The organism is Helicobacter cappadocius (assembly GCF_030688855.1).
GTDB lineage: Bacteria > Campylobacterota > Campylobacteria > Campylobacterales > Helicobacteraceae > Helicobacter_J > Helicobacter_J cappadocius.
Genome location: NZ_JAUYZK010000001.1, coordinates 1 through 115,343 on the forward strand (window position 1 = coordinate 1; position 115,343 = coordinate 115,343).

Below are 115,343 nucleotides of genomic sequence, written 5' to 3' on the forward strand. Positions count from 1 at the left end.
CATATAGCTTAATATTGGCTTAGGAAATTAGAAGCTTTGGATAGAAATGGAGAAAAATAAATAAGGTTTAGGGGAATACTTTTGTTTTGATATTTGTTCATTTTCAAAATTTTAGATATTTAAAATATCTACAAACCATCAGATTTGGTTAAACTAATACAAATGAGAATATTTTGCCTTCCATCGTTTGTGAAACCAAAACCAACTAGAAGGATTAGAAGAAATAACTTGCTCAGTTAGTTTAGCCTGAGATTGGGTGGCTTCATATATATCCGATTCATAATCTTCTGTATTATTTGATCTAATAGGAGGATAAAATCTAATCTGAAATTTTGAATAATCTTCGTTAAAATCAATAAACACAGGAACAATATTCACATTAAATCGTCTTGATAGTATTGATGCGATAGGTGTATGAGTAACTTCTTTGCCAAAAAAATTAACTGCTATTCCTTCATTTGCAGACATATGCTGATCGACTAAAATCCCAGCTAAAGCATTACCTTTAGCATACATTTTGAGTAAATGCTTAAAAGCTCCTTTCTTATCAATGAGTCTAACGCCCCAATATTCTCTGCGACTAATGATAAGCTTATTAATAGCTTTATAATTTGTAAGTCTGCCCAAAGATGCTAAATCGCATTGTTTATACCGCTCAGGAAGTATCGTTGCCATCGCTTCCCAATATCCAAAATGCCCTCCCATAAAAACCGCACTTCCATCTTTTGCTAAAGAATCCAATATATAATGCTCATCAATGATTTCAAATTTGTTTTTATACTTCTCCCTAGATAAATACACGACACGAATACCTTCTAACAAAATAAATGAAAAATTCCTATAACATCTCTTAATAATGGCTTTTTTCTCTTTTTGGTTTATTCTCTCTCCATATACAATGTTTAAATTTGTCATCGCATCTTTAAATCGCCTCTTGTCAATACTCCTCATAACCCAAGCAATAAAATCAACCACTCCCAAAAAACATTTATGAGGAATTTTCGCTAATACAAAACCAAAAAAATTTACAATCAGTTCAAGCAACTTTGTCAATATATTCAAAGTATCTTTCCTATAGATTCAAATATTTCTTTTGGAGAGATATTTCGAATGGAAAAATCATTTTTATCACATTCAGCATTAAGATTGCCACTCAATGAAATATTCCTTTCCCCAGTCACCCGCAATCTTTCAATAGGAGTGTTGCCATAAAGGGTAATCGAAGATCTGCCCATAGCCCATCCAAGATGGGTAACGCCTGTATCTCCACCAATAACTAAATCCACTTTTGAAATCAATGCCTTAAGTTCATCTTGTGTGAGTTCTGGCAAAACCACAGTGTCTATAAAAGTGTGAATTTGTGCAAATATTTTTTGTGCCTTTTGGGGATTTCCTTTCCACGGAAGGATAATTTTAACATTTTCGTTTTTGAGCAATCTTGCCAACTCCACATATTGTTCTATAGGATAGGTTTTAGACTCTATAGAAGCTTCTAAAATAAATAAAATGGTTTTCTTGCTATTGTCAAAAATTTTCAAAGACTCTATTTTTGATTCGGAATTTTGACTAAACCCAAAAGCTTGGAATCTATTTTCAGAGATCTTTTCAATCCAGTGTTCATCTATTTCACCCTCTAGCACAACATCAAATCCCCCCACTGCCCAAAATAAGAGTTTAGCATTTCGTTCTAAAACATTCCTCTTGTAGGCAATCTCAACTCCCTCGTCATAAAAATAGGCTGCTACTTTTTCTCTAATAGAATTTTTATCAAAACCTACAAATCTTTTCTTCTTGATTATTTTTCCTACAGCTGAAGACTTTAAAAGTCCCTGCATATCAATAATTAAATCGTATTCTCCATAAGATTTTAATGTTTTGTATAGCTTATAAAACCGATAGGGATTTAAAGATCTAAAAACTTCTTTAAGAGGAAGCTTATGGAGTTTATCAATACAAGGAGAATATTCTAAGATTTGCGAAAACCTCTCATCAACAAACCAATGTAGTTCTATATCAGGATAGATTTTTTTCAAATATGGCAAAAAAACTACACTCATAATAATGTCGCCTAGTGCAGAAAGCCTAATAATACCAACTTTCAATCAAGTGCCTTTATTATAAAATTCTATATCAAAATTTGCGGGTTTAACAAGTTTTTGGACAATTTCTGCAGATAGATAAAGCTGTTTATCAGATTTTACTTTCAATACACCTTTTTCATAAGAGTAAGAGGTGTCCATAGAAGGTATAATCACAGACATTGCCTCTGCCATACCTAAAACAAAGCTAAGCCATTGCAAGGTCAAGATAGGAGGCATAATATCACTGATATGTGCAATAGAAATATCTTTTGGAATTTTTTTGTTACTAAATTGTGCTAAAAGGCAAATGATTGCCTTGTCTTGGTGAGAAAATCCATAATCAAGTGCATGAAGCAAAAAATATGCACTGTGTTCATGTCCATCATAAAAACTTAAAATTCTGCCAATACTCGAAAACATCCCTGCACAAGACAAATGAAACTTGTATTTTTCATCAATTTTATGCAATGGCTTGAGTGCATCAAAAATCTTCAAACACTCATTTCTAACATTTTCTCCATGCTTTGGATGAGGCAAAAATCTATCTTTGAGTGCGATCAAAGATGGGTTGAGATTGTTAGGAAAAGAATATTTTTGATTACGCAATAAATCACTTAAAAAAACTCCCTCTCTAACCCCTACGCCACTAGTAGTGATATTTTGAGCTTCAAATTTTTTTAACAACATAGCGAGTATCAATGCCCCACTTTGAATATTGTCCTTTCTATCCTCTGTGACTCCGATAGTGGAAAGTTTATCTTCTTTGATTGTGTATATTTTTTCTATAAATGGAAGATGTTTTCTTACATCAACCTCATAGCCATGCAAAACATCAATAGGGTATTTAGTATTTCTCATAATCATCTTTGAAATAGCTCGAATCGTTCCTCCAACTCCAAATACATTGGAATGCTTATATGATTGCGGCAGTTTTTCGAGCTCTTTTTTGATAAACTCTTTAGCAATATTCAAATCTTGATTTTTATCAAAAAAAAGCTCTTTTAGTCTTATTGTACCAATATTGAGAGAAATCAAATCAAGAATTTTTCCTTCTTTGATAAATGCACATTCGGTGCTTCCTCCACCAATATCAATAGTAATTCCATCTTTTTTGTGAGAAAGATTTGCACAAGCAATGCCTCCATAAAAAGCTTCTTTTTTACCATCGATAACTTTAATATCAATACCACAAGCTTCTTTTACTCGTCTTAAAAAATCTTTTGCATTAGGAGCATCTCTAATTGCACTTGTAGCTACACAAAAAAGCTTTTTGCTACCATATTTTGCAGAGATACTTTTAAATTCTATCAAAGCACTCAAAGCCCTTTGCATGGCTTTTTCTTGCAATACTCCGCCAAATTGATAACTACCTTCTGATATTCTAACTTTAGATTTTATCTCACATAAAAGATAAAAACCAAATCGACTAGTTTTGCGAAAAATTGCCATTCTCGCGGAATTAGATCCAATATCAATAACGGTAGTTACCTTTGCCATTTATTCACTCTTTTGAAATTGTTCATATTTATATTTCAATTCTTCAAAACTTTCGACATTATCTGGATCGGGGATAATTGCATCTACAGGACACACACCAACACAATTTGGTTCATCATCATAGCCCACGCACTCTGTACATTTATCTGGGTCAATCATATAAATAGGATCTCCCTCATCAATAGCCTCATTAGGACACTCTTCTCTACAAGCATCACAAGCGATACATTCATCATTTATTAGTAAGGACATCTTTCAAACTCCAATAAGATTTTTGCGATTCATCTTTTAACCAAAATATTCTTAACATTTATTTAAGTCTATACAGAAACAAAAAACATATCCACTCCATAAGAATTTTTTTCATCTAATTCGCTCACCTCAGCGGACAAATCACATAAAACAATCTTGGAGTTAGGAATAGAGGCGATCAGATTTGAAAAATCTTGTGCTATATAAAGGATTTGTGCTCTTGCAAAAATAGCCATTTTGATATCTCTTAAAGAAGAAATTTTGACGATAGGCACTAGTCCTAATCTCGTTGCAAATTCACACATTTTGCTTAGTTCTTTAGCCAAAATCCCTGCATCAAATACAACACAATCACTACCATAGATACAGGACTCCAATACCTGATATTGATTGAGAAAAATATCATTATGAATGATGATTTTTTCAGAATACCTTCTCAGCTGTGTTAGACAATCAAAAGCATCTGCCCCCAAGATATTATCTTCATATAAAGAACTAAAATCTACTCTTATAACTTCTGAATTCAAACTTGCAGCAAAAGCAAGGTTGTCATATCCAAAAGCTGGAAGAGCAAAACATTTTTTTGCGATTTTTCCATCTCTTTTAAAATCTTCTATTAAAGCTCGAGGCATATAGGGATTATACGACAAACTCCTCCCAAGAAAATCGAATGGCAGAAATTCTTCTCTATTTTTAAGACTCTTTTTGAGATTTTCAAAACTCTTTTGAGAGTACTGCATTACTTCTGACAAGCCCCAATGCTTTCAAAATGAGACTTCAATTCAGGCTCAGCTTGTATTTGATCATCAGGTATGGTTGCAAAAATCTTTTTGGCTTCAGCACATTTGCCTAATTTATAATACCCCCAAGCAAGTGAATCCACATAAGAAATTGAACTTGGATCAATATCTAAAGCCATTTTTACATATTCAATTCCTTTTTTAATATCAACATCATAATCTATAAGCATATAACCTAAAAAATTATAAAAAAATGCGTCTTGAGAATTTAGATTCTCTTTGAAAGAAATAATTTCTTTTTTTCGTTCCTTGATAGACTTTTCTAGTTTTTCCGCAATAGTTTTTATCTGATTAATTTTGGGATTCTTGAGCGATTGAAATAAATAGATAGCTTCAAGTGCGAGATATTTTGGATTTTCTTTTTCCTGATAAATAAGTCCTGCTTGTTTTGAAGCAGCACTAAAATTTTTCTGCACTACATATAATTCTAACAAAAGATGCCTATTGAGTGGAAATTTTTGTGCAATATCCTGTGCTTGTTTATATTTTTTTTGAGAAGCCAATATCCAAATAAGATATCTTGCATTCTCTACAGTTGGAGAATTTTCGTAGATTTTTTGAAATATTTTTTCAGCATCTGCTATGTCATTTAGACGAGCAAATATATCAATGCTTTTTTGACACAGCTGATCGGTGCAGCCATATTTTTGCAAATGAGATTTAAGTAAATTAAGTGCAGCAGTAGGGTTATTTTTGGTAAAATAAATCATTAATAATTTACCCAATGCCTCCTCATCATGGGTTTGATTATAATAATTATCCAAAAGTGAAAATGCCTTATCAAAATTCTTTTCACTCAAATACAATGTACCTAAGACATTATTTACAGGCAAGGAATCTTCCTGTTTTTTTATGTTTTCTAGTAATGAAATAGCTTTTTTCGTATCTCCCATTTTCATATAAGTATCTACCAAGATTTTATTAGTAGGCAAATCATTCGTATTTTTAGTGGTATTTTGATAAAGCAAAGCTAATTTTGCAGCTGTTTGTAAATCCCCCATATTTGCAGCAGAAATAGCAGCCTCTTTAGCATACGAGATATTTTTTGTTTGCTGATAGAGTGTGAGATAACCATCTTTTGCAGCTGCAAAATCTCCTCTATTGAAAGCATCTGAACTCATCATCAGATAAGAATCTTCCGAAAAAGCATTTGCACTGACACAAATACTCATAGACAAATAAAAACCGAGTGCTAAAATTTTTTTAAGCATTTTACCCCTTTGCACAATTCATACAATTCTTTTAAAGTTTTTTCATCGATGTTTTCCCTTTTGTATCCCTCCCAAAATGGAAAATCTATACATTGTTTAGGTCGAACTTCATAAATCAAACATTTTTTGGTCTCATCATCAAAAAAAACACAGGCATTTCCATCTGTGCTTTTTTTCTCCAGAAATGAAAATCTGTACCCTACCTTTTTAACATAAGTTTGTGTGAATTTATCAAACGAAATATTCAAAAAATCGCTGATTTTTAGCATTTCATCTATATTGACAAAAATATATCCACTCTCGCCCGTGCAACATTTTCCCCCGCAGGTAACACATTCACTCCCATCAAAACTAAAATCAAATGCCATCTAAAGCCCTTTATTTACACATACAAAAACATTATATAAAAGAAAGCCCTAAAAAGGGCTTATTAAAGAAGAATATGAAGCTATGATTAAAAGTTATATTTCAAAGTGACCACAGTCCTAGCCATCAACATATCTCCAACAAGTTGAGAGTATACAACTGAACCGCTCAAGTCTTTGGTGAACTTATAACTGATTTGAGGAGAAATTTCTACGATTTCAGAATCTGCTGTGAGATTTCCCTTGCCACGGACATATTTTCCATAATCAGAATCCTTTCCACCTGCTCTAGCTGGTATTACAGGTCCTCGATTACGTCCATTATCACCGATTCTCTTAGAGCCTTTTTTCATATAAGGAAATCTATTATTTCCTCCTACCCATACTAGATCAAGGCCAAATCCAAGACCATTGTGGAGTTGGTATTTATGAGTAAAATAAACTGCTTTTAAATTAGTATTCTTAACAGCCCCTGCTCCTGTCCAACCAAATCCCATAATGCCCCCTGCAATGATACCATTCCAAAGCTGACCACCCACATCAAAGGCACCTTTACTATCTAGCATCGTTCCATAACCTTGACCAAAGCTTCCAATATAGCCTAACTTGGTAGTGTATCCTGCAAACTTTAGATTAGCCTGCAAGTTATAGATACCCCTAGTTTTTGCCACGCCACCATAATTTAAAGTAGGATCATTTAAATCAGAAAAATATCTTTCTAAATTAGATCCTTCTTTCGTATGAAACCTTGCGCCATCATTCATCACTGTTCCAGCGACCTGACCCAATACCCCTATACTGAGACCATTTTCAAATTCATATTTATAATGAATATCTCCAAACATCATCAAGTTATACAACTGTTGAGCCCAACTATAATAAAGCTTGAACCCTAATCCTTTTACCGGCAAGTCTTTATTGCTCTCAACACCCATAATAACAATATTGTTACCAATACCGTAAGTAAAAGCTTGATTCATCATCAACATAATATTATCTGTCATCCAGCTATCATAAGCAGAGATATAAAGTTTGATACCTGGAATATCTTCGTTGGTAATCATGCCTCCAAGTCCTCTATCTCCATAAGATGTTCCTGCATTGAGTGCTGAAACAATATTCATCTGACCCAATCTAATCGTAGTTTTTGTAGATTCAAAGTTCTTATTGATATAAAGATTGCTGATGTTAAATACATCTGGAGCAGAACTTTGATCAATTCTAGGGGCTCTAGAACCACCAATAGAATTATCAGATGTTACCGCATCAGGAACACCTGGACCATAAGCTGCAAACACCCCAACAGATAGACTATATCCATCAACCTCCCCTGAATGAACGGTTGGCAAGAAAAACATCTGATAGCCTTGACCTGAACCATCTCTACCATCACTGTAAAAATATTTTCCTCTAATCCAACCATCTAAAGTCGCATTTTCTATAGCATCTTTAAGTGAACTAGCACTCAAAATCGCTGCACTCAAGCAGAATAAAGAAGCGATTTTTAATATTTTCATTCCTAAACTCCTCAATTTTTTGTTAATAAATCGTTAATACGAATTTATTATAACCTTACAAACTTAAAAACTATTTAGAATCTCTTTGTTAAAAAAGTTGTTTAAAAACCTGTTTCCTACAAAAAATTCAAGAACATCACAAAGAAAAATTTTTGGCATTTATACAAAACTCCTAAAAATTATAAGTAATCTGTAGCCTTGTTCTATTTAAAGATATATCGCCAAAAACACTTCCGTAATAAATCTGTGCTGTTATTTTTTTGCCAACCTTATAGGCAATACTAGGAGTAATCTCGACAAAAGAAGCATCCATTGTTCTTTTGTCTGGATAGCCTGCTACCTTTCCTCTATAATCTCTGCCTAGAGTGTGTGAACCAGAAGATAATAGTGGATAATTATTTTTTCCACTAATCCACGCACCATCTATAGAAAGTATAAAAGACCCTATTTTGTAATCCATCTGTGCATAAAGGGCATTTATAGAGGTATTCTTAGTAGCTCCACTACCCAAAAAACCAAATCCATCTGCACCATGACCTTGTGATCCATTCCAAACCTTTCCTGCTGTATTAAATCCTCCAACATTATCTAACAATGCTCCATATCCATCTCCAAAGCTCCCAGCAAATCCAACCTCTAAGTAAAATTTATGAATTTCCATACTTGCTTGAAGATTATAAAGCCCTCTATTATTTGCTAATTCCTGTGCAGGTTTAGAAGGAAGAGATTCTGCACTTACTTTATTATCAAAATAGCCACTCAAATAAAGGCTCTTAGATTGAAAACCTGCAACTTTATTCACACCACTTGCAGCTATCTGTCCCATAAATTTGACATATACATGCTCAGCAAAAGTATATTTATATCCCAATTCACCAAATATCATATAGTCAATAAGATGGTGTGCCCATAAATCATAAAGTTTAAAATTCAAATGATGCAAAGATCCTTCATCTAAATCATAATTTCCATCAACCCCTGCTATAAAAAGATTGTTTCCTATACCTGCACCTTTTTTAGAGTCATTTTTTATTTTACTTGCTTGTGCGGCCACATAAATATCATCGGTCATCCATGTATCGTAACCTGAAAGAGAGAATTTTAATCCTTTGATATCTGAATTTTGCACAAAAGCACCAATACCTCTATCCACACTTTTATCTGTAAAAGGACTAACAATATCCATTTGTCCAAGCTGAACACTGGTTTTTGTGATAGAAAATTTTTTATTGATATAGAGATTATTGATATTAAATACATCTGAACCACTCATATCGGTTCTTACACCTCTACTTCCTTGTATATCATTATCGGTATTATTGCCACTATCAGGAGTTCCAGAACCTTGAGAAAAAAAGATACCTCCTGTGAGAGAATATCCATTAATCTCTCCAGAAATAAGATCAACTTTTGTGCGGAACTGATAACGTTGTCCAGCCCCATCATTTCCACCCATCATTGTATAACGTCCAAAAGCAAAACCTTTAATGTCTGCATTCTCCAAAGCTTCTTTCAAAGATGAGCCCTGAAGCACACTCAAACCAAGACCAAGACCAAAAATAGTTATTGAAATTTTCTTCATTTATTCCCTTAAATTCTTTCTTAGCAATAAAATAAATCTATTGCTTGTAAAAATACTATAAAGAACTCACTTTGAATATTCTGAATTTTATTTACTATTTGTTATTATTTTGTAATTTTTTTACTAAAACTAGAGTGATATTTCTGGTATATAAGTACTTTTTTCTATGCTAATATAAAATTCTAAAATGAGTTTGTTTTTTTCTTCTGCTTTTCTAATAACGACAGGTAATAAAATTTCTATGCTCATTGGAGTATTTTTAAAATCTCCTAATAATCTATTCATCGTCTGCACATCTGTTATCTCACCACTAATAAAATAGATTTCTTTTTTGAGCTGTTTTTCTGAATCATTTTCACTACTTTTTTTGATGATTTCCATATTTTTGAAATACTTTTCCAAAAATTTCGATAACTTATCCGTACTTGAGGAATAATTCATCGCATCTAAAAATTTTTGGTTTTTGGTTTTTGTTTTCTTCAAAGATGCTTGAGCTGTGTTGAGATCTTTTTCTACCTGGTTGAATACTATTTTCGCTTTTTTTTCATCAATATGTTGTTCTTTATAAGCCACAATCATTGGCCATAAAGCATAATTCATACTCATCCCGATAAGAATGCAAAATACCACAAAAAAAATCATATTTCTTATGACGAGATCAGCATCCACCTCGATATAAAAAAAATCTCTTCTCTTGATTTTTTTGTTGTTTGATTTCATCTTTGAGTTTCCTTTGGCTTAGGAGATTCTATGATGGAAGTTTTAGATTTGCTAAGAGAAACAAAGTTATACCAACCACTTGATAAGGCAAAAAAAGTCACTGAACTCTTTCCAAAAATTGCTTTTAGAGGATCTTGAAGCAGGAAATTGAAAACTTCCTTTGAAGGTGTTGATCCTTTCATACTCAATGAATCATTGCCAATTTCAATATAACTGATAGTAATCTGATCGGGAATAATATTAAATAAATTCACTACTGCATCTCGTATCATTAAGTTATGAACCGCTCTATCTTTGGCAAGTTCAGATTCTAAAAGAATACGTTCTTCATAAGCATCAATCTTCCCAATCTGGGTATGATAAAAAGCTTGTTTTTCTTGATAGTCATTTACCCGTGCTTTCGAAAGAAAAATCTGGTATTTCAAAAGTGACATGAAGCCAAATAAAATCACCAAAGAAAGAATGATATAAAAAAACCATATTTTAGTAATTTTTGCAAAAATATACTTAGGCTTGGATGCAATGAAACTTAAATTCACTTTTCTGTCCTCTTAAATTCAATCTTAGAAAGCTCTACAAGTTCATCAACTATAGAAAAAGATATTTTTTGTGTCTGAATCATCATCTTATCTTTCAGATAGTTTAACGCTCCATCGCTCATTCCATATGCATCTAAAATAACAAATTCTTCAATGAACTTACTATCGTATAAATCGTTTGAATAAAATTCCATTAAAGAGTTTTGAATAATGCTTGTAACAACAGATATCTTGTAGATATCATCAACCTTCCCTTTTGTGAGATTTTCTTCTTGGTTGTCTATCAAAAGTTTTTCATTGAGCTTATCGATAAAAAAATCAGAATCTAGATCTTCTAAATCTCCAATTTCATCTTCAATATCCTCTTCATTGCTATCTTTTTCGTCTTCTGGCACAATAATATCGAAGAAATCTTCTGTATGTGGATCCTGCATATTCACATCCTCCATTTCTCCTTCTACCATAAAATACCCACCAAAATAAATCTCCGCATTATCAGCCACAAGTAAAGAAATGCTGCTTCTTTCTTGAAGAATGTAGAGTCTTGTTTTGCCATCAAGCTGATTTTTTATTTTTCTAAAGATAACTACAAAGGGCGAGAATAAATAATCAATGCCGTTAATTTTGGAAAATCTTTCTATATTTTCATTTATTTCAGTATTTTTTATATAAGTCTTCCATGTTTTAAAATCAAGCATTTTACATTCTTTTGGATTGATCCCATATTTAGAATAATCTTCTTTTTTATCTTTTATTCTAAGTATGCCTTGATTGTAGCTTTTTGACATAGCTCCGACATAACAAAAAGAGTATTTTTTCTGGTAATTGCGAATGAGCTTGATAACCTCTATTGGGATTTCATTATTGATAGTTTTAAATTCTCTAGCAATATTTTCCAATATCTTTTCATCTTTGATTCGTATAATTTTTACAGAACAAACCCTTCCATCAATATTGATACCAATGAATACATTTGAAAAAAATCTTCTGACGAATTTGGAGAAATTAAAAATAGCCATTATAAACCTATCGTTTCATTTTGAATAATTCTACCAAAAATGAAACATTTTGTCATAAAGATTCTTCCATTCGTTCATATACCAATTTTTTTGCCTCTTCCATATCCATATCTTTAGGAATAAAAAAAGGTTCTAACATATAATAATCTATCGTAGAAAATGGTTTTGGAATTTTAAACTTATCCCAAGTAGAAAGCTCATAATAACTGCTAAAAACGGGTTTAGTAACACTTATGCCTACACCTGTTTTTTGAGCCATAGCAACCACCCCATCAGCAATATGATGATAAGGTCCCCTAGGTCCATCAGGGGTGATACCCATATCCCACCCATCTTTCAGACGACGAAAAGATTCTACCAAAACTCTTGCTCCGCCCTTGTTCGTGGAACCCCTTATGGTATGAAACCCAAAAAATCTATAGAGCTTCACCATCAATTCACCATCAAAGTGATTACTAGAAATAACACAAATTTTGGGTTTGTTTTTGGACTTAATATAAGCAAAAGGAAGCATCAAAAAATCCCCGTGCCAAAAACTTGAGATAAAGTTTGATTCTTTAAGCCCTTCATAAAGATGGAATCTATTCCGGCAACTCAAATACAACAACCATATCATTAGCCAAGCTAGAGGAGGCAAGACTGCTAGAATGATTTTTTGTTTGAATTTTTTTAGGTTCATCTAATATGCTTTCCTATTAGGCTTCCACCCTCACTATGGATAACTTCTACACTAACAATATCACCTATTTTAAATACCTCATCAGGAATTTTAATCACCTTTCCATTATCGCTTCTACCTTCAGAAAAGCTACCTTCTGTCTCTTTGATATTTTCAATCAAAACTTGGTGCCTCTTGCCTATTTCTTTTTTTGCTTTTGTGCTTAAAATTTCCCTATGTGTACTCTGAAGCTTGGCAAGTCTAGCAGATGCGATTTCTTGAGGGACTTTTTCTTCATCTCCCCAAAGATAAGATTCAGTATGCGGACGTGGAGAATATACAAAACTGTACAAAGTGTCAAATTCAACCTTTCTAAGAACATCCATTGTATGTTCAAAATCTTCATCACTTTCTCCGGGAAACCCGACAATAATATCAGTTCCAATCCCAACATTAGGTAGAAGCGATTGGAGTTTTTGAACACGATTGATATACCATTCTTTTGTATATCCTCGTCTCATTTTTTTTAAAATATTACTAGATCCGCTTTGTAGTGGCATATGAATAGATTTGCATACTTTAGGGTTACGAGCAAACTCTTCCAAAAACTCATCATCCATATGAAGGGGATGAGGAGAGGTAAAACGAATCCTCTCTATTCCGTCGATATTGCTTATTTCCCTAAGTAGTCCTGCAAAATTAATTATCTTGTGTTGCACAGAAAAGCGAGCACCATAATTATTGACATTTTGCCCCAGAAGCATTAGCTCTTTAACGCCACTTTGTGCAAGTTTTTTTGCTTCAGAAACAATCATATCTGAAGGAATTGATATCTCTCTTCCTCTAGTATGAGGAACAATGCAATAAGCACATTTTTTATCACAACCTATGGAGATATTTAACAAAGCTTTCACGCCAGTATTTCTTGATGTGTCAAAAACATAAGTACTATCATCATAATCGATCCCAACCTCGACAGCTTTATTCTTATGGATCACTTCAGAAATCTTTGAAATATTCCGTGCTCCTAGCACAAAATTAACGCTTGGGGCTTTTTTTATGATTTCTTCGCCCATATGACTTGCAGTACAACCACAAATACCAATTTTTGCACCGGGTTTTTTGATTTTGGCAAACTGTCCTATTTCAGAGAAAAGTTTGCGTTCGGGTTTTTCTCTCACGCTGCAAGTGTTAATGAGTATTAAATCAGCTTCTTGGGGCTCGTCTGTTAGGTCATAGCCTTCTTTAGAATTAAGCTCTGCTATCATATGCTCACTATCACGCATATTCATAGCACATCCCAAAGTTTCTATATATAGTTTCATTCAAACTCACTTATACAATATGCAACTCATAGATGTAATCTTTTTCATCAAGTCCAAATTTAACTTCTGAAAGATAAGCATTTCTGCCCTTAGACTGAAAAAAACTAGTTGCTTTTAAAAGATCTTTGTGATTATTTGCCCTATCAAAATAGAATATCTGATTGTGATTTGAATCAAGTTTTTGTGCAAGATCTTCCAAAGTAATCTTCTGGGCTTTTTCCTCGATGTTTGTTTTTGCAAGTATCAATTCCATCAGCATAACTCCATATTTAAAATATTTTTAAATCGTATTCTAACCATATTTGCCTTATAAAAAGTTTGATATCGCGTTCACATTAAAAACATTTTGAATAAAATTCTGTTATAATACCTTCTAACCCCTTCGATATTAACATCGAAAAACCTCCCTGCTTCGTTAATCTTCAAAATCAAGCAAATTTCGGGATAATCCAAAGGAACTAAATGGAAAAAATATTAGATATCATAGAACTCATTGCTTATGAAAAAGGTTTGCAAGTCTCAACAGTCTCTCAAGTTGTAAAAGACTCTATCATCAAAATGGCAAAAAAAGAGATTGATGAGAATATTGAATACTCTGTGGAAGAAAATCAAAAAGACAGAACATTTAAACTTATCCAAACTCTTAGTGTGTGCGAAGATGATGATATTATAGCAAGTGAAAATCCTCACAAATTTATGCCCATTTCTAAAGCTAGAGAAATGTCTCAAGATGTAAATATTGGGGATGAAGTAAAATATGAACTCAGTCTTGAAGATATGAGCAGGAATGCTGTGAATCTATTGTTTAAAGATCTAGAATTCAATATTCAACGAACTATCGAAAATCAACTCTTTGAAAAATTCAAATCCAATGTAGGAAAAATCATTACAGGAGTCGTTGTAAGAGTTGATGAAAATCAAAATACATTCATCGAAATTGACGAAATAAGAGGTATTCTACCCATTAAAAATCGTATCAAAGGAGAAAAATTTGTCGTGGGCAACACTGTTTCTTGTATTCTTAAGCATGTTGGAATAGATAGAGATGGTATTCATTTAGAACTTTCACGCACAACTCCAAAAATGCTTGAAGAACTTCTTAAGCTTGAAGTTCCAGAAATAAAAGATGGTGAAGTTGTGATAGCAAAAAGTGCTCGAATACCCGGAGAACGTGCAAAAATTGCAGTGTATTCCAATAATCCAAAAATCGACCCTATCGGATCTAGCGTGGGAGTCAAAGGGGTTCGTATCAACGCTGTTAGCAGGGAGCTACATGGAGAAAATATAGATTGTATTGAGTATTCTGAAGTACCTGAAATTTTTATCTCTAAGGCCATATCTCCAGCTAATATCATTAGCATCAAAATACAACCACCTGAAGACGAAAATCTTCCACCAAAAGCAATCATAACGCTTATGAGCGATCAAAAAAGCAAGGCTATTGGAAAAGGTGGGATTAATATTCGCTTAGCTTCTATGCTTACCGAACACGAAATACAGCTTGTTGAAATTGCGTCTGAGAAACAAGATATAGAAAATCCCGAATCAAATATTTCAAAAGTCGGAGTTGATGCTCTTCAGTCATTATTTAAAGATTGATTAGCTTTATTTAAGAATATAAGGCTAATATATCTCTGATTCTAACTGGAATAAACTCTGTTTTTTCTCCACTCACATTTATACAAAAACGATTTGAGGTATCTCTAGAATGAGTATGTCCGTGTATATTAAGCGAACAGTCACATATTTTATAGATACTATCTAGCATATCTCTAGTATCACAATAACGATCGTTTCTTTTTCTACTCATCACAGGAAAATGTGAAAACATTACGCGATGTATGCCCATATCAATTACAATCGCATTCAAAAGCTTATCTTTTTTAAGGGCATCTCCCCATTTAGATTTTAATTTTTGTAAAATTGTTTTTTTCTCATCTATTTTGAGTTTGATTTTTTTACACAAACTCCAATCCTCATAACCTTTTAAAAGTTTATATTTTTTCAAATCATTATTACCCACTAAAAGCTTTTTATTTCCGTTGAGTTTGGAAAGATACTTGTATCCTCCGCTAAAATATAAATCTCCAAGATGCAAAATAAAATCTTCAGTGCCAACATGTTTATTCCACACACTTACGCTATAAGAATCAAAATCATCAAAGCCATTTTTAGTTGCCAAGACATTACGTATAGGTTCTTTTAAAAGAACTGCTTTGTGCCCAAAGTGACTATCAGAAATCACAAAAGTATCCAAATTCAGATGAAATTTCATTCGATTTTCTTAAAGGTAATTTTTCATTATTTTAATCGAGCTTTTATTAAATTCCACATAAATGCCAAAAAGCCTAAAATTCCTATTATTCCTCCAGCAAAAAAGGCTATTTTTCCTCCAAAATGAGCATAAAGATACCCGCCCAAATAAGAACCCATAGCACCTCCTATGAAAAACATCACCATATAAAGTGCATTTAATCTAGCTCGAATACTATCTCCTAGTGCATAAATGATACGTTGCCCAACAACTAGATTCAAAGACACACCAAAATCAAGTATAACCCCACAAAATGCCAACCAAACAAAAGTATTCCAGCGATTTTCCATAGGAAAAACAGCTAAAAACATCGAAATTCCGACAGCTAAAAGTGCTGCACCTGTTGCCCATTCACTCTTACCTCTATCTGCAAGTCTTCCTGCAAAGGGTGCAACAAACACTCCCATAATTCCTATAAACGCAAATAATGCGACTTGGTTGTTGCTAAAACCAAAACTTTCAATCAGAACCAAAGGAGCAACAATCCAAAATAAACAAAAAACGCCAAAAGCCAAAAAATGATAAAAGCCTCTCTGTCTCAAGATCGGAGTATTTTTAAATAATTGCATCATAGAAAAAAGAAGTTTGAAATAATTCATCTTGTGTAATGGCTTCTTAGAAGGCATTACAAATAAAAATATCCCCACCAATACAAATCCCAAACCTGCAGAGAATAAAAATATCTCTTGCCATCCTACAATACCTGAAAAAAAACTAGAGAGTGGTCGCGCCAACATAATACCAAAAAGCAATCCACTCATAATTTTACCCACTGCCACACCTCTATTTTCAGGGGGAACCATTGATGCTCCAAATGGAACAATCATCTGAACACTGGAGGCAGAAATACCTATCAATAAAGACATAAAAATAAGCTTCCAAAGTTCTTCAGAAATACTCATAAAAAATAATGCTAGAACATTTAAAAACATCATAAAAATTATCAATCTTTTGTTTTCAATTACATCAAGCAAAGGCACAAGAAAAAATAGCCCTATAGCATAGCCTATCTGCGTAATGGTGGTTATAAATGCAATATCTTTAATAGAAATATGCAAAGAATCGGCTATATTTGCTAATATGGGCTGAGCGTAATATAAATTCGCAACCATCACCCCACAGGCAACAGCAAATACAAAATTCAATAATTTGATACTATTTTTTACTTTCTTCAATAATCCTTCCATCCTCAAAACGATAAATTTTATGTGCGAGTTCAATCGTGCTAGGGCGATGTGCAATAAGAATAATAATTTTATCTTTTGCTATAGAATTAATAGTATTTTTAAAAGCTTCTTCTGTTTTAGCATCTAATGCTGAAGTTGCCTCATCTAAGATAAGCACCTCAGGATCTTTATAAATCGCCCTAGCTATAGCTATTCTCTGTCGTTGCCCTCCACTTAAATTAACTCCAAACTCATCTAAAACGGTATCTATTCCATCAGGAAGTTCAGATACAAAGCTCCAAGCTTGGGCTTTTTTTAAGCTTTGAATAATTTTTTGTTTGTCATATTTTGCCCCATAAGCAACATTTGCACTAATAGTATCATTGAAAATAAAAATTCTTTGAGTAACGATAGCAATATTATCTCTGATGCTTTCTTGTTTATAAGACTGTATCAACTCACCATTGATGAGAATTTTTCCAGAATTTGGTTCATATAAGCGCAGTATCAAATTCACAAGCGAACTTTTTCCACTACCACTTTTACCTACTAATGCGATGATTTGATTTTTTGAAAATTCTGCATTAATATTGTTTAATACATAGTTTTCATCATATTTCAAATACACATCTTTAAAATCAATTTTTTGAATCGGAGGACAAAGAGATTTTTTTCCATCTTGTATTTGAGGGGTTCTATCGAGTATCTCAAAAATCCTATCGGTTGCAACAAAAGCCTCCTGGAAGGAAGAAGCAATATTAACCAAACGTTTAAAAGGCGTATAAAGCATAAAAAGAGCTGTAATAAAAGAAAAAAATGCTCCTGCACTCATCTTGCCTGCAATTACTTCAGTACCCCCTAAATAAATAACCAAAGCAATAGCAATAGATCCCAAAAACTCCATCAAAGGGGAGGATAGTTGTCCAATTAAAGTTGCCTTAAGTCCGAGCTTGAAGAACTTTTGATTTTCTTCTGTGAAGGTTTTTTGTTCTATTTTTTCACCATTACTGGCTTTTATAATTTCAACATTATTAAATATTTCTGAAAGCTTTGCAGTAATGTCAGAATTTTTTTCTTGATTAAGTCTTGAAATTTTTTTGATTTTCTTAATGATGCTTGCTAATGGATAAATAGCCAAAGGCATAATGACAAGTCCAACTATAGCGAGTTTTGGACTTTGGTAGATAACTACACCAACAAGACCTATCACAGTGAGAGATTCGCGAACAAATTCAGCTAAAAAGTTTGAAACACTTGCACGAATCAAACCAATGTCATTAGTAATCCTAGAAATAAGTTCTCCGCTACGTATTTTGTTGAAAAATCCCATTTCCATTTTCAATAAATGTTCTAGCATACGATCGCGAATTTTTCTTACAATATCTAAGCCAATATAATTCATAAAATACATCTGAACATACATTCCAAAACTTTTTCCAAAATATGCCAATACAACCAAAAACGGCAATAAGGTGAGCATTTGGGTATTTTTTTTGATAAAAATATCATCTAGCACTGGCTTGACCAAATACGTACCCCAAGCTGTACAAGCTGCTGTTAAAAGAGTGGCAAGGAATGCTATAAAAAAATAAACATAATAACCTCTAATATAGGGATGAAACCTCTTCAAAAAGATTTTCATTAAATTACCCTATATGCACCTAAAATAATCCGCTTATATCTCAAGAAACAACCTCAAATCCAGCATCTAAAATTGCTTCAGAAATTATTTTTTCATTTGCAGGAGATTGAAATTCTACATTCACAACTTTTTTTCCCAAATCAACTTCAATAAGTTCAACTCCATCAATCTCGCCAACAAACTTTTCTATCTTATCAACACATTTTTGACAACTCATTCCAGTAACCTTAAATTCTTTTTTCATCTTCAATCCTTAAATTTAAATTTCCTAAGTCTTTGAGCATTCAAAACTACACTAAGACTACTCAAACTCATCGCCAAAGAAGCAATCATTGGGTTTAAAAGCACTCCTGCTTCATACCCAACCCCACAAGCTAGAGGTATAAATACAACATTATAGCAAAAAGCCCAAAATAAGTTTTCTTTGATATTTTTTATAGTTGCTCCACTCAAAGAGATCGCATTGATAACAGATTTTATATCATTGCTAAAACTAATAATATCTGCAACTTGCACACTCACATCACTCCCTTTTGCCATCACCAATGAAATATCTGCCACTGCTAAAGCAGGGGCATCATTCATCCCATCACCCACCATCATAACAATCTCTTTTTGTTTTTTGAGTGATTTTATTTTTTCAAGCTTATCGCTAGGCTTCGCTTTTGCAATAGCTTCATCAATTCCTATTTCATCTGCTATAGCTTTGACACTTGGCTGATTATCTCCACTCAAAAGAATTGTTTTTATTCCCATATTTTTAAGAATCGCGATATATTCTTTAATATTGGGCTTGAGTTTATCTTTGAGTATCAATGCCCCCAATAACCTGTCACTATCTCCTTCTTCTCCAACCAAAACAACTATACTTCCATCATTTGGAAGACTTAATGGAGAATTTAACTTAAAGCTTTCTTCATTTCCTAGTTTGATAATCCTTCCATCAATATTGGCACTGATCCCATATCCCGCCCTTGTATGGAAATCTTTGGCTTTTTTAGGCGCGATATGCTGATTATTGGCATAGCCAATAATAGATTTAGCAATTAAATGCTCACTTCCGCTTTCTACTCCACTAGCTAAAGCCACCAACTCTTCTTGATTTAGAGCATCATCAAATATAAGAACTTTTTGAACCACAGGTTTTCCAATGCTTAATGTTCCTGTTTTGTCAAAAACAACCGTAGTAACTTTTTGAGTATTTTCTAATGATTTAGCATTTTTAAAAAATATTCCTCCATAAGCTGCCCTTCCGCTTCCTATCATGATAGACATAGGTGTTGCAAGACCCAAAGCACAAGGACAAGAAATCACAAGTACGCTCACAAAAACTTGGAGTCCAAATCCAAAATCTCCTTGATATACCCACCAAAATATACCTGCTAAAATAGCAATCACAATCACAACAGGCACAAAAATTCCTGAGATTTTATCTGCGATTCTAGCAATAGGAGCTTTGCTTTCCTGTGCACACTGAATCAAGTGAATGATTTGATTCAGTGTGCTATCTTGTGCGGATTTTATAGCACGTATCAAAAAAGCTTTATCTGTATTGATAGTTCCAGAATATACTTGCTGACCAGAAACTTTAAAAACAGGTAATACTTCTCCAGAAAGCATCGATTCATCTATATTGACTTCGCCTTCAAGAATAACTCCATCCACAGGAATATGGCTACCAGGTAAAATCTTTATTGTATCATTAATGGAAATCTCATCAATACTGATTTCTTGTTCTTTATTCTCCTTGACTCTTATGGTTGTTTTGCTTGTGTGAGACATTAGCCTTTTAAGTGCATCGGTGGCTTTTGATTTTGATCTTTCTTCAATGTTTTTACCAATAAGTACAAACATAATAATCATACACACGCCTTCAAAATAAAGCCCACCGACCTCTGCGCCCATAAAAATATTCACAACAAGATAAAAACTGTAAAAAAATGCACTCCCTGTGCCTATTGCAACAAGAGTATCCATATTTGGATTCCCCATAAGCAAAGAACCAAAACCTCTAAAATAGAACATCCTACCCATATGCATCACAACAAGGGTGAATAATAATTGCAAGACTGCATTTATCCTAGATTCAAGCAAAAAAGATGGTACAAAATCCTCAAAGAACATTCCCCCCATTGACAAATAAAGTGTGCCCAGGGTGAAAATAATCGTTAAAATTATCTTTCTTTTAGGTGAAAGGAATTTTTTCTCAAATTTTTGAAGTAAGCTAATATTTTCTTCTAGTATATTATCTCTATCTAATCTTGGTGTATAGCCAAGTTTGGAAATGATAGCAAAAATATCTTCCAAACTTGTTTGGCTCTCATCATAGGAAACTTTAGCTGTCTTTGAAAGTAGATTTACTTGTATATCAGAAATAAAATCTTTTCTTTTTAAAGACTTTTCAATCCCTGAAGAACAAGACGAACAGCTCATTCCCTCAATATAAAATCTTTGTGTTTTTATATTTTTCATAAGCACATTGTACCTGTTTTGTCAGTTATTAAATCCTTCATACTTAAATAACTATTGAGTGCACAAATATACGCTTTTGCTGTTGCATTCATCGTGTCGATATCTATTCCATGACCAATAATAGCAGGTTTTCCTTCTTCAAACTCAACCTTAACAACTACTTTTGCTATGGCATCTTTTCCACTACTAAGTGCTTCAACCTGATAATCCTTAAGATTACCTCTCATGCCAGTGATTCTGTCAATACTCTTTAAAATACTATCAACGCTTCCATTCCCTAAAGCACAATCACTGTATTCAATTCCATCTCGCTTGATACTTAAAGCTGCACAATATTTTCCTGAAGAGTTTGCACTGATTTGAGTGAGCTCCAAAGAAAAAATCTGTGGGATATGGGTAGTTTCTTCATTGAGAATCGCACGAATATCATCATCAAAAATTTGTTTTTTGCTATCGCAAAGGATTTTAAAACGTTCAAATGCTGCGTTTAGTTCCTCTTCACTCACACTAAAGCCTAAAACTTTGATTTTGTCTTTAAAAGCTGCTCTACCTGAATGTTTCCCAAGCACCAATGTATTCGCTTGGATGATTCCTATATCAGAAGGTTTCATAATCTCATAAGTTTCTGGATTCTTTAACATTCCATCTTGATGAATACCGCTTTCATGTGCAAAAGCATTTTGACCCACTATGGCTTTATTGGGCTGAGGCTTGATGCCTGTAATATCTGCAACTAGCTTGGAAGAAGGATAAATTTCTTGAGTTTTTATTCTATTGTCAAATCCTTCAAATAAATCTTTTCTGGTTTTTAATATCATCACAACTTCTTCAAGTGCTGTATTTCCAGCACGTTCACCTAGTCCATTGATGGTGCATTCCACTTGCCTAGCACCATTTTGAATTCCATAAATAGAATTCACCACTGCTAACCCCAAATCATTATGACAATGCACTGATAAAGTTGCTCTTGTACCCACAAAATCTGAAATTTCTTTGATAATCTTACCCATCTCGCTAGGGAGTACATAACCCACAGTATCAGGAAGATTAAGAGTATTAGCTCCCGCTTCTATCGCCGCAGCTAATATTTCTTTTAAAAACCCTATATCACTCCTTGAAGCATCTTCACAACTAAACTGTACATCATCAACCAAGCTCTTAGCATACGCGATAGAATTCACAGCTCTTTTGATAACCTCATTTGGCTTCATTTTTAGCTTATATTCCATATGAATAGGAGAGGTAGCAATAAAAGTATGAATACGTTTAGAATTAGCTTTCTTAAGTGCATTTGCAGCGGCTAAAATATCCTTATCAATAGCTCTACACAGAGAACAAATAGTGCTACTTTTTACAACTTCCGAAATACGTTCAATTGCTTCAAAATCACCTGGACTTGAAGCAGCAAATCCTGCTTCAATGATATCCACACCTAATTTTTCAAGTTGTTTGGCTATTTTAATTTTTTCTTCAATATTCATTGAAGCACCTGGACTTTGTTCGCCATCTCTTAAGGTTGTATCAAAAATCTTAATCATCTCAGACATTTATTATCCTTTTAATTATTTATTTTAAAGCAGTAATGGAAAAAATTATTTAAGGATTAAATGCCCAGAAGGAGGGTGGAGTAAATTTTTTTACTACAATGATAGGTAATAGAAACAGACGTTCTCATTGATTCACTCCTTGAAGTTGATTTAAGTTTATCTATTTTTGTTAAACAGACTTGAAAATTTTCTTCACCTGCATTCTAATAATCAGGAAAATCCAACGGAAAATCCCATAAAGTACATAAAGTGACATAAATAAACTTAATGTTTCTATAAATGCCCTGTTATAGTTTGCAAACACAATAGCCAAAAGAATCAATAAAATCACAAAAGTTTTGAGATTCCATTTTACTTTTTTGAAGCTTGGATAACGGATATTGCTAACCATTAAAATACCTGCAACAAAGGCAATGATAAGAAGAATATATTTATATTCTATAGCAAAAATATCATATTTTATATCCATCAATACCCACAAAATAACCAAAACTGCTGCTGAAGGAATAGGCAATCCAACAAAAGAATTTGGTTCATTTTCAGAACTTCCAATATTGAATCTTGCCAATCTGATAGCCCCAAAAATAACAAATAAAGCCGAAACAACTATTTTGTATCCCTCTCCATTAACACCATAATTTTGACCCATATAAAAATACAAAAGCATCGCAGGGGCAACTCCAAAGGCTACAACATCAGCTAAAGAATCGAACTCAACTCCAAATTTACTAGTGGTGTGCGTCATCCTAGCAACTCTTCCATCAAGTCCATCTAGAATCATAGAAATCAATATAAAATAACAGGCCAACTGAAAATCAGAGTTTGAAGAAAACATAATGCTCATAACGCCCAAAAAAATACTCCCAGCAGTAAATAAGTTTGGAAGTGCATACAATGGATTGATGTTCATTTTATATATCCTATTAAAGTTTGTCCGCCTTTTATTTTATCACCTACATTAACTTTTAAATCCAAAAACTTTGCAGGAAAAAAGAGTTTAAGTTTGCCTAATTTCATAAATCCTATCCTGTCATTAATGCTGAAAGCTGACTTATTATAAAATGTGGTTGAAGAAAAAATCTCTGGATAAAGCTCGATTTTAAAAGAGTATTTTTCTTTGGAAGAAAAGAATATCTGGGTATTTAGATGATTTTTTAATTCATCTTCTCCAAATCTCAAAAACAATCCATTTCTCTTACAAATGTCATACTCTAAAACATCTATAGGGGCTCTGAGTATTCCCACATCAAGCCAATCTACATCAATAACAATACAAATAAAACCTTCTTTGTTGAATACTTCGATAATTTTTCCATCAATAGGGGCTGTCAAAATAGGGTTGAATTTATCCTCTGGAAGCCTTTCTGGATTTCTAAAGGCAAATATCCACAAAATCAAACACAAAAAAGACAGGAATATAAAAAGACTCCACCCTAGCCATAAAAAAATAATAGCAAAAATAGCAATGATAAATATACCCTTGTAGCCCTCTTTTGAAATGATCTGGGTACTTGTCATTTTAGCCCTCTTCTCTTTTTACTAGCTTAGTAGGAAGGTTATTTTGAACTTCAAATTCTGAAATAATTTCCCTGACACGCTCTCCATCAATAACTTCTTTTTCAAGTAACTCTTGAGCCATTTTTTCAATAGCATCTCTATAGTCTTCTAAGAGTTTTTTCACTTGATTATAGCGATCGCTCAAAGTTTTTTTGATAAACTCATCCATACTCTCTGCAGTTTTTTCGCTAAACTCCCGCACATTTCCAGATCCCGTTCCTAAAAAATTATTTCGACGTTTTTCTAAAACCATCAATCCACTCACATCAGTCATCCCATAATAACTTACCATTGCTTTAAGAATATCTGTGGCTCTCTCTAAATCATTACTAGCACCTGTGGAAATTTCTCCCAAAAATACATCTTCAGCAACCCTTCCTCCAAGCAAAACATCAATTTCTGCAAAGAGCTCATGTTTTTGCTTCAAGTATTTATTTTCTTCGGGGGTATTTAGTGTATAACCTAATGCCGCCATTCCCCTAGGAATAATAGATACTTTATTAACCCTTGCTGAACCTTCTGTCATTTCTGAGACAACAGCATGTCCGCTTTCATGATAGGCCACAATCTTTTTTTCTTTGGGAGAAATACGACGAGATTTTTTCTCTAGCCCAGCAATGCTTCTTTCTACAGCCTCTTTAAGATGTTTTTGACTGACTTCTTTTTGATTATTTCTTCCAGCTAAGAGTGCTGCTTCATTGATGATATTAGCCAAATCCGCTCCAGCCAAACCTGCTGTAAGTCTAGCAATTTCTTGCAAATCCACATCTCTACCAATCTTTATAGCTTTTATATGTACTTTTAAAATCTCTACTCTGCCATTAAAATCAGGCTCATCCACGAGAACTTGCCTATCAAATCTACCTGGGCGAAGCAATGCAGAATCAAGTACTTCTGGTCTATTAGTGGCTGCAAGAACAATAACAGGAGAATTTTCAGACCCAAACCCATCCATTTCTGCAAGAAGCTGATTGAGTGTTTGCTCACGTTCGTCATTTCCACTCACCATGCCACCAGCGGCACGAGATTTACCAATCGCATCAATTTCATCTATAAATATAATGCTTGGAGCCTCTTTTTTTGCCATCTCAAAAAGATCTCTAACTCTACTAGCTCCAAGTCCTACAAACATTTCAATAAAGCTACTTCCACTCATTGAAAAAAATGGAACATTAGCCTCTCCGGCAACAGCCTTTGCCAAGAGCGTTTTTCCAGTTCCAGGAGGACCTACTAGCAACACTCCTTTTGGAATCTTCGCTCCCAAAGAAGCGTACCTATCGGGATATTTTAAAAAATCAACAATTTCTACAACCTCTTCTTTTGCTTCCTGATTTCCTGCCATATCATCAAATCTAACTTTAGGTTTCTCGGCATTTACGAGCTTTTTGGAGCTTCCCATACCAAAGATGCCCCCACCCATATTTTTTTGCATACGATTAGCCATAAACATCCACAATCCCAAGATAATAAATATAGGCAACAACCAACCAAACAAATCAGTGAAAAAATTTGACTCACTAAATCCGCTGTAGTCTATTTTTTGTTGCTCCAAAAGAGGTACGAGTGAAGGATCTTGAACTTTTTTTGCAATATAGGTTACTTTTTGGTTATTTGAATTCACTCCGGTGGCTTTAACAATAGTTTGACCAATGCTAACAGAAGTAACTTGCTTGTTTTTTATAATATCTTTAAGTTCAGAATAATCTATTTTTTTTGTTGTACTTGCCCCAAAACGATCGCTCAAATCACCCTCTTGTGGATTCATAATCTTAAACGCAATCAAAGCAATCACCGCAAAAATAATAAACATCATAATAGGGTTTTGTGTGAATGGCTTTTTATTGTTTGGGTTATTGGGATTTTGATTGTTTTTCTGTGCCATTTTTTCCTCGTTCTTTGATTTTAGTCTTAATTATATTATTTTTGTGTAAGTTTTATGCTTATCCAACCATCTTTCTCAAAAATATCTAATAATCTAAATTCAACAAATTTATTCAATATTTTTTGTTCATACTCTTTCAAGATTCCTGATAAAATCAGAATAGACTGTGGTTTTAGAAACTTTATAAAATCTCCATGAAGAATCAAAATCACATCAGCAATGATATTAGCAACAATCACATCATAATTTTTTTTTGCCTTTTCTATAGAACCTTGCCAAATATCATCGGGAACTAAATGATTAAGACGAAAATTTTTCTCACTTTCAAGCACAGCTAACTCATCAGTATCACACAAATCAACTCTTGCTCCAAGTTTTTTTGCAGCTATGGACAAAATGCCACTCCCGCATCCCACATCAAGAAGCTCTTTGTCATCTAATGGTATTGTCGAAAGCATATCAAGACACATAGAAGTACTGCAATGATGTCCTGAACCAAACGCTAAGGCCGGATCAATGAGAATATCAATTGTATTTTCAATGCTCTGATGCCAACTAGGTCTAATGTAAAATTTCCCATTTCTTATGGGAGTGATACTTTTCTTGTACTCTTCAATCCAATCCTGATTCTTGCAAAGCTTGACTTTATAGGCGAACCCAACATTTTTCTCTAAATTTGCACTCAATTTCAAAGAAAAATCACTCAAGGACGAAATTAATTCCATTTTTGGATCCCATAGAGAATAAACCACAAAAGCCTTTTGTGGTTTATTCAAACTTTGTATGTTGGAATATATAAGATCATCAATCTCATCAAAAATACTAGCTGAAATATCTCTTTCTTCAATTGCTTCTGCAGTAGTTTCAATGATAAAATCCGCAAAAAGCTCCTCACAATCACTAGGAACTATGATTGTCTCAAAATAATATTCCTGCATTAATATCTTTTATTCATTCACGCCCAAAACGACTTCTAGCTTTTCTTTCAATACTTGTGGGGTAAATGGTTTTACTATATAGTTATTCACTCCTGCTTTAAGTGCTGTAATAACCTCAGCCTTTCCGCCTTCTGTAGTAACCATGATTATTGGTATTTCTCCATACCGAGCATCAGATCTAACTTTTTTGACAAGTTCAAGACCATTCATCTCTGGCATATTCCAATCGGTGATCAAAATCTTTATACCTTCTGTTGTATCTAGCAATTGCCATGCTTCCAAACCATTTTCGGCTTCTAAAATATCTTCATAGCCCAATCGCTGAAGAGTGTTTTTTATAATTCTTCTCATTGTGGAACTATCATCTACTACCAGCAACTTCAATTTCTACTCCTTAAAAGTAAGTCCATAACCCTAAGAATATCCAAAATATGTTTAGCGAAATCTCATTTTTAGAATAATAACACATTTTAACATTAATAACCAAGAAAAAAATATTAGATATTAGGCGTGAATTTTTTGATTACCTTCTGTAAATCAATCCTACCCTCATAATATGCCTTACCTATGATGACGCCTCCCCTAATTGCATGTTCTTCAAATTTTTCATTCAGATTGTATATGTCTTGCTCATTTTTAACCCCACCACTTGCTATGCAAAAACAATCACTAACTCTTGCTAACTCTAAAGTCAAATCAAGATTGATCCCCTCAAATGTTCCATCTCTTTGAATATCAGTACAAATAAGAGCTTGGATATCTGATCCTTTAAACTCTTTTGCCAAATCCAACGCATCTATCTCTGCACTTTTTACCCATCCTTCAAGCGCCACCTTACCATCTTTTGAATCAATCCCAACAGCAATCTTATATTTCCTAGCCATCTCTTTAGCAAAAACTGGATCCTTAAGTGCTGCAGACCCCAATATCAATCTATCAATCCCCATATCTGAATATCGCCTTATGGTCTGCTCATCTCGTATTCCCCCACCAATTTGAATTTTCACACTAGAGTTTTTGCGAATCTTCTCTATAACCTCAAGGTTTTTTGGTTCTCCACCCAAAGCCCCATCAAGATCAACTATGTGAATCCATTTCGATCCTAAATCTTGAAATTTTTTTGCAAATTCAAACGCCTCCCCATATATCTTTGCACTTGCCATCTCCCCTTTATACAGCCGAACTGCTTTGCCTTCTTTTAAATCGATTGCGGGAAATATCTCTATCATCGGCACACCCTTAATTTTTGGCGATATTTTATCACAACTAAAAAAAGACTTAATTTAAGTCTTAGCGGATTAAAAACGATTTTATTCCGATCAATTTATGTGTCTGCATTTTATGGTAGAATTACCCGAAGAAACTTTTTGGAATTGGAAGTTAATGAAGAAATTAGTAGATTTTTTTGAATATCTCAAACGCTATCACATCGATGTTCTTGATACTATAAGCATTATGCTAGAACTTTTTATCCTTAAAATCCAAAACCCAAGAGCAATTCAATCCCTCATTTCAAAAGAAACCAAGAAGGAAGATATCTATCAGGAATTTTGTAATCTTATCCAAACTTTTATCAAACCTTCTTTTTATGTAAAAATTAACCCCAATACAAACATCTTAAAAATACTCAAAACAATCCATCAAATACCTCTTAATAACGAAATTATCGAACAATTCTTACACACCATCACACAAAAAAAAACTTCTAATAAACTTTACTACTACTCCACTCCTTTAGAGGTCAATCAACTACTTATATCATTGCTTGAAATAAAACCCGGTGATGAAATATATAATCCTTGTTATGGGATTGGAAGTGTATTTTTAAGTCTTGCTAATAGCACTAGCGATGTAAAACTTTACGGTGAGGAACTTGATGAAAGGCTATCAAATATTGCTCATCTAGTCGCTCAAGTCGCAAAAATAAAAAATATTAAGCTTTGTGTAAATGACATACTCAAACAACCTATTTTTAAGACAAAAGATGGATTTGAACATTTTGACAAAGTTCTCTGTAATCCTCCATTGTACGCACATATGGGAATAGAATATCTCAAAGAAGATGAACGTTTTGGAAAAATGGGGATCTTGGTTAAAAATTATCCTGAACTCGTATTTCTAACTCACGCACTCTCTCATCTAAAAAAACGTGGGGTTTTTATTGTCCGCAATCAAACCTTGCAAAAATCTTCTCTTGAAGAAAAGCTTCGAGAGCGCCTTTGCAAAGAAAAAATGATAGAAGCTATCATTGAATTGCCAAAAAACATCTTTCCTCACCAAAGTCATGAATTTTCTATTTTGGTAATTTCCCCAGAAAACGAAAATATACTACACATCAATGCGAATAATGAGTATTTTTATCAAAAAGATGGGAAATATAATAGATTGATTCATATTGATGAAATCTCAAATATTTTCTGCAAAAAACTCTGTACCCCATATTCTACACTCACGCCTCTCAATGAAATCCAAATTCACGATTTAAGAGCACAAACTTATTTGAATAAAAACAATGCAAATATCAATATCCACACGCTTAAGTCTCTAGGTATAGAAATTTTTAGAGGTCAGAGGGTATATGGTAGCACAAAGGATAAACCTATCACATACTATGATGTAGGAATCGCTGATTTCAAACCCTATGGATTCACACAAGATTTTGAAAACAAAAAAGAGTATGGAGATGCTATAAAAATACAAAGATATGCACTCAAAAGCTATGATATTTTGCTCTCTCTAAGGGGAATTTCTCCTAAAATAACTATTTTAGGAGAAATCAATTCTCTTTGTGTTGCAAATGCAGGAATTATTACTTTAAGAGCAAAAAACAAAAAAATAGCCATAGGGCTTTATTGTTATTTTTTCTCATCAAAAGGTGAAAAATCCCTAAAAAAAATCTACGAGCAAAGCGGTGAAAATACAGTGAATATAGAGAATTTATACAATCTAAACATACCCAAAAACTATGATAAAAACCACAAAGATATTTTTACCAAAATACAAGAGTTAAGCAAAGATTTAGAAGCTATTGATAAAAAAATACAACAACTCAAAGAAACTGAATGAAAAAAATAAATGTCATAGAAAATAAGATTATTGATGTTGATTACGGAAAAAATGTCTGCGTAATGACCCCCTGTAATCTATATGGGTGCAAACTTGGCAACAATGTGTTTGTAGGTCCTTTTGTAGAGATTCAAAAAGATGTAGCCATTGGAGATAATACAAGGATTCAAAGCCATAGCTTTATTTGTTCTCTAGTAAAAATCGGTTCAGATTGTTTTATTGCACACGGAGTAATGTTCATCAATGATCTGTTTGAAAATGGTCATCCTGCCTCAAATCCTTCTGACTGGAAAAATACAAATATTGGGAATAATGTATCCATTGGATCAAATTCCACCATCTTGCCTGTAAGTATCTGTGATAATGTCGTTATTGGGGCTGGAAGTGTGGTCACCAAAGACATTGTGCAATCAGGTATTTATGCTGGAAACCCTGCAAAAAAACTACGTGGCATAAATAAAATCCTATGAAAGTAGCGATTATTGGATATGGATATTGGGGTGTCAATATAGCCAAATGTATTTTTAAAAATCCAAATTTTGAGTTAAAGACTATCTATGATGAAGATAAATCACGAATCCAAGAAGCAAAAAAAATCTATGATTTCGCTCCTTATGAAAACTACGAATCTATTTTAAAAGACGACGATATACAAGCAATATTCATTATCACTCCACCTCATAGTCATTATTCATTAGGAAAGGCTGCTTTAAAAGCAAAAAAACACGCTTTTATAGAAAAGCCATTAACAACAAATATTCAAGAAGCCTATGAACTTTATGAAATTGCACAGAAAAATAATTGTATCTTGCACTGTGATCATACCTTTTTATACTCTCCTGCAGTAAAATGGCTAAAAGAAAATATTCAAACATTTGGCGAGATTGTCTATATTAATTCTAGGAGAATTAACTTAGGATTATTTCAAAGTAGTTTGGATGTTATTTGGGATCTAGCAATCCATGATCTATCCATTATTGATACTCTAGTAGGGCTAAAAATAAAAAAATCAAAAACATTTACTAAGAAATATCAAAACTATCCTTATGATGCGATCGCAAATATCAATTTAGAGTTACAAAGCGGTCCCATAGTCACCATCAATGTTTCTTGGCTATCTCCTGTTAAGGTCAGAGAAATGATCATTGGCGGTGATAAAAAAACAGCAATTTATGATGATACTAAAAGGGATAAAATCACTGTTTTTGATACTGGAGTGATTATTAAAGATGAATTTGATAAAAATAGTCTTTATCAAAAGATGATTGAATACAAACTCGGTAAAGAAGAAATACCCGTATTGGAAAATTTTATGGCACTTGACAATTCCATAGAGTCATTTTTTTCTTCTATTTCTGAGAATTCTCACACTCAAGATCAAAAAGAGCATATTTTAAGAGTTATTCAAGCCTTAGAAATTATCTCAAAGTCATAGTAGCTACTTAATTAAGCTTAAAAGATTTATTTCTTCTGTTGTGTTAGAATCAATTTTATTTTTAATTAATTTAATTCTAATTTTATCAATATCCCTAATATTATTTGGAATTGAAAAATATTCCTTCAGATAATCCCAATCGCATTGCCTCAAAGTTACTATTTCTCCGAGATAAAAGCTCACCCACCAATTACCAAGTTTGGATAAAAAGAGCTCAGATTCTATTTTTTTTTGTGCAATTTCGGAATATTGAATATCCTTTTCAAATCCCAAAAATCTTCTACCTAACCTTTTTGCAGCAACTGCAGTTGTTCCTGTACCCATAAACGGATCCAAAATCAAATCTCCTTCTTCTGTACTCATTAAAATAATTCTCTCTAACAAGTGAATCGGTAATTGACACGGATGTTCATCTCTATACTTTATATGTCTTATCCTATGGATATCTGTCCAAACATCAGAACATAATGGGCCAAAAGGATGCAAAATTGACTTTTTACCTCCATAGTCCTTGATCAAAACACCCTTTCTATCTCTTTTATGTGGCGAACGCAATTCTCTGAATTTGCTCCTATCATTTGTTTTTGAATAAAATAAAATTCCATAATGTGCGGGTTGTAAAGTTTTTCCCATTGGAGCAGTCATTGCTTCCCAACTAATCCAATGTCTAAAAATAGCTATTTCATTCAAAAAACTTGCATAATAAATAAGCCATTTAGGAATATTATGTAAAAAAATAAAACCATCATCTTTAAGAACTCTTACACATTGATAAATCCATTCCTTGCACCAATCAAGATATTCAGACTCTTCAAGCTTATCTTTATGCGAATTGTATTTTTTCTTTAAATTAAAAGGCGGATCTGCAAAGACACAATCAACTGTATTATCAGGAATCTTTTCAAATAACTCAATGCAATCACCCTGCAGAATCTTATTTTCAAACATTTTCAAGGACTTTTTTAAAACGCTCTAATTCATCTAAATGAAAAGTAAAAACATCGTCATAAGCCTCTACCATCCGCTTTAAATCCTGTTTTCTCACATACCAACCAATACCATCAACAAAACCAACAAATCTGGCTTTGGGATAATGTTTTTTAATCAACTCTGCAATCGATAATTCTGTTTTTGCCTTATCTCCCTGACCTGAACTTGTAGTGCTCAAAAATGAGCTTTCAATTATTATCTTCGGGCTTTTCTTATCCGGAATAATAAAATCCATAGTTCTTTTATTTAGCTTCTCGTTTTTGAATAATTCTGGCAAATCACCTTTTTCAAAATTTATTTTTAAGTCATTTAAAATAGTTTCTATAATAGTTTCTGGATTATTCCCCATGCAACCAGAATAACTACCTTTTTGGCGATAACGAATTAAAGTATCAACCATTACATCAGAATCAAAGTTTATTTTCTGTAGTTCTAATTTTTTAAGCTCAAATAATGGAAGAGTTTTAGCTAAAAAAGAATTGGTAGAGCCTCTAAAAAATAAATCAATTAGACCTGTAGCAAAATCTCTATCTTCTTTAATAAGATTTTTTATTTTTTTATCACTCCATTCCTTTACATCATTATAAATGCGTCCCTTATCCCAATCTTGAACCCTTAAGAGATTACATAACTCTTTATCTTGGACTATTCTCGCTATAGTTATAATTCTCTTTAAATTTTCATTTGCCAAACCATTTAAAACCAATAAACATTCTAAACCAAATTCATTTTTCTGAATAAAATCAATAAATATTTCTTGCTTACAACCTCTATTGGCAATATCATTTTTAAGATTAAGTAGTAGTATTTTCAAAAGATTTATTGTGTTTGCCTCATAATTTTCCTCAAACTCCCAGTTAGAAAAATAAAAAGTATTTTTATTGATTACTGTCTCATATTTTTTATTCATTATTATCCCGTACTCTAAATGTAAGTTTTCCAATAAGGGGTATAATAATAACAGATAAAAACTTTAACAGCATTAATTTTAAAAATACTTTTTTAATTTTTGGAGATTTTATGGATACTGACTCAATCAAAATAATACCAGAATGGAAAGAGCTACTCAAAGATGAATTTCAAAAACCTTACTTTCAGCAAATAAAAAATCATTACTTACAGGCAAAAAACAAAGGGGAGATTATCTATCCACCTCCAAAGCTTACCTTTAATGCTCTCAATCTCACGCCACCTGAAAAAGTAAAAATCGTTATTTTAGGTCAAGATCCTTACCACGGAAGTTTCATGCACAATGGAATAGAAATCCCCCAAGCAATGGGACTAAGCTTTTCTGTGCCTAAACCTGTGCCTATTCCGCCGAGTCTTAAAAACATCTACAAAGAACTCAATCTCTCACTTGGCGTCCCCATACCTTCACATGGGGATTTAACACAATGGTGTGAAAGAGGAGTGCTACTTTTAAACACCATATTTAGTGTCAAAAAGGGGAATGCAGGATCTCATGCATACTTTGGCTGGGAAAATTTTAGTGATAGTATCATAAAAGCAATATCAGATCATTGTGACAAAATTATCTTTATGTTATGGGGAAATTATGCAAAAAAGAAAGCTTCTTTTATAGATACAAACAAACATATTATTATCACCGCACCCCATCCAAGCCCTTTGGCACAAGGGTTTGTTGGAAGTGGAGTATTTCTCAAAGCCCAAGAAGCACTAAAAAAATTTGGCAAAGAGCCAACTAATTGGGAATTAAAAGATTAAATTAGATACATAGATATTGGTTAATACATAATTCACACTACAGCTCTATAATCTCGTGTATTTCAATAAATTAAAAAGGAAGTAAAATGAATAAGTTCATTTCAATGATTTTGGCAGGAGCACTTTGTGCTTCATTGGCATTTGGAGCTGATTTTTCAAAAAAAAGCAATGATGATTTGATAAAGGTAGCAGGAACAGTTGCACCAAAAGATGTACCTGACTATAGAATGGAGCTTCACAAAAGAATAAAAGCAATGAAAAAACCTGAGGCAAAGGCTTTCCATGAAAAACTCGAAGCTTCTATGAAAAAGAACACTGAAAAAATGAGTATGAAAGACATGAGAGCTAGAAGAGAAGCTATAAAAAAAGCTATTGATGAAAAAACCAAAGGTATGACAAAAGAACAAATTAAAGAAAGTGGTCTTGATCACCATGGACATCATAAACACGGAAAAGATCACAAAAAAGATGAAGGAAGCAAAGCTAACAAACCAGTGAAAAAACCTGATCCAAAAGCTCCTGCACCAAAACCTGAAGCAAAATAATATGTTTTCTAGGCATTTCATGCCTAGATTCAAATCATATTCTTTATTCTATATTTTTCACTTAATTTTTGCATAATTTCTTATTTTAACAAAAGCACACTATAATTTAGAAATCAAAAATAACCTAGCAGGGGACAGAATGATCAAACCTATGTTAAAATACAGAGGTGGAAAAAGTGCCGAAATTAATCAAATTATTCCTTTCTTTCCAACATCATACAAGAGGTATATAGAGCCATTTTTTGGCGGAGGTGCTTTATATTTTTTTCTCAGTCCAAAAAAGTCAATCATCAATGATCTTAATAAACCTCTAATGAATTTTTATACATCAGTAAGAAATGATTTTTTATCGCTAAAAAAGAATTATCCGAATTACAAAAATTATATGAATCCAATCAATTAGAATTTCAAAAGCTTAAAAAACTGACGCCTAACAGCAAAAGTGATGCTGAGGTCTTTTAAGGTGCTATGTTCCAAGCAACTATCTTTTGTTTCTCTGCTCACCTCTAATGATCTGTGGAAATAATGAGGGGGGGGTTATTCCCCGATGGTGTTTGTCAAACTTCCGATTCCTTCGATAGTGCATTCTATTACATCGCCAGGTTTGAGAAATCTAGGAGGCTCAAACCCCATCCCCACACCAGAAGGGGTTCCCATAGAAATAATACTCCCTGCCTTTAGCATCATACCTCTTGAAAGTTCTTCTATCACATAATCAATGCCAAAAATTAGCAAATCTGTAGAGCTTTTTTGACGAAGTTCGCCATTGACATAGCTAGAGATTTGCATTATTGGAGGGGTGGCAAACTCGTCCTTTGTCACGATATAAGGTCCCATGGGGCTAGAACCTTCTAGGCTTTTGCCAAAATACCATTGTTTGTGTTTTAGTTGGACATCTCTAGCACTGATATCGTTGATGATGGTATAGCCAAAGACATAATCAAACGCATCTTCCTTCTTTACATTCCACGCATCTTTACCAATAATAACACCTAGTTCTACTTCATAATCAAGTTTTTCAGTGATATTTTTATGTGAAGGCACTATTCCTTTATCAGGAGTGGCTTCATTCACTCTTTTTCCAAAATACACTGCTTCTTCGCGTTTGCCATCAAAGGCTTCTTTTTTGAATTTTGCAGATTCTTCTGCGTGATCAAGGTAATTTATGCCTAAACAGATAATTTCTTGGGCAGGATGGGGGATGGGAGCAGCAGGAATAATATCATTTAGTGCGATATCCCCTGTTCTGTTATCTAATGCCCCTTGAAGTTTTTGTTCTAGATCTCTTCCATAGCACATGATGAGTTCTTGCATTTCTTTGATGCCTAATCCCAAAGATTTCAAAGAAATAATCCTTTTTTGGCTACTATCAATAATCCCGATTTGATAAGGAGAGCTTTTGGTTGTTTTAAAAGTAATGATTTTCATCTACAATTCCTTTATTAAAAAATAATCTGCTATTATCAAGTCTATCAAAATTTAGGAATAAAATGAAAATAATTAAAAATTCTAGCTTCAGAAGTGATTTTGGTGATGTGTATTATGATGAGTATATTCCTGATTGCACTAATGGTGTGGTGATAGCCATTGCACATGGAATGATTGAACACAAAGACAGATACGAATGGCTCTGCACTAGTTTGGCAAAAAAGGGTTACAATGTTTTTATCAATGATCACAGAGGGCATGGAGAAAGTATCGGAGGAAATATCGTTTGGGGCGAGATGGGTGAAAATGGTTTTGAAAAGGCTGTAGATGATATGCTGACCTTTCATAATCTCATCATGCAGAAGTTTCCTTTTCATAGATTTGTATTGCTTGGACATTCGATGGGTTCTTTGCTATCTAGGAGATTTCTTCAACTCTATGAAGATAAACTTGATGCTCTTATTCTCACAGGAACTCCTTCTCCAAATAAAATGCTAGGATTTGGTGTGGTGCTTTTCAGGATATTGGAAAAAATGGGGGTAAAGGGTTCGCCCAAAATCAGCGATCTATTTTCTTTCAAATCCCAGTTCAAGCGTAAGGTTCCTCAAAAAGATCGTTTTAAGACCCATTGGGCGTGTAGTGATGAAGAAATTATCAAGCTTCGATACAAAGATCCAAAATGTCAGTTTCGTTTTACGCTCAATAGTTTTGCCAATCTTTTTGAAGGGATGAAAAAAGTTTTCTCCACCTATCCGCATAGTCCTCAAAAAAGGCATTTACCGGTATTATTTTTGAGCGGACAAGAAGATATTTGCGGAGAGTATGGCAAGGGTGTGGAAAAATCCTATCATCATATCAAATCACAAGGCTATGAAGATGTTACATTAAAGCTCTATGCAAATGCTCGTCATGAAGTCTTCAATGAGCCAAATAAACTTGAAGTGCTAGATGATATGTTGGTTTGGTTGCATAAACAGGGTTTTTAGAGTATTTAAGAAATTCGCTCCTTGTTTGGCATATGCAAAAAGGAACGATGTATTTTAATTATTGTGTGTTTTTAGAAAATCATTTTTACTCCTTTGGATTGGAATATAACAAAAACCTCTTCTAAGAGAGATTTTATTTAAGTGCGATAGTTAAATCCTCTATCAAATCCTCTGCATCCTCGATTCCTACACTCAAGCGAATGAGGCTTGAAGAAATATTGGCTTTTTCTAGCTCTTCTTTGCTGAGTTGCGAATGAGTAGTGGATGCAGGATGAACGATGAGAGATTTTGTATCTCCAATATTAACCACAATAGAAAATAAGTTTGTGCTATTACAAACTTTTTTGGCTTCTTCAAAATCTCCTTTGATTTCAAAACTTACTAGTCCTGAGCACAAATTATCTTTGAAATATTTTTTGGCTAGTTCTTTATAAGGGCTGTTTTGTATTGATGGGTAATTTACAGATTTTATCTTCGGGTGATCGCATAAAAAAGACGCGATTTTTTGGGCATTTAAGCTATGCTCATATATACGAACCTTGAGTGTTTCAAGTCCCTGTAAGACAATCCAAGAGTTAAAAGCACTCAGGGATGCTCCAATATCTCTAAGCAATGCAGTACGTACGCGGAGATTGAAAATAGGTAAATTCACATCAGCATACACTAGGCCATGATAGCTTGTATCAGGGGTGTTAAAATGCTCATATCGTGGGTTATTTTTGATGAGGTGATTGAGCGAGGGTGAATCAATAATTGCTCCTGCTATAACACTTCCTTGACCACTGATATATTTAGATAGACTATGAACCACAACATCTACCCCCCATTTAATGGGATTACACAAAATAGGTGTAGCTACAGTGTTGTCACAGATACTGATAATACTGTGTTTTTTTGCGATAGCTACTATTTCTTCAATAGGTGCGATAGCGATCTGAGGATTGCTTAGACTTTCAAAGAAAATAGCTTTTGTTTTTGTATCAATAAGTGCCTCTAATGTGCTTATATCATCGATACAAAATACTCTCGCTTGTATGCCAAACCTTTTTAAGGTGTGTAAAAAAAGATTTGAACTGCCTCCATAGATTTTATCTGCGATAAGGATGTTATCTCCTGCTTGTGCGATGTTGGCTATGGCGTAAAAAATCGCTGAAGAGCCACTAGAAGTAACCACTGCACTCGCTCCACCTTCAAGTGCAGCTAGTCTTTTTTCTAACACATCGTTGGTCGGATTGGTGAGTCGTGAGTAAATATTTCCTAATTCTTTTAGAGCAAATCTTGCTCCAGCTTGCTCAGCGTTGTCGAATTCATAAGCAGTGCTTTGATAGATGGGAACACTCATTGTTTTTTGTGTATCCTTGGTGTATCCAGCTTGTATGGCTAAAGTTTGGGGTTTGTATATTTTGCTTGACATAAAAAATCCTTTTTTTGAATTTGATGATTAATCAGGATCTAATTTATCTAAATATTATTAAACACGATATGTGTTATTATAAAATAATACTATTTTGATTTTAAATTGTTACAATAATATACAAACACGATATGTGTTTGTATATTTAATATATTAAATATTCTCAATAAAACATGTTGTATGATAGCTGCAGGGGGCAAAGCTTTGAGCTGAAAATAAAGTATTTCTAAAATATGATAGCTACATAATTTATCAACAAAAAGCTATTTTAAAACATCCAATTACACCAATCAAAGAGTGAAATTTCTTTGATTGGTGATTTTATAGGGTTTGTTGTGTAGAAATTATTTAAGTTCTGCCCAATTTTTACCCAAGCTAATCCCACATTTTAGAGGCACATTTAATGTATAGACATTATTCATTATTGCTTCGATTTCCTTAGATGTTTGCTCAGCGAGTTCTTTAGGAAGCTCAAAAATCAATTCATCATGCACTTGAATAAGTAATTTTACAGAGGTATTTTTGAAATTTTCATATATTTTAAGCATCGATAGTTTGATAAGATCAGCTGCACTTCCTTGAAAAATCGAATTGATACCTTCGCGTAAGTAATTTGCCCTCATCAATTCTGTTGCATTTGCAAAATCAAAATATCGTCGATGTCCTAGTAATGTTTGAGCATAGCCATTAGCAAGAATCTGTTCTTCTTGGTATTTTAAAAAGTTTTTGACCGTAGGAAAGGATTCAAAATAGCTTTCAATGTATGTTTTTGCTTCTTTTGGTGATATTTTGAGTGTTTGGGCGAGTTTTTTTGAACCCATTCCATAGATAAGTCCAAAATTGATGGATTTTGCTATGGATCGTTTTTGCGATGCGTTTTCTTCCCCAAATATTCTAATAGCAGTTTCCATGTGGATATCTTTGTCTGTTTTGAATGCCTCCATGAGATCTTTGTCCATACAAAAATGTGCAAGTAATCGGAGTTCAATTTGCGAATAATCCACGCTTAAAAAAGTATTTTTTTTATCGCTAATGATAAAACCTTCACGAATCTGTTTTCCTGCTTCAGTCCTCACAGGGATGTTTTGCAGATTTGGAGATTTTGAACTCAATCTACCTGTAGCAGTCCCTGTTTGTAAAAATGATGTATGGATTTTGTGTTCATCATTGTTGAGCTTGAGTAGAGGTTCTATGTAGGTATTTTTGAGTTTGAAAATCTCACGATATTCCATAATCTCAGAGATAACAGGGTGTTCATTTAGCAATCCTTCTAAAGTCCTCTCATCAGTGCTATAGCCACCTTTTATTTGTCTGCCACCTTTAAGCCCTAGTTTTCCAAATAGCACTTCAGCGAGTTGTTTAGGGGAGTTGAGATTAAAATCAAAGCCTATGTGTTTGTGGATATTGTTTTGAATGATGGAGAGTTTATTTGAAAGTTCTAAACGAAGTTTCTCAAACCAATTTACATTGATTTTTATTCCATTGGTTTCCATATCCACAAGCACTTTGATGAGAGGGAATTCCAAATTTTGGGCAATTTCTATGAGATAATCAAGCTCTTTAGAGCGAAGTTCTTCTATAAGTTTTTCATATAAGCACATACTGGCTACTGCATCTTCAGCAGCGTATTTTGTCGCATCCTCAAGGGAGACGCTTGAAAAATTTGCTCCCTTGCTCACGATGGCTTCAAAAGCTATCATTTTGTGAGAAAACCATCTTTCCATCTGACTATCTAGTCCTACGCTCATCACGCTATCAAATAGCCATGCTAAAATCATTGAATCTTTTATATAGTTTTGAGGTTTTATGCCGAAATTATTTTGAGCGATGAGGAGGTCAAATTTCAGGTTATGCCCGATAAGCGGATGAGAAAATATTTTTTCTATGGCTTTTTTTGCACTTTCTTTAGATATTTGGGTTTCAACACCTAGATAGTTGTGTGCAATAGGCACATAGTAGCCATTTTTTCGATCAAAGCAAAAGCTAAATCCAACCATATTTGCATTTTGCACATCAATAGAATCTGTTTCACAGTCATAGGATATTTCAGTACTAGAGGGAATTGAATCTAAGATTTCAAATAGTTTATTTTCATCATTGAGCAAATGCGAAGTGTAAGAGAAGCTAGATTCTGAAAAGGCATTAAGCCCCCCGATGCCTTTTGATTTTGCCATAAAGGCTTTGGCGGGTTGGGTCATTGGCATACCCTTTAGACGCTGGACAAGCTTGATGAATTCATACTCTTCAAGCTCATCTACGATAGCTAATAGGGGGTTTGTAAGAGGCATTTTACAGATTTGTAAGTCAAAATCATCAATCAAATCGGTTTTTAAAGTAACGAGTTTTTTGCTCAAATATGCCATTTCTTTGTGTTCTTTGATGAGATTAGCGATTCTTGGACTGACTGTTTCTTGCAACTTTTCTAGGTTTGCGTAGATATTATCGAGATTTCCAAATTTTTTGATAAGTTTTTCGGCTGTTTTTGCTCCGATACCTTTGATGCCAGGTACATTATCGCTATTGTCTCCCACTAAGCTCTGATAATCAATGAATTCATGAGGGTGTATGCCATATTTTGTCAGGCATTCTTTTTCTGTGATATCTTTTCTTGAAGTAGGGTTGTATAGATAGGTATTTTCATCAATGAGTTGATAGAGATCTTTATCATGGCTGATGATACGCACTTGTAGGTTTTTTCTCGTAGCAATATGGCTAAGTGAGGCAATAGCATCATCAGCTTCATACCCATCAAAGGATAGATTTAATAACCCCATTTTTTCTATCCATTTGATGGCAATAGGGAGTTGCATCAGTAAGTCTTGAGGCGTCTCCATGCGAGTGCCTTTGTATTCTGGATAGATTTCCTTGCGTTTATTTTGTCCCCGTCCTTCAAGTGCAAAGACAATATAATCTGATAATCCTTCTTTGTGTAGATTCATAATTAGATTAGCAAAGCCTAGTAGAAGACTCGTGGGGAAGCCTTGAGCATTCTTGAGTGGAGGGAGGGCATAGAAGCTACGAAAAAAGAACCCGAAGGTGTCAATAATAGTTAATGTTTGCATAGATGGTATCAATTCTTCTCATAAGGCTGGGTTATTTTCTCTTCAAAAATAAACTTATGTTCCTGTGGGAGTGCATTATAAATACTATGGGCGAGTTTTTGGATTTCCCACAGAGCTGCTCTATTTGTACGAAGTTCTAGGAAGTTTTGCAGACTTCTAGCGTTGATGCTCCAGTGAAGTTCTGTTTTGTAACATTCGGGCATCGCGTATTTGGCTAGATCGTTTCCTATAGGTTCAAGGAGGAGTTTTCGAAGGTTTTCTAATGCTGAAATAGAGGCTATATTGACATTTTCATTTGAGGTAAAAACGATGTATTTTTCAGCTCTTTTTTGATTTTCTTCATTGATAGGAAGGAAGGAAGGCTCTTCTTTGATCTCTTTGAGTGTATAGCGAGAGGATTTGACGCTATAACTTGCCATGCGATGACGAGCAAGTTCTTGCAAACAAGCACGGCTAATGCCTTGAATATAGAAATTATAATATAAGTGTTCTAGGGTGCTAGAGTGTTTGTTTTTGTTTCCGACACGATCAATGAGAGAGAGGTCTTTTTCGCCACCTCCATCAGATTTATCAAAGCTCTGCCAACAAGTGCGGATAGCCATCGAACAGACTTCTAAGGGGGTATAGTGCTTGAGTGTAACTTTCATAAATATCCTTTTTGGAATTTTACACATATGTCGCTTAAAAAATCAATCAATATGATTTTGGCTTAAAAGAGTTCTTTCTTTAAGATGTTACCTGAAGTTAATTTTTGGATTTAAGATGAATTTTGTTTAGGGTTATTTGTTGTATAGATTGTCTCCTAGCTTTTTGAATTCTTCATATTGGTTTTTGAGTGTATGGAGAATTTCTTCGTATTGAAAGCTTAGCATCACGCGTCTATAAAGTTCGGGTTTGTCTTTTCGCCAATTTCGCAAAGTTTTTGCATCTACGCCGATGATTCTAGCTATGTCCTGCTGAGTAAATTTCATCTCTATCCTCAAGTAATTTTTATTAAAATCTACTTGAAAATATTTTTAAACAAAATTCAGTAATATTTACCTATTTAAAACTAAATTTAAGGAAATAATACCTAAAATGTTTGGATAATTTTGTAAAGGTAGATATTTATGAATGTAAAAATAGCAATAAAATTCTTGATTGGCTTTATACTGATGGGTATGGCTTGTTTTTTGAATGCAGACGAACTTGCAAACAAAATGCCACCACTTGAAAAATCTTTTATAAAGATTATGAATAAGGCTATTGATGAATTCGTAGCCACGACCAATGAAGTTAAAAAAACTAAAATACAACTTCATTTGCAAAATTCATTATCCAATCTACTCAAAGATAGAGTAGCAAAAAATTGGGTTGGGGAGGTAATCAGCATTCGTTCTGATGATTCTGATGGTTCAGCAAGAATAACAGTTGGATTATTAATAAAATACGGAAAGGCTATTGCAGTGACAACACTTGACAATAAGGCTTTCGATGATAAGTATCACACACATACAGGTATAGACATTGAGACTAATCTGTATAATGCCGTATCTGAACTAGAGATAGGAGACAAAGTAGTGTTTTCTGGTCAGTTTATTTTATCACAGCCTACTCTTCTGATTCAGGATTCGCTTGGTCTGAGTGGTTTTAAATTTACTAGCATCAGAAAAATAAATGATGATAAAAAATCAAAATAAAGGAGTCGAAAATGGACAGAGAAACAGAAAGAGAAATTACAAGATTAGTTAATAAAGAGGTGGAAACAGCTATCAAAAAGTTTGAATATTCACTGGATAAACAGCTAGATAAAATCGTGCGAATGATAAGTGACAGTGAGAAAAGTATCCGTAAAGATGTCGAATATCAAATCCGAAAAGAACATGACAATATGATAAGAGAAATAGAAAAGAGGATGAGGAAATGAGAATTTATATTGTAAGTATATTTTTATTTTTGAGTTTAGGAAACTTTTTGGCGGCATCAAACAGTAATTCGAAAATTTTTAAAACAACCCCTGATGAGCTTGATCAAATGTTTAGCGAAAATGAACTTTTTGCTAATGAAAAATTAGATGGAAAATCAGTAGAGATAACAGGAGTTATTGCGTCAATTGGGAAAAGTATGGGCAAACCATATGTTGAATTTAAATTAAGTAATAGTTTCCTTGTAGCAGTTATGTTTGTAGAAATTTCTGAAATAAACTCTCTAACGAATCTAAGAAAAGGCCAAACTACATCCTTAATTTGTGAAAAAATATCTTATTTTATGTTTCCAACAGGAGAAAATTGCACCATTAAGAGGAGTAAATAAATGGATACTTTAATCCTTGTAATTATTTTAGGATATTTTTTTCCCACGATTATTTCTCTGCTGAGGCGACATAATGTTGGAGGTGTATTGATTATCAATTTCCTGTTGGGTTGGTCTGTGATTGGATGGATAATTTCCTTGATAATGGCGTGTGGAAGTCAGTCTAAGACTGTAATTATAAATAATAATTCTAAAAAGGAGAAAGAATGACCATCACAGAGCTTATAAAAGAAGTGCTTCAAATGAGTGATTACCCTCTTACAGCAGCAGAAATATGGGATGTAGCCTGTCAAAAAGGTCTAGATAAAAAATTAAGTCAAATTAGCCCCGATCCTGTTGCAGAGATTTCTATATACACTACCAAAAATACAAATGACTTTATTCAATATAAATTCAAGCCATCTAAATTTTGGCTGGTTTCAAAAGGTGACTGCAGTGTTTCACTACCTTTTTTACTGCTAGAAGTGATAGAAAATAAAAAATCTGATTTTCCTACGAAAGCTCTGAAAAATGCTGCAGATTTTTTTCAAGAATTGTTTGATTTAAGAGAGGGGGCTTTGTCTTTAAAGATCAAACCCATTGAGAAAAAGCCATTTGAAGTTCCAAAAAAATCTCTAGTAACTGGGAGGCTTCTAGCTATATTTTTTGGATATCTTGGGTTAGGCTCTTTTTATGCAGAGCGATATGTAGAAGGGTTTGTTCAGCTTTTTTTATTCATCTCTTTTCCGGTTTTATGGATTTTTGTAAGTTTTTTTGGGTTCAATTTAGGCGATTTATGGATTCAAGATATTTGTTGGATATGGATTTTTAGTGTACCTATTTGGTGGATATATAGTATTTTTTTAATATCTCGCTATGTTCAAAACTACAATTTGATATGGGAGAGTAAATGGAAGGATTATGAGGATACATTAATCAAGGATTGGAATGTTAAGCGTGAAGAAATGAATTTTTTAGGTCTAAAGCACCTTGAAAAAATGCATATTTTATTTAGTAAAGTTATTCCTATAGTAAAAACGATAGATGAACTTCCCGTGAAGATGGAGGTTTTGGCTGGAATTTGTCAGGGATTAATTGATATTGTCGCAGAAGAACAGGCTCGAATGCTAGATGAAATAGAAGCTGAGAATGAAAGGCTACAAGCCCAAAGAGAAGCAGAAGAAGAAGCCCAAAGAATAGAAGAAGAAAGAGAGGATATTGCTAATAGGGCAGCAGAAAAAATTGCACCTCAAATGCAATATATGTTTGAAAAACAACAGATGGAAAGTAACAAAAAAATAGAAGAACTAAAAAGAGAAGTAAAGAGTGCGAAAAGACATACTGATGTGGGAATAGGTGTCGGAGTGGCAAATTTATTAAAACAAATCAACAAAAAATAACTAAATATTAAGGAATTAAAATGAACATTACACTGATAGAAGAACTAGCGAGAAAAATTCAATATGAAGATTTCAGAAGCTCTATGATAAGAAAAGAAGCACAAACTAGAACATCACTCATAGATAGAATGCTAGAAGCACTCGGTTATGATGTAAGAGATCATGAAGTGTGTTCTATCGAAGATAATGCAGCTTTTAGAAAACAAGGCGGACAAAAAGTCGATTATTCATTATTTAAAAATGGTAATTTGGTCGCGATTGTCGAAGCCAAAGCTTTTGAAACTAGTTTGGAAAACTCTACCATCACAAGTAAGCTTAGCGATTATTTTAAAAATAAAAAACTTGATGAAAAACAAAATTGTAGATTTTTTGCTATGCTGAGTAATGGGCTTGAATATCGATTTTTCGCGGATTTAAATAAAGAAAATCTATTAGATACAGAGCCATTTTTTATTTTTAATCTCAAAGATTACACTTCCCAAGATTTAAAAACACTCCAGATGTTTTCTTATGACAAAATAGATCGCGAAAAGGTATGGGAGTGGGGCAAGATACTTAGAGCCATAGAAAATAATGTTATCAATCTAAGCCCTGATTTTGCAAAATTTGTTATTGAAAAATCTCTACTGACAAATCAAAAGAAGACTGAAAAATTGGTTCAAGAATATATACCAGAAATTAAAAAAGCCTTCGAATATGTGAATTCTAAAATCTATAAAAATCAATCTATAGAAAGCAAACCCCATAAAACTTCAAAACCTGATGAAAACCTTAACCCTATTCAAAAAGGAAAAGTCCAGGCTTTTTGGGAAAAATCCATCATTGAGGCACTTTCTTCAAGTTCTCAAGCACTAAAAGCAGAAGAGATATGGGAAAAAATCCAAGCAAAATACCCCAAAGAACAAATCCCTACCACAAACTCCAACCCAGTTAAAAGAGTTTCAGAGCAATGCCTTTATAAGATCGAAAATATCAAAGCTATAGGCAAAAATCCTTCAAAATTCATCTTGAAGACAACTAGCTGGACAGAAGAAGAAATCCTAGAAAGATACAATAGCGATATTGTAAAATTGTATCAAGACATCAAAACAGACATAATGAAACTAGGAAATGTGAATATAAATCCTACAAAACCTTACATCAGCTTCAAGATCAATGATAAAAACTTCGTCGGTTTGATTTTGCAACAAAGTAAAATCCGCGTATTTTTCACTCCTAGAGTGAGTGAATTTAATGATCCTGCTAAAAGACTCATAGATACTTCTGCTAAAAATACAGGAAATGGAAATACAGAGTTTAATTATGAAACCTCAGAAGACAAAGACTATCTTCTATCTCTCATCAGGCAATCTTATCAAATCAGATCATAATCTTTTGTGCCTTGTTTAGCTTTATAATCCCACATTTTTTCTACTCTGCTCAAAACTTATCATTCCAAACTCTCTGCCCATAGAGATTTGAGAGGGGATTTGATGGTATTTTTGATCTCTAATGAGTGTTTTTATCGCAGGAGTTGCAATGAGTATCTCAACAATCGCTTGCAGCTTTCCGTTAGGGAGGCTTAGCAATTCTTGAGAGACAATAGCTTCCAAACTTGTAGAGAGTTCAAGTGCAATTTCTGCACGTGATTCTCCAAAGCTATTGATAATTCTTGAGAGTGTGCCTGTAGCATCTGTAGAATGCGTGGTTGCTACAACAAGATGACCTAGCTGACTGGCTAGAAGAGCTGTTTTGATGGATTCGCTATCTCTTAATTCTCCGATGAATATAATATCAGGATCTTGACGCAGTGCTGATTTGATAGCAGAGGCGAAATCTCGAGTGTCTTTGCCAATCTCGCGATGAGAAAAAAAGCTTTTTATATTTTTGTGCAGATATTCTATAGGATCTTCGATACAGATGATATGTCTGCAAAAGTTTTGATTCACATATTCAAGTGCTGAAGCAATAGTGGTGGATTTGCCACTGCCTGTAGCACCGCTAACTAATATTAGTCCACTTGTTTTGCTAAAAACATCTTTAATGATGGCAGGGAGGGAGAGTGTTTCAATATCTGGAATCTTTTCAGATAAGATACGAAAACTCATTGAAGGTAGAGTATTGCTCAGGTAGAAGTTCGTTCGCAATCTTCTGCCTTCATAGGATATACTAATATCTTTTTCTTCACCTGTTTTAATAGAGTGTATTTCTTCTGGAGTAAGAAGTTCTTGCATAAATCTTTCAATATTTTCTAGTCTTATCTTTGCAGGAACAATTTGTGTGCAAATCCTGAAAAAAACTTCCCCATCTCCCATTATATGGATATCTGAAGCATTTAGATTTAATGCATTAGATAAAATATCGCTAAACTCAATGCTATTATAGTTTTTCATTTTCTTTCCAAAGATTTTTAGTTAGATGATAAGCAATAAAGGCGACCACACAAAATATAATAGTACCATAGATGGCTACGCGTTGTTCTTTGTCAAAATACGCCCCTATGATTGATACAACACATCCAATAACACCGAGTATCTGAATACCTGGAGTAAAAGGTGTTTTATATGGTAAATCTTCAAGTTTTTTACCTTGTGCAAGATACCATTTTCTGAATTTGTATTGAGAAATACTTACACTTACCCACACAAGCATCATTGCTAGAGAGCTTACAGCAATGAGGTTATTGATAACACTTTTTGCCGGAGAGACTGCAGTAAGTAATGCTAATAAGGATACGAGCATAGAGAACATAAGCCCATTGATTGGAATACCATTTTTATTTACCCGTGCAAAAAAATGCGGTAACATTTTTTTCTCAGCCAATCCCCAAATCATTCGTGCAGAAGCATAAACACCAGAATTAGCCGTAGAAAGTAATGCAGAAATAAGAATAAAGTTCATTATATCGCTTACATAAGGTATGTTGAATATTTGTAGAACATCTACAAAAGGACTTTGAGTAATGGTTGCATTATCCATTGGTAAAAAGGTTGCTATGATAAAAACCGATCCAACAAAAAAGATAATCAAACGCCATAAGGTCGCATTGATAGCCATTGGTACGGCTTTTGCAGGGTTTTTAGTTTCACCTACGGCTACTCCCATCACCTCTGTGCCTGTGAAGGCAAAATTTACAGCCAAAATAGTCATAAATACAGCTGTGATACCATTTGGAAAAAATCCAGTGTAATTTTCAGTATGGAAATAAAAGTTTGAGAATGTCTGAGCAAAACCATTTTCATACAAATGATAAAACAACATCGCAACTCCAAATACAAGAAACAAAACAACAGCAATCACTTTGATAAGAGAGAGAGTGAATTCACTCTCTGCAAATATTTTGACTCGATAGACATTGAAAGAAAAAACACCAATAATACATATAATCACCCAAATATAAGTGGGAATATGAGGAAACCATTTTTGCATCAAAAATCCCACCGCAATAAATTCTATTCCCACAGTTGTTGTCCAATTTAGCCAGTAGAGCCAAAAAACCATATATCCTGCAGATGGAGATATAAACTTATCGGCATAGTCCCCAAAACTCCCCGTATTTGGAAAATAAGAGCTTAGTTCTCCTAATGAAAGCATAATGCTATATACAATCACAGAGGCTACACAATAGGCAATAACTGTCCCTAAGGGTCCTGCCATATGAAGACTTTGTCCTGTACCTACAAATAACCCCGTCCCCATTGCTCCGCCAAAAGCGATCATAATTAGATGCCGTGCTTTTAGATCTCTAGCGAATGAATTACCTTCTTTCATAAAATATCCCCCTTTGTATTTTATAGACAATATATATTTTTAAATCAAAATTCAACAAAAAAGACGAGGTTTTTTTAAGTTGAATATTTTTTATTTGTGCAGAAATGTAGCATTTTTACACTTTTACACAAATATCATAGAGTTATCAATTATTTTTATCAAATTTTTAAGAGAAAATGAAATATCGTGCTAAGATATATTAAATAACAAAAATTAAGGATGGACATAATGGACCAGCTAGTTTCTAAATCTCTTCAGTTAGCCGAAGAGCTACAACACAAAATCACCGAGCATATTTCTTCCACAGAAAAGTCATTTCACAAAAAAATGCAGAAACTTTTGGAAAATCCTAAAAATAAAGTAATGTTAATAGAATTACTCGATCGAAGTTTTCGATGTTTTGACAACTCTGCAAGGTTTAATGAAATTGAATACATACTAGGAAAATATGGAATTGCAGATTTTTTCTCTGCATATGAGAAATTCCTCTTGTTAGCGTTTTTGTCCGCAGGAAAATTGGCCCCAAATATGAGCGTTCCTTTCTTTGTTAATTACATCCGAAATGATACAAAAGCGATGGTTTTAGACGAAGAAAGATCTAAGCTTGATGCACATATCATCAAAAGAAAAGGTCAGAATATTACTTTAAATGTCAATCTTATTGGCGAAGAAGTACTTGGTGAGGCAGAATCTTTATATCGAATGCATAAATACGAAGATGCTCTTAGATCTGAGCACATTGAGTATATTTCTATTAAAATCACAACGATTTTTTCTCAAATCAATATTATTGATTTTGAATATTCAAAATCTGAAGTGGTTAAAAGACTAGATGAACTCTATAGTATCGCTCAAGAATCAGAGAAAAAACATGGCAAGAAAAAATTCATCAACCTAGATATGGAGGAATTCAGAGATCTAGAACTCACTGTGAGTGCTTTCATGGAATCTGTTTCAAAATTTGATATTGATGCAGGGATTGTTCTTCAGGCCTATATCCCAGATTCTTTGAGATATTTAGAAAAGCTCCATGCATTTTCAAAAGAGAGAGTAAAATCGGGCAAACCTGCTATTAAGATTCGATTTGTAAAAGGTGCAAATATGGAATCAGAAGAGACCATTGCTTCTCAAAAAGGTTGGGAGCTTCCAACATTCTCAAGAAAAATAGACACAGATTCTAACTACAATAAAATGCTTAATTTTGTTCTTGAAGGTGATAATTATAAATATATAAGAATAGGTATCGCATCTCACAATTTATTTGAGATCGCTTATGCTTATACAAGAGTTTATGATAAGGGGGCACAAGAGTCCTTTACATTTGAAATGCTAGAAGGAATGAGCTTACAAGCTTCTTATGAACTTAGCAAAATGCACAAATTGATTCTTTACGCACCGGTGTGTAATGATGAGCATTTCAACAATGCGATTGCCTATTTGGTGCGAAGACTTGATGAGAATACAAGTGAAGACAATTTTATGAGATATTTCTTTAACCTCAAAGTAGGATCAAAAAACTGGGAAACTCAAAAACAGCTTTTCTTAGATTCGCTAGAAAATATAAACAAGCTTGACAATTCCACCCACAGAACTCAGAATCGTTTGGCTCCACAAAGTGGTAAAAGCACCTATGATCACAAGGAATTTACAAACGAAAGCGACACAGATTTTATTTTGTCTGCAAATAGAGATTGGGCACAACAAATCAAATCTAAGTTCCAAAATCTACCACATTTAGAAATTTATCCTATTGCGGGTGAAAAAATAGAAAATGCTAGTATGCAAAAAACAGAGGTTTTTGACCATATTCAAAACAAAAAAATCGCTACCATTGCTCTTGCAAATGAAGAGGCTATCCAAAAGGCACTTGAGGTTGCGAAAGAAGATAGAAGCGGGTTCTCAAAAATGGATCATAAGGATATTCATAAGCTTATCTCTCAAGTGGCTCAAAAAGTTCGAGAGAGAAGAGGAGATCTTATCGGTATAGCAGCATTAGAAGTGGGGAAAACTTATGCAGAAACCGATCCTGAAGTCAGCGAAGCTATTGACTTTTTGGAATTCTATCCTTATAGCCTTAGAACATTAAAAGAGCAAAATCCAAATACTCATTTCACTCCTAAGGGTATCGGTGTAGTTATCGCTCCTTGGAACTTTCCTGTAGGTATATCTATCGGTACTATCGCCGCACCTTTGGCAGCAGGAAACCGAGTGATTTATAAGCCTTCTAGCTTATCAAGTGTTACAGGATATATGTTGTGTGAATGTTTCTGGGATGCAGGTATTCCAAGAGATGCACTTATCTATCTTCCTGCAAAAGGATCAGATATTAGCAAACATTTGCTCAAAGATAAATCTGTATGTTTTTCAGTTCTAACAGGTGGAGAGGATACTGCATATAAAATGCTAGAAGCCAATCCAGCACTTTTGCTTTCTGCAGAAACAGGTGGAAAAAATGCTACGATTGTGAGCAAAATGGCAGACAGAGATCAAGCTATCAAAAATATTATTCATTCAGCTTTCAGCAACTCTGGTCAAAAATGTTCAGCAACATCGCTTTTGGTATTAGAAAAAGAAGTTTATGAAGATGAAAACTTTAAAAAGACTTTGATAGATGCAACAAAGAGCATGGCGGTAGGAGATCCTTTTGTGCTTAAGAATAAAATAGGAACTTTGGCAGATAAAGTCAATGATAAAGTTCAAAAAGCTATTGATACAAAAGAAAGCTATGAAGAGTGGGCTATTGCTCCAAGTTATGAAAATAACAATCCATACTTGATGAAACCCGCTATTAAATATGGCACAAAAGAAGGTGATTATACTCACAAGACCGAACTTTTTGTGCCTATTCTCTCTGTAATGTGTGCAAGAGATCTTAAACACGCTATATCTATAGTGAATTCCACAGGCTACGGTCTGACAAGTGCTTTGGAATCTCTTGATGAGCGTGAGTGGAGCGAATGGATTGAAAATATCGAAGCTGGAAATCTTTATATCAATAAATCTACTACAGGTGCAATTGTCTTGAGGCAACCATTTGGTGGAATAAAAAAATCAGCGATTGGTTTTGGTAGAAAAGTAGGAATATTTAATTACATCACCCAATTCTTGGACGTTTCTCAAAAAGATAGTGATAATAATCTCTTAGATACTCCTATTGCCACAAGACTTGAAATTCTTGCACAAAGTGGTGTTAGTGCAGGAGAAATCAAAGATATCGCCGATATGGCAAAAAGCTACGCTTACCACAACAAACATGAGTTTGAAACCAAAAAAGACTATGTTAATATCCGTGGTGAAGACAATCTATTCTCTTATACAAAAGTAAAATCCATTGGATATCGTATCAGCAGTAGCGATACCCTCAAAGATATAATGGGAGTTATTATTGGGGCAAATACCTGTAAGATTCCTCTTGTTTTGAGTATAGATTCAAGAGAAGCAAATCCTCATTTTGCCATAGTTGAAAAAAATCTATCTAAGCTTGGCTTAAATGCACAGATTCGTTATGAAAGCGACAAGGAATTTGCAGAAAAAATCTCAGAGTTTGGTAGAGTAAGATATTTTGCTACGCCAGATAGAGAAAATCCGATCTATAAAGCTTCTGCAATCAATGCAATCATAATTGCTTCTGCAAAACCGCTTATCAATGGTCGGTTTGAGTTGCTATATTATCACTTAGAAAAATCTGTTAGTATTTCTTATCATAGATACGGAAATCTTGGTGCGAGAGCTTTGAAAAAAGACTAAAATAAAAGGATAGTGATGGCTCAAGAAACGGTTGTTTTAAGTTTTCCTATTATTACGACTTTTGTCGTATATGCTTTATTGATGCTTTATATTGGATTTTATTTTTATAGGCAAAATGAAACAACAGAGGATTATTTTTTAGGCAATCGAACAATGGGTCCTTTTATCAGTGCTCTTTCTGCTGGAGCATCAGATATGAGCGGGTGGCTTTTGATGGGCTTACCTGGTGCATTGTATGTTGGGGGTCTTTCTCAAAGTTACATTGCTATCGGGCTTAGTGTGGGTGCTTTTATAAATTGGGCATTAGTGGCTAAAAGATTGCGAGTATATACCAGCGTGATTGCAAACTCTATCACGATCCCAGATTATTTTGAGACAAGATTTTCTGATGATAAACATATCTTGAGGCTGATTTCAGCATTTGTTATCTTAGTATTTTTTACGATTTATATTTCTTCAGGATTAGTTGGTGGCGGGAAGCTTTTTGAAGCAACATTTGGCATTCAATATAGTTATGCTTTAGTCATAGGTACAGTCATTATTGTGGCTTATACCTTTTTTGGAGGATATAAGGCAGTTTGTTGGACAGATTTGATACAGGGTCTTTTAATGATGGGGGCACTTGTGGTTGTTCCATGTGTGATGCTCTATCATCTAGGAGGAATGAGCGAGGCTGTGTCTTTGGTTTCTAATATAAAGCCAGAAGCTTTATCTTTTGGAAACGGCGTAGGTGCTATCTCTATTATATCTTCTCTTGCTTGGGGCTTAGGTTATTTTGGTCAGCCACATATTTTGGTTCGTTTTATGTCTATAAAATCTACCAAAGATATTCCTACAGCTACAGTAGTTGGAATATCTTGGATGGTTATTAGTCTTATCGGCGCTTGCACGATGGGATTTTTGGGCATTGCTTATGTAGTAAAATTTGATTTGACCTTGAGTGATCCTGAAAAAATCTTTATTGTGATGAGTCAGTTACTTTTCAACCCTTGGATTGCTGGGATTTTACTCAGTGCTATTTTGGCAGCTATTATGAGTACAGCGAGTTCGCAACTTCTAGTTTCTTCATCTACAATTGCCGAAGATTTTTACAAAAAAGTATTTAACAAAAATGCTCCACCAAAATTAGTGATGATTTTTTCTCGTATCGCAGTTCTCTTGGTAGCTTGTGTCGCATTTTTTATTTCTACTGATAAAAACTCTAGCGTTTTAAATATCGTTGCTTATGCTTGGGCAGGATTTGGAGCTAGTTTTGGTAGCGTGATTGTTTTTTCACTTTTTTGGTCTAGGATGACTCGAATGGGTGCTATTGCCGGAATGGCTGTAGGGGCTGTAGTGGTTGTAGTATATAAAAATTTCTTCATTCAGTATTTTGGAATATATGAGATCATTCCTGGATTTTTGTGTGCTAGTATTGCTATTGTCTTAGTGAGTCTTTTGCAGCCAGTGAGAGTAGGAACAAAAGAAGCTTTTGATACAATGCTAAGAGAGATTTATCGCAATTAATTGACCAAGAGTAGCTCAAAGGGAGTTGCCATTATGAGAGCATTGATGTTTTTATCTATGATGTTATGGGGACTTACATGGACAGCTTCAAAAGTGATGGTGGATCAACAAGTCGATCCACTTCAAATCGTCTCTATCAAGTGTGGCATTGTTACATTGAGTTTTTTGCCATTCATGTTTTATCTTAAGATACCTTTTTCAATTCCCAAAAGTGCTATTTTGCCCACTCTTTTAATAGGGGTTTTTAATACTGTTTATAATTATTTGCTTTTAGCTGGTTTGCATTATGGAGAAGCTGGTAGTGCGGGAGTGATTGCAGAGGTTTTGTCTCCTATTTTTGCGACTTTTATTTGGAGTGCTATTAAAAAAAACTCGCTTTTAAGGAATGAGAAGATAGGACTTTTTTTAGGAATTGTTTCCGGAGCTTTTCTAGTTGATATTACTAATTACAATTCATTGCTCTCACCTTTTAATGCTATTTATGTATTAGCAGCATTGATGTGGGCATCGCTCACAATAAGTTCCAGATATGCTACAGAAAATTCCCATCCTATTGTCATTAATTTTTATAGCTCTGTATTTCCTTTTGTGATTTTTTTACCTTCTTTGTTTTTTACAGATACCCATTCTTTGGGTAATGTGGATTATAAGTTTTGGCTTTGTATGTTTAGCGTGACGATACTATCGACGACTTTTGCTACGACAATCTTCTATAAGGGTATCAAAGTTTTAGGTGTGACACAAGGCGGAATTTTTGTTCTACTTGTGCCACTTGGAGCGTTACTGTTTGCTTGGATATTTTTAGGAGAGATACCTCAAATTCATACTGTAATTGGAGGCTTGATAGCTTTAGTCGCAATTTATCTTATCAATTTTTATCTTCCAACACGTATGAAGAGCTACAATAAATCATAATTACTTTTTAAAACAAGACTTATGCGAAACTCTGTAGCTCTATTTGCACTTTAGAGAGCTTTTCTTCACATTCTTTGAGACTTTCTTTGTTGTTAGCTAGAACTTCAATAGGAGCATTTTGAAGAAATTTTTCATTGCTTAACATGCCTTTTAGCTTTAAGATTTCTTTTTCTAGTTTTTCTTTTTGTCCTTTAAGACGTTTTAAAATAGGGGCAGTATCAATACCTTCTAAGCTCAAATAGCTTTTGCAGTATTCGCTCACATCACAGACTGATTTTTGTGGTTTTTTATCTACAATAAGGACCTCTTGCACTTTTGCTAGTTTGGCTATGAATTTGATAAATAAATCTAAATTATCGATTTTTTTGTTTTCATTGAGCTCTATATAGACCTTTGAGATTAGCTTATTTCCAATATCAAGAGTCATTTTCGCTCTTCTGATAGAGACAATAGCATCTTGAATAATATTAAACTCATTTTCAATAATGTTATCTTGAAGTGTTTCCTCAGGATATGGAGCTATCATAATTGATGAAGAATTTTCTATAGAGGTGCTATTTAGCCTATGCCACAAATCTTCAGTTATAAAAGGCATGTAGGGGTGTAAGAGTTTCAAAGATTCTTTTAATACACTTCCAAGTTCATAAATTGAAGGTTTATCTGCTTTTGATAATTCAATAAACCAGTCGCAAAACTCACCCCACAAAAAACGATACAAAATATTTGCTCCATCATTAAAACGATAAGAGTCAATAGCGGTTCTGATTTCTTTGGTTGTGCAGTTTAATCTTGATTTGGCATATATGCCTAGTGGGGTTTTAAAATCTTGGAGTTTTTCTTTGGTTTCAAACCCTTTTTTTAACCCTTCTTCTCCTGATAGTTGTTCTAAATACATCATCAAAAAATTTACCGCGTTAAAGAGCTTGTTAGCAAAATTTTTAGATATCTCCAAGCTAGAACTTGAAAGTCTAATATCTCTACCTTGAGCACACAGCATTGCCAAAGTAAAGCGTACAGAATCTGCTCCGTACTCTTTTATAATCTCCAAGGGGTCGATGACATTGCCTTTGGATTTGCTCATCTTTTGACCATTTTCATCACGTACTAGGGCGTGGAGATAGATGTCTTTAAAAGGAAGCTTTCCTAGTAGAGATTCTCCACTTAAGAGCATTCTAGCTACCCAAAAAAATAAAATATCAAATCCTGTGATAAGTAAAGAGTTTGGATAAAATTCATCTAAGTCATCTTTTTGCCATTTTTCACCCTCCATCCAGGTATTATTGCCCCATCCAAGTGTGCTAAAAGCCCATAACCCAGAGCTGAACCAAGTATCTAGCACATCAGGATCTTGAGAGATATTTTTGCTAGAACACTTTGGGCAACAATCAACAGAATCTGACTCACTCGCAAATGTATGCGAACACTCGCAAGTCCAAACAGGAATCCGATGTCCCCACCAAAGCTGCCTAGAAATACACCAATCTTTGAGATCTCTCATCCATGCATTATAGTTGTTTTTCCATTGCGAGGGATAAAATAATGCAAGATCATTATGGATTTTTTCTATAGCTCCTTTGGCAACTTCTGCTTTAACAAACCATTGTTTTGATATATATGGCTCTATTGTATTGCCACATCGGTAGCATTTGCCAACTTGATTGATATAATCTTCTATTTTTTCTACATAGCCTTTTTTGTCTAATTTTTCCACGATTTTTTCTCGTGCTTGTAGCCTTTCAAGTCCTTGAAATTCTCTAGCATTTTCATTTAGAAAACCATTTTTATCAAATACAACAATAAAATCTAAATGATGTCTTTTGCCCACTTCATAGTCATTTATATCATGGGCTGGAGTAACCTTCACGCAACCTGTTCCAAAGCTCATATCCACATATTCATCAGCAATGATAGGGATTTCTTTATTAATAATAGGCAAAAGTACCTTTTTCCCTACAAGATGCTTATAGCGTTCATCGCTGGGATGTACCATTACAGCAGTATCTCCAAAATAAGTCTCTGGACGCGTAGTGGCCACTATAAGATATTCATTACAATCTTTGATAGGATATTTGAGATGATAGAGTTTTCCTTGATTTTCTTCGTACTCTACTTCAATATCAGATAGTGCTCCATCATGAGTACACCAATTGACCATATAGTTGTCCTGAACAATGAGACCTTTTTCATACCAAGTGACAAAAGCTTTTTTGACAGCATTTTGAAGCCCCTCATCCATTGTGAATCTTGCCCTAGACCAAGCAGGAGTAATACCCAAATGCTCCATTTGAAAAAATATTTGTCCCCCGCTTTTTTCCTTCCATTCCCAGACTTTTTTTACAAATGCTTCTCTGCCCAACTCTTCTTTTTTGATTCCTTCGGCTAGAAGCTGTTTTTCTACGATGTTTTGAGTGGCGATACCTGCATGATCTAAGCCGGGCTGATAGAGTGTTTTATACCCATCCATTCGCTTGTATCGACTGATAATATCTTGAAGAGTGAGGGTAAGTGCGTGACCGATGTGCAAAACTCCTGTTACATTTGGAGGGGGCATCATTATGGCAAATTTTTTACCTTCTTTTTGGATTTTTTTGTTTCCATCTATTTCAAAATATCCTCTTTCTTTGCAGATTTTATAGACTTGAGATTCTATATCTTTAGGTTGGTAGGATTTGGGTGCTGAATCATTGTTCATTAGGATTCCTTAAAATATGGTATAAGTTTTGCTTTTTGAATTATACAAAAAAGCTAATAATTACAGGAGAAAATATGCTTTATGATTTAAAAGCACCGATTTTAGGTTTTGAAAATATTACACAGGTTGAATTCGAAAAGATTGATGATATGTTTAGCAAAATCAGTAGTCTTGATGGTTCATTTAATATGGCGTTGGTAAACCCCTATATGCTTAGAGAGTATTCTTTTAGTATTCCAAAGTATGTAGAGTTGCTTTTGGAGCTTGACAAAGACTCTCAAGTGGAGGTTTATTGTGTTGTAGTGTTACAAAAAGAATTATCAGATTCAATGGTTAATTTCTTAGCTCCTTTGATATTCAATCCTAGCAACAAAACAGCTGCACAGATAGCACTTTCGATTATGGATTATCCAGATTTTGGATTCAGAGATACGCTCAAGTCTTTTGCTACTACCGAACTAGGGGCTTAAGCATTCATAAATCAAATCCTTGATAAAATTTTAAGCAAACTTAAAGATACAAGGGTTTGCTATGAATATCGTTATCACAGGTGGTGGAACAGGTGGTCATCTAGCAATTGCTAGAGCATTGGGAGAAGAATTCAAATCTTTAGGCAACAAGGTTATCTATATCGGCTCTACTAGTGGGCAAGATAGGGATTGGTTTGCTCAAAATGATCTATTTGAAAAATGCTACTTTCTGGATACCACGGGCGTTGTGAACAAAAAAGGCTTAGGTCTTATCGTTTCTTTATGGAAGCAACTAATCGCCACTCTTAAAGCAAAAAAAATTTTCAAACTTCATAAAATTCATAGCGTTGTTAGTGTTGGTGGTTTTTCTGCAGGACCTGCATCTATAGCGACTATAGGGAGTAAAATTCCACTTTTTATCCACGAACAAAATGCTATCAAAGGTACCTTAAATAAATATCTCTCCAAGTACTCAAAGGCTACATTTGGGAGTTTTTCCCTTATAGAAGATGGTTATATCAAGACTTTTTATCCTCTTAGAAGTGATTTTTTTGCACGAGCTAGAGTGAGAAAGGAGCTTAAATGTGTAATTTTTTTAGGAGGTTCACAAGGTGCTAGTGCGTTGAATGATTTTGCCTTGCTTGTAGCAAAAACATTGTTAGAAAAAGGAATAAGGATTATCCATCAATGCGGAGAAAATGATTTTAAACGCGTCAAAAACATCTACAAGACACTAGACATTCTTGATTTTATAGATCTCTTTGCTTTTGATAAAGAACTAGTAAATAAAATCATAGAAGCTGATATGTGTATAAGTAGAGCTGGAGCTAGTAGCGTATGGGAACTTGCGGCAAATGGATTACCTACACTCTATGTACCCTATCCATATGCCACAGGAGATCATCAATATCACAATGCCCTAGAATTTACAAAAGAGGAGCTAGGAAAGGTCGTGCGTCAAAATGAACTCTCTCCTGAAGTGTTGTTTGAATTTATGAGCGAACTTGAAAGCCTGGATGAAAATGGTATCATCAAGCTAAAAGATATCAGTGCAAGATTGCAGAGTAAAATCTCTCAAGGCGGAGCGATGCAGATAGCAAAAGAAGTGATTGAAAGAAGTAATAGATAGTATTTAAATTTAGTCAATAAAAAGACAGATATTTTAGAGTTAATATTCTCTTTATAGAAATTTTTTGTATTACATTCTGTGTGATCGCATAAGAATACCAAATGGAGAGCTTATTATGCAATCATAAAGTCACCTCTTCTTAAAAGATTTTACTAATTAGATAAAGAGTATTTCAAAAGGTGATATTTTAGATCGCATTACATATGATGAATGCGTTTTTCTTTCCGATAAACTGAAATAGTGATTTTTGAAAATTGATTCATAAAGAAGGATTACAATAGGCGGAAAGAATATTTTGGAGATGATGATGTTAAGCACTCAAGAGAGAATAAAGTGGCATGAGTTTCAGAGGATTTGGAACAAAGAAGAAGTGCAGAAAATGACTTTGCAGGATTATCACACAGCAGGAGCAAAAGAACGCAATTTCGCTTGGTGGATAGAATTCAATCTAAAGACCTTGGGAGATATAAGAGGAGGAGAATCTATCAAATATGGGATTTATAACAAATCAAAAGCCAAATTTGATATATCAAGAGAAAATGATTCTTTGTACGATAAGGATGGATATGTTTGGTATAAAAAATATGGAGACACAAAAGATGAGGCATTTGATACTATTAAAAACGCTATTCTCAAAATCATTGAATGTGTGGAGAGAAATGAAATAAGTGACATTGATTTGATTGATTGTGGATGGAATACATATAAGTGGAAGATAGCTTTTTGTTATCAAAAAATAAAAGATTCACAAATAGTGAATCCGCAAATATTCCCTATCTATAAGGAAGAAATATTAAGAAAAATTATAGAAAAAGAGTGCAAAAGAGATCCAAAAGAATTGACAATACCTAAGATGTATGAAATTATCATTGATCAAAAACCTAAGAATATCAATGATATTTTTGACTGGGATTTATGGAAAGAATATGGGAACAAAAAAACTGATGAAAAATCAGCAAATAATGATGATATATCCAGTGAAACTTCAAGGATTTCTTTAAATCAAATTTTATACGGACCTCCTGGAACAGGAAAAACTTATCATGCAATTGATGAGGCACTTAAGATTTTGGACTGTAAGTTAGATGATTCACGAGAAGATAAGAAAAAAAAATTTAAAGATTTTGTAGAACAAGGTCAAATCGAATTTATAACTTTCCATCAGAACTATGGTTATGAGGAATTTATAGAGGGCATAAAACCTATAGTTGATGAGCCAGTTAGAGATAATGAGGGCAATGAAATTCAAGAGAGTGTAAAATATAAAGTGCAAGACGGGGTTTTTAAGAGAATTTGTAATAAAGCGGTAGATAATTACGAAAGTGTTAAGAATAACTGGACATATGTTTATAATGATTCAGATTTAGATGATTTGATCCGGAGCTTTATGAAAGAATTGAGAACCAGGATTAAAGAAAAAGATGGAGTGCCACTTTATATAGGTGATTTTTCTGTAGAAGTTGTTTTTTTAAACCCTGATGATGTTGTATTTGGAAACTCTAATCAATGGCTCACTTCTCAGATATTAAAAAGAGATTATCAGGATTTTAGAAATGGAATCATTAAAGAATCCAATGATATTAAACGGCTTATAAAAAATGAAAAACATCCTTATGCTAGTAGTTATCTTGATATATATAAAAGTCTTCAAAAGTTTGAAGAAGAGCGTCCTGAACTCTCTAAAAACAATAAAAGATTTGAAGAAATTAAACCTTACATTCTCATCATTGATGAAATCAATCGAGGAAATATTTCTAAGATTTTTGGTGAACTCATCACTCTTATAGAGCCTAGTAAAAGACTTGGAAAAACTGAAGAGCTGACCTTGACCTTGCCTTATAGTGGAGAGTCTTTTGGGGTGCCTAGCAATCTCTATATCATTGGTACGATGAATACTGCTGATAGGAGTATTGCTCTTATGGACACAGCTCTTCGCAGAAGATTTGATTTTATCGAGATGATGCCTAGTTATGAAAATTTAGAACGAAACATAGAGGATGAAAAAATAAATCTTGCACGAATGCTTGAAGCTATAAATAAACGTATTGAGTTTCTCTATGATAGAGAGCACACCATCGGTCATGCATTTTTTATCGATGTAAAAACATTAGATGAACTCAAAAAAGTATTTCAAAACAAAATCATTCCTTTATTGCAAGAGTATTTTTATGAAGACTATGCCAAAATCAATGCGGTTTTAAATGGCAATGAAATGGTAAAAAAAGATAAAGATAAATATCAAAAGATTTTTTCAAATCGAGAGGCTATTAAAAATTTAGATTTGGAGGACAAAGACAGCTATAAAATCACCGACTTTAATGAAGATGTTTGGAACAAATCTTTGACTTATAAAAAAATTTACGAAGAGCCTAATAATACAAAAAATGAACAATCAAATTAGCCCAAAAAATACTTTGCAAATCATCGAATGGCAGAAATTTGACCAAGAGGATATAAAAAGTAAAATTGATGGTGAAAACATTGAAGCAAAAGCAGAGAGAATCTTCAATGAGCTTAGAGATTTTGCTTCCTATGAAAATAACCGTTTTTTTCTCGCAATAGATAAAAGAGGCAAAGCCCTCAGGGCTCAAAATTATGTTGGGCTTATCCAGACTAAAAGCGGCTTTTGTTTAGAGATTTTGCCCAAGATTTATGATGAGGATTTATCAAAAATAGAGTCAGAAAAAGTAAAAAAGCTTGAAACAACAAAAAACCTCCTTGTTGAAATGTTGAAAACACTCAAAAATTTTCCTGCCAAAACTTCCAATCTTTCAAATCTAAGCACTTCAAAAACCTCGCTTTTGGAAATCTTTATTCAGATGTTTTTGAGCGAACTCACAGCACTTATAAAAAAAGGTATCAAGTCAAACTACCACTCTATAGAAAAAAATCGCTTTTATCTAAAAGGCAAACTTCTATTCTCGCAAAACATCAAGCACAATCTCGCCCATCAAGAGAGATTTTATACTCGTGCTGATGAATACACTCCAGATATCCCGCAAAATCGGCTGATAAAAAGCACACTAGAGTTATTCTCAAAAATGCCCCTAAGCTTAAAAACTCAAGGTCTTTTGCGGGAATGCCGTTTTGTCTTTGATGATATGCCTATTAGCAAAAATATTGATAAGGATTTCAGCTCTTGTCATAGCGATAGATCACTCAAGCATTACGAAAATATTCTCCTTTGGTGTAAGGTGTTTTTGAAAAGAGAGAATTTCACTCCCTATGCTGGAAATAGTGAGGCTATGGCACTTTTGTTTGACATGAATCATCTTTTTGAATCTTATATTGCCTATCATTTCAAGCGATATTCTCATGGATGGAATATTCGTATTCAGGACAGAGGAAAATATTTACTACAAAACAATCAAAAGAATTTTTGTGCCTTGTGTCCAGATATTGTAGCAACAAAAGGAGAAGCAGAAACTATTATTTTAGATACCAAATGGAAAAAGATAAGTAAGCAAACAGACATTTCAGCATCTGATGTCTATCAGATGTGGGCGTATGTGAGTAAATATAAAAGCAATAAAGTGATTCTAATTTATCCTAAAGTGGGCGATTTTCAAGGAGAAAAAGAATTTACTTTCAAACCAGAAAATTCACAAAACATTTGTTTAGAGATTATTTTTGTTGATTTGCCTTTGGAAAACGAGAAAACCAAAATCGAAGAATTTTTTAAACGCTTTAAAAACACCTAATATTAGGCAAAAACTCTAAAAAATTGAATAAATTTGCCATATCAATCAAATATGATATAATCTTATACATAATGACAAGAAGGTAGTAATGGTAAAGATAGATTTTCAAAATTTATTGATGTTAGCACCTTTGGCAGGTTACACGGACTTGCCCTTTCGATCTGTGGTGAAGAAATTTGGCGTGGATATCACAGTAAGTGAGATGATAAGCTCTCATGCCCTTGCATACTCGAGTGCAAAAACAAAGAAAATGATCGAAAAATCCCCCTTAGAAAATCCTTATTCTGTGCAATTAGCAGGATCAAAAGAAGAAATCCTCAAAGAAGCCGTGCAGGTTTTAAATGATGTGCAAGGAATCGATATCATTGATTTTAATTGTGGTTGTCCTGCTCCAAAAGTTGCCAATCATGGAAATGGGAGTGGATTATTAAAAGAACTCCCTCATCTAGTAAAAATGCTCAATATTATCAAAGATAATACCAATAAACCCTATACAAGTGTGAAGGTTAGACTTGGATTTGATAAAAAAATCCCTTTAGAAATAGCAAACGCACTCATAGATGCCCCTGTAGATTTTATAGTTGTGCATGGTAGAACGCGTAGCGATGGCTATAAAAAAGACAAGATAGATTATGAGAGTATTGCTCAAATGAAGAAAATCTTAAAAGTCCCAGTCATTGCAAATGGGGAAGTTACAAGTCTTCAAAAGGCAAAAGAGGTGCTGAAAATAACAGGAGCAAATGGCTTGATGATAGGTCGTGCAGCTTTGAGTTCACCATGGATATTTTGGCAGATTAAAAATAATACTGATGAACTTCCTCCTGTGATAAAAAAAGAACTTGTACTTGAACATTTTGATAGAATGGTCGATTTCTATGGAGATAGAGGTGTGGTGATGTTTCGTAAAAATCTCCACGCTTATGCTAAAGGGCATAGCGGGGCGAGCGAGTTTCGCACAAAGGTAAATTCAATGACTTGTGCAAAACAGATGCGTGAAGGGATTGATGAGTTTTTTGATAATGGCATTATCAGGGGTGATTTACCTGTGATTGTAGAGCTAAATAAAAAAAGCGTATAAAAGGAAAAATGAAGTGTTAAGATATTTACTCCCATTTTTGTTGATTTTACCTCTTTTTGCGATAGAAAATAACTTATTCACAGGTTTTGGAGTCGGAGAAGGAACGCATTATCAAACTGATTTTTGGCAACAAACCACTAAAGATAATAGCACTTGTCCTGATGGTCTGTGTATAGGGAATAAAACAACTGGAAGTTATGCCGGTCATCAAGGCAACACTTTTTTTGCGATGATTGGAGATGAAGCTTTTTTTGATAAGTTTAAAATCACAGGTTTGCGTTTTTATGGAAGTATGGAATATGCAAATGTTTCTTTGGGTAGTTTAGATAGTTCGAGCGTAACAGATACTCCTGCTAGAGACAAATCTTTTACTACTTGCACGAATTGTCCCCCTGTTTTTGCTCCACCTAAGACAATGACTACTGGAGTGGTTAAAATGAAAAATGTTTCTACTCCTCAAACAAATCTCTTTGATAACGGAGTTTGGATTAGCTATGCTCTCAATCTTGATTTTTTTATCAACCTTCCGATCGACTCTTTGGTGCAGCTATTTTGGAAAAAAATGCCGTTTTTTAAAGTTGGCGTGTATGCGGGGGGCGGTGTAGAATATGCTACTTTGAGGAGTAATTCTTGGAATAACGAAGAAGTAGGAGTGAATGGAAATCCTTATTTTGCATCTGGAAGTGGATTTTTTGCCAATCTTGGAGGATCTGTTTATTTAGGTAGGCACAATCGCATCAATATAGGAGTAAAAATTCCATATTATGGTCTGAATTCTCAAAATTGGTATGATTACGGAGATACAGATCCGTGGAAACAGCAACTTTTGAGGCAAAATTTTGATATTTCTAAGGGCAAGGAGTGGCGTGTGAGCTATGTTTATTTATTCTAGCTTTCATCTTCTTTGGTGTCATATTCAATAGAACGATCGGTGTTTTGAATTGTTTTGATTCTGTCGATGATATTCCCTCTGCCAATTTTTAAGGTTTTGTTCGCTATTTCATATCTGTTTTGAAGTGTTTCAATACCCTTGCCAATATCATCCATGTGTTTGCAAAAAGTCATCATCTTATTATTGAGTAAATCGAGTTTGGAGATGATATTGTGGTAGTTTTTGTCAATTTGTTCATTTTTCCAGAGGTTATTAATCGTCATCAATATAGACATCAATGTGCTAGGAGAGGTGATAACGACTCTGAGATTATAGGCCTTGTTGAATAAATCCGGATCTGCTCTCATTGCTTCTATAAAAGCTCCTTCAATGGGGATAAACATAATTGTAAAATCAGGGCTTTTGCCTTGAGTTAAGAGATGATATTTTTTGCTTCCAAGCTCAGCGAAATGTGTATTAATATTGTTTAGAAGATTTTTTGTATATTTTGCAATATCTTCTTTTGTTTCTGAAGCTATTAATTCATCATAGGCTATAAGGTTGAGTTTTGCATCTATGATAATCACTCTATCATCTGGGAGATTTAGGACAATATCAGGTTGGTAATGTTTTCCTGAATCTTCATCTTTAAAATTGGATTGTTTGTAATAATGCACACCTTGTATCAAACCATTTTTTTCTAGCAAAGATTCTAAAATCATCTCTCCCCAATTTCCTCTAGTTTTGCTCTCTCCTTTGAGTGCTTTAGTGAGATTAGAAGCTTCTTGTGAGATGGTTTCATTCATTTCTTTTAAGAGTTTGATTTCTGTTAAAAGCCCCATTCTTTCTTTTGTTTGTTCGGTTTTTAGCATTTCAAAGGCTTCTTTGAAATCTTTAATATCTTTTTGAAGAGGTTCTAGAGTTTTGGTTTGAGAATGATTAAAGGCTAGGGTTTTATTTTCCAGAACTTTTTGAGTGAGGTTTTCAAATTCTAACTTTAGATCTTTTTTGATTTTTTCAGTATTGTTTATATCTGATTTTAAAGCATTTATTTTTTCTTCCTCATCAGCTAGACGTTTTTCATAGTATTGTTTTTGTGTATCATTTTGATGACTTAGGTTTTCTATAGTGTTTTGAAGTTTTTCTTGCTCATTTGCTAAGGTTTTTTCATAGTATGTTTTTTGTAGATCAAGCTCTGTAGTGAGGTTGGAAATCTTGATTTTGAATTCGTTTATTTGCGGTGAAATCGAGCGAGATTTTATATGATAAAGCCATAGAAATATCAGAGTAGATGTAAGAATAAGAGATAAAATGACAAAAAAAGCCAACATGCATATCCTTGCAAAATTATATTCTCGAATTATAGAATAAAGGAGCTTATTTCGGCACTATTTTTTGTTTTTTCTTCTTATTTTCTAATGGTAAGGTTTTTTCAAATTCTATAAAATCAAATACTCTGTTTTTGATAGGTTTTTTTTGTTCTTGTGTCTCATCATAGCTTTTCATTTTGTCTAAAAGCTTTTGCATTACAGTTTTTGTAGTTTTTTCATTTTTGCCGCTATAACATAAGATGGATTCAAGGGTTGTAATATCTACAGGATTTTCATCATTTTCTGGATAATCTCGCAAAAAAATCTTATTCTGTATCCGATAAATACTTGTTCTACTTTGAGTTGTTTTATATTTTTTTCCACTTTGTAAAATAAATAAAGTTTCTATTTTTTTCATTCATTCCCTTAATGAATTTTTGTGTTTATTTTAATTTTTTATTGTTTAAAATTTATTTAAAAATATAGATTTGGGACAAATATTTTGCTAGATTTCTCGGGACACTAAAATCTAAATAGTGCGAGAACTTTTAAGTGTAATCAGAAATGCAGGTAGAGCAAAAAGACCTGCAAATATTGGGTTGAGGATAATTCCTAGATGGGCAAAAATAATTCCCCCAATAAATGAAGCAAGGGCGATTCCAACATTGAACGCACCTTCATTTAAGCTGATAGAACTATCCATAAAGCTCGGAGTATATTTTTGAGCACTTATCATTGCTAGGGTTTTTAGAGGGGATATTCCAGCAAATCCAAAAAATCCCATCAAGCATAGATTGATAATAACAAATATCTGAGAGTACGCACTCAAGCTAACAAGAGAATAAACAATAACCTGTCCAAATAAAATTATTCTTAGGGCCATAATTGCACCTTTAGAATCAGTTATTTTCCCACCTACTAGATTTCCAATTACAGCACAGATGCCATATAAAAGTAAAATAATCCCGATGGATTTTTTTTCAAAACCACTGACATTTAAGAGTAAATCAGCCACATATGTATAGAGTACAAATCCAGCTCCACAAGTGCAAATGGTGATAAAATAGCATTTGAGCAAAGGAGGAACTTTTAGAGCCAAATAAAGATTTTTTATATTTGTTTGAGAGCTCTGTAGGTGATTGGGCATAATTAAAAAAACAGCACTAAAAGCAATGCTAGTAAGAATAAAAATCAGTAAAAATACAGCCTTAAAACCAAAAGCTTGACCTACAAAAGTTCCCAGAGGTACGCCTGTAACTAAAGCGATCGTAAGCCCTGAAACCATCACGGCTATAGCTTGGCTTTGTTTCCCTTCTTTTGCAACTTTGACTGCCGCAATCGTGGCAATAACAAAAAATACTCCGTGCATAAATCCCGCAATCAATCTAGCAAACAAACTCAAATAAAAACTATCACTAATCCCAATAATCAGATTTGCAATAGCGAAAATTCCTAAATTGATGAGGAGTTGATTTTTGCGATTAAGTGAGCTTAGAGGAATCGTGAGAAGAGGTGCACCAATCACCACTCCTACGGCATAAAGAGTTACAAGCCAACCTGCTTGAGGCTGTGTGATATTGAAATGATTAGCAATATCAGGGAGTATACCTGCGACGATAAATTCTGTAACACCCATACAAAAGGAACTTAGAGCTAAAGCTAAAATTGCTTTATTGGAAGAATCGAATTTCATTATTTTGTTATCCAGATGATGAACTTGAGTTTTGAATTCTATCTTAAAAATACACATTCTAAATTAAAAATAGTTTTTTAATGTTAAAATAGCCGTATTATAAAAAAAGGAATATATTGAAAAAGATTTTTTTGATTTTCTCTCTTGTGTATTGTATTTCGGGTCTATTTGCTGAAGATTCTCAAGAGAGTGCAAAACCGACTACAAAGGCACAAAAAATACAATCAAAACCTTCTGCAGGAAATATTATAGGGGGGATTGCTATCACGGTAAATGGAGATCCCATAACTCTTTATGAGATAGCACAGACTCAAAAAAAACTAAAAGTTGATAAACAAAAAGCCATTGATGTATTGATCGCTGATAGGATAAAAACTCAAGAAATCAAACGTCTTAACATTAATGTAGATGATGCTAGAGTTGAAGCTGAAATCAAAAATATCGCTAAGCGAAATGGAATGGATTATGATACTTTTATTGCTACATTAATGAAGCAAGGTGTTAATTATGGAAAATATAAAGATGAATTAAAAGAACAGATACAAACCCAAGAGCTTTTAAGAAGCGTTTTACTCTCAAATGTGAATACCGCTGGTGAAACTCAAATGCGTGATTATTACAACAAACATCAAGAAGAATTTAGTATTCCAAAAGAAGTGGAAACAATTCGCTATGTGTCCAAAGATCCTGAGGCATTGAAAAAAGCAATTCAAAATCCTATGATGAAGATTACAGGTGTAGATAGCGGGGAAGAAAAAATTTCTTTAGAATCCTTAAATCCTCAAATAGCTCAAGTTTTTATTCAGACTAAAAACAAGGATTTTACCCCCATACTTAATGCAGGAGAAGGCAGTTATGTATCATTTTTTATCAAAGACAAAGTAGGGACAGTTCAAGTGCCTTTTGCACAAGCTAAAAACTTTATCGCACAAAAACTTGTAGAGGGTAATCAAGATAGAATTTTGGATGAATATTTTGAAAAAATACGAGTGAAGGCAAAAATCAACATTATAAGAGAATGAATTGAAAGACATCGCTTTTATTTATAGGGACCCACTTTTTGGGATCACGATTTTAATCGCTATAATCGCTATTGTCGCATTAGCTGATTATAGTCGCAATCGTAATCGTTCAAAGAAACGTTCACAATCCCTGATAAATCTTGCAAAATCTTACGAATATAGCGGACTTAATGATGGGGTAATGGAGTTTTTATCTTTAGCAAACAACCCAATCCCCACTTTGATGTTTTTAGCACAGACTTATGCTAAAAGTGGCGATAATGAACAAGCAATCAAAATTTATTTGAGTATGCTAGAAAAAACACCTGAATCAAAAGATAAGATACCAATTTTGGAGGCTTTAGGAGCCACTTACTTTAATGCAGGTTTTTTGCAGAGAGCAAAAAATATATTTATTGAAATACTCAAAAGTTATCCCAGAAATTCTAATGCACTTTCTTATTTGATGCGTACTTATGAAAGTATGGGGGAATACAAAAAAGCATTAGAGGTTCTTGATTGTCTTGATGAAGTCGAGTTTGGATCTAGCGATAAAGATCATTTTGGGGATAAAAATAGCCAATATCTCACAAGTTTGGAAATCTCGGAAAATAAGGTTATTTTAGATAGTAAAAACTACCTGTATTTAATGATGCTTATTAATGATAATTTTCTTTCTTTGGCACAAAAACAGTATCAAATCGATTTATTATTTGCAAAAGCACCTTCTTTGCAAAAAATGATACTTTCATATATGAAAACTTATAATCTGCCAATGTTTTGGAATTATATTATCAGGCTTGATTGTGTGGATAATTTTGTGGATTTACTATGGAGTTTTTCCAAAGATGATATTCCTATGAATATACTTAAAGATTCTCAGCAAGTTTTAGATGTATATCGGGCAAAAGGGTATGTTGATGACAAAAAACAATGCGAGATTTTCGAGCTTGAACTCCTAAGACTCTCTCACTATAATACTCACTTAAAAGCCGGAATAGATTTTGAGTATCGCTGTCATAGTTGTAAAAGTATCTTTCCTTTTGATTCTTATCGTTGTCCATCTTGTTCAGAGCTAGGAATGATGGACTTGATTTTAAAACCACGTAAGATGAAAAATAATGAAATCAGTTAAGCTTTTTTGTGATGGTTCTTCTCTTGGAAATCCCGGATATGGTGGGTATTGTGGAATATTGCAATATGCAGATAAAGAAAAAATAATAGCAGGAGGAGAGGAAAATAGCACCAATAATCAAATGGAATTAAAAGCGGTTATAGAATCACTAAAATGCTTAAAAGAACCCTGTAATGTTGAACTTTATAGTGACTCAAAATATGTTTGTGATGGTATCAGTTCCTGGTTAGATGGTTGGGTAAAAAAAGATTTTGATAAAATTAAAAATCCAGATTTATGGAGAGAGTATGTTAGGGTTTCTAGATGCCATCATATCAAAACGATTTGGGTAAAGGGTCATAATGGACATATCGAGAATGAGCGATGTGATAAGATTGCTAAAGAGTGGGCTTTAAAATACAAAAAGGTATCAAATGGACAAAATGACTGATTTTAAATCACTAGAAAAAGATATAGACTACTATTTTAATGATAAGCAATTACTTTTACAAGCACTTACACACAAAAGCCATAAAATTGGCCCAGATAATGAACGATTGGAATTTTTAGGAGATGCTGTTTTAGACTTGGTGGTGGGTGAATTGTTGTTTTATGAGTTTCCACAAAGTACAGAAGGAAATCTTTCAAAAATGAGAGCAGGAGTGGTCAGTGAAAAAGGCTTTATGAAACTCGCACAGTCGATTAACCTAGGTCATTATCTATACATTTCTCAAAGCGAAGAGCAAAATCAAGGACGAAATAAGCCTTCTATTCTTTCTAATGCTTTTGAGGCATTGATGGGTGCTGTGTATCTTGAATCAGGGTTGGAAGATGTTAGAAGAATTGTAAAGATATTATTAGAAAAAGTCTATCCAAATAGGGATTTTCAAAGCTTATCTTTAGATTATAAAACCAGCGTTCAAGAGCTTTCTCAAGCACAATTTTTTGAAATACCTACCTATGAGCTTGTATCTGAAAGTGGTCCTGATCATTGCAAAGAGTTTGAGATGATTCTTTTGATTAGGGGTAAGCAATATGCTAGAGCAAGGGGAAAAAGCAAAAAAGATGCTCAACAAAAATGTGCACAAATCGCTTATGAGAAGTTAAAAAAGGACTAACATGAATACATTTGGACAAAGGTTTAGAGTTAGCACTTTTGGAGAATCTCATGGGGAAGCAATTGGATGTATTATAGATGGGGTTCCTGCAGGTCTTAAAATTGATAAGGTTTTTATCTCTCAAGAGGTGGATAGACGAAAAGGTGGAAAAAATCGCTATAGCACTCCACGAAAAGAAAGCGATGAGGTTGAAATACTTAGTGGAGTTTTTGGAGGAATCAGCACAGGAGCACCTATTGGAATGATAGTAAAAAATAACAATACTAAAAGTGCTGATTATGAAAATATCAAATCTATTTTTCGTCCTGGACATGCAGACTGGACATACTATCACAAATACGGAGTTAGGGATTATCGTGGCGGCGGAAGAAGTTCTGCACGTGAGAGTGTTCTAAGAGTTGCAAGTGGGGCTATTGCAAAGATGTTACTAAAAGAAGTCGGGATTATTTGTGAAGGTGGTATTTATTCAATAGGCACGATTGTTTCAGAAGAGGTAGATTTTGAATATTCTAAACAAAGTGAGATATTTTCTTTAGATAAAAATAAAGAAGAGGCACAAAAAACACTTATTGATAAAGCAAGAATGGCTCATAATAGTATTGGTGGAGTAGCGTTGATTAAGGCTAGAGGGTTGGATGAGAAAATTCCTATAGGACTTGGAGAGCCTTTGTATCATAAACTAGATGGTGCTATAGCTTCTGCTATGATGGGATTAAATGGGGTTAAGGCTGTGGAGATTGGAGATGGTCTTAGATCAGCTGAAGTTTTTGGGAGTGAGAATAATGACTGCATTGATTCTAGTGGTTTTTTGAGCAATCATTCAGGAGGTATTTTGGGGGGGTTGAGCAATGGATCGGATATTTTTGTAAAGGTTTATTTTAAGCCAACCCCAAGTATTTTTTTGGCACAAAAAACATTAGATACAAACGGAAATGAGGTTGTTTGTGAGCTTAGAGGAAGGCATGATCCTTGTATAGCGGTTCGAGGCAGCGTAGTGTGTGAAAGCCTTTTGGCACTAGTTTTGGCAGATATGTTGCTTTTAAATCTTGGAAGCAAAATAGAGCATTTGCATACAATCTATAAATGAAGCTCGTTAATCCAATTCAAGTATATTAAAAGTTTTAAAGGATAAAATTAAACTCATTGCAGTTCATCTGTGATTTAAGGGGTTGGCTATGAGACATTTTTTGACATTAAAGGATTTTACAAAAGAAGAAATCCTTGATATAGTAGATATTGCCATCAGCATTAAAAAAGATTTTCTTCAAGGAAAATCTACGCCACTGATGAAAGATAAGATTTTAGCAATGATTTTTGAAAAAAATTCCACCCGAACTAGAGTGAGCTTTGAAGCAGGAATATATCAGCTCGGAGGGATGGGAATGTTTCTCTCCAGCAAGGATATTCAACTTGGAAGAGGAGAGCCTATCAAAGATAGTGCAAGGGCTATTGGATCAATGGTGGATATGATAATGTTGCGTACCTATGCACAAGAGAGACTCGAAGAATTTGCAGCTTATTCTCCCGTGCCTGTTATTAGTGGTTTGAGTGATTTATTTCATCCAGCACAGCTTATTACAGATTATTTGACAATGATAGAATGTGGAATTTATCTTCAGGATAGAAGGTATGATAATCTCCATATTGCAACCCCAAAAGTTGCTTATATCGGAGATGGTAATAATATGGCAAATTCTTGGCTTATGTTGGCTTCTAAATTAGGGTTTGATATTTCTATTGCTTCTCCTGATGGATATATGCCAGATACAAAAGTCCTAGAAGATGCGATGAAATTCGCTCAAATAAGTGGTGCAAAAATAACCATCACTCATTCCCCAAAAGAAGCTGTGCAAGGATCTAATGTCGTTACAACCGATACTTGGGCATCAATGGGTCAAGAAGATGAAAAAGAGGAAAGAAAAAAGGTATTTAAAGATTATTGTGTGAATGATGATTTAATGTCTTTAGCAGATAAAAATGCAATTTTTTTACATTGCTTTCCTGCTTATCGAGATCAAGAAGTTACCGATAGTGTCGTAGAGGGTCACCAAAGCAGAGTGTTCAAAGAAGCTCAAAATCGGCTTCATGCACAAAAAGGAATTATGGTATGGCTACATCAAAACAGAATATAAAACATTTAAATTCAAGCAATAATGAGGGTTTGTATCGTGGATTAGATTTTCAAAATAATCATATTAATGCTAGAAAAATAGATAGCACAAAAATGCTTTTAGAGCTTCAAAAGGGTGAATTCAGCCCTAAGGAAGCGTGGTTTGTAAAAGATGAAGAAAATAACGAATATGTAGTAGTTCCAGAATCTGTGCTTAAGGGAATTATTCTGACTATCAAGAAGGCATATGAAGACAAACTAAAGGTAGAAATCGAAAGAGATATTATCATTCACACTCCCATTGACTTTGATGATGTTAAAGCAGTGGCAAATACCAAGCTTGAGAAATATCGTAAAAGTGATGGGACTTTGCCTAAGATTGATACACGATCTTTTGTCAATCAAATAAAGAAAGAGTATCCTAATTTATTCTTCAATATTGATGAGTATTTTCGCAAACAAAAATCAAATGGTGACTCCTAAATGATAGACTTCAAAAAATTTGTCAAATATTCAAAGTCCGCTCCACGATATACTAGCTACCCTACCGCAGTAGAGTTTGTGCCAAGTTTTGATGATAAGGCATTGAAAGATTCTTTTATCCGTAATGATAATATTGATGCCTATTCCCAGCACAAGCTTCCACTTTCCTTATATGTGCATCTGCCTTTTTGTAGAAGTGCATGTTATTTTTGTGGATGCAATGTGATATACACGAGCAAAGAAGAAAAAAAAGACCGATACATTGGCTATCTAAAAAAAGAACTTGAAATTCTCAAAAAATATATGAATACAAATCGTGAGGTGGTGCAATTTCACTTTGGTGGAGGAACTCCTACTTTTTTTGACGCCAGACAATTAAAAGAGGTTATTGATTTAGTCAAGAATACATTTCCAAACTTTTCCAAAAATGCTGAAGTAAGCTGTGAGATTGATCCTAGACACTTCAGCGAAGATCAGATGGAGGTTTTGAAAAATAGTGGATTTAATCGACTGAGTTTTGGAGTACAGGATTTTGATGACAAAGTCCAAGAGGCTGTTCATCGCAAACAAAGTGTCGATTTTGTAAGCCGTGCAGTGGATATTGCTAGAAGCTTTGGAATTTCTTCGATTAATTTTGATTTGATTTATGGCTTACCATTGCAAACATATGAAAGTTTTGAAGAAACACTCCAAAAAGTTGTCGATCTCTCGCCCGATCGTTTGGCAGTTTTTAATTATGCTCATGTTCCTTGGATGAAAAAAACGATGCGAAAAATTGATGAAACCACACTTCCTACACCTGATGAGAAACTTAGAATATTGGAACATACCATTGCATTTTTGGAAAAAATGGGTTATAAAATGATAGGGATGGATCATTTTGCAAAAACTACCGACGAACTCTATAAGGCAAGTATAGAAGGCGAACTTCGCAGGAATTTTCAGGGATACACTACGCGAGGATTTTCGCAAACTATTGGCATTGGACTTACAAGTATTGGTGAAGGCAAGGATTATTACACTCAAAATTACAAAGATATGGAAAGTTATGAAAAAGCGATTGACAATGGAGTATTACCAGTAGAGCGCGGGATTAGATTGAGTAATGAGGATATTCTTCGAAAAGAGGTTATTATGGGGTTAATGAATAATCTTAAATTGGATTTTAAAACCATAGAGGAAAAATTTCATATCAATTTCACAGATTATTTCAAAGCAGAATTACAAGAGCTTAGCGAGTATGTTCAATCAGATCTTTTAAATATCACAAAAGAAGGTATTTATACAACTCCAACAGGTGGAATGCTTATTAGGAATATCGCGATGGTATTTGATGAATATCTTCAAAAAATCCCTGCCACTCAAAGAAGATTCAGTAAAAGCGTATGAGTATAGATTTTAAAAGTATTTCCAATGCTTGTGTGAAATGTGGCAAATGTATTCCTAGTTGCACAATCTATCAAATTAATCGTGATGAAAGCACCTCTCCTAGAGGTTTTTTGGATTTACTCGGTGCTTATGAAAGAGGTGATTTGGAGCTTGATAAAAATGCAAAAAATATTTTTGAATCTTGTTTCTTATGCACCACTTGTGTGCAAATCTGTCCCAACACTCTCCCAGTGGATGTAATGATTGAAAAAATTCGTGTGGATATTGCAAAAAAATATGGTATTTCTTGGAGTAAAAAAATATTTTTTTATTTGCTGAGGCATAGAAAAATGATGGATTTTGTCTTTTCTTTTGTCTATTTTGCTGCTCCATGCATTTTTAAAAAAAACCCATCTAATACTAAAAATACATTGCGATTTTCACTACCAAAAGTTCGTAAGAGAACTATATTTCCCTTTTCTTCTAAGAGTTTTTTGCAAAAGCATAAAGGTGAGATTGTCTCAAAAAACACTTCAAAAAATAGAGAACTCACGCATAATAAGGTGGCTATTTTTATTGGTTGTTTGAGTAATTATAATTATGTCAATGTTGGAGAGAGTTTGCTTTTTATCTTGGATAAGATAGGGGTTGATACATTGATTCCAAAACAAGAATGTTGCGGTGCACCAGCTTATTTTTCCGGAGATATTGCTACTGTGAAATACCTTGTCAAAAAAAATATTACTTATTTTGAAGAATTTATCGATAAAATCGATGCTATTTTAATACCAGAAGCCACTTGTGCAGCTATGTTAATAGAGGATTGGAAGCATATTCTTGAGGATGAAGAGCCACAGTGGATACAAAGATTAAATAAGCTAACTCCTAAAATGAAAATGGCTAGTTTTTGGCTAGAAAACAGCACAATACTTCCAGATATTTTACAAAAAATACCATTTCAAGAGAAAAATTTGACTTATCATGATCCTTGTCATGCTCGAAAGGTTTTGAAAATTTACAAAGAGCCTAGAAATTTGTTATCAAAAAATTATTCTTTAGTAGAAATGAGTGATTCAAGTAGGTGTTGTGGATTTGGCGGTATCAGTATGCAGAGTGAAAAATATGATTTAACGCTCAAAGCAGGAATTCCAAAAGCCCAAATGATAAAAGAAAGCAAGGCTCAGATAGTGAGTGCGGAATGCAGTGCTTGTCGTATGCAACTAGATAATGCAATGGATAATTTAGGCGTAAATGCAACATTTTCTCATCCATTAGAGCTCATCGCACAGGCACTAGGAAAATAATTTTCCTTTATTAACGATTGCTTATTATTATTCATTACATAATATCTCGATTTCTCACTATGGAGGGAAGTCTATAATTGTCCCGTTATCGCTAGAAACTTTTATAAAAATGATTATTGATTCTAAAAATGCGATACATGCACCAAAACCTGAGCAAATAAAAAACATATTTGAAATGTCAAGAAAAATTGCTGAAAAATCAAAAGATGAAAATCAATGGTATGAAAATATCAACCACCTAGCACTCAATTGGCTAAAAACAAAAGAAATCAATGAATTATAAAAATAAAAAGATGAGTATTATGATCAACGATCATTAAAAGTGGTGGCTTGAGGCGGAATCGAACCACCGACACGGAGATTTTCAGTCTCCTGCTCTACCGACTGAGCTATCAAGCCAAAGATAAAGGGTGTAATTATTCCCAAAAACCCTTGAAAAATAACTTAAATATGCTCTTTATAAAGTTATTTTGTGTGTAATGTCTAAAAAGCTATAATTCCAACATTTACTTTAGAATCAAAGGAATCAATATGAAGTTAATATCTTGGAATGTAAATGGTCTTAGAGCCTGTATGAACAAAGGATTTATGGATTTTTTTAATCTCATAAATGCAGATATTTTCTGCATACAAGAATCGAAAATGCAAAAAGATCAGGCTGATTTTGAAATTAAAGGCTATGAGGAATATTGGAATAGTGCAGAAAAAAAAGGTTACTCAGGGGTTGTGATCTTCTCAAAAACTAAACCACTTTCGGTGACTTATGATATGGGCATAGAACATCATGACAAAGAAGGACGGATCATTAGTGCTGAATACAAAGATTTTTATTTGGTGAATGTCTATACTCCAAACTCCAAACGAGAACTTGAGAGACTTTCCTACAGAATGGAATGGGAGGATGATTTTAGAAAATTTCTCAAAAATCTAGAAAAGAAAAAGCCTGTTATTATTTGCGGTGATTTAAATGTAGCTCATCAAGAAATTGATCTAAAAAACCCAAAGACTAATCGAAAAAATGCTGGTTTTACTGATGAAGAAAGAGAAAAATTTACCCAATTACTACAAGCAGGTTTTACAGATACATTCAGATATTTTTATCCAAATTTACAGGGGGCTTATAGCTGGTGGAGCTATATGGGGAAAGCTAGAGAAAACAATACGGGTTGGAGAATTGACTATTTTTTATGTTCCAAAATTCTAGAAAAGAGACTAAAAAATGCAAAAATACATCCTGAAGTGATGGGTAGTGATCACTGTCCAGTTGAACTCGAACTTGATTTCTAAAAGGCTTATCCGTTAAGATCATAAGGAGTGATTTGATACACATAGTAATTAAGCCAATTGCTAAAAATCAAACTCGCACCTGATCGCCAGTTCATAATGACTTCATTATATTGTTTAAAATAATTTTTAGGCTCTGCTATCTGTATATCTGCATTTCTATCGCGTTGATATTCTTCCTCTAATGTATTTTTGTCATATTCTAAATGCCCGATGATAAATATTTTTTTATTGTCATTGGATTTTATAATCCCAACTCCAGCTTCTTGGCTTTCGCACAAAACAAGAAGTTCTGGACAATTTTTCAGTTTTGTTTGATTGACTTCACTGTGCCTAGAATGAGGCATGTATATTAAATCATCACAACCCATAAAAAGAGGATCTAGTGGTCTAATCTTTTTATTAGGAAAAATTCCAAAGACTTTTTGATTTAAATTTTTTTTAGGTATTCCATAGTAATAATACAATCCAGCCAAAGCACCCCAACAAATGTAAATAGCACTGTTTGTATTTGCATCAATAAAATCAAAAACCTCTTTCATTTCTTCCCAATAAGCTACCTCTTCATATTCCATCAACTCTACAGGAGCTCCAGTAACAATAAATCCATCAAATTTTTTGTGTTTATCAAACTTCTTGTAAAATTTATCTAAATGTGATTTTGGGGTGTTTTTGCCCTCATAAGAACTGGTTGCAAATAAAGTAATATTTACCTGAAGTGGAGAATTGGCAAGTAATCTTATGAGTTGGCTTTCAGTTTTGATTTTGGTTGGCATTAGATTAAAAATAGCAATCTCAATAGGTCTGATATCCTGAGACATAGCCCTGTTTGAAGACATCACAAATACATTTTCATCATCAAGAATCTTAAAGGCTGGAATATCTTTGGGAATAATCACTGGCATTATCTCTTCCTTCAATAAGATTGACATCTAGAATCTATAATAAACACATATTGTGTTTATTATAGAAAAGAATTGTAAATATGCCTTTTATTTTTTATGATAGATTTTTCATTGTAGAGGGTAAGCTTTCAACATACAAACTCTGACTTGGAAAAGCAAAGCTCAAATCATTGGATTCCACAATTTTCATTATTTCAAGCATAATCTCCTCTTTAACTTGCAAAAATTCTGCCCAAGCAACTGTTTTGGTAAAACAATAAATGAGAATATTTATCGAACTAGGTGCAAATTCATCAATAAAAACCATTAAGGTGCTCTTATATCCTAAATAATCATCCATCGAGACAATATCTTTCTTAAATGCTGCTTGATATTCTATCGCTCCACGTTCGTCATCAGATTTAGATATATAAGGACTATGGGTGAGTAGCTCTCTAATTTGAACAACACATCTCTCTAACTTTTCACGAGGAGAATCATAGGTAAGTCCTATATTCATCTTCATTCTCCTGCCAACCTTTCTGCGATTCCAATTTCTAATAGCTTTGTTTGCAAGTTCTGAGTTGGGAACAAACAACAAGGCATTATCAAAAGTTCTCACTGTTGTGCGTCTTAGCCCCATTTCTACAACAGTCCCCTCAATATCCCCACAGACAATCCAATCCCCTTGAGAAAAAGAATTATCAAATAGCAACATAACTGATGCAAAAAAATTCGCCAACATATCTTTAACAGCCAAAGCAACAGCTAGTCCGCCTATTCCCAAAGAAGCTACTATTGTAGAAATATTAAATCCCAAATGTTTCAAGATAGCTAAAAGAGCAAAAACAACCACAATAAAATAGATAATTTTTAAAATCAGATTGATAACTTCCTTGCGAAAGCCATCAGAACTTTTCTGTGCAATACTAGAGATAAATGCACCCCCATAACCCTTTAACAATGAAATAATAAACCACGCAAATAAAACAATATATATTACTCCAAACCACACTTGAACTCTTGGAGAAACGATATTAGGGTAATATAAAATATCCAAAGAAATATCAATACTCCAAAAAAGCAAAAACCACGAAATGGGCTTTGTAATATCGTTACGAATCTTGTTTTGAATTTCTTCATTATGTCTAGTAAATTTCACAAAAAAATCTACAATTCTAAGCACGATTCTCGCTACAATTTTCCTACAAGCAAGCAAGACTATCAATGTAAATAGCGATAGAACAATCTTTGCGAAGATAAAGTTATGCGTATTAAGTGGAATATAATCATCTATTTTTTGTAAAATCTTCTCCATTCCTATATTCATTATTTCATTTTTAGGAAGGATATTTTGAGCATGATCCTGAAAATAGGTCAATATCTCAGTGTAAGTTTCAAGTTTTGCTCTATATTCATCAAGCTGATTTTGCAAAATTTGTTTTTGACTCTCACTTAGCTCATTAGGAATCAAAAACTTTGTATTCAATTTCTCATCTAAGCTCATCAAATAAGGAGAAATGATATTGATAATATCTTCTTTTTGACTCAAAAATCCTAGATTTTTGCGAAGTTTTTCTAATACATTATACATTTGTTCATCTAAAATCAACATATCTAATGAGATTTTATTCAAAAGCAAGGAATAATTATCGCTTATGTGAGCATTTTTTTCAATATCAAGCTTTACTTTTTCTTGCTTTTGTTTATTTTGAGAAATATCAATACCTATCTTTTCTTTAGAATCAGTAATTTTTGCAGTAAGTTCTCTCATCAAATTTATTTTTTGTTCATTATAGACTTTAGCTTTTTGAGGATTATCTTTGTATGTATCAAGGGTGCGATTAATGTGATCAATTTGTTTGAGTATCACATACAAATCTACAAAATTAGAATCTTCATCTGCTTTTAAAGAGCTCAATAAAAATACACAAAAAAACACCGAAATAAATGCTAGAATAATCTTTTTCATCATAGTTCCTTATTATCTTGTAAATTATCTTCTAAAACATATTGCTTAAAAAGTTCACCTCTTTGTTTATATGAGCTAAACTGATCTAAACTCGCAGCTGCTGGGGATAGAAGTGCAACATTATCTATTTTTAAAGCTTGTTTAATATTATCAATTGCATTTTTAAGATGACCACACATGTGCATTTTGACACCATACTCCTTACTAAGATCAAAAAGTTTTTCTTCATTGCTTCCGATTCCAAAAACTTCTATATCGAAGGATTTTATAAGCTCAAAAATTGGTCTTTGATCTGCCCCTTTATCATCCCCGCCCAATATCAAAAAAATCTTTTTATTTTTATAACGTTTAATCGCTTCTAAAGTAGCATCTACATTTGTTCCTTTGCTATCATCTACCCATAAACGAGAGTTCATATCTAAGAATTCCTCTATGCGATGTTTGCCTATCTTAAATGTATTGAGCGTTTTTACATCAGCTATCCCAAACAAAACTTTGCTTGCACAAAGTGCCAATAAACCATCGAGCAAAAAGGGTTCTGAAAATTCAATATCTTTTATTTGTATTCCTAATTCTTTCGCTAGACTCTGTGAATCCTCATAAAAAATAATTGTTCCTTTGTAATCCTTTACTTCTTGTGCTTGAGATAGTTCTTTTGGAATGATGGCATAGCCTTCAGAATCCATTAGTTTTAACGGTTTTAGTTTATCCCTCATATATGCTTCAAAACTCCCGTGCCAACTGATATGATCCTCCCTTACAGGCAATAATAGATATAGTTTTGGATAAGCTTTTTGAGTATAATGAATACTAAAAGAACTACTCTCTAATACCCATAAAGAATCTTTATTCATAAAAAGTTCCCCAAGAGGCGTACCAATATTCCCGCCACTTCTCGCTCTATGGTTTTGAAGCAAAAGCGTGAGCATCTCGGTAGTAGTGGTCTTACCATTTGTTCCACTGATCCATACAGTTAATGGAGAATAATCCTTATCAAACAAAGAATAAAAATAATCGTACTCACTGATAGGATTTTTTGCCTTTAAAATAAGTGGATGATAAGGAGGAATACCCGGACTTAAGATTTCAAGTTCAGAGTTTTCTGGCCTAAAACAAGCAGAAGGCAAAAGCAAATTTCCAAACTCATCATAAGATTGCTCAGAGAATTTATCATCAAAAATAACACATTTTTGATCCTGTTTTGCCAAAAATTTCACGATAGGCTTAGTTGTAACTCCATAACCAAAGATAGAAATTTTTTTCATTCTCTCTACCTTATCTTAATGCTCATTAATGCAATAATATTACTCAAAATTGCAATTAACCAAAACCTTACAATAATTTTATTTTCCGCCCAACCTTTAGCCTCAAAATGATGATGAATAGGTGCCATTAAAAAAATTCTCTTTTTGCGCGTTTTATAGCTTCCTACCTGAAGAATAACAGAAAGTGTTTCAATCACAAAAATAGATCCTATAAGAATTAGCAGTATTTCATTATTTGAAACGATAGCCATATAAGCAATAAATCCTCCTATTCCTAAACTTCCGCTATCTCCCATAAAAACCTGTGCTGGATGACAGTTGTACCACAAAAATCCAAAAAGCGATCCAATTAAAGCCATCGATACAACAAATAGCTCTCCAGCATCAACTACCCGAGGCCATAAAAGATACCTAGAAAGTTCTGCATTCCCTGCAATATAAACAAATACAGATAGAGACAACAATGCACAAATACTAGGAACAGTGGCTAAGCCATCAAGTCCATCGGTAATATTTACAGCATTAGTTGTTGCTAAAAATACCAAAGTCCAAAATACAATCGCCAAACCTGGATAATCCCCCAAATAAAATAGTGGTTTTTTCATAAAAGGCATATATAAACTTGAATCCAATCCATTTGCACTCAAAGCAATTGAAACAAGTGCTGCAACGATAAAAAGTAGAATAAATTTTAGCCTAGCACTCATTCCGCTATTTTTTTTTGCTGCGATTTTCATATAATCATCTCTTGCACCAATAAAGCCAAATGCAATCAAAACAATAAGTCCTAAAAGCACGTAATTATTAAGCTTGACACTCAAAACAGATGCAATAACAGTCGATAATAAAAACACAATACCCCCCATTGTAGGAGTATTTACCTTAGACTGATGAGCGGGAACAAAGGCTGATATAGGTTGATTTGCTTTTTTTGCTTTAGCCCACTTAATAAAATAAGGCATCAAAAATGCACACAAGAAAAATGCTAGGAAAAAACTCACTCCGGCTCTAAAGGTTAGATATTGAAAAACATTGATACCAAAACCCGAATATAAATAATACAACATAGACATCCCTAAATTTTTGATTTGAAATTATAAATCAGTTTTCACTTAAAACTGATTTATTTTCTCAGGTTTATTGAATAAAAAACCTCTTCCTGTAGTAAAATATCATCCAAGAACAAAGAAAGGAAAAAAGAATGCTCTCAAAAGACATCGTAACATACTCAAGAATTCGTTATGAACTCAGAGCATATATCTGCTATCTTTTTACTCAAAATATCAAGAACTATATGCCTGGAACAAGTTTGGATTCTATCATATATGCAGCAAAAAAAATACAAAACGAAATCCATGCGTTTGATTGTATTTATATCTTAGACTCCAAGGGCAACCAAATAGGTGAAAATATTTCCTACAACCAAAATTTCCATCATGATGAGGGTGAAAATTTTTCCGATAAGGCTTACTATTATGAAGCCATAAAAGAGCAGAAATGTATTATTACCAATCCATATCCCACAAGATTTGATGGGAAATTAGTAGTAACTTCCTCTTATCCTGTTTATAATGACAATCGCGAACTACTTTTTATTGTTTGCATCGATATACCACTCCAAGAAGCTATTAATATAAGTTCCCCTAGTAGATTTTATGACATTTTCGCAAATTTTAGCATCGTGATGTATTTTTGTCTCTCTACAATGCTAACTCTTATATCTATATTGCTCTTCATTAAAGGTATTGCCAGTTTTTGGACAGCAACGGTTCACTTCAGAAGCTTTGATATTAAAGAAGTCTTTGAATCTACAATATTACTCACACTTTCACTTGCGATATTTGATCTAGTAAAAGCAATATTTGAAGAGGAAGTTTTAGGAAAAAATAGCGGGGACAACCATCGGGCAATCCACAAAACAATGATTCGTTTCTTGGGATCTATTGTTATAGCTTTAGCCATAGAAGCATTAATGCTAGTATTTAAATTCACCATCAGCGAACCTGATAAAATTATTTACGCTGTGTATCTTACCGGTGCAGTTTCAATGCTTTTATTAGGATTATCGGTATATGTCAAATTCGCTTATGGAGCAATGGATAGAGATGAAAGAAGAAATTAATGTTTCTTCTTTGATTTTGCAACTGCTTCATGACAAGCTGAAATAATAGCACCTCTAACAGCCTTATCCTCTAACACATAAAGACCTTCTATGGTTGTTCCGCCTGGACTTGTTATAGAAGAGATAATTTCATCAGGAGTTTGTTCAAGCAAAAGATGGGCAAAGCCATCAAAAGTTGCACGAACTAAATTTAAAGCATCCTCTCTTCTGATTCCTTCCCTCACTCCAGCATCTACCAAAGCTTGTGCAATGAGTGCCAAAAATGCTGGGGAACTTCCTCCAGTAGCTATAGAGGCATCTACCAAAGCTTCAGAATCCACAAAAACAGCCTTTCCAAAACTAGATAAAATTTCACTAGCTTCTTCTTTAATATCTCCTTGAACACACACTGCCGTCGATGATTTTTGATACCTAGCTCCAACATTAGGCATCACTTTTGCATAGTGATTTGAATGAATATGTTCTTTGAGTGTTGCGATATCTACTCCAGCCATGACGCTATAAACTGAACTTGCGTTTCCTTGATATTGAAAATTTCCTAAAGCATAGGGCTTAACACATAACATTACGATTTTTTCATTCACATTAATTAAAGAGTTGTTAGAATGTATTGTAGCAATATTTTCAAGATGATTTTCTCTTATGAAGTTTTGAGCTTTTTTTGGATCTCTACCCGCAATCTCAATAACATACTTTGTTTTTAAATCACTACTAGCAATTCCACAAGCAATAGCCTTTGCCATACTTCCATATCCTACGAAAAGCAGAGTCTTTTTCATTGTAATCCTTACTGTATTTTTATTCATTATAAAAAGATTTCTTAAATATCAAGCTAATTTCTAAAGGTTTCTGAATTTCAAAACAAGAAAAAATAAAAAGTCAAAAAATCGCATCAATCGAGCGATTAAGGGATTATTTCTGCTCTGACTGGTAATAATTAGAAATGGATTCTGCTAATCCGTACTGAGGATATTTCAAGCTATCTAGTACAACTTGACCCATTGTATGATTATCAAAATTAAAAATAACAGGGGCTAGAAAGTTAATAGTAGAGTTTTGAATAGGTGTCTGAATAACCATTATATTAGCCGTGAATATATTCTTACTACTTTCTAGATCAAGCAAAAGTTTCAATGCAACAGGCACATCAAATTCATATTCCCTCAATACAAAAGGATTAATAAGAGTGAAAACAGGAACTTCATCATCTGCATTACTCAAACGGATGAAAATATCATCTATCTTTTCTAGTTTCATTTTTGTGACTTTTTCAAATCCCAAAATCGGCGATTTCACATCAAAAATCATTCGTTAAACCTCATATTTTGACTTATTCTACTAAACTATTTTAAGCAAATCTTATCATTAATTCTCCACATTCTACCTAAATTTCAAATTAAAAATCAATTTTATCGCTATGATTTTCTAAAATGATTGAAATATATAAGGTATAATAGCACAATTTTAACTCGCAATAAAATAGGCACTAGGAGTTTTATGAACTATAGAAAAATTGTGTGTTTAGTCCTTCCGATTATTGTATTTATCGGCTGTGCAAAAACAAATACCGAGTACAACAAACCAGCTATGTATTGGTATCAGGGTATTTTAAAAGAAATTAAATTTGGTAACCTTGAAGGAGCAGACAATTATTACTCTTCGCTTCAAAGCGAACATATCAACTCTCCACTTCTTCCAGATGCCATGCTCATTTTAGGGCAAGCCCATATGAGCCAAGAGGAATATATATTGGCAGAATTTTATTTTGATGAATATCTCAAAAGATATGGGACAATAAAAAATGCTGATTATATAGCTTTTTTAAAACTTAAATCGCATTATTACGCTTTTAAAAATCAAAGCAAGGATCAAGAATTTGTTACAGATACCATCCAGGCGTTAGATGATTTTGTAAATAAATATCCTAATAGTCGTTATATTCCTTATGTTGAATATATGCAAGTAAAATTCGTTCTGGGTCAAAATGAACTCAATAAAGCAATCGCAAATGTCTATAAAAAACAGCATAAAAAAGAAGCTGTACAAAAATACCTAGATAGAATTGATGAAGATCTCGAAAAAGAAGCCCACCCAACACCATCACATATCCCTTGGTATGTGTTTATATTTAACTGGTAAGGAATTTGATGCAAATAAGTAATTATGGGAGTTTTCCCAGCGTAATCCCTGTTATTATTGAAGAAGAAGCGTTTATGTATCCTTTTATGATTACGCCTATTTTTGTCACTGATGAGGCCAATATCAAAGCTGCCAATAAGGCATTAGAACAGAATGATTTAGTTTTTGTGAGCTGTGCAAAAAATTCTGAGGAACAGAAAAAATCTCAAAATAGCTTCTATGACGTAGGGGTTATCGGTAGCTTGATGAGAAAAGTTGCTCTCCCTGATGGCAGGGTAAAACTTCTTTTTCAAGGCATTGCAAAAGGAAAGATTATTTCTATACAAGATGAAAATCCACTTCAAGCTTTGGTAGATGTGATTATTTACAAAGATTATGATCCTGAAAAAATCAATGCTATTATGGCAATTTTACGCGAAAAAGTCATCGCTCTTGCAAATATCAGCCATTTTTTTCCACCCGACCTTCTTAAAGCTGTAGATGAAAACGACGATCCTAATCGAATCGTAGATCTTATAGCTTCAGCACTTCGCCTAAAAAAAGATCAATCTTACAAGCTTTTTTCTAGCAATGACACTGAAGAAAGACTTTTGCTTTTAATAGATTTTGTCATCGAAGAAACTCAAACTCAAAAACTCCAAAAAGAAATCAAGAGCAAGGTTCATAATAAGATAGAACAAATAAATAAAGAATATTTCCTTAAAGAACAACTCAAGCAAATTCAAAAAGAGCTTGGTGTAGATAAACAACGAGATGAAGAGATAGATCAATATTTTAAAAAACTAGAAAAAATCAAGCCTTTTATGGAAGAAGATGCGTATAAGGAAGTCAAAAAGCAAATAGACCGTCTCAGCAGAATGCACCAAGACAGTGCTGATGCAAATATCGTCCAAAATTACATCGAATGGGTTCTTGAGATTCCATTTGGAAAGATTGGAAAGAAAAAATTATCCATAAAAAATGTTCAAAAACAACTTAATTTAGATCATTACTCTTTGAATAAGCCAAAAGAACGTATTGTGGAATATTTTGCTATTAGAGAACTTCTTGCTCTTAGAGATAAGACTAACAATAAAGGAAAGGGGACGATCTTGTGTTTTTATGGTCCTCCAGGTGTTGGGAAAACAAGTTTGGCAAACTCTATCGCCAAAGCTATCAAAAGACCTTTGGTTAGGATTGCACTAGGAGGACTTGAGGATGTCAATGAATTGCGTGGTCATAGACGCACTTACTTAGGAGCTATGCCAGGAAGAATTATTCAAGGACTCATTGAGGCTAAAGAGATGAATCCTGTTATGGTCTTAGACGAAATAGATAAAGTAGGCAGAAGTATGCGAGGAGATCCCACAAGTGTTCTATTGGAGATTTTAGACCCAGAGCAAAATGTTGCTTTTAGGGATTATTACACCAATTTTAATATTGACCTCTCCCAAGTTATTTTTATCGCTACTGCAAATGATATCTTCAATATACCTGCTCCACTGCGAGATAGGATGGAATTTATTAGTGTTTCAAGCTATACACCTCAAGAAAAAGAAGAAATCACAAAAAAATACCTTATCCCTCAAGAACTCAAAAAACATGCCTTGAAAAGTGAGGAAATTTCTTTTACACAAGAAGCCATTAAACTTATCATCGAAAAATACACTCGTGAAGCTGGGGTAAGAAATTTACGTAGAAATATTGCCACAATTATGCGCAAGTGTGCGAGAAAAATCTTAGAGTCAAAAGATAAGATCAAAAAAACCATCATCACTCCGAAAAATCTGCCTGAATATCTTGACAAAATAGTTTTTGAAATCGACAGCATAGATAAGGAAAACAAAGTTGGCATTGTAAATGGACTTGCTTGGACAAGTGTAGGTGGCGATGTTTTAAAACTAGAAGCTATCAAAATAAAGGGCAAGGGCACTCTCACGCTTACAGGAAGTTTAGGAGATGTAATGAAAGAATCCGCCAGGATCGCCTTTTCAGTCATTAAAGTATTGATTGACTCAGAGATCATAAAAACCCCTGCAATAAAACCAAAGAAATCTAAAAAAACAGATGAAGAAACCCAAATCTATAATTTATATGATATTCATTTACATGTTCCTGAAGGTGCTACCCCCAAAGATGGACCTAGTGCTGGAATCGCTATGGCAAGCGTAATTGCTTCAATTCTTTGCGAGAAAAAAACCCGATCTGATGTAGCAATGACCGGAGAACTGACGCTCACAGGAAATGTGCTGCCTATCGGGGGACTTAAAGAAAAACTCATTGCTGCTCACAAAGCTGGAATAAAAACAGCCCTGATACCTCAAAAAAACTATACTAGAGATCTAAAAGACATACCTGAAGAAGTAAAAAAAGAGATGAAAATTATCGCTGTCAATAAAATCGAAGATGTTCTTAGAGAAATTCTCGTTTAAAAACTCTTTTCAGTGCTAGAAAATAGTATTTTCTCCTATTTTCTAGTCCATCTATAAAAACCATCTGTTTTTATAGATGTTACTTTTTTAAATCTTCTTAAAAAAATATCTTTGATCTAACCTTGTTTTATATAGTCCAAAAAAATATTTGCAGTAGTATATACTCAACCTCAACAAAAAGGACGATTATGAAAAAAAATCAAAAAATAGACGAACTCTCTCTTGATAGACGCGATCTAATCAAAACATCTTCGATTTTATTTGGAGGGCTTTTATTAAGCGGAGGATTGGGAAATCCAGTTTATGGGAAAACAAACTCTGATGAAATATTCAAGCCTTCAAAAGACAATCCACTTATTCTGACCTCGAATGAAAATTCATTAGGAATGTCAAAAAAAGCACATGAAGCTATTATCAAACGTCTTCCAAAGGCTTTTAGATACCTTCGATACTCATCACACTCTCCGCGAATGCAACTAATGGATAAGATTGCAAACCAATTCAAGCTCACTCAAGACAATGTTACTTTAGGTAATGGTTCTTCAGAGACAATCCAAGCAGCTATTCAAGCCCTAATTATGGAACAGAAAAATAAAAATAATCCTGTTCAACTTGTAATACCTGAACTAACTTTTGAGTATGCAGAACTGTATGCAAAGCCTTTTGGAATTCCTATTGTCAAAATTCCCTTAGATTCAGAAATGGGCATAGATATCGATAAAATGAGACAAAATGTCCAAGCCTTCAAGGGAGTTTCGATTGTTTATATCTGTAACCCAAACAATCCTACAGGAAAGATTGTTCCATCTAAATATATTGACAAATGGATAAAAGAAGCCTCAACAAATCAAGTATTTTTTATTTTTGATGAAGCTTACGGAGAATATGTTGATGATAAAACATTTCAAAGTGCCATCAAGTGGGTAGTAGCAAAACAAGAAAATGTTCTTGTCACAAAGACTTTTTCAAAAATATATGCTCTAGCTGGATTGCGCATAGGCTATGGCATAGGAGCCCCCAAACTTATCAAAAAAATACGAGCTTTTGTAGAATTAGACAATATCAACGCATTGGCTGCTGTAGCTGCAGAAGCCTCATTGGACGATAAAGAGTTTGCAAAAAAAAGCATTGAAGCTAATGCAATTTCACGCAAAATCTTAAGCGATACGCTTGATGAACTAAAAATAAAATATCTACCATCTCAAGCAAATTTTATGTTTTATCAAATAAAAGGTGATCTCAAAACTTTCCAAAAACGAATGCAAGATAGGTATATTATGGTTGGCAGAGAATTCCCACCTTTTACGCAATGGAATCGCATATCTCTTGGCATTCCAGCAGAAATGAGAGCATTTACAAATGAACTTAGAAATTTTGCCAAAAAAGGCTGGATTTAATCATTTCAGATATAGGCTATAATTCCTAATCAATTTTTTAAGGATAAAAAATGCAGGCTGGAATTATTGGTTTGGGGTTGATTGGCGGTTCTATGGGATTAGCACTTCAAGAAACCAAGATGTTTAAAACCATCTTGGGTTATGACATCAACCCCTTGCATAATCAACAAGCTTTATCGCTAGGTCTTGTTGATGAATGTGTAGAACTCAAAAATATTCAAGAATGTGATGTAATTTTTTTAGCTATTCCGCTAGATGGGATAATCCCAACTCTTGAAACATTTGATAACATATCTCCATATACCACCATCATAGATTTAGGGGGAGCTAAAGAAAAAATCGCTTCATCTATTCCAAGTCGTATGCGAAAAAATTTTATCGGTGCCCATCCAATGAGTGGGACAGAATTTTTTGGTCCAAAAGCAGCTCTAAAAGATCTATTTAAAAATAAAATCATTATTCTTACTGATATTGAAGATAGTGGTGAATTCCAAGTAGCTTATGCCAAAGAAATTTTTGTATCTATTGGAATGCGAATTATTAAAATGGGTTCTAAAGAACACGATTGGCATATCGCACTTATAAGTCATTTGCCACACATCATCAGTTATGCTTTAGCAAATGCGGTGCTTTCCCAAGAAAATCCTCAAACTATACTTGCACTTATTGGTGGTGGATTCAAAGATATGAGTAGAATATCAAAAAGTTCCCCAATTATGTGGAAAGACATATTCAAACAAAACAAAGAAAATGTATTGAAATCATTGGATATATTTGAAAAAGAAATACTGCTCGGAAAAAAACTTATGGAAGAAGAAAAATGGGAAGATCTCAAAGCGTGGATGGCAAAAGCCAATACGCTTCAAAACTTTATGTAGTCTTTGTTTTAAAAATCAAGCAAAATTTGATTTAATTTGAGAAACCCAAGCATCAATACGACTTTCTGTCATATCATCTTGGTTGTCTTCATCAATAGCTAACCCGACAAATTTTCCGCCATCAACAGCTTTAGAGTCATCAAAAGTATAACCGTCTGTAGATGTTTGTCCAATCAGCTTACCACCCTTTGCTTTATCATATAAATGATACAAGGCATCACAAAATGTGTCGCTATAAGTATCTTGATCACCAAGACCTACGAGTGCAACAGTTTTACCTGAAAAATCTGCTTCGTCCAAAGAACCGATAAAATCTTCCCAATCTGTTTGAAGATCACCACTGCCATAAGTTGAACTAGCCAAAATCAAATTATCAAACCCTAAGAGTTGATCTTTAGATGCTTTTGCAACATCAACTAATTCAGTATTTTCTTTACCGAGCTTACTAGCAATTTTCTCACAAACTGTCTGTGTATTGCCACTATCACTTCCATAAAAGATTCCTACTTTTTTCATCTATTATCCTTTGAAATTTATTTTTAGATAGGCTATTATACTTAAAAAATTTATATAAAAAAGCTAATTGAAACCTCTCTTGCTTATTTTTTTCAGCAAAATCCACACAATACCCAAAAGAATAAGAAAAATAATCGGCATCAAATAGGGTTTATCTGCAATGTAAGAAAAAATCTTTTTCACAAACTCACTAGCAAAAAACGAAACCATCCCTATCAAAAATGCCCATATGAGACATGCTATCGCATTCAAAATCAAAAATTGACCCATCTTGTATTTACTCACACCAATAGCAATGGGAACAATTGTTTTAATTCCATAGATATATTTATTAAACAATATCAACCAAACTCCGTATTTTTTCATCCATATATGGACAAGAGCAACTTTTCTGCGATGTTTGGCAAAATATTTAAGAATTTCATTTTTTTGATATCTGCCCAAAAATGCCAAAATACTACTTCCAAAGGTGTTGCCCAAAAAGGCTACAATAATAGATATTCCTATATCCATACTACCCAAAGAACTAAGTATTCCTGCGACAACAATACCCACATATCCACTACCCATACAATAAACAAATAAAAGCAGATACCCCCAAGTCTGATAGGAATCTTGAAATGATTGAATCGTTTGTTGCATTTGTCCTTCTTTTTTGTTTTTTATTGATTTAAAAATAGCTTTATTCTATCTTTAAAATGATAACAAATATCATCTACAAAACAGAAGGAATGAAATTTGCTACCACTGAAGCAACAAACAAAATAAGGGTATCAAAATGCAAAGTGGATATTATTCAGCTACTGGTGGCATGGTTACACAGTTCAATAGACTTGATATTATTTCAAACAATCTCGCCAACCTTAATACCAATTCATTTAAACGTGATGATGTTGTTATCGGAGATTTTTTGAGGCTTTATCAAACCCATCAAGAAACCCTTCCACTAAAAAATCAAACTCGCGAGGCGGCAAAATATATCAATAGAAATCTCGATAGAGTACCTATTATTTCTGAAGAATATACCGATAAAAGCATCGGGGCTATGAGCAGGACAGAGAATCCGCTAGATTTTGCTCTCGATAAGGAAAACGCGTATTTTGCGGTTCAAACTCCAAATGGTGTTAGATACACGCGTGATGGTAGTTTTACTATTGGCACAGATGGAACACTTAGCACCAAAGAAGGCTATCAGGTTTTAAGTAGAGTAGGCTTAGATAACCAAGGAGGCATTCTAATTCCTCAGAGTATGGAAGTAGAAGCAGATAAAAATGGAAACTTATACTTCAGAGACACTGCTAATGAAAATATAGCCGAACCTCTAGCGGCAGGATCGATTGCTATTGTTAGTTTTGCAAACCCAAAATATCTAAAGAAAGTAGGAAAAAATCTCTATGAGTATCCAGAAAATAGACTCAATGAGAGAGAAAATCTCATCACTCCAAATGCACTCTATCAGCACTATGTTGAAAAAAGCAATGTAAATGCTGTGATAGAAATGAGTAATCTTATTGAAACTAATCGCTTAGTAGATATGTATTCAAAAGTCCTCAAAACACACATGGATGACCTCAACACAGAAGCTATCAGCAAACTAGCTACAAGAGCATAAGAAGAAAAACACAGATAAGTTTTCTATTCTTTAGGCAACTCTAAAAATCTCTGTAATATTTTACATGCAGCAATAGAGTCTAGCTTCCCGTTCTTTTGAGCTTGTATTTTAGATTTTCTTCGCATATGTGATATTTCTTCAAAAGCTTCAAGAGAAGAATAATCCTCATTGACAAAGACAATCTCTCCTGCAAATTCCACCAAAGTTATAAAATGTTTGATTCTACTTCTTGTATCTTCATAACCTGGAGTACCACCACTTGGCAATCCCACTACGAGAGTTTTTATTCCTTTTTTTGTGAGAAAATCCCTAAGTTCTAAACTCGCTTGATTTCGATTTTTCCTTAAAATCGGATCTAATGGCAAAACAATATTATTAAGACAAATAGCCAAACCTATTTTTTTAAGCCCCACATCACAACAAGCTATCATATATTCACTCGCAACAATCCATTCTCTCTTATAAGTTTGCCTTCCAATTCATACTCTAAAACTCTCTCGCCATATTGCAAATAAGCCTCTTCAAATGTTGGCATATTTTTACAAAATAATAAAATTTCATCATTTTGAGTATTGTTCACATTATCACCAAAAATCATTTTTATAAACCCATCAATATCATAAATTACCTGTGCTAAGGAGTTTTGCAATAAATAATTCGTGCCTGAACTTTCATCAAGTCGTTGAGGAAAAACAAAGATGGGCTTGTTTAAATCTTTTGCGATTTTTGCACTCTGCATCGAACCACTAGCCATACTTGCCTCAGGAATGATCACAAAATCACTCAAAGCAATCACAAGCCTATTTCGTTCTATAAATGAATAATCTCTAGGCATATATTCTTTTTCATATTCACTTAAAATAAGTCCTTGCTCAGCAATTTTATTAATAATAGCTGCATTGGCTGAAGGATAGATAATATCTATGCTTGAAGGAGAGATCATGATTGTATTAGGCAAGGCAGCATTTTGAGAAACAATATCTACGCCCAATGCTCCTCCGCTTACAACTACCGCCTTATTTTGAGAAATTTTTTTCGCGATAGTGAGGGTAAAATTTTTCGTATAAGTGCTTGGACGACGCGTACCAACAATAGCAATTTTCAAAGCAGCATCAAGCAACTTTATATTGCCTGTATAATAAATATTTTTTGGAGTTTTTTTGAGCTTTTTAAAAGCTTCTGGCATAGAATCTAATGGCTTAAAGCTAAAGTTACTTTTCATCAAAAAGCATCTTTTGAATATCTTTTATATATACAAGATCAACCTCTTGCAGAAGGTTTTGTTTTGAAATCTCTAAAGCTCTAAAAGTATTTTTATGTGGATGACAAATAGCAATAACATAACCATCTTTTTTAGCCTTTTTGATAGCCTTTTTTATTTGAATAACAATATCACTTACAGAGTCTTTATTGTCTAAAAAAATCTTTCTTGAAAGTAAAGGTCTTTTTATTTCTGCATAGATTTGAGGTGCTTTTGTCTGAATCGTGGTCCTAGAATCCAAAAAATCAATGTCATATTTTCGTAAAATGTCTATTAGATTTTTCATATCTTCATAACTTGCTGTAAATTTGCTTCCTGTGTGATTATTAATAAATTGCAATTTAGGAAAATCGTGCTTAATTTGCTTAATATATTCCTCTATATGCGATTTTTTTTCTCCAACTTTTATCCATCTATGCGGACTTTGATAAAAATGCAATGCCTCTAAAGGCAAATGCACCATATAAAATGTCTCTTTACTTGCCATTTTGGGCGTTAGCTTATTGTCCAGATTGTAAGGGAAAAATGAAGGAGTAATTTTCAGTCCTAGATGATGAAGAGATTGCAATTGTGAAGGATATGCCATGTCATCCATAATAATAGCCATCTTGGGTTTTTTTGTAGATACGGGGAGAATAAAATCTTGAGTTTTTTTAGAAATCTCTAGGGTATTGCTTGGAGTAGATTTTTGAAAATCTACTTGCTTGTCATCTATAAAGTTTTCTCCAAAATCTCTATTATTTAAAAAATCAGGATTATCATATGAGGAAAAACTTGAAGTTGTATTAGGTGTTTTTTGGATACCCTCTTTAGCCAAAATCAAGTTATGAAAACTATTTTTATAGGCTAAATATCCACTCAAACAACCTAAAATACCCAAAAAAACCACTAGAACTAAAACAAACTTTTTTTTCATCACTTACCTAAAAGAATCTCTACCTCTAGTGTATCAATGTTCTGGTTAGAATCAGCTCTAATATCAATCTTTGAAGCTTTGGTATATTTCTGTACAACTTCTAGAATTTCGCGTTTCATATCGTCCATATATGGGAGTTTTACGCTACGTTCATGTGCTAAAACAATCTTAAGCCTATCTCTAGCAGTTCTTGCACTTCCATCATTTCCAAACCATTTTGCAATCAAACTCATTGAAATAACCTCTTAAATACACCAACAAAGCCACTTTGTGACTTAAATTCTGGAAATGCTACCTCGTTTCCCAATATTCGATTCACGATCCTCTTATACGCTTCTCCGCTTGGACTATTGGTATAAATCACAGGTTCTCCAGAGTTTGTAGCTGAGACAACCTTATTATCTTCAGGAACCAACCCAATAAGAGGAAGAGCAAGAATATTTAAAACATCTTCATTTGAAAGCATTTCACCTCTTTGCACTAATTCAGGCTTAAGACGATTAATAATAATATGTTTTTGAACCTCCGAGCCATTTTTAGCCTTATCAGATTTTGCATCAATGATTCCAATCACGCGATCGCTATCTCTGACCGAACTTACTTCTGGAGTCACTATTACAAGAGCACGATCAGCCCAAAAAATAGAATGCTCAAAACCACTTTCAATACCCGCGGGAGAATCTAGCAAAACATAATCAAAATCCTTTTTTAAATCTTCAATTAGAATTTTGACTTTCTCTTTATTTAATATATCTTTATCTTTGCTTTGTGAAGCAGGAAGAAAATATAAACTTTTGCTTCTCTTATCATTTATGAGTGCTTGAGAGAGATTGCATTTACCTTCCATAACATCTACAACATCATAAACAATGCGATTTTCAAGCCCCAAAATCATGTCTAGATTTCGTAATCCAATATCAAAATCTACAGCAACTACTTTTTTGCCATTTTGTGCCAATCCTACGGCAATATTGGCAGTTGCTGTACTTTTTCCAACTCCACCCTTGCCAGAGGTTATAGTGATCACTTCGCCCATTGCCATCCTTAGTTTTTGCTCTTGTCAATAAGTTTATTTGAACCTATCCAAGGCATCATTGATCGAAGTCTCTCGCCTACTTTTTCTATTGGATGTTCGCTGAGGTTTCTTCTCTCTGCATTCATTCTAGCATAACCTGCCTTGCGTTCAAGAATAAAATCTTTTGCAAATTGACCATCTTGAATGTCTTTGAGTATTTCTTTCATTGCTTCTTTTGTTTTTTCTGTAATAACTCTAGGACCACTTACCATATCTCCATATTCAGCGGTATTTGAAATAGAATATCTCATATCAGCCAAACCTCCTTGATAAATCAAATCTACGATAAGTTTTAACTCGTGCAAACACTCAAAATAAGCCATTTCTTCAGGATAACCTGCCTCCACAAGAGTTTCAAATCCTGCTTTTACTAAAGCACTCACGCCACCGCATAATACAGCCTGTTCTCCAAATAAATCTGTTTCAGTTTCATCTTTGAATGTAGTTTCGATAATCCCACTTCTTCCCCCACCAATAGCACAGGCATAACTAAGAGCAATATCTTTAGCATCACCCTTGCTAGTATCTTGTTCTACTGCTATAAGATCAGGAATACCTCCACCAGCTACAAACTCACTCCTTACGGTATGTCCAGGTGCTTTTGGAGCTATCATAATCACGCCCACTCCAGCAGGTGCTTGAATTTGTTTGAAATGAATATTAAACCCGTGTCCAAAAGCAATTATTTTATCTTCCTTGAGATTAGGTGCGATGTCTTTTTTAAAAACATCAGCTTGAAGTTCATCAGGAATAAGTATCATAACAACATCTGCCCACTTTGTTGCCTCACTCACTTCAAGAACTCTAAGATTTTTTGCCTCAGCTTTTTGCCAACTTTTGCTACCTTTATAGAGTCCAACAGCAACCTCTACTCCACTATCTTTTAGATTTTCAGCATGAGCGTGTCCTTGAGAACCAAACCCAATAATAGCCACCTTTTTTTTCTGTATCAACCCTAAGTTACAATCTTTATCATAATAGACTCTTAATGCCATTTTGTATCCTTTTTGAAATAAATGTTAGATTATATTTGAAGCAAACTTATAGTTACTTAATATAAGTTTTATTTTTTGGTGAATTAGCGAAAAACTGTTGTGTTATAATCACAAATAAGAGATTTACACCAATCTAGGGGATTTATGATGGCAATACAAAAACAAAAAAATACACAGCCCTCAAAGTTTTATAAAGAACTTCAATTCATCTATGAAGTGATGGTAGAAATGCTAGAAGAACTGAGTCCTGAAGTGATGGAACATTTCTTAAATTTAAGATCAGAACTTTTGGAAAAGAAAAAATCTGAAGAAAAGATCCACTCCATCTTGAAAAAAATAGCCCTCTCAAATAAAACACTTGAAACCATCAAAGCATTCTCACTTTATAATATCCTACTCAATATCATTGAAGAAAGGCATAATTTTGATGGCAAAAATGCCTTTTTTGCTCTTGAGTCAGCCTGTGCGGAATTACTTGATGAAGGATTTGAAAAAGAAGACATCCATAAAATCTTAAGTGAAATGCAATTTTATCCTGTATTTACTGCACATCCTACAGAATCAAGAAGAAGAACTTTTTTAGAAGCACATCATGAAATAAGCGATGATTTATCAAAAATATTTGAACTTGATGATCAAGGTGCAAAAGAACACATCAAATATCGTCTTATGCTACTATGGAAAAGCCATTTGGTTAGAAGTGAAAAACTTGAAGTACTTTTTGAGCTTGACAATCTCCTATACATAGTAGAAAGCTCTATCATAAAAAGTGCCCAAAATATCTTGAATTTTATTGAAAAGATACTTCAAAAACCGCTAGAAAAATCTCCTATTACTCTTGGAAGTTGGATAGGAGGAGACAGGGATGGAAATCCATTTGTAACTAATGAGGTGATGACTCGTGTAATGAGAGTGCAACATCAACTCATTATAGAAATTTATCTGCAAAAAATCAAAAAACTAATCCGAGAACTTTCTATATCTGCTGATTTTGTTCCTATCTCCGAAGAACTTCAACGATCCTTAGAAAAAGAAAAAACTGAACTAGAAGAAAATAGTCTTAAACTTTATAGTAGGGAACCCTTCAGAGCAAAACTTTACCTGATGAGTAAAAAACTTAAAAATCGACTTATAGCTGTCAATACACCTAATAATATTGAATTTACCTACAAATACCCCAAAGAGCTTATTGATGATATTGATCTACTCATTAATAATTTGGATTGCGTAAGTTCAAAATATCTCAATGAATTTAGAAACCTGGTCCTTTTGGGTGGCTTTCATTTGATGCGTTTGGATTTTAGGCAACATAGAGATATATTTTTGAATGCTGTGAGTGAGATATTTTGTCTGCTCGGAATTTCAGATAGCGATTTTGGGGAATTTACAGAAGAGAAAAAAATACAAATACTAGATGCTGCTCTTGAAAAACCAAAAATAGAACTCAATGCTATTATCGATAAAGTCAGCAAAAGCACTCAAGAGATACTAGAAGCATTTTTAAGAATCAATTGGGCAAAAAAACATATCTCTGAAGACATAATGCGATCTTTGATTGTCTCTATGACAACTCAAGCAAGCGATCTGCTTTGTGTGCTATGGTTTGCCAAACAAAGTGATTTGTGGAGACCAGGTCACAACCTCCAAGAGAAAAAAAGTGCAAAAATCAATATCACACCCTTGTTTGAGACTATTGATGATCTTCAAAGAGCAAAAGATATCATCAAAATTCTAAGCAAAAATAAACACTATTCAAACTATTTACACGATAACCAAATGACTCAAGAAATCATGATTGGTTATTCAGACTCTAGCAAAGATGGGGGTATTTTTACTAGCAACTATAGTCTTTATCAGGCGATTTTTGAACTTATTAAACTAGGGGATGAACTTGGAATAAAATTTATTCTCTTCCATGGCAGAGGAGGAAGTGTGAGCAGGGGTGGAGGAAAGCTAGAATCCGCACTCCTTGCTTCGCCACCAAAAAGTGTCTGCGGACTGCTAAAAACAACCGAACAAGGGGAAGTGATTAGTTCAAAATATCTTGATCCAAAAATTGCACAATTCAGCTTATCAAACACAATCGGAGCACTATTAAAAAAATCTGCTTACGATAGCTTTTGTTCTGATAGCACGGTCAATATCAAAACAAATAGAAATATTTGCTACATCAATACAACTCAATGGAAAATGATGCAAAAAATTTCTGAAACTTCCTATCAAGCCTATAGAAAGTTTGTGTATGAAACCGATGGTTTTATGACTTATTTTAACCTCGCTACTCCTATCAAATTTATTCAGCAACTCAATTTGGGTTCGCGTCCTAGCAAAAGAAAAGAAAGTCCAAAAGTTGAGGATTTAAGAGCTATTCCTTGGGTGTTTGCCTGGACACAAAATCGGAGTATCATTCCTGCTTGGTATGGCGTAGGAAGTGGTCTGGAGTCCATAGAAAACCAAGAAGCCCTGCAAGAATGTTATAAAAATTCTGAATTCTTCAAAACGACTATTGATAATATTTCCCAAGTTTTGCTGAAAGTTGATATTCATATCGCTGGGCTTTATAACAAATTCGTAAAAGATGAAAATATACACGATAAAATTTGGTCAATGATCATAAACGAACATGATAAGACGATGAAGTTCATCCTAAATGTTCGCCAAGAAAAAGAACTTTTAGAAAATGAGCCAAAATTAAGAGATTCAATTTTACTTAGAAAGCCTTATATAACAGCACTCAATCTACTTCAAATTGAACTAATAGAAAAATACAACCAATGTGAAGATGAAGTGCAAAAAAATAAACTTATTGAAGAGGTACATAGCACGATCGTAGGAATCGCACAAGGGATGAGAAATACAGGTTGAATTTAGCATTGTATTATCTTCTACCTGCGTATGCCTCTATTTTCGTTAGGTAAGGGTCTTTGATTCTCAGGCATAACCCTAAACACTCTTTTTTGCACATTTTCTTGTTGAGTTGGTCTTAGATTTTGTTGATAAATCTTATTCTCATTTCCATAGGTTTTAAAATGATTATTTTGCTTGTAAGTATTATTTTGAGGCAGTTTTCTTTCATTATATGGCTTGAATATATTTTTAGAAGATTTCTTTCTCTCCCCATTTTGGGTTGGTCTTAAATTTTGAGACTTATAAGTTCTAGGTGCTTTCTGACCAAATTTATATCTGATTCCAGCTGAAAGCAGCCAATAAGTATTGATCTGTCCAAAAAATTCCGTTTTAAAATCTGTATGAAGCTTTAAGCTATCGTTAAAAAATAACCAATCCACTCCCATCCCTAAGCCCAATCGATTGTCTATTTTCTTAGCATTATTATAAAGAGGAATATTTATATCATCTACTAATGTTACCTTGCCTCCTAAATTAATATCATTGCTATATTCAACCAATGCTCTTAAATTAAGTGCAGAATACATATAATCATAACGTTTCACGCCCAATAAGCCTATCTTGGTTATAAGAGCTGGAGAAGAATCAAGTTTGGCATTGATATTAGAATGGGATTGTTTGTCTTCAAACTTGATTGTATTTCCAAATATAAGTGCTGGAGTAAATGAAAAATATGGCTGAAAATACAAACTTTCATCTCTTATTTTTACACTAGTAATAGCATTTCTACAAAATATTTTTTCTGTACATTTTTCAATCGTCTTGGTTCTAGTGCCATAAAAAGGGTAAAAATTATATCCCACCCTTGCACTGACTAAAAGAATATGATTTCCAAAATTAAAAGGTTCAGGTGCTTGAGAAAGATTTGCCTTGATATTGCTATAAACATATTTAAAGGTTCCATCTAGCACCCATCCTATAGCATTTACATACCCTCCATACCCTCCAAAAGCAATCGAATTAACATGGCCATTGATTCCTGTATCAGAAGTAGAAAGTTTAGTATAGTCTAAAGAGCCTCCATAAAAATATCTTTCATCTCCATAAACTTCGCCTTTATCATATCCTCCTTGAATATTGTAAAATAAATCTTGAGTTGTTTTTTCTCCATAAAGTTGCTTGGCATAAATTCCCCCTCCATAAATCTTCATCCATAATCCATTAAGTGTGGGTGGATAGGTCATATCATCCATTCGTGTATGTGCAGAATCCCCCTCAATGCGAAAAATTTGATAAGGAAGCGATAGGAGATTTAATAGGCTTTTTGCTGTTTGATTGGGCGATCTTTCTATGCTACCTAATATCCATTTTGTTCCCGTAGCATCTGAAACTCTATCTAGGTGTGGCACATAATCATATAGACCAATAATAGTCGCAATTCCTTTAAAATCAGCTCCATCAGCCAATGAACTAGCTGAAGCTACAACCATATTTTTACCACTGGCATCCAAGAGGATTTTAGAGGGATTTTGATAAATTTGAATATATTCCAACCCATTAACAGAACCTGCTTGAATGTTATCAATTTTTCCTAGTTCAAGATCTCCCATTAGCCGAAAAACTCCGTTTTGACCATTGATAGTTTGCACACTAAGAGTTCGCGGCGAAAAAATCGTAGAAGATGTAAGACGTTTTGAAAGTCCATCATCAGCTATTTGCGTAAAATCTACCACAGCAAGTTTGTCAAGGTTATTGTACTGATTATTCACCACATAGCTCTCATTATTGCTATCTAAAGTTGTGATTTGAGAATTTGCATTCAATATCCATTTTCCTCCGTGATTGAGGTAAAGTTGTATATTAGACATAGAACCTGGTGTGATAGAAATTCTACCTTGAAAAAAACTTTTGGAGTTATCAAGATTGATATTGATATTTCCCTTAGAAGTATTCTCAGCGGAGAGATCGCCTTTGAGTTGGATAATGTTATTGCGATCAAGGGTTTGACCTGTTATATCGTTATAATTAACATACACATTTCCACTTCCCTCAAGACTGAAAATCATTCTATAACCTTTTCCATTTCCAGCTGAACCCCAACCTTTAGAGGGTTGCATTTCAGATACATCAATAAAAACATTCTTAGTGAATTTAAAATACCCTCCATTTTCCCCATTAGATGTAAAAACACCTCTTTGAATATATACATCTGGAGTGGCTTTGAGAGAAAAATTGGCATTAATGTCAAAATTGGCATTTTTCCCATAATATCTAGCTTGGGTCATTATGAGTCCCTCAATCGATCCTCCAACTTGATTTACATTTAAGACAATATTGCCTCCATTGATCGTATAAGTTTTCCCATTTTGACCACGAAATATGGCACCTGAATAACCGGTATAATTTCCACTTGTGGCCACATTGACCGTCACGGTAGCATCAGGAGATATATTTAATATATCATACCCCTGAAACAAAAAGCCGGTAAAATTTGCAGGATTACTATCAGAAGGAGATAGGGTATAATTTTCATCAATAGTAACATCTGAGGTATAGGCAGAATCCAACGGAACCATTCCAACCACACCATAGGAAAAAACAGGAAACAGCAATATTAAATAAAAAAATTTTGATTTTAAATCCAATATTCCTTCCTTGTGGATGCATTAAGCTTATTTTTAAATATTAAAATCCTATCGACCAATATCAACTTATTTTTAGTAATTTTACACTAGAATCAAAAAAACCATATTAGGGAATTTTATGCCAAAAAGAGAAGATATAAAAACTATACTTTTGATAGGTTCAGGTCCTATTGTTATTGGTCAAGCTTGTGAATTTGACTATTCAGGCACTCAAGCTGCTAAAACATTAAAATCTTTAGGTTATAAAGTCGTCCTTATCAACTCCAATCCAGCTACGATTATGACCGACCCAGAGTTTGCTGATCGCACTTATATTGAGCCCATTACAGAAGAGATAGTAGCAAACATTATCAAAAAAGAAAAAGTTGATGCTATTCTACCTACCATGGGTGGTCAAACAGCCCTAAATATTGCAATGAGTATGCATGAAAAAGGTATGCTTGAAGAGATTGAATTTTTAGGTGCAAAGCCTAGTGCTATAAAAAAAGGAGAAGATAGACAAGCGTTCAAAGAAGCTATGCTTGGAATTGGTATGGATTTACCCAAAAGTCGTTATGCTTACGATGAAAATGAAGCTTTGGAAGCAGCCAAAGAAATCGGCTTTCCTTTGATTATTCGAGCTAGTTATACTTTAGCAGGGGGCGGAAGTGGCATCGCCTATAACATTGATGAGTTCAAGACATTAGCACAAAATGGTCTAGAAGCTTCTCCTATCAATGAAATCTTAATTGAAGAATCTCTACTGGGCTGGAAAGAATACGAAATGGAGGTCATCAGAGACAGTTCTGATAACTGTATCATTGTATGCTCTATCGAAAATTTTGATCCTATGGGAGTGCATACGGGTGATAGCATTACAATAGCTCCAGCCCTCACCCTCACAGACAAGGAATATCAGAGAATGCGAGATGCAAGTTTTGCTATTTTAAGAGAGATTGGAGTAGATACAGGTGGCAGTAATGTGCAATTTGCTATTAACCCACAAACCGGCAGAATGATTGTTATTGAAATGAACCCACGTGTAAGTCGAAGTTCTGCACTTGCATCAAAAGCTACAGGTTACCCCATAGCAAAAGTTGCCACTCTTTTAGCTATAGGATACACACTTGATGAAATCAAAAATGACATCACAGGCACTCCAGCTAGTTTTGAGCCTAGTATTGACTATATTGTTACAAAAATTCCAAGATGGACATTTGAAAAATTTCCTCAAGCAGATTCCACCCTCACTACTTCAATGAAAAGTATCGGGGAGGCAATGGCAATTGGCGGAACTTTTTGCGAATCAGTTCAAAAAGCTCTTTGTAGCTTAGAAACAGGTATTTGTGGTTTTGAATCTCAAAGTTCTGATATTGAATTCATCAAAAAAGAGATTCGTCGCCCTAACAGCAACAGAATCCTCTATATTGCCGATGCTTTTCGTCAAGGTTTGAGTGTTGATGAGGTTTATGAACTCAGCAATATTGATAGATGGTTTTTAAATCAAATCAACTCTATTGTAATAACCGAGACTCAAATCACTTCTGATGTTTTGCAAAATTCAGAACAAATGCGAAAAATTAAGTCTATGGGATTTTCAGATAAAATGATAGCTAAACTCATCAACAAAAATGAGAAAATGGAAATGAGCGAAGTTGAAGTATATCACTCGCGCACTCAAATGGGAATAGTGCCAGTTTATGAAGAAGTTGATACTTGTGCAGCAGAATTTCCTTCACTCACACCCTATCTGTATTCTAGCATACCCATGAATGATTTTTTGAGCAAAACCTTTGAGGTATTTAATCCAGATGCCTCAAGCATAAACACAGAAGACAAAGATCAAAAAAAGGTGATGATAATAGGTGGAGGACCAAATCGAATTGGACAGGGGATTGAATTCGATTATTGTTGTGTGCATTCTAGCTTTGCGTTAGCAGATATGGGCGTAAAAAGCATTATGTATAACTGCAATCCTGAAACCGTCAGCACCGATTATGATACAAGCGATATTTTGTATTTTGAACCTATTGATTTTGAACATGTTAGATCGGTGTTAGAAAAAGAAAAACCTGATGGAGTTATTGTTCATTTTGGAGGACAAACCCCACTAAAGCTTTCCAAAAATCTCACCAAAATTGGGGCAAAAATTATTGGCACTAGTGCAAAAGTTATTGATATTGCCGAAGATAGAGAAAAATTTTCAGTTTTTGCTCAAGAACATCATATAAGACAACCAGAAAATGGAACGGCATTTACAAAGGAAGAAGCCTATGTAATCGCTGGGAAAATAGGTTTTCCAGTTCTTGTGCGACCTAGTTATGTTCTAGGGGGTCGAGCGATGAGAATTGTTTATAATAATGAAGAGTTGCGTTTGTATATGGAAGAAGCTGTGAAGGTGAGTGAAGACTCTCCTGTTTTAATTGATAAATTCCTAGATGGTGCCATTGAGCTTGATGTAGATGCAATTTGCGATGGAAAGGATGTCTATATAGGTGGCATTATGCAACACATAGAGGAAGCAGGTATTCACTCTGGAGATTCTGCAAGCTCTTTACCTACAATGAACATACCTCAAAAACTTATAGAAGAGATTGAAAACATCACTGCAAAAATAGCTTTAAATCTTGGCGTTGTTGGACTGATGAATATTCAATATGCTATTCATCACGGACAGGTTTATCTCATTGAAGTCAATCCTCGTGCAAGTCGAACCGTCCCATTTGTGAGTAAAGCAACAGGATTGCCTCTTGCAAAAGTTGCCACTAGGGTAATGTGGCAAGGAAACCTCAAAGAATGTTTAGAATATTATGATCATTTTGAAGTTGTAAAATTTGAAAGAGGGATTTATAAACCCAAGGAAATGCAACATATTTCCGTAAAAGAATCTGTTTTTCCATTCAATAAACTTTATGGAGCGGATTTACTTCTAGGACCAGAAATGAAAAGCACAGGCGAGGTAATGGGGATTAGCAAAAATTTCGGCTTAAGTTTTGCTAAAAGTCAGATTGCTTGTAAAAATGCTTTGCCAAGAAAAGGAAAAATATTTGTTTCTTTAAGCGAACAAGACAAACTTGAAGGTCATAAGATGGTTCAAAAATTCATCAATCTTGGATTTGAAATCTGTGCCACAGAAGGCACTCATTACACATTGCAAACCAATGGAATTCAATCCTCAAAAGTACTAAAAATATCTGAAGGACGTCCAAATATAAAGGATCTGATGGCAAATGGAGAAATCGCGATGGCAATCAATACAAGCGATAATAAATCTAGCAAAGAAGATGCGAAACTCATCCGTATTCAGGTTTTGAAAAATCTTATTTCATATTTCACCACATTAGCTGGTGCAGAAGCTGCCGCACAAGCACTCCAAGAGATGAATGAACAAGATATAAATGAAGCTATTGCACTACAGGATTATCTCTGTGATAGATAGGCATCTTGTCTATCTTGCTCAGACTGATACAACAGCAGGACTGCTGAGTGCAAATTTTCAAAAACTCAATCAAGCAAAAACAAGAGATATAAATAAACCTATATTAATGGAAGTGAATTCACTCAAAAATCTTAAAAACCTTACTCGCGTTCCCAATAAATTTAAAAACAAAATTCGAAAAAGCCTAAAATCTACTTTTATTTATCCTAACAAGAATTCGTTCAGAGTTGTGAAAGATGAACTGCACCTGCGTTTTTTAAATCATTTTGGGCAGATGTACTCCACCTCTGCAAATAAAACAGGAGTGGCATTCCGATATGTAGAAGCATTTAACATGTGTGATGTACTTATCATAGACAAAAGAGGAATATCTTCTACATCATCATCAAGTATTTTTAAAATAAATAATGCTAGAATAAAAAAAATTAGATAAGTTCTATTTATCTATAAATAATAAAAACATAAGGGTATAATGTTGCAATTATTGAATGTTTTGGTTTTATTATGTTTTAGTTTTATGCTACAAGCCTTCACCCCCCCCCCCCCGAAAAGATCTGATCTTTTCGTTGGTGCTCAATTAGGTCTAACGCTCAACCACATAGCAACTCTAAAGAATACAAACAAAACCTATCTTGACCCCAACTATGGATTGCGAGTTGGCTATGAAGGATATTTTGGATCTTATGGAGGCATGAGAATTTATACAAACATAAGTTATGAAAATATTCACTTAGATTTTGATGACACCCAGTTAAATGCCAGTATGCTGCATTATGCACTTGGTGCTGATTATCTTTTTGAATTTTTAAATCCTATTAATCCAAGTGGAATTTTTATCGGAATGGGATATGAATGGAATAGTTCTGAATTGTCAAAAAAGCTTATTGAAGATGTAAAAAATCAATACATTACTCAAAATTCTCATGGTATTTTTATGAATGTAGGTATTTCACAAATATTTTTAAGATCCAGCAAAGTAGAACTAGGTTTTAAAGTCCCTTTTTATACCTATATAAAAATGGAACGTATTTCAAAAATGAAAAATTTCAAAATCAATATACGTTCTTACGGAAATTTCTATGTAGCTTATAGTTACATATTTTAAATCTTTAAATCAACGCTCGATAATTCTGAACTTTAATCAATGTATTATTATTTTTGAGCTATATTCACATAATGAGAATTGATAAATTTATAAATACTGTCAATATTGTCAAAAAACGTTCGATTGCTCAAGATATGTGCGAGACTGGGGTGATTTTTATAAATGGAGTCGCAGCAAAGTCAAGTCGCAATGTAAAAGTTGGAGATATTATTCAAGTGAAATATCTCGAAAATACAAAGCGATACAAAGTATTACAAATCCCCACACTAAAAAGTATTCCAAAAACAAAAAGCCAGGAATATGCCGTAGAATTTTAAGAGCAAAACACAACTTTTTCTTAAATAATCTTTTCTAAAATACCTTGTTCAAGCATCGATAAAGACAATAAATAGTCATTATATTTAAAAGTTTCATAAAGTGATCGGGAAGATTTTTGCCATCCTATTCCATCTGTTATCCAAACAAAACTGAATTGACCCCCAAAATATCATACAGATTTCTATACTCACCCGCCGTAGCCTTTAACTTTGACCCACCGCCACCATAAAAATTTACCTCAAAAATAACCAATCCTTCATTGGTATTAACAACAAAATCATATCTTCTGGAAGATTTATCAACTGGAACATCAATATCAAAGGCTTTTTTAATACTCTTAGCATTTCCCTCTTTTAAATACTGATAGCCCTTTTTGTCACAAACATCTTTTATAAAAACTTCAACAATAGCTTCCATACAATGACCACTACGATTTTTGCGTCCATTGCTATCAAGTCCTGCTTCAACTCCAATCATATAATCAACCAAAGACTTGATTTTGTTTTGTTGTATTAGTTTTGCCAAACCAGTCTTGTGGACAAAGTGTAAATATTTTTCAATATCTTCTTGAGTTGGATGTTTAATAGAAAAATTATAATTTTCGCATTTTAAGCATTTCTTATCATAGTCAATCAGAACATCAAATTTATTTTCACAGCTCACAACAAGTGCGGGAAGGACTTTGATAACTTTGGGTTACTCTTTGATGAATTCGATAAATTCCTTATCAAAATCCTCCTTTCCGATTAAGTAATTAAGATTATTCAGAGCAATTTCAATGTTTCGTAAATTTGAATATATCTTCTCCCAATTCACAAAATAAGATCATAATCTATTAGATGGTTTTAGATTTTTCAATAAAAAATCAAAAACTTCATCTTCATTTTTGCATCCAAATAGTTCATTATAAAATTCCAAATACCTCATTTCTAAACCTCTTAATAATTCTTGATTAACACCTCGGAAATTTTTCCTTTTGAATTCACCATTTGAGAAGCAAAAATCTTAGCGATATGATACTTTTCATACAAGTCATTGATAAGTTTTGTATCAGAATTCGAGAGCATAAAAAATACCTTTCTATTGTTGAGTTCATCGCATAGTTCTTTGAGCTTAATTTGCATCTGGGTGCCAAAACCCTCTTTTGTATATGAAGTGAAACTTGAAGTCTTATTTACTGGAGCATAAGGAGGATCAAAATATACAAAATCAGCTTCTTTTGCATTATTTAAAATTTTTCAAAGCCTTCATTTTTGATTTCTATTTTTTTATATAACGGATAAATTGCATTTAAAGAAGGAATCAAACCTGCTCCGCTTCTCTTCTGATAATGGATATTCTAACACAAAGAAACAATTTTACAAAAACTTCTTGCCTTTTTGTTGCTGTATCTTCGCCACTTCAGCAAAGAGGATTGCCACTGCTTGAAACAATGTTCTAGGAATAGGTTCATCGATATCCACTTCCTTATAAAGCTCTCTTGCTAATTTTGGATTTTCTATGATTTCTATTTCATGTTCTCTTGCGATGCCCTTGATGCGAATAGCGAGATGATCTGTGCCTTTTGCGACGACCACAGGAGCGGGATCGAGTTTGCCAAATCGCAAGGCAATAGCATAATGCGTAGGGTTAGTAACCACTACATTTGCACTTGGAATCGCGTTCATCATCTTACTCATCGAATTTTTCATCATCATTTGACGAATTTTTGCTCTTATTTCAGGGTTTCCTTCTTGTTGTTTATATTCGTCTTTGACCTCTTGTTTGCTCATACGCAAAGATTTGGTATATTGACGTTTTTTGATAATAAAATCTGCTAATGCCATCACAAAAAAAAGCAACAAAAGTGCGAGAATCAGGATAATGGCTTTATTTCTAAACCATATCATTTGATCAAAAACATTAAAAAGAGCAATGTGTTCAAGATCTCCTAAAAACGATGCAAAAATAAAAAATCCAACCAAAAAAGCAATGAAAACCTTCAAGGTAATCATGACGCCATCTAATAGTTTTTTAATAGAAAAGAGATTTTTAGCTCCACTTATTGGATTGATTTTGCTGAGTTTTGGAGAGATGGCTTTTGTACTTAGCAAAAATCCAAATTGCCCAATATTCCCCAATACTCCAGCTATCATTAGAGCCAAAAATATGGGTAAAATCATCATCAAAATGTTGCCTAGCAGCCCCAAAAGAAGGTTGAAAATATTTTCTTTTGTAAAATCTGTATTCCCCCACTGCAGAGCTTGAATATAGATGGCTTGAAAATTCTTGAGCCAAAAAGGAAAGATCACAAATATACTTAGCAATCCCACCAAAAGCCCTATAAAACCCACAATCTCTGGACTTTTTGCAACATTTCCCTCTTCTCTAGCTTTTTGGATTTTATGCGAGGATGGGGCTTCTGTTTTTTCTTGTTCTTCAGCCATTTTTATCCTTTAGATATTTTCGTAAGGTTTTGATAATCTTCAGGAGTATTGAGATTATAAAACTCTTCTTCAGTATCCACATTAAAGGCATAGGTGTGGAGTTTATCCATCAAATGCTCTAGCTTGTATTGATGATGAATAATAGCAAATTCCAATTCTTTGAATGTATTTTTGTCCCAGAGTGAAACTAAATAATGAGATCTGCACTCTGAAACAGGGTAGATAACATCATAGCTATCTTTTATGGAACAAAGGCTATAAAGAGTTTTTTGTTTTATAAATGGTGTATCTACACTCACAAAAAATATTTTGTGAGCTTGCAAGGACAAAAAAGCATTCCTTATTCCTACAAGAGGCGAGAAAACCTCATCTTTTTCAATCAAAGTATTTTTTTCAAATCGTGTAAAAAAATTTTTCTTACATGAAATAAAAACATCTTGGAAAATTTGGCACATTTTTTCGTACTGATAAGAAATCAGATTTGATTTGCCAAAAGGAAGAAGAGCTTTGTTCTCTCCCATTCGAGAACTTTTTCCACCTGCTAAAATCACACAAGGAATGTTTTTAAAAAGTGGCATTGCACTCCTTTTTAGAATGAATTCATTAACTTTATTGTATAGTTTGGTTTATTAAAATCTGATTTATGTTTTATGAACCGTTATATATTTTTTTATAGTTAGGTAAAAATGCTAATAGACACATTTGGAAGAACCATTGATTATATCCGGGTATCTGTGACCAAACAATGCAATTTTAGATGTCAATATTGTATGCCTGATACACCGATGGATTTCTATGAAGATGAAAACCATATTCCACTAGAAGCAATGGCGACATTTCTAAAAATAGCTATTGATGAAGGCATAAAAAAAATCCGCATTACAGGTGGAGAACCACTGCTAAGAAAAGATCTCAGCACTCTTATATCTTCTATTCATAAATACGCTCCTGAAGTAGAAATCGCTCTTACTAGCAATGCTTTTTTACTCAAAAAATATGCTCTATCTCTAAAACAGGCAGGGCTTGAGCGAATCAACATCTCTTTAGACTCGCTCAAGCCTGATAGAATTATCAAAATATCCAAGAAAGACGCTCTAAAATCCATACTAGAAGGCATAGACGAAGCCCAAAAAGTCGGGCTAAAAATCAAACTCAATATGGTGCCTATCAAAGGAATCAATGATGATGAAATCATAGAAATACTTGAATTTGCTAGAAGTAAAAATATCACCTTGCGCTATATTGAATATATGGAAAACACTCACGCAAAAAATGGTCTAAAGGGACTAAAAGAAGTCGAAATTTTGGATATTGTTAAACGAAAATACCCTCTAAAACTGATTGAAAAAGAAAATTTTGGGCCTGCAAAAATCTATGTACTCCAAGATAATTATGTCTTTGGTATCATTGCTCCACATAATGATGACTTTTGCAAAACCTGCAATCGTATTCGCATAACCTCTGAAGGAACAATATGTCCTTGTCTATACTACCAAGAATCTGTAGATGCAAAACCTGCGATTCTTTCTAGGAGTACAAAACAAATGAAAGATGCCTTGCTAGAATCTGTGCAAAATAAACCCGAAAAAAATCTCTGGAATGAAGAAATGAAAACAGACGAAATATCTGCAAGGGCATTTTATTATACAGGTGGATAAAATTTGTTTGAATATTTTGTGATACAATCAAGACAATAATTTTTTAAATACCAAAAGTTAAGGAAATGTAATGGATGTTTTAGAGAGAGTTATCAGGGGAGATAATCTAGGTGTAAGCGAATTGTCAAGACTTTATGAATATGATATTTTTACGCTCGGTAAAGCCGCAGATAGTATTCGAAAAGAAAGATATGGCAATAAAGTCTTTTTTAATATGAATCGTCACATCAATCCTAGCAATATCTGTGCAGATGTTTGCAAGTTTTGTGCCTTCTCAGCAGGGAGAAAAAATCCCAATATGTATGAAATGAGTATTGATGAAGTTGTTTCTCAAGCGATTTCATCATATAACAGAGGAGCAAAAGAAGTTCATGTGGTCAGTGCCCATAATCCAAACTACACTTACAACTGGTTTTTAGAGCTTTTTACAGAAATAAAAAAAGCCCTTCCACAAATCCATCTCAAGGCGATGACGGCTGCAGAGGTTGATTTTATGGAAAAAAAATCAGGTATTAGCTATCAAAAAATTCTCGAGGATATGGCAAAAGCAGGAGTTGATTCTATGCCCGGAGGTGGTGCAGAAATATTTGATGAAAAAGTACGAAAACACATCTGCAATGGTAAAGTCAGCTCCAAAAAATGGTTAGAAATCCATCAATATTGGCATTCTTTAGGAAAAATGAGCAATTGCACAATGCTATTTGGACATATAGAAAATCGAGAAAACAGAATCGATCATATGCTACGTATTAAAAATGCTCAACAGGATGTGAATATTGTAGAAGCTAGAAAAGGTGGGTTTAACGCTTTTATTCCTCTTTTATATCAAGCACAAAATAACTATCTAAAAGTTGATGAATTTCCAAGCGGTCAAGAAATCCTAAAAACCATCAGTATTTCAAGGCTTGTACTTGACAATGTTCCTCACATCAAAGCATATTGGGCAACATTAAGCATGAATCTAGCTCTTGTAGCACAAGAGTTTGGGGCTGATGATATGGATGGGACTATAGAAGCAGAAGCGATACAATCTGCTGGTGGTGCCAAAAGCAAATCTGGAATGGGTAAAGATGACATGATCTCACAGATAAAAAATGCAGGGTTCAAAGCGGTCGAAAGAGATAGTTTATACAATGAGCTCAAAGAGTGGTAATCAACACCTTTGATGGAAAAATTTCAAAAACAATATAGCTAGGCTAGAATTCATCAAATATCTAAATCTTAAGTCATTTTATGTATAATAGCCAACAATTTTCTATAAAAAACATAAATTTCTTAAGGGTATGCGTAAGTTGTATATTAAAAAAATATTAGCATTATTATTATTTTTTGGCTTTTCTGTATTGTATGCAGAAAAAATAAAAAACATTGAATATGACGGGCTATTGTATATGTCCCCAATGTTAGCAGGGGAAGTTACAGATATTCAAGAAGGTGATACTTTAGATGATGCAAAACTAGACAAAGCAATCCTTGCCCTTTATAATCAAGGGTATTTCAAGGATATTTATGCTACTTTTGAAAATGGGACACTCACCTTTCACTTCACCGAAAAGCCCCGCGTGGCTAGTATCGAAATCAAAGGCTATGGAACAGAACAGGAAAAAGAAACTTTATATACCCAAATGGGGATAAAAAAGGGTGATACCTTTGATGATCAAAAACTAGAAAAAGCTAAAAATATTCTCAAAACAATTTTGGAATATCAAGGCTATTATGGCACTGTCATAGAGACTGATATTACCCCTGTAGCCTCAAGTGGTGCTTATGCCATCATAATGAATGTCAATCGTGGAGATAATATTCTTATCACAAAAGCTACTTATGAAGGAAGAGAAAAACTCAAAGTTAAAGACTTACAATCCCTAAGTGCAAACAAACAGAGAGATTTTATGGGCTGGATGTGGGGACTTAATGATGGCAAACTCCATCTTAATGATCTCGAATATGATAGTTTGAGAATTCAAGATGTTTATATGCGACACGGATTTTTAGATGCCAATGTCAGTTCGCCTTTTTTAGATGCAAATTTTTCTAACTATAGTGCAAGTTTGTATTATAAAATCACTGAAGGCACTCAATACAAAGTTTCTGATATTGAAATCACCATTGATGATGAAGTCGTGCCTATAAAAAAACTCCTCAAAGCCATCAAAGTCAAAAAAGGTGAAATATTTAATATAGAAAACCTAAGAGCTGATACACAAATTCTCAAACGAGAGGTAGCTGACAAGGGTTATGCTTTTGCGGTAGTCAAACCTGACCTAGACAAAAATGAAGCCGGTGGAGAAGTCAAAGTTCTCTATCACATCGAAGTGGGTGATAAAGTCCATATAAGTGATGTTTTGATTTCAGGAAATACCCGTACAAGCGATAGGATTATTCGTCGTGAAATCCTCCTGGCACCTGGAGATGAGTATAGCTTGAGCAAAGTACATGATTCTGAAAATGCTCTTAGAAGGCTTGGATTTTTTGACAATGTTAAAATCGAAGAAAGACGTGTGAGCGAAAATTCTATGGACTTGCTTGTAAATGTTCAAGAGGGGCGAACAGGACAATTGCAATTTGGTCTAGGATATGGGAGCTATGGAGGACTTATGATAAATGGCTCTGTTAGTGAGCGAAATCTCTTTGGAACAGGGCAAAGCGGAAGTATCTATGCTAATATTGCTACAGGGACAGGCTCGACTTATAGCAATCCTTATGGAGGCACAAGCAACGGACGACAATTCTCTGGAAATATATCGCTATCAAATCCTCGAATTTTCGATAGCAGATACAGTGCTTCAGAGAATCTCTATGCAAACTACTATGTGAATTATCAGTATGTGGAGCAATCAGGAGGCTTTGGACTTACTGCTGGAAGACTGCTCACCAATACTCTGCGTGTGAGTTTAGGATATGATATCAATGTCACCAAAACTTATGATTTTTCTTCCCCTCTTTATGAGAGATACTACGCATCAAATAAACAAATCATTTATGATGCTCAAGGAAATCCATTTGGATATGGCATTTGGGATAGGGATTATCATATTCCAATAGCAAGTTCTATCACTCCAAGCATTAGCTTTGACAACACTGATGATTACTATTTCCCAAAAAATGGCATCATCGCTTCTGCGTATGCTCAGTTTAACGGTGTGGGCGGGAATGTGAGAAATACCAAAGTGTATGCAAAATTTGCCGCTTATTATCATCTCAAAAGAATCATCCCTATCGATCTCATCGCTAGATACAAGGCACAAGGGGGCTATATCTTCCGCTATACCCCTCAAGACTTCCTAGCTATCAACAACACCTTCTATATGGGAGGGGTTAGCACTATTAGAGGATTCCAGAGCGGATCGGTATCTCCACGCGATCCATATGGGTTATGGGTAGGAGGAGATGGTCTTTTTACCAACTCTGTAGAGCTTAGCTATGGAGTTTT

Annotated in this window: 107 protein-coding genes, 1 tRNA gene and 1 pseudogene (1 of these 109 running past the window's edge); 48 read left to right on the plus strand and 61 right to left on the minus strand. The window is 33.9% G+C overall.

Translation table 11 applies throughout. The features are described from left to right. Positions 1-153: 153 nt before the first annotated feature. The 15 genes from Q5I06_RS00005 to Q5I06_RS00075 all read right to left on the minus strand — a co-directional run bounded on the left by Q5I06_RS00005 (position 154) and on the right by Q5I06_RS00075 (position 13,819). Positions 154-1,062, minus strand: coding sequence for a lipid A biosynthesis lauroyl acyltransferase (locus Q5I06_RS00005; protein WP_305516147.1), 909 nt, complete (start codon positions 1,060-1,062; stop codon positions 154-156). Continuing rightward, positions 1,059-2,102, minus strand: a complete 1,044-nt coding sequence (gene waaC, locus Q5I06_RS00010; RefSeq protein WP_305516148.1) for a lipopolysaccharide heptosyltransferase I — start codon at positions 2,100-2,102, stop codon at positions 1,059-1,061. Before waaC ends, Q5I06_RS00005 begins: the two co-directional genes overlap by 4 nt. Further along, on the minus strand, positions 2,103-3,578 hold the full coding sequence (locus tag Q5I06_RS00015; RefSeq protein WP_305516149.1) for a Ppx/GppA phosphatase family protein: 1,476 nt from the start codon (positions 3,576-3,578) through the stop codon (positions 2,103-2,105). Further along, positions 3,579-3,830, minus strand: a complete 252-nt coding sequence (locus Q5I06_RS00020) for a YfhL family 4Fe-4S dicluster ferredoxin (RefSeq protein ID WP_305516150.1) — start codon at positions 3,828-3,830, stop codon at positions 3,579-3,581. A 68-nt stretch (positions 3,831-3,898) separates the two neighbouring features. Continuing rightward, positions 3,899-4,570 (minus strand): beta/alpha barrel domain-containing protein, encoded by a 672-nt coding sequence (locus Q5I06_RS00025; RefSeq protein ID WP_305516151.1) that lies wholly within the window; start codon positions 4,568-4,570, stop codon positions 3,899-3,901. Further along, the gene (locus Q5I06_RS00030) at positions 4,570-5,841 is read right to left on the minus strand and encodes a tetratricopeptide repeat protein (protein WP_305516152.1); all 1,272 of its coding nucleotides are present in this window, start codon (positions 5,839-5,841) and stop codon (positions 4,570-4,572) included. The genes Q5I06_RS00025 and Q5I06_RS00030 overlap by 1 nt, the downstream gene beginning before the upstream one ends. Continuing rightward, positions 5,823-6,209 (minus strand): YkgJ family cysteine cluster protein, encoded by a 387-nt coding sequence (locus Q5I06_RS00035; protein WP_305516153.1) that lies wholly within the window; start codon positions 6,207-6,209, stop codon positions 5,823-5,825. The genes Q5I06_RS00030 and Q5I06_RS00035 overlap by 19 nt, the downstream gene beginning before the upstream one ends. A gap of 86 nt (positions 6,210-6,295) precedes the next feature. After that, on the minus strand, positions 6,296-7,723 hold the full coding sequence (locus Q5I06_RS00040; protein ID WP_305516154.1) for an OprD family porin: 1,428 nt from the start codon (positions 7,721-7,723) through the stop codon (positions 6,296-6,298). A gap of 172 nt (positions 7,724-7,895) precedes the next feature. Next, positions 7,896-9,305 carry a major outer membrane protein gene (locus tag Q5I06_RS00045; RefSeq protein ID WP_305516155.1) on the minus strand — a complete coding sequence of 470 codons (1,410 nt, stop codon included), beginning with the start codon at positions 9,303-9,305 and terminating at the stop codon, positions 7,896-7,898. Positions 9,306-9,434: 129 nt separating this feature from the next. Beyond that, positions 9,435-10,025: a hypothetical protein gene (locus tag Q5I06_RS00050; RefSeq protein ID WP_305516156.1), complete on the minus strand. Its 591-nt coding sequence runs from the start codon at positions 10,023-10,025 to the stop codon at positions 9,435-9,437. Continuing rightward, complete coding sequence (locus Q5I06_RS00055; RefSeq protein WP_305516157.1) at positions 10,022-10,564, minus strand: hypothetical protein; 543 nt, start codon at positions 10,562-10,564, stop codon at positions 10,022-10,024. Before Q5I06_RS00055 ends, Q5I06_RS00050 begins: the two co-directional genes overlap by 4 nt. After that, the gene (locus tag Q5I06_RS00060) at positions 10,561-11,583 is read right to left on the minus strand and encodes a hypothetical protein (RefSeq protein ID WP_305516158.1); all 1,023 of its coding nucleotides are present in this window, start codon (positions 11,581-11,583) and stop codon (positions 10,561-10,563) included. The genes Q5I06_RS00055 and Q5I06_RS00060 overlap by 4 nt, the downstream gene beginning before the upstream one ends. A 52-nt stretch (positions 11,584-11,635) precedes the next feature. Continuing rightward, positions 11,636-12,262 (minus strand): lysophospholipid acyltransferase family protein, encoded by a 627-nt coding sequence (locus Q5I06_RS00065; protein WP_305516159.1) that lies wholly within the window; start codon positions 12,260-12,262, stop codon positions 11,636-11,638. After that, positions 12,259-13,566, minus strand: coding sequence for a tRNA (N6-isopentenyl adenosine(37)-C2)-methylthiotransferase MiaB (miaB, locus tag Q5I06_RS00070; RefSeq protein WP_305516160.1), 1,308 nt, complete (start codon positions 13,564-13,566; stop codon positions 12,259-12,261). Before miaB ends, Q5I06_RS00065 begins: the two co-directional genes overlap by 4 nt. Before the next feature lie 10 nt (positions 13,567-13,576). After that, a complete protein-coding gene (locus tag Q5I06_RS00075; protein WP_305516161.1) occupies positions 13,577-13,819 on the minus strand; it encodes an HP0268 family nuclease in 243 nt (80 codons plus the stop codon). Positions 13,820-14,028: 209 nt separating this feature from the next. On the opposite strand from Q5I06_RS00075, the gene nusA reads away from it, so the two are divergent. Continuing rightward, complete coding sequence (nusA, locus tag Q5I06_RS00080) at positions 14,029-15,165, plus strand: transcription termination factor NusA (RefSeq protein ID WP_305516162.1); 1,137 nt, start codon at positions 14,029-14,031, stop codon at positions 15,163-15,165. Positions 15,166-15,175: 10 nt separating this feature from the next. Here nusA and Q5I06_RS00085 read toward each other — a convergent pair whose 3' ends face one another. The 12 genes from Q5I06_RS00085 to hisA all read right to left on the minus strand — a co-directional run bounded on the left by Q5I06_RS00085 (position 15,176) and on the right by hisA (position 28,310). Further along, positions 15,176-15,841 carry a metallophosphoesterase gene (locus Q5I06_RS00085; RefSeq protein ID WP_305516163.1) on the minus strand — a complete coding sequence of 222 codons (666 nt, stop codon included), beginning with the start codon at positions 15,839-15,841 and terminating at the stop codon, positions 15,176-15,178. A gap of 26 nt (positions 15,842-15,867) precedes the next feature. Then, positions 15,868-17,055: an MFS transporter gene (locus tag Q5I06_RS00090; protein WP_305516164.1), complete on the minus strand. Its 1,188-nt coding sequence runs from the start codon at positions 17,053-17,055 to the stop codon at positions 15,868-15,870. Next, the gene (locus tag Q5I06_RS00095; protein WP_305516165.1) at positions 17,036-18,688 is read right to left on the minus strand and encodes an ABC transporter ATP-binding protein; all 1,653 of its coding nucleotides are present in this window, start codon (positions 18,686-18,688) and stop codon (positions 17,036-17,038) included. The genes Q5I06_RS00090 and Q5I06_RS00095 overlap by 20 nt, the downstream gene beginning before the upstream one ends. Positions 18,689-18,728: 40 nt before the next feature. Next, positions 18,729-18,932, minus strand: a complete 204-nt coding sequence (locus Q5I06_RS00100; RefSeq protein WP_305516166.1) for a copper ion binding protein — start codon at positions 18,930-18,932, stop codon at positions 18,729-18,731. Positions 18,933-18,934: 2 nt separating this feature from the next. Beyond that, the gene (locus tag Q5I06_RS00105) at positions 18,935-21,160 is read right to left on the minus strand and encodes a heavy metal translocating P-type ATPase (protein ID WP_305516167.1); all 2,226 of its coding nucleotides are present in this window, start codon (positions 21,158-21,160) and stop codon (positions 18,935-18,937) included. After that, the gene (locus tag Q5I06_RS00110) at positions 21,157-22,707 is read right to left on the minus strand and encodes a 2-isopropylmalate synthase (RefSeq protein ID WP_305516168.1); all 1,551 of its coding nucleotides are present in this window, start codon (positions 22,705-22,707) and stop codon (positions 21,157-21,159) included. The genes Q5I06_RS00105 and Q5I06_RS00110 overlap by 4 nt, the downstream gene beginning before the upstream one ends. A gap of 169 nt (positions 22,708-22,876) precedes the next feature. Continuing rightward, the gene (pssA, locus tag Q5I06_RS00115) at positions 22,877-23,617 is read right to left on the minus strand and encodes a CDP-diacylglycerol--serine O-phosphatidyltransferase (protein WP_305516169.1); all 741 of its coding nucleotides are present in this window, start codon (positions 23,615-23,617) and stop codon (positions 22,877-22,879) included. Then, a complete protein-coding gene (locus Q5I06_RS00120) occupies positions 23,614-24,225 on the minus strand; it encodes a phosphatidylserine decarboxylase (protein WP_305516170.1) in 612 nt (203 codons plus the stop codon). Before Q5I06_RS00120 ends, pssA begins: the two co-directional genes overlap by 4 nt. A 1-nt stretch (position 24,226) precedes the next feature. Next, positions 24,227-26,074 (minus strand): ATP-dependent zinc metalloprotease FtsH, encoded by a 1,848-nt coding sequence (ftsH, locus tag Q5I06_RS00125; RefSeq protein ID WP_370690900.1) that lies wholly within the window; start codon positions 26,072-26,074, stop codon positions 24,227-24,229. Positions 26,075-26,181: 107 nt separating this feature from the next. Further along, the gene (locus tag Q5I06_RS00130; RefSeq protein WP_305516172.1) at positions 26,182-27,084 is read right to left on the minus strand and encodes a 50S ribosomal protein L11 methyltransferase; all 903 of its coding nucleotides are present in this window, start codon (positions 27,082-27,084) and stop codon (positions 26,182-26,184) included. A gap of 9 nt (positions 27,085-27,093) precedes the next feature. Then, on the minus strand, positions 27,094-27,468 hold the full coding sequence (locus tag Q5I06_RS00135; protein ID WP_305516173.1) for a chemotaxis response regulator CheY: 375 nt from the start codon (positions 27,466-27,468) through the stop codon (positions 27,094-27,096). Positions 27,469-27,581: 113 nt separating this feature from the next. Next, positions 27,582-28,310, minus strand: coding sequence for a 1-(5-phosphoribosyl)-5-[(5-phosphoribosylamino)methylideneamino]imidazole-4-carboxamide isomerase (hisA, locus tag Q5I06_RS00140; protein WP_305516401.1), 729 nt, complete (start codon positions 28,308-28,310; stop codon positions 27,582-27,584). Between the two features lie 157 nt (positions 28,311-28,467). Between hisA and Q5I06_RS00145 the strand changes: the two genes are divergently transcribed. Genes Q5I06_RS00145 through Q5I06_RS00155 form a run of 3 tightly spaced genes read left to right on the plus strand, consistent with a single transcriptional unit; the run spans position 28,468 to position 31,585 of the window. Then, complete coding sequence (locus tag Q5I06_RS00145; protein WP_305516174.1) at positions 28,468-30,150, plus strand: N-6 DNA methylase; 1,683 nt, start codon at positions 28,468-28,470, stop codon at positions 30,148-30,150. Further along, positions 30,147-30,620 carry an acyltransferase gene (locus tag Q5I06_RS00150; RefSeq protein ID WP_305516175.1) on the plus strand — a complete coding sequence of 158 codons (474 nt, stop codon included), beginning with the start codon at positions 30,147-30,149 and terminating at the stop codon, positions 30,618-30,620. The genes Q5I06_RS00145 and Q5I06_RS00150 overlap by 4 nt, the downstream gene beginning before the upstream one ends. Next, entirely contained in the window at positions 30,617-31,585 is a 969-nt protein-coding gene (locus Q5I06_RS00155) for a Gfo/Idh/MocA family protein (RefSeq protein WP_305516176.1), read from the plus strand. The genes Q5I06_RS00150 and Q5I06_RS00155 overlap by 4 nt, the downstream gene beginning before the upstream one ends. 3 nt (positions 31,586-31,588) lie before the next feature. Here Q5I06_RS00155 and Q5I06_RS00160 read toward each other — a convergent pair whose 3' ends face one another. Both Q5I06_RS00160 and Q5I06_RS00165 read right to left on the minus strand, forming a co-directional pair. Then, the gene (locus tag Q5I06_RS00160) at positions 31,589-32,533 is read right to left on the minus strand and encodes a DNA-methyltransferase (protein ID WP_305516177.1); all 945 of its coding nucleotides are present in this window, start codon (positions 32,531-32,533) and stop codon (positions 31,589-31,591) included. Then, a complete protein-coding gene (locus Q5I06_RS00165; protein ID WP_305516178.1) occupies positions 32,526-33,485 on the minus strand; it encodes a DpnII family type II restriction endonuclease in 960 nt (319 codons plus the stop codon). The genes Q5I06_RS00160 and Q5I06_RS00165 overlap by 8 nt, the downstream gene beginning before the upstream one ends. A 110-nt stretch (positions 33,486-33,595) precedes the next feature. Here Q5I06_RS00165 and ung point away from each other — a divergent pair, with 110 nt between their 5' ends. The 3 genes from ung (at position 33,596) to Q5I06_RS00180 (ending at position 35,248) form a co-directional block, all read left to right on the plus strand. Continuing rightward, positions 33,596-34,300 carry a uracil-DNA glycosylase gene (ung, locus tag Q5I06_RS00170; protein WP_305516179.1) on the plus strand — a complete coding sequence of 235 codons (705 nt, stop codon included), beginning with the start codon at positions 33,596-33,598 and terminating at the stop codon, positions 34,298-34,300. An 86-nt stretch (positions 34,301-34,386) separates the two neighbouring features. Then, positions 34,387-34,845 (plus strand): DUF1104 domain-containing protein, encoded by a 459-nt coding sequence (locus Q5I06_RS00175; RefSeq protein WP_305516180.1) that lies wholly within the window; start codon positions 34,387-34,389, stop codon positions 34,843-34,845. A 139-nt stretch (positions 34,846-34,984) separates the two neighbouring features. Continuing rightward, positions 34,985-35,248, plus strand: a complete 264-nt coding sequence (locus Q5I06_RS00180) for a DNA adenine methylase (RefSeq protein ID WP_305516181.1) — start codon at positions 34,985-34,987, stop codon at positions 35,246-35,248. A gap of 134 nt (positions 35,249-35,382) precedes the next feature. Here the strand turns inward: Q5I06_RS00180 and Q5I06_RS00185 are convergent, their stop codons facing one another. Next, the gene (locus Q5I06_RS00185) at positions 35,383-36,273 is read right to left on the minus strand and encodes a fumarylacetoacetate hydrolase family protein (RefSeq protein ID WP_305516182.1); all 891 of its coding nucleotides are present in this window, start codon (positions 36,271-36,273) and stop codon (positions 35,383-35,385) included. A 62-nt stretch (positions 36,274-36,335) separates the two neighbouring features. Between Q5I06_RS00185 and Q5I06_RS00190 the strand changes: the two genes are divergently transcribed. Then, a complete protein-coding gene (locus tag Q5I06_RS00190) occupies positions 36,336-37,259 on the plus strand; it encodes an alpha/beta fold hydrolase (RefSeq protein ID WP_305516183.1) in 924 nt (307 codons plus the stop codon). A gap of 133 nt (positions 37,260-37,392) precedes the next feature. Here Q5I06_RS00190 and Q5I06_RS00195 read toward each other — a convergent pair whose 3' ends face one another. The 4 genes from Q5I06_RS00195 to Q5I06_RS00210 form a co-directional block, all read right to left on the minus strand. After that, the gene (locus tag Q5I06_RS00195) at positions 37,393-38,673 is read right to left on the minus strand and encodes an O-acetylhomoserine aminocarboxypropyltransferase/cysteine synthase family protein (protein WP_305516184.1); all 1,281 of its coding nucleotides are present in this window, start codon (positions 38,671-38,673) and stop codon (positions 37,393-37,395) included. Positions 38,674-39,017: 344 nt separating this feature from the next. Beyond that, positions 39,018-41,735 (minus strand): DNA polymerase I, encoded by a 2,718-nt coding sequence (polA, locus tag Q5I06_RS00200; protein WP_305516185.1) that lies wholly within the window; start codon positions 41,733-41,735, stop codon positions 39,018-39,020. An 8-nt stretch (positions 41,736-41,743) separates the two neighbouring features. Beyond that, positions 41,744-42,382: an FAD-dependent thymidylate synthase gene (thyX, locus tag Q5I06_RS00205; protein WP_305516186.1), complete on the minus strand. Its 639-nt coding sequence runs from the start codon at positions 42,380-42,382 to the stop codon at positions 41,744-41,746. A gap of 132 nt (positions 42,383-42,514) precedes the next feature. Beyond that, positions 42,515-42,706 (minus strand): helix-turn-helix domain-containing protein, encoded by a 192-nt coding sequence (locus Q5I06_RS00210; protein WP_305516187.1) that lies wholly within the window; start codon positions 42,704-42,706, stop codon positions 42,515-42,517. 138 nt (positions 42,707-42,844) lie between these two features. Here Q5I06_RS00210 and Q5I06_RS00215 point away from each other — a divergent pair, with 138 nt between their 5' ends. The 6 genes from Q5I06_RS00215 to Q5I06_RS00235 are packed head-to-tail and all read left to right on the plus strand — an operon-like array spanning position 42,845 to position 46,776. Continuing rightward, entirely contained in the window at positions 42,845-43,414 is a 570-nt protein-coding gene (locus tag Q5I06_RS00215) for a hypothetical protein (protein ID WP_305516188.1), read from the plus strand. Positions 43,415-43,425: 11 nt separating this feature from the next. Beyond that, positions 43,426-43,641, plus strand: coding sequence for a hypothetical protein (locus Q5I06_RS00220; RefSeq protein ID WP_305516189.1), 216 nt, complete (start codon positions 43,426-43,428; stop codon positions 43,639-43,641). After that, a complete protein-coding gene (locus Q5I06_RS00225; protein WP_305516190.1) occupies positions 43,638-44,027 on the plus strand; it encodes an OB-fold protein in 390 nt (129 codons plus the stop codon). Before Q5I06_RS00220 ends, Q5I06_RS00225 begins: the two co-directional genes overlap by 4 nt. Continuing rightward, a complete protein-coding gene (locus Q5I06_RS08710) occupies positions 44,028-44,237 on the plus strand; it encodes a superinfection immunity protein (RefSeq protein WP_370690896.1) in 210 nt (69 codons plus the stop codon). Beyond that, entirely contained in the window at positions 44,234-45,406 is a 1,173-nt protein-coding gene (locus Q5I06_RS00230; protein ID WP_305516191.1) for an NINE protein, read from the plus strand. The genes Q5I06_RS08710 and Q5I06_RS00230 overlap by 4 nt, the downstream gene beginning before the upstream one ends. Positions 45,407-45,426: 20 nt before the next feature. Then, positions 45,427-46,776, plus strand: coding sequence for a type I restriction endonuclease (locus Q5I06_RS00235; protein WP_305520899.1), 1,350 nt, complete (start codon positions 45,427-45,429; stop codon positions 46,774-46,776). A 21-nt stretch (positions 46,777-46,797) separates the two neighbouring features. Here the strand turns inward: Q5I06_RS00235 and Q5I06_RS00240 are convergent, their stop codons facing one another. Both Q5I06_RS00240 and Q5I06_RS00245 read right to left on the minus strand, forming a co-directional pair. Further along, positions 46,798-47,778, minus strand: a complete 981-nt coding sequence (locus Q5I06_RS00240) for a type IV pilus twitching motility protein PilT (RefSeq protein WP_305516193.1) — start codon at positions 47,776-47,778, stop codon at positions 46,798-46,800. Further along, positions 47,765-49,156, minus strand: coding sequence for an amino acid permease (locus Q5I06_RS00245; RefSeq protein WP_305516194.1), 1,392 nt, complete (start codon positions 49,154-49,156; stop codon positions 47,765-47,767). The genes Q5I06_RS00240 and Q5I06_RS00245 overlap by 14 nt, the downstream gene beginning before the upstream one ends. Before the next feature lie 228 nt (positions 49,157-49,384). Between Q5I06_RS00245 and Q5I06_RS00250 the strand changes: the two genes are divergently transcribed. The 3 genes from Q5I06_RS00250 to Q5I06_RS00260 are packed head-to-tail and all read left to right on the plus strand — an operon-like array spanning position 49,385 to position 55,324. Then, positions 49,385-52,903, plus strand: coding sequence for a proline dehydrogenase family protein (locus Q5I06_RS00250; protein ID WP_305516195.1), 3,519 nt, complete (start codon positions 49,385-49,387; stop codon positions 52,901-52,903). A gap of 15 nt (positions 52,904-52,918) precedes the next feature. Further along, complete coding sequence (gene putP / locus Q5I06_RS00255; RefSeq protein ID WP_305516196.1) at positions 52,919-54,409, plus strand: sodium/proline symporter PutP; 1,491 nt, start codon at positions 52,919-52,921, stop codon at positions 54,407-54,409. A 33-nt stretch (positions 54,410-54,442) separates the two neighbouring features. Next, complete coding sequence (locus Q5I06_RS00260) at positions 54,443-55,324, plus strand: DMT family transporter (RefSeq protein ID WP_305516197.1); 882 nt, start codon at positions 54,443-54,445, stop codon at positions 55,322-55,324. 19 nt (positions 55,325-55,343) lie between these two features. Here the strand turns inward: Q5I06_RS00260 and Q5I06_RS00265 are convergent, their stop codons facing one another. Further along, positions 55,344-58,016, minus strand: coding sequence for a valine--tRNA ligase (locus Q5I06_RS00265; RefSeq protein ID WP_305516198.1), 2,673 nt, complete (start codon positions 58,014-58,016; stop codon positions 55,344-55,346). 74 nt (positions 58,017-58,090) lie between these two features. Here Q5I06_RS00265 and fliW (Q5I06_RS00270) point away from each other — a divergent pair, with 74 nt between their 5' ends. The 6 genes from fliW (Q5I06_RS00270) to Q5I06_RS00295 all read left to right on the plus strand — a co-directional run bounded on the left by fliW (Q5I06_RS00270) (position 58,091) and on the right by Q5I06_RS00295 (position 65,286). Then, positions 58,091-58,486 (plus strand): flagellar assembly protein FliW, encoded by a 396-nt coding sequence (fliW, locus tag Q5I06_RS00270; RefSeq protein WP_305516200.1) that lies wholly within the window; start codon positions 58,091-58,093, stop codon positions 58,484-58,486. 61 nt (positions 58,487-58,547) lie between these two features. Next, positions 58,548-59,615, plus strand: coding sequence for an undecaprenyldiphospho-muramoylpentapeptide beta-N-acetylglucosaminyltransferase (gene murG / locus Q5I06_RS00275; RefSeq protein WP_305516201.1), 1,068 nt, complete (start codon positions 58,548-58,550; stop codon positions 59,613-59,615). Between the two features lie 307 nt (positions 59,616-59,922). After that, positions 59,923-62,016, plus strand: a complete 2,094-nt coding sequence (locus Q5I06_RS00280; RefSeq protein WP_305516202.1) for an McrB family protein — start codon at positions 59,923-59,925, stop codon at positions 62,014-62,016. After that, the gene (locus Q5I06_RS00285; protein WP_305516203.1) at positions 62,000-63,316 is read left to right on the plus strand and encodes an McrC family protein; all 1,317 of its coding nucleotides are present in this window, start codon (positions 62,000-62,002) and stop codon (positions 63,314-63,316) included. The genes Q5I06_RS00280 and Q5I06_RS00285 overlap by 17 nt, the downstream gene beginning before the upstream one ends. 97 nt (positions 63,317-63,413) lie before the next feature. After that, complete coding sequence (locus tag Q5I06_RS00290; RefSeq protein WP_305516402.1) at positions 63,414-64,394, plus strand: tRNA dihydrouridine synthase; 981 nt, start codon at positions 63,414-63,416, stop codon at positions 64,392-64,394. 13 nt (positions 64,395-64,407) lie between these two features. Then, positions 64,408-65,286 carry an outer membrane beta-barrel protein gene (locus tag Q5I06_RS00295; RefSeq protein WP_305516204.1) on the plus strand — a complete coding sequence of 293 codons (879 nt, stop codon included), beginning with the start codon at positions 64,408-64,410 and terminating at the stop codon, positions 65,284-65,286. Here Q5I06_RS00295 and Q5I06_RS00300 read toward each other — a convergent pair. The 3 genes from Q5I06_RS00300 to Q5I06_RS00310 form a co-directional block, all read right to left on the minus strand. Further along, positions 65,283-66,596, minus strand: a complete 1,314-nt coding sequence (locus Q5I06_RS00300) for a DNA recombination protein RmuC (protein WP_305516205.1) — start codon at positions 66,594-66,596, stop codon at positions 65,283-65,285. The two genes, Q5I06_RS00295 and Q5I06_RS00300, sit on opposite strands and share 4 nt — an antisense overlap. 46 nt (positions 66,597-66,642) lie before the next feature. Further along, positions 66,643-66,993 carry a hypothetical protein gene (locus Q5I06_RS00305; RefSeq protein WP_305516206.1) on the minus strand — a complete coding sequence of 117 codons (351 nt, stop codon included), beginning with the start codon at positions 66,991-66,993 and terminating at the stop codon, positions 66,643-66,645. Positions 66,994-67,104: 111 nt separating this feature from the next. Next, positions 67,105-68,268, minus strand: a complete 1,164-nt coding sequence (locus Q5I06_RS00310) for an MFS transporter (RefSeq protein WP_305516207.1) — start codon at positions 68,266-68,268, stop codon at positions 67,105-67,107. A gap of 116 nt (positions 68,269-68,384) precedes the next feature. Between Q5I06_RS00310 and Q5I06_RS00315 the strand changes: the two genes are divergently transcribed. The 10 genes from Q5I06_RS00315 to Q5I06_RS00360 all read left to right on the plus strand — a co-directional run bounded on the left by Q5I06_RS00315 (position 68,385) and on the right by Q5I06_RS00360 (position 77,049). Beyond that, positions 68,385-69,290 carry a SurA N-terminal domain-containing protein gene (locus Q5I06_RS00315; protein WP_305516208.1) on the plus strand — a complete coding sequence of 302 codons (906 nt, stop codon included), beginning with the start codon at positions 68,385-68,387 and terminating at the stop codon, positions 69,288-69,290. A 1-nt stretch (position 69,291) separates the two neighbouring features. Next, complete coding sequence (locus Q5I06_RS00320; RefSeq protein ID WP_305516209.1) at positions 69,292-70,404, plus strand: hypothetical protein; 1,113 nt, start codon at positions 69,292-69,294, stop codon at positions 70,402-70,404. Further along, on the plus strand, positions 70,391-70,834 hold the full coding sequence (gene rnhA / locus Q5I06_RS00325) for a ribonuclease HI (RefSeq protein WP_305516210.1): 444 nt from the start codon (positions 70,391-70,393) through the stop codon (positions 70,832-70,834). The genes Q5I06_RS00320 and rnhA overlap by 14 nt, the downstream gene beginning before the upstream one ends. Beyond that, positions 70,827-71,501 (plus strand): ribonuclease III, encoded by a 675-nt coding sequence (gene rnc, locus Q5I06_RS00330; RefSeq protein ID WP_305516403.1) that lies wholly within the window; start codon positions 70,827-70,829, stop codon positions 71,499-71,501. The genes rnhA and rnc overlap by 8 nt, the downstream gene beginning before the upstream one ends. Before the next feature lies 1 nt (position 71,502). Continuing rightward, positions 71,503-72,588: a chorismate synthase gene (gene aroC / locus Q5I06_RS00335; protein ID WP_305516211.1), complete on the plus strand. Its 1,086-nt coding sequence runs from the start codon at positions 71,503-71,505 to the stop codon at positions 72,586-72,588. Between the two features lie 88 nt (positions 72,589-72,676). Then, positions 72,677-73,633 (plus strand): ornithine carbamoyltransferase, encoded by a 957-nt coding sequence (gene argF, locus Q5I06_RS00340; RefSeq protein WP_305516212.1) that lies wholly within the window; start codon positions 72,677-72,679, stop codon positions 73,631-73,633. Further along, positions 73,609-74,094 (plus strand): DUF2603 domain-containing protein, encoded by a 486-nt coding sequence (locus Q5I06_RS00345; protein WP_305516213.1) that lies wholly within the window; start codon positions 73,609-73,611, stop codon positions 74,092-74,094. Before argF ends, Q5I06_RS00345 begins: the two co-directional genes overlap by 25 nt. Further along, on the plus strand, positions 74,095-75,483 hold the full coding sequence (gene hemN / locus Q5I06_RS00350) for an oxygen-independent coproporphyrinogen III oxidase (protein ID WP_305516214.1): 1,389 nt from the start codon (positions 74,095-74,097) through the stop codon (positions 75,481-75,483). Continuing rightward, positions 75,480-76,766 (plus strand): (Fe-S)-binding protein, encoded by a 1,287-nt coding sequence (locus Q5I06_RS00355; protein WP_305516215.1) that lies wholly within the window; start codon positions 75,480-75,482, stop codon positions 76,764-76,766. The genes hemN and Q5I06_RS00355 overlap by 4 nt, the downstream gene beginning before the upstream one ends. Positions 76,767-76,875: 109 nt before the next feature. Then, positions 76,876-77,049, plus strand: coding sequence for a hypothetical protein (locus tag Q5I06_RS00360; protein WP_305516216.1), 174 nt, complete (start codon positions 76,876-76,878; stop codon positions 77,047-77,049). Between the two features lie 40 nt (positions 77,050-77,089). Here the strand turns inward: Q5I06_RS00360 and Q5I06_RS00365 are convergent. Beyond that, positions 77,090-77,165 (minus strand) — tRNA-Phe (locus Q5I06_RS00365). A gap of 132 nt (positions 77,166-77,297) precedes the next feature. Here Q5I06_RS00365 and Q5I06_RS00370 point away from each other — a divergent pair. After that, positions 77,298-78,053 carry an exodeoxyribonuclease III gene (locus tag Q5I06_RS00370; RefSeq protein WP_305516217.1) on the plus strand — a complete coding sequence of 252 codons (756 nt, stop codon included), beginning with the start codon at positions 77,298-77,300 and terminating at the stop codon, positions 78,051-78,053. Between the two features lie 5 nt (positions 78,054-78,058). On the opposite strand, the gene Q5I06_RS00375 is transcribed toward Q5I06_RS00370, so the two are convergent. The 4 genes from Q5I06_RS00375 to mraY all read right to left on the minus strand — a co-directional run bounded on the left by Q5I06_RS00375 (position 78,059) and on the right by mraY (position 83,238). Then, the gene (locus Q5I06_RS00375) at positions 78,059-78,955 is read right to left on the minus strand and encodes a homoserine O-succinyltransferase (protein ID WP_305516218.1); all 897 of its coding nucleotides are present in this window, start codon (positions 78,953-78,955) and stop codon (positions 78,059-78,061) included. Between the two features lie 94 nt (positions 78,956-79,049). Then, on the minus strand, positions 79,050-80,906 hold the full coding sequence (locus tag Q5I06_RS00380) for a mechanosensitive ion channel domain-containing protein (protein ID WP_305516219.1): 1,857 nt from the start codon (positions 80,904-80,906) through the stop codon (positions 79,050-79,052). Further along, positions 80,906-82,171, minus strand: coding sequence for a UDP-N-acetylmuramoyl-L-alanine--D-glutamate ligase (gene murD, locus Q5I06_RS00385; RefSeq protein ID WP_305516220.1), 1,266 nt, complete (start codon positions 82,169-82,171; stop codon positions 80,906-80,908). The genes Q5I06_RS00380 and murD overlap by 1 nt, the downstream gene beginning before the upstream one ends. Positions 82,172-82,176: 5 nt before the next feature. After that, entirely contained in the window at positions 82,177-83,238 is a 1,062-nt protein-coding gene (gene mraY, locus Q5I06_RS00390; RefSeq protein WP_305516221.1) for a phospho-N-acetylmuramoyl-pentapeptide-transferase, read from the minus strand. Between the two features lie 134 nt (positions 83,239-83,372). On the opposite strand from mraY, the gene Q5I06_RS00395 reads away from it, so the two are divergent. Further along, positions 83,373-84,293, plus strand: a complete 921-nt coding sequence (locus tag Q5I06_RS00395; protein WP_305516222.1) for a PDC sensor domain-containing protein — start codon at positions 83,373-83,375, stop codon at positions 84,291-84,293. Here the strand turns inward: Q5I06_RS00395 and proC are convergent. Next, positions 84,290-85,072, minus strand: a complete 783-nt coding sequence (gene proC / locus Q5I06_RS00400; protein WP_305516223.1) for a pyrroline-5-carboxylate reductase — start codon at positions 85,070-85,072, stop codon at positions 84,290-84,292. The two genes, Q5I06_RS00395 and proC, sit on opposite strands and share 4 nt — an antisense overlap. Positions 85,073-85,205: 133 nt before the next feature. Next, positions 85,206-85,601, minus strand: coding sequence for a flagellar assembly protein FliW (fliW, locus tag Q5I06_RS00405; protein WP_305516224.1), 396 nt, complete (start codon positions 85,599-85,601; stop codon positions 85,206-85,208). Positions 85,602-85,790: 189 nt separating this feature from the next. Here fliW (Q5I06_RS00405) and Q5I06_RS00410 point away from each other — a divergent pair, with 189 nt between their 5' ends. The 4 genes from Q5I06_RS00410 (at position 85,791) to Q5I06_RS00425 (ending at position 91,118) form a co-directional block, all read left to right on the plus strand. After that, complete coding sequence (locus tag Q5I06_RS00410) at positions 85,791-86,432, plus strand: outer membrane protein assembly factor BamD (protein ID WP_305516225.1); 642 nt, start codon at positions 85,791-85,793, stop codon at positions 86,430-86,432. 8 nt (positions 86,433-86,440) lie between these two features. Further along, positions 86,441-88,843 carry an endopeptidase La gene (gene lon / locus Q5I06_RS00415; RefSeq protein WP_305516226.1) on the plus strand — a complete coding sequence of 801 codons (2,403 nt, stop codon included), beginning with the start codon at positions 86,441-86,443 and terminating at the stop codon, positions 88,841-88,843. Positions 88,844-89,031: 188 nt separating this feature from the next. Then, entirely contained in the window at positions 89,032-90,240 is a 1,209-nt protein-coding gene (locus tag Q5I06_RS00420) for a pyridoxal phosphate-dependent aminotransferase (protein WP_305516227.1), read from the plus strand. Positions 90,241-90,290: 50 nt separating this feature from the next. Beyond that, the gene (locus Q5I06_RS00425; RefSeq protein ID WP_305516228.1) at positions 90,291-91,118 is read left to right on the plus strand and encodes a prephenate dehydrogenase; all 828 of its coding nucleotides are present in this window, start codon (positions 90,291-90,293) and stop codon (positions 91,116-91,118) included. Between the two features lie 15 nt (positions 91,119-91,133). Here Q5I06_RS00425 and Q5I06_RS00430 read toward each other — a convergent pair whose 3' ends face one another. Both Q5I06_RS00430 and Q5I06_RS00435 read right to left on the minus strand, forming a co-directional pair. Then, positions 91,134-91,634, minus strand: coding sequence for a flavodoxin (locus tag Q5I06_RS00430; RefSeq protein WP_305516229.1), 501 nt, complete (start codon positions 91,632-91,634; stop codon positions 91,134-91,136). 63 nt (positions 91,635-91,697) lie between these two features. Then, positions 91,698-92,276, minus strand: a complete 579-nt coding sequence (locus tag Q5I06_RS00435) for a DedA family protein (RefSeq protein WP_305516230.1) — start codon at positions 92,274-92,276, stop codon at positions 91,698-91,700. 136 nt (positions 92,277-92,412) lie between these two features. Here Q5I06_RS00435 and Q5I06_RS00440 point away from each other — a divergent pair, with 136 nt between their 5' ends. Next, the gene (locus Q5I06_RS00440; protein WP_305516231.1) at positions 92,413-93,246 is read left to right on the plus strand and encodes a flagellar hook-basal body protein; all 834 of its coding nucleotides are present in this window, start codon (positions 92,413-92,415) and stop codon (positions 93,244-93,246) included. A 23-nt stretch (positions 93,247-93,269) separates the two neighbouring features. Here the strand turns inward: Q5I06_RS00440 and ruvX are convergent, their stop codons facing one another. The 6 genes from ruvX to ilvC are packed head-to-tail and all read right to left on the minus strand — an operon-like array spanning position 93,270 to position 97,493. Then, entirely contained in the window at positions 93,270-93,677 is a 408-nt protein-coding gene (gene ruvX / locus Q5I06_RS00445; protein ID WP_305516232.1) for a Holliday junction resolvase RuvX, read from the minus strand. Next, the gene (gene dprA / locus Q5I06_RS00450; protein WP_305516233.1) at positions 93,674-94,468 is read right to left on the minus strand and encodes a DNA-processing protein DprA; all 795 of its coding nucleotides are present in this window, start codon (positions 94,466-94,468) and stop codon (positions 93,674-93,676) included. The genes ruvX and dprA overlap by 4 nt, the downstream gene beginning before the upstream one ends. Next, positions 94,458-95,423 carry a divergent polysaccharide deacetylase family protein gene (locus tag Q5I06_RS00455; protein ID WP_305516234.1) on the minus strand — a complete coding sequence of 322 codons (966 nt, stop codon included), beginning with the start codon at positions 95,421-95,423 and terminating at the stop codon, positions 94,458-94,460. Before Q5I06_RS00455 ends, dprA begins: the two co-directional genes overlap by 11 nt. Then, positions 95,423-95,656 carry a cell division topological specificity factor MinE gene (gene minE, locus Q5I06_RS00460; protein ID WP_305516235.1) on the minus strand — a complete coding sequence of 78 codons (234 nt, stop codon included), beginning with the start codon at positions 95,654-95,656 and terminating at the stop codon, positions 95,423-95,425. The genes Q5I06_RS00455 and minE overlap by 1 nt, the downstream gene beginning before the upstream one ends. Beyond that, positions 95,653-96,459, minus strand: coding sequence for a septum site-determining protein MinD (minD, locus tag Q5I06_RS00465; protein ID WP_305516236.1), 807 nt, complete (start codon positions 96,457-96,459; stop codon positions 95,653-95,655). The genes minE and minD overlap by 4 nt, the downstream gene beginning before the upstream one ends. A gap of 8 nt (positions 96,460-96,467) precedes the next feature. Beyond that, positions 96,468-97,493 carry a ketol-acid reductoisomerase gene (ilvC, locus tag Q5I06_RS00470; protein ID WP_305516237.1) on the minus strand — a complete coding sequence of 342 codons (1,026 nt, stop codon included), beginning with the start codon at positions 97,491-97,493 and terminating at the stop codon, positions 96,468-96,470. Positions 97,494-97,637: 144 nt separating this feature from the next. On the opposite strand from ilvC, the gene Q5I06_RS00475 reads away from it, so the two are divergent. Beyond that, positions 97,638-100,358 carry a phosphoenolpyruvate carboxylase gene (locus Q5I06_RS00475; RefSeq protein ID WP_305516238.1) on the plus strand — a complete coding sequence of 907 codons (2,721 nt, stop codon included), beginning with the start codon at positions 97,638-97,640 and terminating at the stop codon, positions 100,356-100,358. Positions 100,359-100,378: 20 nt separating this feature from the next. Here Q5I06_RS00475 and Q5I06_RS00480 read toward each other — a convergent pair whose 3' ends face one another. Beyond that, positions 100,379-102,985: an autotransporter outer membrane beta-barrel domain-containing protein gene (locus tag Q5I06_RS00480; RefSeq protein ID WP_305516239.1), complete on the minus strand. Its 2,607-nt coding sequence runs from the start codon at positions 102,983-102,985 to the stop codon at positions 100,379-100,381. 118 nt (positions 102,986-103,103) lie between these two features. Between Q5I06_RS00480 and carB the strand changes: the two genes are divergently transcribed. The 4 genes from carB (at position 103,104) to Q5I06_RS00500 (ending at position 107,825) form a co-directional block, all read left to right on the plus strand. Further along, positions 103,104-106,403, plus strand: coding sequence for a carbamoyl-phosphate synthase large subunit (carB, locus tag Q5I06_RS00485; protein WP_305516240.1), 3,300 nt, complete (start codon positions 103,104-103,106; stop codon positions 106,401-106,403). Then, a complete protein-coding gene (locus tag Q5I06_RS00490) occupies positions 106,393-106,836 on the plus strand; it encodes a Sua5/YciO/YrdC/YwlC family protein (RefSeq protein ID WP_305516241.1) in 444 nt (147 codons plus the stop codon). The genes carB and Q5I06_RS00490 overlap by 11 nt, the downstream gene beginning before the upstream one ends. A 39-nt stretch (positions 106,837-106,875) precedes the next feature. Continuing rightward, entirely contained in the window at positions 106,876-107,508 is a 633-nt protein-coding gene (locus Q5I06_RS00495) for an outer membrane beta-barrel protein (protein WP_305520900.1), read from the plus strand. Between the two features lie 71 nt (positions 107,509-107,579). Then, positions 107,580-107,825 (plus strand): RNA-binding S4 domain-containing protein, encoded by a 246-nt coding sequence (locus Q5I06_RS00500; RefSeq protein ID WP_305516243.1) that lies wholly within the window; start codon positions 107,580-107,582, stop codon positions 107,823-107,825. 20 nt (positions 107,826-107,845) lie between these two features. Here Q5I06_RS00500 and Q5I06_RS08715 read toward each other — a convergent pair whose 3' ends face one another. The 5 genes and pseudogenes from Q5I06_RS08715 to mobA form a co-directional block, all read right to left on the minus strand. Further along, positions 107,846-107,965: a DpnII family type II restriction endonuclease gene (locus Q5I06_RS08715; RefSeq protein ID WP_370690901.1), complete on the minus strand. Its 120-nt coding sequence runs from the start codon at positions 107,963-107,965 to the stop codon at positions 107,846-107,848. Beyond that, a pseudogene (locus Q5I06_RS00505) lies at positions 107,962-108,642 on the minus strand (DpnII family type II restriction endonuclease). Before Q5I06_RS00505 ends, Q5I06_RS08715 begins: the two are co-directional and overlap by 4 nt. Positions 108,643-108,764: 122 nt before the next feature. After that, a complete protein-coding gene (locus Q5I06_RS00510; RefSeq protein ID WP_305516404.1) occupies positions 108,765-109,061 on the minus strand; it encodes a DNA adenine methylase in 297 nt (98 codons plus the stop codon). Between the two features lie 123 nt (positions 109,062-109,184). Then, positions 109,185-110,252: a flagellar biosynthesis protein FlhB gene (gene flhB, locus Q5I06_RS00515; RefSeq protein WP_305516244.1), complete on the minus strand. Its 1,068-nt coding sequence runs from the start codon at positions 110,250-110,252 to the stop codon at positions 109,185-109,187. 2 nt (positions 110,253-110,254) lie between these two features. After that, positions 110,255-110,830: a molybdenum cofactor guanylyltransferase MobA gene (gene mobA, locus Q5I06_RS00520; protein WP_305516245.1), complete on the minus strand. Its 576-nt coding sequence runs from the start codon at positions 110,828-110,830 to the stop codon at positions 110,255-110,257. 108 nt (positions 110,831-110,938) lie between these two features. On the opposite strand from mobA, the gene moaA reads away from it, so the two are divergent. From moaA to bamA, 3 genes are all read left to right on the plus strand, one after another. Continuing rightward, entirely contained in the window at positions 110,939-111,910 is a 972-nt protein-coding gene (gene moaA / locus Q5I06_RS00525) for a GTP 3',8-cyclase MoaA (RefSeq protein WP_305516246.1), read from the plus strand. A gap of 70 nt (positions 111,911-111,980) precedes the next feature. Next, positions 111,981-113,063 (plus strand): aminofutalosine synthase MqnE, encoded by a 1,083-nt coding sequence (mqnE, locus tag Q5I06_RS00530; protein WP_305516247.1) that lies wholly within the window; start codon positions 111,981-111,983, stop codon positions 113,061-113,063. 130 nt (positions 113,064-113,193) lie between these two features. Continuing rightward, positions 113,194-115,343, plus strand: partial view of an outer membrane protein assembly factor BamA gene (bamA, locus tag Q5I06_RS00535; RefSeq protein WP_305516248.1) — the 5' portion only. 280 nt of this gene lie beyond the right edge of the window; the window shows 2,150 of its 2,430 coding nt (coding positions 1-2,150); the start codon lies at positions 113,194-113,196; its stop codon lies off the right edge, out of view.

Bases quoted from the DNA above. Each gene is read 5' to 3' on its own strand.
- murG (WP_305516201.1), top strand. From the start codon at position 58,548: ATGAATATCGTTATCACAGGTGGTGGAACAGGTGGTCATCTAGCAATT.
- aroC (WP_305516211.1), top strand. From the start codon at position 71,503: ATGAATACATTTGGACAAAGGTTTAGAGTTAGCACTTTTGGAGAATCT.
- Q5I06_RS00160 (WP_305516177.1), bottom strand. From the start codon at position 32,533: ATGTTTGAAAATAAGATTCTGCAGGGTGATTGCATTGAGTTATTTGAA.
- Q5I06_RS00075 (WP_305516161.1), bottom strand. From the start codon at position 13,819: ATGGAATTGATACTTGCAAAAACAAACATCGAGGAAAAAGCCCAGAAG.
- Q5I06_RS00215 (WP_305516188.1), top strand. From the start codon at position 42,845: ATGAATGTAAAAATAGCAATAAAATTCTTGATTGGCTTTATACTGATG.
- lon (WP_305516226.1), top strand. From the start codon at position 86,441: ATGCAAATAAGTAATTATGGGAGTTTTCCCAGCGTAATCCCTGTTATT.
- Q5I06_RS00375 (WP_305516218.1), bottom strand. From the start codon at position 78,955: ATGCCAGTGATTATTCCCAAAGATATTCCAGCCTTTAAGATTCTTGAT.
- Q5I06_RS00035 (WP_305516153.1), bottom strand. From the start codon at position 6,209: ATGGCATTTGATTTTAGTTTTGATGGGAGTGAATGTGTTACCTGCGGG.
- Q5I06_RS00025 (WP_305516151.1), bottom strand. From the start codon at position 4,570: ATGCAGTACTCTCAAAAGAGTTTTGAAAATCTCAAAAAGAGTCTTAAA.
- Q5I06_RS00120 (WP_305516170.1), bottom strand. From the start codon at position 24,225: ATGACAAGTACCCAGATCATTTCAAAAGAGGGCTACAAGGGTATATTT.
- Q5I06_RS00345 (WP_305516213.1), top strand. From the start codon at position 73,609: ATGGCTACATCAAAACAGAATATAAAACATTTAAATTCAAGCAATAAT.
- Q5I06_RS00015 (WP_305516149.1), bottom strand. From the start codon at position 3,578: ATGGCAAAGGTAACTACCGTTATTGATATTGGATCTAATTCCGCGAGA.
- Q5I06_RS00185 (WP_305516182.1), bottom strand. From the start codon at position 36,273: ATGAAAATCATTACTTTTAAAACAACCAAAAGCTCTCCTTATCAAATC.
- Q5I06_RS00175 (WP_305516180.1), top strand. From the start codon at position 34,387: ATGAATAAGTTCATTTCAATGATTTTGGCAGGAGCACTTTGTGCTTCA.
- dprA (WP_305516233.1), bottom strand. From the start codon at position 94,468: ATGAAAAGTAACTTTAGCTTTAAGCCATTAGATTCTATGCCAGAAGCT.
- Q5I06_RS00440 (WP_305516231.1), top strand. From the start codon at position 92,413: ATGCAAAGTGGATATTATTCAGCTACTGGTGGCATGGTTACACAGTTC.
- Q5I06_RS00310 (WP_305516207.1), bottom strand. From the start codon at position 68,268: ATGAAATTCGATTCTTCCAATAAAGCAATTTTAGCTTTAGCTCTAAGT.
- Q5I06_RS00020 (WP_305516150.1), bottom strand. From the start codon at position 3,830: ATGTCCTTACTAATAAATGATGAATGTATCGCTTGTGATGCTTGTAGA.
- Q5I06_RS00100 (WP_305516166.1), bottom strand. From the start codon at position 18,932: ATGAAAAAAGAATTTAAGGTTACTGGAATGAGTTGTCAAAAATGTGTT.
- argF (WP_305516212.1), top strand. From the start codon at position 72,677: ATGAGACATTTTTTGACATTAAAGGATTTTACAAAAGAAGAAATCCTT.
- Q5I06_RS00500 (WP_305516243.1), top strand. From the start codon at position 107,580: ATGAGAATTGATAAATTTATAAATACTGTCAATATTGTCAAAAAACGT.
- hemN (WP_305516214.1), top strand. From the start codon at position 74,095: ATGATAGACTTCAAAAAATTTGTCAAATATTCAAAGTCCGCTCCACGA.
- Q5I06_RS00495 (WP_305520900.1), top strand. From the start codon at position 106,876: ATGTTGCAATTATTGAATGTTTTGGTTTTATTATGTTTTAGTTTTATG.
- Q5I06_RS00300 (WP_305516205.1), bottom strand. From the start codon at position 66,596: ATGTTGGCTTTTTTTGTCATTTTATCTCTTATTCTTACATCTACTCTG.
- Q5I06_RS00425 (WP_305516228.1), top strand. From the start codon at position 90,291: ATGCAGGCTGGAATTATTGGTTTGGGGTTGATTGGCGGTTCTATGGGA.
- Q5I06_RS00195 (WP_305516184.1), bottom strand. From the start codon at position 38,673: ATGTCAAGCAAAATATACAAACCCCAAACTTTAGCCATACAAGCTGGA.
- Q5I06_RS00180 (WP_305516181.1), top strand. From the start codon at position 34,985: ATGATCAAACCTATGTTAAAATACAGAGGTGGAAAAAGTGCCGAAATT.
- murD (WP_305516220.1), bottom strand. From the start codon at position 82,171: ATGAAAAAAATTTCTATCTTTGGTTATGGAGTTACAACTAAGCCTATC.
- thyX (WP_305516186.1), bottom strand. From the start codon at position 42,382: ATGAAAGTTACACTCAAGCACTATACCCCCTTAGAAGTCTGTTCGATG.
- Q5I06_RS00245 (WP_305516194.1), bottom strand. From the start codon at position 49,156: ATGAAAGAAGGTAATTCATTCGCTAGAGATCTAAAAGCACGGCATCTA.
- Q5I06_RS00395 (WP_305516222.1), top strand. From the start codon at position 83,373: ATGCTCTCAAAAGACATCGTAACATACTCAAGAATTCGTTATGAACTC.
- Q5I06_RS00380 (WP_305516219.1), bottom strand. From the start codon at position 80,906: ATGAAAAAGATTATTCTAGCATTTATTTCGGTGTTTTTTTGTGTATTT.
- putP (WP_305516196.1), top strand. From the start codon at position 52,919: ATGGCTCAAGAAACGGTTGTTTTAAGTTTTCCTATTATTACGACTTTT.
- Q5I06_RS00065 (WP_305516159.1), bottom strand. From the start codon at position 12,262: ATGAACCTAAAAAAATTCAAACAAAAAATCATTCTAGCAGTCTTGCCT.
- moaA (WP_305516246.1), top strand. From the start codon at position 110,939: ATGCTAATAGACACATTTGGAAGAACCATTGATTATATCCGGGTATCT.
- Q5I06_RS00045 (WP_305516155.1), bottom strand. From the start codon at position 9,305: ATGAAGAAAATTTCAATAACTATTTTTGGTCTTGGTCTTGGTTTGAGT.
- ftsH (WP_370690900.1), bottom strand. From the start codon at position 26,074: ATGTTTATTATTTTTGCGGTGATTGCTTTGATTGCGTTTAAGATTATG.
- ruvX (WP_305516232.1), bottom strand. From the start codon at position 93,677: ATGATAGCTTGTTGTGATGTGGGGCTTAAAAAAATAGGTTTGGCTATT.
- rnc (WP_305516403.1), top strand. From the start codon at position 70,827: ATGACTGATTTTAAATCACTAGAAAAAGATATAGACTACTATTTTAAT.
- Q5I06_RS00085 (WP_305516163.1), bottom strand. From the start codon at position 15,841: ATGAAATTTCATCTGAATTTGGATACTTTTGTGATTTCTGATAGTCAC.
- ilvC (WP_305516237.1), bottom strand. From the start codon at position 97,493: ATGGCATTAAGAGTCTATTATGATAAAGATTGTAACTTAGGGTTGATA.
- carB (WP_305516240.1), top strand. From the start codon at position 103,104: ATGCCAAAAAGAGAAGATATAAAAACTATACTTTTGATAGGTTCAGGT.
- Q5I06_RS00250 (WP_305516195.1), top strand. From the start codon at position 49,385: ATGGACCAGCTAGTTTCTAAATCTCTTCAGTTAGCCGAAGAGCTACAA.
- mraY (WP_305516221.1), bottom strand. From the start codon at position 83,238: ATGTTGTATTATTTATATTCGGGTTTTGGTATCAATGTTTTTCAATAT.
- Q5I06_RS00040 (WP_305516154.1), bottom strand. From the start codon at position 7,723: ATGAAAATATTAAAAATCGCTTCTTTATTCTGCTTGAGTGCAGCGATT.
- Q5I06_RS00145 (WP_305516174.1), top strand. From the start codon at position 28,468: ATGAAGAAATTAGTAGATTTTTTTGAATATCTCAAACGCTATCACATC.
- minE (WP_305516235.1), bottom strand. From the start codon at position 95,656: ATGAGTTTGATTGCAAAATGGTTTGGAAATGATGGAAGTGCAAGAACT.
- Q5I06_RS00060 (WP_305516158.1), bottom strand. From the start codon at position 11,583: ATGGCTATTTTTAATTTCTCCAAATTCGTCAGAAGATTTTTTTCAAAT.
- Q5I06_RS00150 (WP_305516175.1), top strand. From the start codon at position 30,147: ATGAAAAAAATAAATGTCATAGAAAATAAGATTATTGATGTTGATTAC.
- Q5I06_RS00155 (WP_305516176.1), top strand. From the start codon at position 30,617: ATGAAAGTAGCGATTATTGGATATGGATATTGGGGTGTCAATATAGCC.
- Q5I06_RS00210 (WP_305516187.1), bottom strand. From the start codon at position 42,706: ATGAAATTTACTCAGCAGGACATAGCTAGAATCATCGGCGTAGATGCA.
- Q5I06_RS00050 (WP_305516156.1), bottom strand. From the start codon at position 10,025: ATGAAATCAAACAACAAAAAAATCAAGAGAAGAGATTTTTTTTATATC.
- Q5I06_RS00305 (WP_305516206.1), bottom strand. From the start codon at position 66,993: ATGAAAAAAATAGAAACTTTATTTATTTTACAAAGTGGAAAAAAATAT.
- fliW (WP_305516224.1), bottom strand. From the start codon at position 85,601: ATGATTTTTGATGTGAAATCGCCGATTTTGGGATTTGAAAAAGTCACA.
- miaB (WP_305516160.1), bottom strand. From the start codon at position 13,566: ATGAAACTATATATAGAAACTTTGGGATGTGCTATGAATATGCGTGAT.
- Q5I06_RS00370 (WP_305516217.1), top strand. From the start codon at position 77,298: ATGAAGTTAATATCTTGGAATGTAAATGGTCTTAGAGCCTGTATGAAC.
- Q5I06_RS08710 (WP_370690896.1), top strand. From the start codon at position 44,028: ATGGATACTTTAATCCTTGTAATTATTTTAGGATATTTTTTTCCCACG.
- Q5I06_RS00260 (WP_305516197.1), top strand. From the start codon at position 54,443: ATGAGAGCATTGATGTTTTTATCTATGATGTTATGGGGACTTACATGG.
- Q5I06_RS00355 (WP_305516215.1), top strand. From the start codon at position 75,480: ATGAGTATAGATTTTAAAAGTATTTCCAATGCTTGTGTGAAATGTGGC.
- Q5I06_RS00285 (WP_305516203.1), top strand. From the start codon at position 62,000: ATGAACAATCAAATTAGCCCAAAAAATACTTTGCAAATCATCGAATGG.
- Q5I06_RS00280 (WP_305516202.1), top strand. From the start codon at position 59,923: ATGTTAAGCACTCAAGAGAGAATAAAGTGGCATGAGTTTCAGAGGATT.
- flhB (WP_305516244.1), bottom strand. From the start codon at position 110,252: ATGGCTGAAGAACAAGAAAAAACAGAAGCCCCATCCTCGCATAAAATC.
- Q5I06_RS00220 (WP_305516189.1), top strand. From the start codon at position 43,426: ATGGACAGAGAAACAGAAAGAGAAATTACAAGATTAGTTAATAAAGAG.
- Q5I06_RS00225 (WP_305516190.1), top strand. From the start codon at position 43,638: ATGAGAATTTATATTGTAAGTATATTTTTATTTTTGAGTTTAGGAAAC.
- mobA (WP_305516245.1), bottom strand. From the start codon at position 110,830: ATGCCACTTTTTAAAAACATTCCTTGTGTGATTTTAGCAGGTGGAAAA.
- Q5I06_RS00265 (WP_305516198.1), bottom strand. From the start codon at position 58,016: ATGAACAATGATTCAGCACCCAAATCCTACCAACCTAAAGATATAGAA.
- Q5I06_RS00190 (WP_305516183.1), top strand. From the start codon at position 36,336: ATGAAAATAATTAAAAATTCTAGCTTCAGAAGTGATTTTGGTGATGTG.
- Q5I06_RS00455 (WP_305516234.1), bottom strand. From the start codon at position 95,423: ATGAAAAAAAAGTTTGTTTTAGTTCTAGTGGTTTTTTTGGGTATTTTA.
- Q5I06_RS00130 (WP_305516172.1), bottom strand. From the start codon at position 27,084: ATGCAGGAATATTATTTTGAGACAATCATAGTTCCTAGTGATTGTGAG.
- Q5I06_RS00235 (WP_305520899.1), top strand. From the start codon at position 45,427: ATGAACATTACACTGATAGAAGAACTAGCGAGAAAAATTCAATATGAA.
- Q5I06_RS00165 (WP_305516178.1), bottom strand. From the start codon at position 33,485: ATGAATAAAAAATATGAGACAGTAATCAATAAAAATACTTTTTATTTT.
- proC (WP_305516223.1), bottom strand. From the start codon at position 85,072: ATGAAAAAGACTCTGCTTTTCGTAGGATATGGAAGTATGGCAAAGGCT.
- Q5I06_RS00105 (WP_305516167.1), bottom strand. From the start codon at position 21,160: ATGAAAAATATAAAAACACAAAGATTTTATATTGAGGGAATGAGCTGT.
- minD (WP_305516236.1), bottom strand. From the start codon at position 96,459: ATGGGCGAAGTGATCACTATAACCTCTGGCAAGGGTGGAGTTGGAAAA.
- Q5I06_RS00430 (WP_305516229.1), bottom strand. From the start codon at position 91,634: ATGAAAAAAGTAGGAATCTTTTATGGAAGTGATAGTGGCAATACACAG.
- rnhA (WP_305516210.1), top strand. From the start codon at position 70,391: ATGAAATCAGTTAAGCTTTTTTGTGATGGTTCTTCTCTTGGAAATCCC.
- Q5I06_RS00095 (WP_305516165.1), bottom strand. From the start codon at position 18,688: ATGAAAATCTTTTTGAAGAGGTTTCATCCCTATATTAGAGGTTATTAT.
- Q5I06_RS00240 (WP_305516193.1), bottom strand. From the start codon at position 47,778: ATGAAAAACTATAATAGCATTGAGTTTAGCGATATTTTATCTAATGCA.
- Q5I06_RS00475 (WP_305516238.1), top strand. From the start codon at position 97,638: ATGATGGCAATACAAAAACAAAAAAATACACAGCCCTCAAAGTTTTAT.
- Q5I06_RS00420 (WP_305516227.1), top strand. From the start codon at position 89,032: ATGAAAAAAAATCAAAAAATAGACGAACTCTCTCTTGATAGACGCGAT.
- Q5I06_RS00030 (WP_305516152.1), bottom strand. From the start codon at position 5,841: ATGCTTAAAAAAATTTTAGCACTCGGTTTTTATTTGTCTATGAGTATT.
- mqnE (WP_305516247.1), top strand. From the start codon at position 111,981: ATGGATGTTTTAGAGAGAGTTATCAGGGGAGATAATCTAGGTGTAAGC.
- Q5I06_RS00410 (WP_305516225.1), top strand. From the start codon at position 85,791: ATGAACTATAGAAAAATTGTGTGTTTAGTCCTTCCGATTATTGTATTT.
- Q5I06_RS00230 (WP_305516191.1), top strand. From the start codon at position 44,234: ATGACCATCACAGAGCTTATAAAAGAAGTGCTTCAAATGAGTGATTAC.
- ung (WP_305516179.1), top strand. From the start codon at position 33,596: ATGGATACTGACTCAATCAAAATAATACCAGAATGGAAAGAGCTACTC.
- Q5I06_RS00360 (WP_305516216.1), top strand. From the start codon at position 76,876: ATGATTATTGATTCTAAAAATGCGATACATGCACCAAAACCTGAGCAA.
- Q5I06_RS00435 (WP_305516230.1), bottom strand. From the start codon at position 92,276: ATGCAACAAACGATTCAATCATTTCAAGATTCCTATCAGACTTGGGGG.
- nusA (WP_305516162.1), top strand. From the start codon at position 14,029: ATGGAAAAAATATTAGATATCATAGAACTCATTGCTTATGAAAAAGGT.
- Q5I06_RS00110 (WP_305516168.1), bottom strand. From the start codon at position 22,707: ATGTCTGAGATGATTAAGATTTTTGATACAACCTTAAGAGATGGCGAA.
- pssA (WP_305516169.1), bottom strand. From the start codon at position 23,617: ATGAACATCAATCCATTGTATGCACTTCCAAACTTATTTACTGCTGGG.
- fliW (WP_305516200.1), top strand. From the start codon at position 58,091: ATGCTTTATGATTTAAAAGCACCGATTTTAGGTTTTGAAAATATTACA.
- polA (WP_305516185.1), bottom strand. From the start codon at position 41,735: ATGCAAACATTAACTATTATTGACACCTTCGGGTTCTTTTTTCGTAGC.